The sequence below is a fragment of the Nonomuraea sp. NPDC049141 genome (assembly GCF_040648415.1).
Lineage (GTDB): Bacteria > Actinomycetota > Actinomycetes > Streptosporangiales > Streptosporangiaceae > Nonomuraea.
This window is the reverse complement of sequence record NZ_JBEZDR010000011.1, coordinates 227,252-335,853: the sequence shown is the minus strand read 5'-3', so window position 1 is coordinate 335,853 and position 108,602 is coordinate 227,252. Positions and strand designations below refer to the sequence as shown.

Sequence of the window (108,602 nt, the reverse complement as noted above, 5' to 3'; positions counted from 1 at the left end):
CGATCTACGACTTCAAGAATGGTGCCGCACAGTATCTTCACCTCAATTGCCGAGTAAATCCGAGAGTTAATGAGGAGGGTGCCACGATGCACGTCATGGCTGTTTCCACGATTTCCGACACCGACGGTTTCTGGGATTGCCTGAAGACGGCGTACGGCCGGCTTCCCAAGGGTGCCAAGTGGACGCTGGCGGTGGCGAGCACCGACGGGACCAAGGCGGTGAACGTCATCGTCCATGACTCGATCGACGGCGTCAGGACCTTCTTCGAGGATCACGCCGGCGCCTTCGCCACGACGGATTACTTCGAGGCCGACGCGTCAAACGCGGTCGGCCTCCCGACGACGTAACCGCTCCTCGCACTGCCGTCCGCCCGAGCAGCATTCGACACCGCCAAGACCCCATCTGCTTACGGGACAACTTTGCCGGCCAGGAAAGATCCGTCATCGTGCGTCGCGTATCCCGAGAATGTAGGTCGCGGTGAGCGCGACGGCACGGTCTTCGTCATGGGACAGCTCTGCGAGGGCTCGTGACGCCGTGGTTCCCGGGATGTCCGCGAGCGCCTGTGTCAGCCGTAGACGTGCGGACGGTTCAACGGTGGCGTGGGCGAGGCGATCAACGAGCCTGGTAGCGATCTGATCCGCCAACGCGGGACGACTAGCCAGCGCGCTCAGGGCGTCGGCTGCGTCGACGTCATTCGTCCCCTCGACGACGATGTCGATCAGCGTCGGGATCGCGTCGACCACTCCACGTGCCCCGAGCGTCAGAGCCGCATATCTGCGGACCACGATGTCGGGGCTCGTGAGGGCGTCCTGCAGCAGTGTGGTCGCCGCACCGTTCGGAATCTCGGCGATGGCCTGGACGGCACGTTTGCGCACCTCGGCCACTGGTGAGCCGAGGCCCTCCGCCAGCAGCGCGAATCCGTCATCGCCTGATTGCGCCAAAGCCCATCGAAGGGCTCCGGCGACGTTCGGGTTCGTCTCGCTCAGCACTGCCTCGACCAGTGCTTCCACCGGCATCGGCGCCTCTCCGACTGAGGACAAGGCCGCGCGCTGGCGCTTGTCGGCGCTGTTCGACCCCAACGCCTGCAGGAGTGCGACGATCTGGAGGACGTCCTCCCAGCCGGTGGGTTCTACGGCGTCGATCCGGCGCAGTCGCGTGAGCAGCTCCGTCTCCGCCGCGATGCGTTCTCGTGTCTGGCGGATGAGGTCGTCGACGAGCTCTGAGGGCGTGAAGTCGGGATCATCGAGTGCGCGCCTGACTTCACGCAGCGACAGCCCCAATGACCGCAGGCTCTCGATCTGGAAGATCCGCCGGATGTCCTCGCTGGAGTACTCGCGATAGCCCGCCTCGGTACGGCCCGTTGGCCGCACCAGGCCGAGCGAGTCGTAATGCCTGAGCATGCGGGCGCTGACCCCGGACCGCCGGGCCACATCACCGATCAACACGGCCCATCACTCCTCCTTGCTGGTAGTGCCGAGAGCCACCACGCGCTTCGCCTCCTCGATCGCGAACTCGAATCCGGCATCCGGGTCGTTCAACAGCCGTTCCGTGGCGATCGCGTGGGCGCGTACGCGTGGGTCGAGATCCGTCATCGCAGCGTGCAGCGTGGGCACGATCACCTCACCGAGCGCGACCAGCGCTCGGCTGAGGCTCAGCTGCATCTCACGTTCGCCGCGCCCGAGTTGTGTCGACAGCACCGCGGCCAACTCGGGCTCCTCACCTTCGGGCACGAGCACGACCGCCGCCCGCCAAGCGCTCCGCGCCACCTCGTCGTCGGCGTCGGACAGAAGCGCCCGGGTGATCGCCGGCCAGGCTTGCCGATCCCCGATCTTGGACAGCGTATGCAGTGCCTGGCTTCGTGCCTGCCCGCGCTCCGAGCGGAGTTCCTTGAGGACCTCTGGAACCGTCATGGATGCTGAGTGGCGGGTGAGTGCCCAGGTCAGCATATCGCGCACATGGAATTCGGGTTCGATCGCGCATCGTTCGATGAGCTTGTCGATGAACCGCGGGTCAGGGGCCGTACCGACCGCCATCGCAGCCCGCAGCCGCACTGACGAGTCGCTGTCCTCCAGCCCCTCGAAAGCTGGTTTCTGCATGGTCATCGGGACCACCTCCTTGGCAACAGTGAAGGCCTTGTCACTGTGTCAAGGTCAAGCGGGATCACCAGGCACCCTGCCCGAGTGGACCGAGGTGAAGGAGTCCAGTTCGTCTGCTCGCCGGAGGTCCTTGGGGCGGCCTATGGCGCGACGCATCCGGATGAGGTCTCTTCGGGAGGCGTAGTGAACTTCCAGGCCGCCCGGGTCGACCGCGGTGATCGCGTGGTCGAGGAAGTCTTGGACTCGAAGGTCGCCCCAGGGGAGCGCCGGGGTGCAGCAGTCGCCGCTGGCTCCGGGTGAGGTGAACAGCGCTTTGGGGCGGAGAAAGGACTCCGGGTGAGGTGCTACGGGGATGCCCTTTTCGTCGATCAGTTGGGCATTGACGGAGGTGAAGGCGGCCGCCAGGGCTGGGGCGTGCGCCGGGGCGCCATCCCAGAGCAGGTCCAGATCACCGGTCAGTTCGGTGGATCCATGCATGATGCCGGCGACCTGCCCGATCACCACGGCTCGGACACCGCTGTGATGGAGGGCTTCGAGCAGCGGGAACGGGTCGAACCCGATGGCATCGTCCGTGCCGATCGTGCCGACGACGTCGGCGTCCTGGTGGCTCAGGCTGGTGCTCGCCCGGTTCAGGGCCAGTTCGCGGGTGCGTCGGGCGGCGGCGCGGAGTCGGTCCAGCGGTTCGTCGATCATCTGATTCATGTAACACCATCAGCGGTGCTGGGGCATCGCCGAGAACGGGGGAACGGTGTTCACGCATCGGCCCGCCGCGTCGAGGATCCGTCCGCTGTGCTTGATGACGCGCAGGGTGATGGCGCGGTCGTCGACTGTCATGCGGGGCAGGCGGGCGGTGAGCCGCTCCTCGAAGCGCACCACGTCCGACGTCGTACGCAACCATGCCTCCAGATACAGGTTCTGCGGCCCGGCGGTGAGAAAGGCGACCCGGACCTCGGGGATGGCGGCCAGTTCCTTGTTCGTCTCGGCCAGTGAGTCCATCGGCACCCGCGCCCAGAAGCAAGCGGTGACCGGCCAGCCCGACAGCGTCCGCGCCATGTCGCAGCGCAGTGTCAACTGACCGCTGCCCAGCAGCGCGTTCATCCGCCGGCGGGCGGTGGCGAGGCTGGTGCCGATCTCCGCGGCGAGTTCGGCCAGGCCCAACCTGCCGTCCCTGGCCAGCGCGCCGGCCAGGGCATGGTCCACTTCTCGCAGCACGAGGGGCGGCGCCGGTCGCGGGCGCGCCGCCTCGCTGAGGCGAGTCACCGCGGCGGGCTCCAGGTTGCGCAGCCGCCAGCGGCTGCTGGCCCGTGCGTCACCGACCATCAGGTAGCTGCCCATGCGCGCCACGCCAGGTAGCCGACCGGGTCGTTCCAGCAGGTAGTGCGAGAGTTCCTCCAGGTTCCGCGCCACGACCAACGCGACCAGGTCCCGGCGACCACTCATCAGCTTGATGCCGTAGGCCTGTGGATCCGCCGACAGGGTCTCGGCGACCTCGACGACGCGTCCCGGATGGCAGTTGATCTCCAGGATCGCCCCGCACTCCTGCGTGAACCCGTTCGTGAGGAAGCCGGTCACCCAGGCATGGTTGGCGGACCGCATCCGGCGCCAGCGCCGTGACGCCGTGGCCGGGTCGACCTGCAGGACCTCGCCGACGAGTGACCACGGGGCTCGGGGGTGGATCTGCAGGGCGTTGACGATCGCCAGGTCGAGTTCGTCGGGCAGCTCGGCCATGTCACATCCCTGCATGTCTATGTTGCACGGAATCCGGCATTCAGCCGACCGTGGTGAAAAAATCCGGCGATTTCGCTGAGTGCGGTGAATGCCGTACCGAGACTACCGGCCTAAGGGCTCCACGCCACCGGCGCGAACTCACTCCCTGGAGACAGCCAATGACCTGGGCTCCGGCCTGCGACACCTCCCTGCGGTTCGAAGGCGCCGTGCTGATCGACGGCTCCGGCGCCCCGCCCGTTCCGAACGCCACGGTCATCGCCGATGAGGGCGGCCGGATCCGCTACGCCGGCTCGGCCGCCGAGGCGCCGGCCACCTCCGAGGCGGTCGTGATCGACGTGACCGGGCATACCCTGCTGCCAGGGTTCTTCGACTGTCATGTCCACATGGCCATGACTCCCGGCCGTCGGCCGGCCGAGGGGCTCGGCGCCGACCCGGTGGTGGACGTCATCGCCACCGCCGGTCGGCTGCGCGAGACCCTGCACGCGGGGGTCACCACGGTCCGCGATCTGGGCGGCACCCCCGCCGGATTCCGTACGGCCATCGAGCAAGGCCTCATCGAAGGACCTCGCCTGCAGGTCGCCGTCAAGGTCATCGGGCATACCGGCGGCCACGCGGACTGCTCGCTGTCCAGCGGGATCAACGCCGCTCCCTGGCTCACCGAGCTCGCCGACACCCCTGATGAAGTACGCGTGGCCGCTCGCCGGATGTTCCGGGACGGTGCCGATGTGATCAAGGTGTGCGCCACCGGGGGCATGGGCAGCCCACACGACGATCCCGATGACGAGGGGCTGACCATAGAGGAGATGCGGGCGGCGGTCACCGAGGGACGCCGCCACCGTGGCCGCAAGGTCGCCGCCCACGCGCAGGGAGCCGCCGGAATCCGCAACGCTCTGCTCAGCGGAGTCGCCAGCGTCGAGCACGCCTACGGCATCACCGATGAGCTGTGCGACCTCGCTCGTCAGCAGGACGCGTTCCTGGTGCCGACCCTGGCGACCGCGTTCCGGCCGCTCGATCCGGTCGGCATGCCCGAATACCACTTTCGCAAGAAGTCCCGCTGGGCGGGCGTGACCAAGGAGAACATCGCCCGCGCCATCTCCCATGGCGTCAAGATCGCCGTAGGCACCGACGCGGGAGTGACACCCCATGGGTTCAACCTGCGGGAACTGTCCTACCTCGTCGAACTCGGCATGGAGCCGATGGCGGCCATCGTCGCCGGCACCCGCACCTCGGCGGAGTTGCTCGGCCTCGCCGACACCCTCGGCACCGTCGAGGCAGGCAAGATCGCCGATCTCGTCGTCGTGGCCGGCGACCCACTCGCCGACATCTCCCTCCTCGGCAGTCCGCGGAGCGTCGTCCTGGTCGCTCAGGCCGGAGTCATCCGTAAGAACCTGCTGCTACACCCGCTGACTACCGGAAAGGAACAGCTATGAAGATCAGCCGAACTCGCATCGCCATCAACCCCCTGCAGTGGGTGGCCAGTCCTGATGGCTGGATCGACCCTTCGCTCGCGCCGTCGTTGGACGCGCAGCTCAGGACGATCCGTGAGGCCGGACTCATGGCCGTGCACAGCTCCGTACCCGCCGGTGTGACGGTAGAGGACTACGCGAAGTCGCTCGCCGATCACGGGCTGAGTGCCGCGCCGGGGTACCTCCCGGTTCGGCTCAGCGACGACGCGACCGAGAAGGCGCAGGCACTGGAGAGCGCCGCCCGCGCAGCCGAGCAACACGCGGTGCTGGGCGTGCCGACGATGTTCCTGGCCATGGGCATGGCCAAGGACGCGCCACGCGTGGCCCGGCCGGCGGTCGGTCACCTGGCCGACCAAGACCGTCTGGAACGGGTGCGGGACCTGCTGGCCGAGGTGGCCGGCGTCATCGGGGCCGGCGGGATCACTCCGGCCTTTCACCCGCACGTGGGCACCTGGGCCGAGACGGAGGAGGAGACCCGGTTCGTCTTGGACACCGTGGACGCGTCGGTGCTCGCCTTCGGCCCGGACATGGGCCACCTGGCCTGGGCCGGCGCGGATGCCGCACAGCTCGTCCGCGACTACGCCGACCGGGTGGCGAGCGTCCACATCAAGGACCTCCGGCTGACGCTCGCCGAACGGGCCAGGAGCGAGGGCTGGGACTACCGCCGGACCGTCCTGGCCGGCCTGTGGTCCGAACCGGGCCATGGCGACGCGGATGTCGACGGTTTCCTGCGGGCGCTGCCGGAGGACTTCGACGGCTGGCTGATCATCGAGGTCGACCGCGGCGCCCAGGCGACGCCGGAGGACAGCGTCCGGTTGTGCGGAGCATGGGCGGCCGCGCACACGTAAAGGTTCCTGCGGCCGGAGCACGAGGAGCAATGATGAGCGGCCCGGTCGTGCACATCGTCGATGACGACCACGACCTGAGACAGTCGCTGGCCTTTCTCTTTGAGAGCGTCGGCATCCAAGCGCTCACGTACCCCGACGCCGTGACGTTCCTCGCCGAGTACGACCCGGCCGAGCCGGCCGTGCTGATCGTCGACGTCCGGATGCCTGGCGTGAGTGGGTTCGAGCTGCAGGAGCGGCTGCTCGGGCTCGACTATCCCGCCCCGATCATCTTCTGCTCCGCTCACGGTGACATCTCGATGTCGGTACGGGCGCTGAGACGGGGGGCGGTCAACTTCCTGGAGAAGCCGTACAAGCCGCAGCAGATGCTCGAAGTCGTTCAGGAGCAGTCGCGGGAAGCCGGGCGGCGCTTCAGCGAGCACGCTCACCGGCAGACCGTCCGTGAACGGGTCGAGTCGCTCACCGCGCGGGAGCTCGAGGTGCTCAGGCTTGTCGTCGACGGCCTGCCCAGCCGGCTCATCGCCCGCCAGCTCGGCACCAGCGTGAAGACCGTCGATGTGCACCGCGCCCGGATCAAGGCCAAGACCGGCGCCGAGAGCCTGGGGGCGCTGGTGCGTGATGTGCTCCAGAACCGGATCGAGCCGTGACGGCCCGGTGGCCGGACGCTTGTCACGAGGACACGACCGGTCAGGCGCTGAGCGCGTGGAAGCGGCGCTGGAAGTAGACCAGGGCGCCGCCGTCCACACGTGCGGTGACCGCGTCGATCTCGACGAAGGCCACCGTGTGCGAGCCCTGCGTACGCCTGGTGACGATGCGTCCGACGATCGAGGCGAGCGCGTCGCGCAGGACGGGTACACCATGGGTGTCGAAGTCCCAGGAGCCCGCGCCGAAGCGCTCGGCGGTCGGCACGTTCGTCGCGCCGGCGAAGTGCATCGCCAGCTCTTCCTGGTCGGTGCCGAGGACATTGACGCAGACGCGCCCGTTGGCGAGGACGATGTCGTGCGAGCTGCTGGACCGGTTGACGCAGACCAGCATGGTGGGCGGGGTGTCGGTGACGGAGCACGCCGCGCTCACCGTCACGCCCGCTCGGCCGTGCTGGCCGTCGGTGGTGACGACGTTGACGGCGGCGGACAGGTTCGCCATCGCGGTACGGAAACCGCGCTGGGCCTCGGTCTGGTCGTCCACGGCTGCCTCCTGATGGTGAGCGGGTGCTTCCGAAGCTAGGCCGCGGCCCTTGGGCGCCGATAGTGAGACTTCATCCGCACCGGCTGAAGGTTTCCCCTACTCGCCGATGGGTCGCTCCGGTTGCGCGAGCGGCAGTGTGAACCCGAACCGCGACCCGCCCCCGTCCCGTTTCGCCGCCCAGATCGTGCCGTGCTGACGGGTGATGATCCGGTAGCTGAGCGCCAGGCCGATTCCGCTGCCGTGTTCCTTGGAGGTGAACGACTCCGCGAACGGGTCGCGCGGCAGGCCCCGGCCCCGGTCGTCCACGGTGAAGGTGCCGTCAGCGGACGTGGCGATGACGATCGACTTCGCCGCGGACGGTGACTGCGCCATCTCGTCGACGGCGTTGAAGGCGAGGTTGAGCACCACCTGGCCGGTCAGCACCCGTTCGCAGCGCACCAGCACCGGCTCGGGACAGAGCCGGACCTGGACCTCGACGCCGAGCGGAGCCGCTCGCAGCCGCACGAAATAGCGGCATTCTTCGACGATGTCGTTGAGGTCGGCCACCTGTTCCACCTGCTCCAGATGGCCGACGAAGGCACGCACCGAGCTCACGATCGCGGAGGCACGGTCGATCTGGTCGACCGCACCGGTGATGCCGTGGGTCAGCCACTCGCGCTGCTCCAACCGGTCGGCCCGGTGGCGCACCCCGGCCAGGAAGTTGGCGGCGGCGGCCAGCGGCTGGCCGAGCTCGTGGGCGATCGCCATGGCCATGTCGCCCATGGCGTTGTAGCGGGCCAGGTGGTTCTCCCGGTGCAGCTCGCGGGTGCGGCGGACGTGATCCTGGACCCGGTCGGAGACGTCGTGCAGGATCATCAGCAGGGCGTCGCTGTCTTCCTCACGTAGCCGTTCCAGCGACCCTTCCAGCCACACCCGCTCGCCATGGGGGTGGCACACCTCCAGCTGGACCGACGTGACCGGGGTGGCGCGAGTGAGGACGTCCTGCCAGCTCGCCTCGCGGCCGTCGAGCCGCGGCCGGGCGAACGCGGTCAGCGGCCGCATCGGCTCGTCCGCCTGCTCGTTCACCGGTGCGCCGATCGCGCTGAGCGCGGTGTCGGTCGCGAAACGGATCATCCCCGTCGCGTCCAGCATCAGCGCGAGGGTGGAGGTGTAGTGGGCCAGCGCGTCGACGTACGACGTGGTGAGCCGCAGCTCGCGCTCGACCCGCTGCTCGCGCTCGATGTCGCGGAACTGCACCATGACCGCCGGCCCCTGCGCGAGCTCGACCCGCACCGCGAGGGCGTCTGTCGGGATGACCCGCCCGGACTTGGAGCGGTAGTGCCATTCGATCCGGCTCGCGCCCTTGTCCACGGCGTCCTGCAGCCAGTCCCGGCCGATGATCCGGTCGTACTGCTGTGCCGAGCTGCTCATGTGGTTGGCCTTGAGCGGCCGGATCTCGTTCAGCGTGAATTCCAGCAGTTCGCAGGCGGCCGGGTTGGCCCACAGGATGTTCTTGGTCGCCGCGTCGTGAACGAGCACGCACATCCGGGAGGCGTTCATCATCGCCACGAAGTCGTCGGCGACGAGCTCGGGAGCCCGCGGATCTACTGGCATCACCCCAGCGTAGGTCCCGGGCCGGAGAACGGGTGTTAAAGAAATCCCCTACGCCGGCCCGAGGAAATGACGACTGACGGATCGGTGGCGCTCTTCTTACGCTGGAGCACATACCGAACCTCATGAGGAGCTGTGATGGCGCAGAGTCAGGGGACCGAGGCCGAACGCGCGGCGCGAAACAGTGCCGCCGCGTTCGACGAGATGCTCGCCGAGCTGGCCGAGCGTCGACAGGAGTTCCGCGAGCAGCGCTACGTCTCCAAGGACTTCGTCCACCGGCTCAAGGGGCTTGGCCTGTACCGTTCCGCCACGCCGGAGCGGTTCGGCGGGCAGACGATGCCGCCCGCGGAGTTCCTCAAGAAGATCGAGCGGATCTCGGCCGTCGACGGCTCCACCGGCTGGGTCGCGAGCTTCGGCTCCCAGCTGGTCTATCTGGGCTCGCTGCCGCTGGAGACCCAGGCCAAGCTGTACGCCGACGGCCCTGACGTCGTCTTCGCCGGGGCGCTGTTCCCGATCCAGCAGGCCACCCCCACCGAACGCGGCTTCCTGGTCAACGGCCGATGGAAGTTCGCCAGCGGCTGCATGGCCGCCGACATCATCTGTGTCGGCATCCCCGGCGACGACTCGACCTCCGGCAAGCCCCGTGGGGCTCTGGTGAATCCGGCGGATCTGGAGATCGTGCGGGACTGGGACGTCGTCGGCATGCGGGGCACCGGCTCCTTCGATCTGCTCGCCGACAATGTCGAGGTCGATCGCGAGTGGACCTTCATCCGCGGTGGGGAGCCGGTGGTGGACGAGCCGCTCTACCGCTACCCCGCGATCACGTACGCCGCCCAGTCGCTCTCCGTCGTCTCCGCCGGCGTCGCCCGGGCCGCCCTCGACTTCGCCAAGGAGGTCGGCAGCGGCCGGGGCAGCATCACCGGCGCCCCGAAACTCGCCGACCGCGCCTACTACCGCGCCGGCATCGCCGAGTCCGAGGCCGTGCTCCGCTCCGCGCGCGCCTACTTCTACGAGGCCGCCGACGAGGCCTGGCAGACGCTCGTCGCCGGCGGCCTGGTCAGCGACGAACAGAACGCGCATCTGCGACTGTCCGCCGCCTACCTCGCCCGGACCTCCTCGGAGGTGGTCCACAAGGTCGTCTCCCTCTCCGGCACCGCCGCGATCTACCGCGATCACCCGCTGCAGGCCCTGCTCGGCGACGCGCTGGTGCCGCAGGAGCACGCCTTCCTCAGCCCGGCGATGTACGACGCCGCGGGCGCCGTCTTCATGGGCCGGCCACCAACCGTCCCCGCCTTCCGCTGAGCGACGGAGACACATCGAAATACGCGTCTAGCGTCGTTCGAGCGTGAGCAGCGGCTCAGAGAACACCGGCGCCGGCGCTCCGGGATCCGCGGCGACAGCCTGCTCCAGGCGGCGGAAGCCGGCCTCCAGTTCGTCGGGACTCAGCTGAGCGAAGAACGAAAGGGTGCGCAGGCGCAGCCGTTCGAGCATGTCAGCGCGAGTACCGGAGGACGGCTCGGTAACCGTGCCGAAGCCGGCAACGCGCCAGCCTTCCGAGGTGAACATCGCGATGGCCTCGTGCAGCGGCTGAAACAGCGAGGCGTCCACCTCGTAGCCGTGGGGGAAGTGCGCCAGCCACCACGGCCTGGGATGGTGGTCGCTGAAATTCGCGCGCAGTAGCAGCCGCCCGCCGGGCCTGAGCACCCTGGCCAGCTCCCGCACCGCCCGCGGCTTGTCCTGGACGTGGTGCCAGGACAGGAACATGAGAGCGTAGTCGGCGCTGCCGGACGGCACCGGCATGTCCTCGGCGGAGCCTGCCAGATACCGCACACCGGGATGCGGGGACTGCGCCTGAGCTGTCTCACGCATACGGACCGACGGCTCGACCCCGGTGACCGGCCCGAACGCTCGCGCCAGCGCGGGGGTGAACCTGCCGGTCCCTGAACCGACGTCCAGCCCCGCCAGCGGACGCCGCTCGGGCAGCACCGCTCCGAAGGCACTGATCCACGTCTGCAACTGCTGCTCGGCAAGCGCACGGCCACGCGCGTAGTCCTGGTACTGCTCCGTGTCGTAATCGATCCGCCTCATCGCACCTCCCGCGTCCAGTCGGGCTGGGCAAACTAACGGCCCGATATATCGGCTTGATACATCGTCACGATATGCAGCGTCGTGTCATGCCGCAAGGCGGGCATTGCGGTCACGTGTCCCCGGGTTCCTGAGTGGAGTGACGCACGTCACGTCGCGTCATGTCACGTCTCAGCGATCAGCGGTGTCCTGAGGGCATGACCGAACACAACACATCCCACAAGGTCGTGGTCATCGGCGGCGGTTACGCCGGAACGCTCGCGGCCAACCGTCTGCGGATGCGCGACGACGTCGACATCACTCTGGTCAATCCGCGCCCGGAGTTCGTCGAACGCATCCGGCTGCACCAGTTCGTGGCCCGTACCGGCGACGCCACGATCGCCTACGGTACGCTCCTCGGCCAAGGCATCCAGCTGGTCGTCGACAGCGTCACACGCATCGACACCGCCGCCCGCACCGTGCGGTTGGCGTCGGGCCGCGCCCTGGACTACGACTACGTCATCTACGCGGTCGGCAGCATCGCGGCGACACCGTCATCGGTGCCCGGCGCGGTCGAATTCGCTCTGCCCATCGCTGAATTCGAGTCCGCGCAGCAGCTGCGCGCCAGACTGGAGGAGTTGCCCCTTGACGCTCCGGTCACCGTGGTCGGCGGCGGATTGACCGGCATCGAGACGGCCGCCGAACTGGCCGAACAAGGACGCGCGGTCACACTGGTGTGCGGCCGGACCCTGGCGCCCTACATGAGTGCGTCGGGGCGCCGATACATCGCCAAGTGGCTGAACCGGCACGGTGTCGCCGTACTCGAGGCCGGTGTGGTGACCGAGGTACGGCAGGATGAGGTCGTCCTTGCCGACGGTGCGGTGCGTCCGAGCGCGCTGACCATCTGGACGGCCGGTTTCGGCGTGCCGGGGCTGGCGGCGGCGAGCGGGCTGCGCACCGACGCGCTCGGCCGGCTGCTCGCCGACGAGACGCTGACCAGCGTCGACGACGACCGCATCGTCGCGGCCGGCGACGCCGCCGCACCATCGGGCCAGGCGCTGCGGATGAGCGGCTACGCCGCCGGGCCGCTCGGGGCACAGGCCGCCGACACCGTGCTGAGCCGCATCGCGGGAACCGAACCGGCGGTGATCAACCTGGCCTTCACGGGGGCGTGCGTCAGCCTCGGCCGGCACGCGGGCATCCGGCAGCTCGCCCGCAAGGACGACACCACGGTGAACGTCTACATCGGCGGCCGCATGGGCGCGGCGATCAAGGAGGTGACCTGCAAGTTCGTGGTGTCGAAGAGGATTCGCGGTGAGGCCCGCAAGCCGGGTTCCATGGGCTGGCCCAGGGGCGGCCCGCGTCCCGAGCAGTCGGCCTCCGCCGCGCGGGTGGTCACCTCCCCGTGAGCACCGACGAGCATGCCGAGCGGTTCACCCTGTTGCGGCCGCTGCTGTTCACGATCGTCTACGAGATACTCGGCTCGGTAACCGAGACCGACGACGTACTGCAGGACAGCTACCTGCGGTGGGCCGATGTGGACCTCGCGACCGTACGGGACACCAAGTCGTATCTGGCACAGCTGGTGACCCGTCAGGCGCTCAACGCCTTGCGGGCGGGCGCGCGGCGGCGCGAGGACTACGTCGGTTCGTGGCTGCCCGAGCCGCTGCTGCTCGCCGAAAGCGATGCCTCGGCCGATGTGCTGCTCGCCGAGTCAGTGTCGATGGCGATGCTCGTGCTGCTCGAAACACTCACCCCCGACGAGCGTGCGGTGTTCGTGCTGCGTGAGGTGTTCGGCTTCGGCTACCACGACATCGCCACAGCGGTGGGCAAATCCGTGGCGACGGTGCGCCAGGTGGCGCACCGTGCCCGCGAGCACGTACAGGCGCGGCGCAAGCGCTTCGAGCCCGTCGACGCCCCGACGACCGCGCGGATCACCGAGCAGTTCATGACCGCGGCGGCCAGCGGTGACCTGGAAGGGCTGCTCTCGCTGCTCGCGCCGGACGTCACCTGGACCGCCGACAGCGGCGGCAGGGCCACTGCGGCACGCCGGCCGGTGATGGGCGCGGAGAAGGTGGCCGCGGTCCTCATGAGCTTGTTCCGCCTGGGGCGGCTGGATGACCTGCGGATCGAAATGGTCAACTGCAACAGCGCGCCCGCGATAGTGCTCAGCGGCGAGCGCCTGGAAGGCGTCTTCCTGATCGAGATCGCCGATGGGCAGATCACCAACTTCTATGCCATCCGCAACCCGGACAAACTTCTCGCGGTGTCGGTTCCGCGTCAGATCAGCCGGTAGGGGGAACGATGACCAAGGAGTCGACCATGACCGACACCCAGGTAGTGATCGCTGGTGCGGGGCCGACGGGGTTGATGCTCGCGTGCGAGCTGCGGCTCGCCGGGGTCGATGTGCTCGTGCTCGAGCGTCTCCCGGAGCCTCGAACGGTGGAATCACGGGCCGGTGGTCTGCACATCCGCACGATGGAGACGCTCGATCAGCGGGGCTTGCTCGACCGGTTTCTCGAGCGCGGACGCCCGAGGCAGGAGGTGCACTTCTCCGGACTCGGTCTCGACCTATCCGATATGGCGACGCGATATCCGTACGCTCTGCTCATCTTGCAGGCCGAGGTGGAACGGCTGCTGGAGGAGCGCGCGGCGCAGTTGGGGGTACGGCTGCGCCGCGACGCCGAGGTGAGGGGGTTCACCCAGGATGAAACGGGTGTCATGGTGGAGCTCGCGGACGGGTCGCGCGTCCGGGCGGACTACCTCGTCGGCTGCGACGGCGGCCGCAGCATCGTGCGTGGGCTCGCCGGCATCGAGTTCCCCGGCACCCCGGCCACGATGACCGCGAGGCTCGGCGACGTCGAGCTCGCCGAGCCGCCCGCGGCCGACATCTTCCAGGAGCGGCGCGAGCACGGCAGGTTCTCGGTGCTGTCGTACGGCTCGGACTGGTACCGGGTGCTGACCAACGAGTTCGATCACGTCGCCGACCGGGACGAACCGATGACCCTGGAGACCCTCCGCAAGTCCTTGCTCAAGATCGCCGGGACGGATTACGGGATGCACTCACCGCGCTGGCTCTCCCGGCACGGCGACGCGGCGCGTCAGGCCGACCGTTACCGCGTGGGCCGGGTTCTCCTCGCCGGCGACGCCGCGCACATCCACTTCCCAGCGGGCGGTCAGGGCCTGAACACCGGCGTGCAGGACGCGGTCAACCTCGGCTGGAAGCTCGCCGCCGTCGTCCGCGGCCAGAGTCCGGACCTGCTGCTCGACACCTACCAGGCCGAACGCCACCCGGTCGCCGCCCGCGTCCTGCAGAACACCCGCGCCCAGACCGCCCTCTGGCGGGTGGACGATCACACCTCCGCTCTGCGCGAGGTGCTGGACGATCTCATCGGCATCGACGAGGTACGGCTGCGCCTGGCCGGCATGATCACGGCGACCGACATCAGGTACCCGATGGAGGGGACGGATGACCTCCTCGGCCGGCGGATTCCGGATCTCGACATCGGACACGGCCGCATCTACGAGCTGCTGCACCGCGCCCCTGCGGTTCTGCTGGATCTTGGTGGTCTTCCGCCGCTCGACGCCGTCGTGACCGGCTGGTCGGACCGGGTCGATCTCGTCCGCGCCCGTCCTGCCGAGGGCTCCGATCTCGGCGCGGACGCGGTACTCATCCGTCCCGACGGACATGTCGCCTGGGTCACCCGCGCCGGAGAGCGGCCAGACCTGGACGCTCTCCGGACCGCCCTCACGACGTGGCTCGGCCCGGCCGGTCTTCACGGCGCGCACGTACGCCCGCGCAGCTGATGGATGTGTTCGCGATCGGTGCGCCGTCCTCCCGAGCGGAATCCGCCCGTGACCGAGCTTGACCGACGTGATCGGCGGCGGCGCCCGTATCGAGTTCGCCAGTACCTTACGTCTTGCGCGCGAGGACGAGCCGGCACTTCGGGCTGCCGTCCTCGCGTCGGCCCAGGGCGGTCAAGGGGGCCGTCGTCACGGTGAATCCGGCTGCTGCCAGGTCGTCCCGGACCGCGTGCAGCGGGCAGGTGCCGTAGTACATGACGAAGGGGGGACGCCACACGGCATTCCGCACCCGCATGGCCAGGTCGAATCCGCGCAGCGTCCAGTACTGGCCCGACGTGATGGGCGGTGGCGCGCCGATGGGGAAGGCGAAGAGCCCGTTCGGCCGTAGTGCGCGATACACCCCGGCGAAGAGCGAGGACCGTTCGGCGGGCAGGAAGTGTCCGAGCGCGCCGAAGCTGACCGCGAGGTCGAAGGCCTCGGCGAAGGGCAGGGCTAGAACGTCGGCCTGTGCCCACTCGGCGTCCGGGTACGCTCGGCGCGCCTGCGCGAGCATGCCGGTGCTGAAGTCGACGCCCGTGATCCGTCCTTGGCACAGGGGTTCGAGGGTCCGCATGCCCGCTCCGGTGCCGCAGCACACGTCCAGTCCCCGCTCGAACGGCCCGAGCGGCCGCAGGGCGTCGGTGGTCGCGTCAAGAACGCTGTCGGGGGTGCGAAACGGCGTGTGGTCGAACTTCGGGGCGAGCAGGTCGTAGCCGCGCTCGACCGAGGACAGCGCCTGGACCACCAGCTCACGCAGCGACGGGCCTTGAGGCGAGAACATCAGTCAAGGGTACTTTCTCCGGTGCCGCCTCGAGATCCGGCGCGTGCCTAAGAAATCTACATTGTAAAGGCGGGCCTGGAAATGGACCAGTGGCTCCTGGACCCCACCGTGGACCGCTGGGGGCAGGGGAGGTACGTGCCTCGTACGAGCTGAGCCGGCCGGGTTGCGGCAGCACGCAACTAAAGAGACATCCGTACGTGCCGAACGGCAGGTGTGGTGGCCTTCTCCCGCACGCCAGGGTGATGGCATGTCGCTGATCAACATCGCTCCCGCGTCGGTTCACCACAACGCCTGGTTTCCCGGGCGGTTCCTCGGTGGCGGCGCCCTGGTGCTCGGGCCGCTCCTGTGGTTCGCCGGGCTGACGCTGCGCCACCTGGCGGTGAGCACCGCGGAGTTCACGCCGGAGCAGCGGGCGCATTTCGCCACGCAGCCGTTCGCCGCGCCCGAGCAACTGGCCGCTTACACCGTGAACCCGGGGCTGGCCACAGCCGGGTACGCCTGTTACACGGCGGGAGCCATCGTGCTGTGCCTGGCCATCGTCGTCCTGGCCCGGGTGGCTGCCGCGCGCTCACCCTGGCTGGCCCGCCTGTGACATTTCCTACGGGCCCTGGCGGGTGCCGGTTTCGGCGGCCTTCGGTCTCTATATCGGGACACTGCTCCTCGGCCTGGCCGCCTTCCGCTCGGGCACGTTCGGCACCGGGCGGCTGGTGCTGTTCCTGTTCTCGGGATGGATGTGGACCGGTGTGCTGAAGAGAAGCGAGCTGATCGACGGGGTCCTGTCGGGCGCTGCCCTGTGCCTGGTGCTCGTGCCGCTCGGGATCAAGCTGCTGCGCGATGCGATGCCGGAGTTGCGCACACAAGCTCAGCCTGCGGGGGACAGGGCGTCATCGCGGGTGCTCAGCTGGTGACACGCCGCTCCGGGCACCGCTTGGCGGTGTCTACGCTGTCGTGGGTGAGGGATGTGCGGGCCGGGGTCTTGTCGTGGGTGCTGCCCGCGGCCGCCTTCTGCGGGGCCTTCGTGCCGGCGGCACTGCCCGGCGCGCAGGCGTTCGGGTACGCGGCAACGCTGGCCGGGCTGCCGGCCGGCGGTGGGCTGACCGCCTACGTTCCCGCCGCCGTGGTGGGGCTGCTGGCCGCAGCGGCGGCCAGGGTCGCCCCCGGCCGGCCGTGGCTGTTGCCGGTGCTCGCACTGGTGGACGCGGTGCTTCGCGCGCCGGGGCTGCTGCTGGCCGTGGCCTCGTACGTCGCCGCGACCACCTTGCGGCGCCCGGCGCCGCTCGCGCTGTACGCGGTACCGGCCAGTCTGGTCGCGGTCATCCCGCAGCCCGGCGTCGGACTGGTCTCCGCTCTCGGCGGCGCGCCCCTGTTCGCCTGGCTCCCACTGGCGCTCGGACTGTGGGCCGGCGCCCGCCGGCAAGTGGTCGACGGGCTGCGTGAGCGCGCCCGGCGGCTGGAGCGCGAGCAGTCGGCGCGAACCGAGCAGGCGCGCGCGCAGGAGCGCGCCCGGATCGCGCGCGAGATGCACGATGTGGTGACGCACCGGGTCTCGCTCATGGTCCTGCGGGCGGGAGCGCTGGAAATCAACGCCACCGACGAGAAGACCGCGGCGGAGGCGGAGCTGATTCGCGCAACGGGCAAGGACGCGCTCACCGAGCTCAGAGCGGTGCTGGGGGTCCTCGACGAGGAGGACGGGGATTACCACCCGCGGCCGACACTGGCCGAGCTCGACTGGCTCCTGGAGCAGTCCCGCTCGGCCGGCGTACCGGTGGAACGGCACGAGGAGGGCGATCCTGGCGCGCTGCCCGTCATGGTCCAGCACACCGCCTACCGCGTCGTCCAGGAGGCCCTCACGAACATCCACAAACACGCGGGCCGAGCCGCGACCCAGGTCGTCCTGCGTCACCTGCCCGCCGCGCTGCACATTGACGTGCGCAACGCCGCCCCGCCGAGCCCGGCCCTGGACCTGCCCGGCGGCGGGTCCGGGCTGCTGGGGCTGCGCGAGCGCGTGGAACTGCTGGGGGGAGAGTTCACGGCCGGGGCGGAACCCGACGGCGGATTCCTGGTCAGCGTCAGGCTACCGACATGATCAAAGTGCTGATCGCGGACGACGAGGCACTGGTGCGTACGGGCCTGCGCGCGATCCTGGAGGCCGCCGACGACATCGAGGTGATCGCCGAGGCGCCGAACGGGGCCGAGGCGGTGACCGAGGCCGCCCGCTACCGGCCGCACGTCGTCCTCATGGATGTGCGGATGCCCGTCATGGACGGCGTGACGGCTCTCAGGGAGATCAACCGCTCCCTCCAGCCGCCCAAGGTGGTCATGCTCACCACCTTCGACCGCGACGAGTACGTCTACAGCGCCCTGCGGGCCAGGGCGGCGGGCTTCCTGCTGAAGGACACCGCGCCTCGCGACCTGATCGCCGCCGTGCGCGCGGTGGCGCAAGGCAATGCCATGCTCTCACCGACTGTGACCAAGCGCATGCTCGATGCCTTCGCCAGGTGGGAAACCCCCGACGCGGCCGCCGCCAGGAAGCGTCTGTCCAGGCTCACCGAGCGCGAGCGCCAAGTCGCGCGGGTGGTGGCTCGGGGGCTGTCCAACACCGAGATCGCCCGCGAGCTGAACATGACCGAGACCACGGTCAAGGCGCACGTCAGCCGTACGCTGGCCAAGTTGGGCCTGGCCAACCGGGTGCAGATCGCGCTGCTCGTCCGCGACGCAGGCGGGAACGACCCACCCTGAGCCCCTCGCGGTCCTGGCGCTACAACGGTATGAGGTTCAGCAGGAGGGCGATGACGCCGCCCGTCGACAGGAGGAAAGTCGTGCCGGCGTGCATCCCGATCGACGCTCCCGGCGGATCCACTGGCCCTCCGGGTAGTTCGCGAGAAACGCCTCGACGAACTCCACGGGGTCTTGCCCGACGATCTCGCGGATCGGGGTGCCGTCCGTCGCGCTCTGCTCGAACAGATCGGCGAGGTCCTCGTGCATCGAAACCACGTCGTCCCCCGGTCCGAAGTGCATCAGGTAGCGCTCCAGCGCTTCGACCGCCGTGCGATAGTTCTCGGGAAGCTCTTTGATGCGCGCCTTGTACTGCCGCCAGCGCTTCTTCTCCTCGAGCGACCCTGTGACCGCCTCCAAATACTGCAGGTAGCGCCTCTTCGGCTCGCCCGGCCCTGTGGTCATGGCTACTTGCCTCCTTCGCGGAGCTGTTCGAGCCGTTCTGCGAGGAAGCTCCAGGTCCTCCAGAATTCGGCGAGATATTCCTGGCCCTGGGCGTTGAGGGTGTACACCTTGCGCGGCGGTCCCTTCTCCGACGGGACCTTCTGCACGTCGACGAAGCCGCGCTGCTCGATCCTGACCAGCAGCGCGTAGATGGTGCCCTCGGCGATGTCGGAGAAGCCCTGATCTCGCAGCCACGCCGTGATCTCGTAGCCGTACGCGGGCCGGCTGGACAGGATCGCCAGGACGATGCCCTCCAGCGTTCCCTTGAGCAGCTCCGTCGCCAGCTTGCCCATGTACGCCACCTTCGGCTACCCAGTAATGCTAACTACCAGTAGACGGTAACACTGACTACCAGTAGCTAGCGACACCGAATAGCCGCGCTAATTACCCTATAAACCAGTAGGAAATATTGACTTATTGGGGGATCGCGGCTTAGTTTCGTTGGTATGAGCCAGGGCTTTCTGCTGACCAGGCGCTCTCACGTGGATTTCTGCCACGTCGCCAGCGCGCAGTGTCGTTGATCACGGACCCGTAGCCGCCGCATCCCACCCTCGTGCTCCTGGCGTGGCGGGCGCCGCCCACGCCGCCGCCGACTCCTCTTCTCCGCGGCGCCCCGGCAGCCGCGTGAGCATGCCTTCTCCGTGAGGAACCTTCTCGTGATCATGCAATCACCCACATCCGGCCACCCCGCCGGCCGCCCGCACCGGAACGGGACACCCGCATGACCGACACACTGCCCGATCGGGCCATCGCAGCCGACCAGTTCAGGCGGGCACTCGCCGTGCACGCCAGCGGCGTCGTGGTCATCACCGCGCAGAGCGACGGCATTCCCGTGGGCCTCACCGCCACGTCCTTCTCCTCGGTCAGCCTGGAGCCGCCCTTGGTCTCCTTCTACGTGGACCGTTCCTCGACCACCTGGCCCCAGTTGAGCGGCGCCGACCACTTCGCGGTCAACATCCTGACCAGCGACCAGGCCGAGCTGGCGGCCCGCTTCGCCCGCAAGAGCATCGACCGGTTCGCCGCGCCCACCCGCTGGCGCCCCGGACCGCTGGGCGCTCCGTTGCTGCAGGACGTCTCGGCGCACCTTGTCTGCCTGCCCTACGAGCGGGCCGTGGTCGGCGACCACATCCTGGTGGTCGGCCTGGTCGCCGAGGCGGACGTGCAGCGGCCCGGCCGCCCGCTGCTCTACCACCAGGGCCGCTTCGGCCGCTTCCTGGCCCACCCCGACTCCTGAACCCCGGAGGACCCGTGTCCATCTCCACGCAGACGGCGCTCTACGCGACCCCTGTCGACCTCGCCGCGTACGGCCACTACGGCCCGGGCCGGCTGCACCTGTCGCCGGACTGGAACCGTCCGGTCTACCCGTTCCAGGGCCGGATCACCGCCGACGGCTCCAGCGGCTTCCGCGCCGAACCCGGCCGCTACCACCTCTACCTCGCCTGGGTCTGCCCGTACGCCCACCGCGCCGCCATCGTCCGCAAGCTCAAAGGACTGGAGGACGTGGTCACACTGTCGTACGTGGACGACGACCGCGACGGCCGCGGATGGGCGTTCAGGGAGCACCGCGGCGCCGACCCGGTCAACGGCTTCACCCTGCTGGAGCAGGCCTACGAGGCGACTGAGAAGGGGTACGGCGGCCACATCTCGGTCCCCGTCCTCTGGGACCGGCGGACCGGCGCGATCGTCAGCAACAACTTCCCCGACATCACGATCGACCTGGCCACCCAGTTCGAGCAGTGGGCCGACACCTCCGTCGACCTCTATCCCGGCAAGCTGCGCCCGGAGATCAACAAGCTGAACGGGTGGATCTACTTCGACGTCAACACCGGCGTCTCCCGCGTGGCCCGCGCCGCTACCGAGGACGAGCGCGAGCAGGAGCGCCACCGGGTCGTCTCCGCGCTGGAGCGGCTGGACGAACGCCTGGCCGAGCGGCGGTTCCTGACCGGCGACACGATCACCGAGGCGGACGTGCGGCTGTGGGTGACCCTGGCCAGGTTCGACTCCGGTGACAACCGCGGCCACCTCATCAGTGAGCGGGAGCTGTCCGACTTCGAACACCTCTGGCCGTACGCCCGCGACCTGTACCAGCGCCCCGCCTTCCGGGAGACGACCGAGGGCCTGCCGGCGACGTGGGACGCGCCGCACGGGCGGGGGCTATGACGCGCAAGCAACCCCACCCGGCTCATGCTCTCGCTCGGCGAACCACCCTGAAGGCGGACCAGTGACAGAACCACAGCTCGACCACCTCGTGTACGCGGTGCCCGACCTCGCCGCGGGAGTCGCCGAGTTCGCCGAGCGAACCGGAGTCCGCCCGGTGGCCGGAGGCAGCCATCCTGGAGGCACCGCCAATCACCTCGTCCGCTTCGGCCCCACCTCCTACCTGGAGATCATCGGGCCCGACCCTGAGGCGTCCGTACGGCCGCGGGCCTTCGGCCTGGAAACCCTCACCGAGCCGCGGCTCGCCGCCTGGGCCGTACGCCCGGACGACCTCGACAAGGCGGTGCGGCGGGCCCGCGAGCAGGGCTACGACCCCGGCGACGTACAACCTCTGTCCAGGCGCACCCCGGCGGGCGAGCTGCTGGAGTGGCGGCTCACCCGGCGTGCGGACCCGGCGGCGGTCAGGCCGGTGCCGTTCCTCATCGACTGGGGCGCCACACCCCACCCGGCGGACTCGGACCTGCCTCTGGTGAGCCTGACCTCCTTCTCCGTCGTGCACCCGGCCCCGGACGCGCTGCGGGGCGACCTGGCCGCCCTCGGCGTCCGGCTCGACATCTCACAAGGACCCGAAACGGTGCTGCGCGCCGTGATCGACACCCCACTCGGCCCCGTGGCCCTGCGCTGACCAGGAAGAGAAGACCATGAGCACCCTACGCGAGTACCTGTCGCACAAGCGCACGGCCCTGCTGGCCCGCCGGCAGGCGCCAGCCGCCGGACCGGTCCCGCTGCACGCCCACGTCACCGCCGAGGGCCGCAGCGGAATCCGGCGGGTCAGGATCCGCGACTTCCAGATCATCAGCGACAGCGGCCCCGACTTCGCCGGCTACGACCTCGGCCCCACTTCCCCCGAGCTCCAGGCCGGTGTGCTCGGCAGTTGCGTCACCCACATCTTCCTCATCAAGGCGGCCGAACTGGCGGTGCCGATCGACGCGCTCGAGGTGGACGTGCACGCCGAGTACGACCCTCGAGCCCAGCAGCCGGGCGACAGCGGCATCCCGGTCCACCCGCACAACTTCCGCTACGAGGTGCTGATCGACTCGCCCGCCGCGGACGATGACCTGGCCAGACTGCACGCCGAGGTGGAGCGGGTGTGCCCGATACTCAACCTGATCCGCAATCCACAGCCGGTCAGCGGAACGGTGGTCCGGACCCGACGAAGCTCGGCAGCCGTCAGCTGACGCCCACGTGGTCAGCTCCGGCGCAGCCGTGGCACGCTCGCGACGAGCCGGCGTGTGTGGGGATGGCCCGGCGAGCCGAGTACGTCGGCGCTCGCCCCCCGCTCCACGATCCGCCCCCGGTCGAGTACGGCGATCTCGTCGCACAGGGCGGCGACCACGGCCAGGTCGTGCGAGACCATCACCACCGTCAGGTCCCTGGCGGTGTTCAGCTCGCGCAGCAACTCCACCAGGCGCACGCGGGTGGTGACGTCCAGCGCGCTGACTGGCTCGTCGGCCAGCAGGATCCGCGGCTCGCACACGATGGCCCTGGCGATCGCAATGCGCTGCCGCTGTCCGCCGGAGAACTCGTGCGGATAGCGGCGGGCGGCGTCCGCGGGCAGGCCGACGGCCCGCAGCGTCCGCACCACCCGGTCGCCGATCTCGTCGCGGGCGCCGATCCGCATCGCGCGCAGCGGCTCCGACACGATGCGGTCCACCCGTTGCCGGGGATCCAGCGAGGAGTACGGATCCTGGAACACCGGCTGGACGCTGCGCCGGAACTCGCGGTCCGGGCGCAGGGGACGGCCGTCGAAGAGCACCTCGCCGCTGCTCGGCCTGGCCAGGCCCAGCAGCAGCCGCAGCAGCGTCGTCTTGCCCGCGCCCGACTCGCCCACCAGCGCCAGATTGCGCCCCGGCGACACGGCGACCGAGACGTCGGAGAGCACAGGCGCTCCGCCCCGGTAGGCGTACCCGGCCGACCGGGTCTCCAGGATGGTCACGGCGCCAGCCGATCGAGCTCGGCCTCGAACTCCCACGCGCTGTCCACCAGCGACCGCGTGTAGGTGTGCCGCGGCTCCCTCACGATGTCCTCCGTCCTTCCCGACTCCACCGCCGAGCCGTCCCTGAGTACGATCAACCGGTCCGCCACGCCGGCGACCACGGCGAGGTCGTGGCCGATGAACAGCAGCGCCATCCCCTTCTCGGTGACCAGGCCGTCGAGCAGCGCCAGCACGTCGGCCTGCACGCTCACGTCGAGCGCCGTGGTCGGCTCGTCGGCGATCAGCAGGTCCGGCTCACAGGCCAGCGCCATGGCGATGGCCGCGCGCTGCCGCTGGCCGCCGGAGACCTCGTGCGGGTACGCGCTCGCGATCCGTTCCGGCAGGCGTACCTCCTCCAACGCCGTCAGGACGGCGGTCCGCAACGCCGCGCCCCGCAGTCCGCGCCGGCGCCGGATGGGCCCGGCGACCTGCCTGCCGATGCGCATCAGCGGGTCCAGCGCCATGAGCGGCTCCTGGAACACCGCGCTCACGGCCCGGCCGCGGACGCGGTCCAGCCGCCGGTCCGCCGCGCCGACGACCTGCGTACCGGACACCAGCACGCTGCCCTGCGCGGTCAGGCCCGCGGGAAGCAGGCTCAGAACGGCCAGCGCGGTCAGCGACTTGCCCGAGCCGGATTCGCCGATCAGGCCCAGCCGCTCGCCGGGCGCCAGCGTGAACGACAGGCCGTGGAGCAGCTCGTGGCCGTCGGCCCGGCGCACCGACAGGTCGTCGACGTCCAGTAGCGTCATCGGCTCCTCCCCGGTGCGAGGTCGCGCAGGCCGTCGGCGACCAGGTTCACGCCGACGACGAGCACGACCAGCAGTATGCCCGGCGCTATGGCGCCGACCGGCGCGGTGAGCACGGTGGCCTGGGCCTCGTGCAGCAGCCGGCCCCAGGAGGCGTTCGGCGGGGGCGGGCCGAGGCCGAGGTAGGACAGCGACGCCTCGGCCAGCACCGCCAGACCGAACTGGAGGGCCAGGTTGACCAGGAGCGTCGGCCAGATGTTCGGCAGCACATGCTCGACGATCACCCGGGGCCACGAGCTGCCCGACGTGCGGGCCGCCGTGATGTAGTCCTGCGCGAGCACCCGTTTGACCAGGATCCTGGTCAAACGGGCCACCACCGCCGACATGGCCAGCCCGATCGCCAGCACCGCCGAGCCGAGCGACGCCTCGCGCACCGCCACCACCAGCATGGCCAGCAGCAGCGTCGGGAAGGCGATGAGCGCGTCGAGCGCCGCCGCCAGCGCGTCGTCCAGCCACCGCGTCGCGAACCCGGCGGCCAGCCCCGCCGCCACCCCGAGTACACCCCCGAGCAGCACGGACCCGGCCCCGGCCGTCAGCGCGATGCGGGCGCCGATCATGAGGTGGGTGAACAGATCACGGCCCAGCTTGTCGGTGCCCAGCAGGTGCGCTCCGCCCGGCGGCACCAGCCGGCCGCCCGAGGTGTCGGCCGGATCGTACGGCAGCCACACCAGCGACACGGCGGCCACGGCGAGCACCACCCCGACCAGCACACAACCCGCGACGAACCCCTTCACGGCCGCCCCAGCCGGGTGCGCAGGCGGGGATCGACCAGGCGTTGCGCCACGTCGGCGGCGAACCCGATCACCAGGACCGCGAACGTGCTGACCGCGAGCACGCCCTGGATCACCGGATAGTCGTGCTCGGCGATGCCCTTGACCAGCAGGGCGCCGAGCCCTGGCAACGCGAACACGCTCTCCACCACCACCGCGCCGAGGAACGTGGTGGCCAGCTCGATGCCGAGGATCGAGATGACGGGCGCCGCCGCGCTGCGCAGGCCGTGCCGCCACATCGCGCCGGCGAACGACTCGCCCAGCGCCCGCGCGGTACGCAGGTGGTCGCTGCCCAGCACGTCCAGCGTGGCCGAGCGGACGTACCTGATGAGCGAGGCCGACATGACCAGCGCGATGGTGACGACCGGCAGCACCAGCGCCGCCAGCGCGCGACCCGGCTCGGCCCAGTCCTCGCGCGGGAACCCGCCAGCCGGCAGCAGCCGAAGCCGCAGCGCGAACACCGTCACCAGCAGCATGCCGATCCAGAACACCGGCACCGCGATGCCGAACTGCGCGAACCCGCTGAGCAGCGGCCCGTACCAGCGCCCGGCCCGACGGGCGGCCAGGAAGCCGACCGGCACCGCCACCGCCACGGCCAGGACGAAGGCCAGCAGCGTCAGCGGCACGGTGACCGCCAGCCGGGCGGCGATCTCGCCCCCGACCGGCAGCCTGCTGACGTAGGAGGTGCCAAGGTCGAGCCGGACGAGCCCGCCCAGCCAGGCGGCGTACTGCGCGGGCAGCGGCAGGTCCGAGCCGGTCTGGCGGCGCGCCGACGCGATCTGCTCCGGCGTCGCGCCCATGGGCAGCAACGCGTTCGACGGATCGCCGGGCAGCAGCCGCAGCAGCACGAACAGCAGCGAGGCCGCCAGCAGCAGCGAACCCAGCAGGAAGGCGGTGCGGCGCAGCAGGTAGCGCGCCATCAGCCCTTCTTGATCCCGTACGCGTAGAACTGCGAGTTCAGGCCGTTGACCGGATAGCCCGACAGCTTCGACGAGGCCACGACGATCTGCGGATACAGGTAGAGCCAGTCACTGGCCGCGTCCTCGGCGATCTGCCTGTTGGCCTTCTTCAGCAGCCCGGTCTGCTCCTCGGCGGCCTTCGCCTGCTCCGCCTGCTTGATCCACTCGGTGACCTGCTTGTTGTCGTAACCCCAGTAGAAGTCCGGATTGCCGTACCAGACCACGTCGCGGTCGTTGACGTGCTCCTGCAAGGTGGCGGCGAAGTCGTGGTTCTTGAACACCTTGCTGTACCACTCGTCGGCGGTGATCACGTTGATGTCGACGGTGATGCCGACCTTGGCCAGCTCGCTCTTGATGAACGTGGCCGCCGTCGGGTGCGGGTCGTAGTTGGGCGTGTCGAGGGTGAAGCGGAAGCCCTTCGCGTACCCCGCCTCGGCGAGCTGCCGCTTGGCCAGTTCCACGTCGTACGGGTCGATCGAGGTCAGGTCCTCGTACCACGGGTCCGTGGGCGGCACCATCGAGCCGATCAGGCTGCCGTGGCCCGCCCAGATCGACTCCAGCAGCTTGGCGTCGTCGATCGCGGCGGAGACGGCCTTGCGCACCAGCGGCTTGTCGAACGGCGCCTTCCTGTCGTTGAAGGCGAGCAGCAGCTTGGTCGTGGAGTGGCCCTCGCTGACCTTGTAGTCGGCGTTGCCGGTGAACTGGCTCAGCGCGTCCGGGCTCTGCTCGCTGGTGACGATGTCCACGGCGCCGGTCAGCAACGCGTTGTTGAGCGCGGTGGCCTCGGTGAAGTAGTGGAACACCACGCCGCCGTTGGCCGGCCGCGGCCCCCAGTAGCCGGGGAAGGGCTCGAGGCTGAGCGTGGAGCCGCGCTTCCAAGCCCCCAGCTTGTACGGTCCCGTGCCGTCTTCGCCCGTCGCCAGGTTCTTGGCGTCGGCGTTGACGATCGACACGTAGCTGAGGTTGTACACCAGGGAGATCGACCTGCTCGCCAGCGTGACCACCACGGTGCGGTCGTCGGGCGCGGCCACGGACTTGATCACCTCGAGCTGGCTCTTGCGCGCCGACTGGGAGTCCTCGGCGGTGACCCGCTCGATGCTGTGCTTCACGTCCGCGGCGGTCAGCGCCTTGCCCGAGTGGAACTTCACGCCTTGGCGCAGCTTGAACGTGTAGGTGAGGCCGTCGCCGGACACCTCCTGGCTCTCCGCCAGGAGGTTCTCCACCTTGCCCGCGTCGGTGAGCTTGAACAGGCCCTCGTAGACGTTGCCGTTGAACGCCTCCGTCACGCCTTGGCCGCCGCCGCCCGTGTTGTCGAGGTTCTGCGGTTCGTACAGGGAACCGATCTCGATCGTGGCGGCGGCCGTGCCGCTGCTCGGGCCCTTCTGGGGCGCGGCCGCCGGTCCCGATCCGCATGCGGCGAGAGCGAGGGCCAATGCGACCGCGACACCGGCGAACTTCCTGGTCAACGTAACTCCTGAGCAAAGCGGCCACCACGCGGGGCGCTTCTATGTATATCCGGTAGGTAAGGTTTATTATAGGTGACCACCCCACCCCTCGACGTCGGCCCGTCAGAAGCCGATCTCCTCGCGGACCAGCACCACGGTGCCGCGTTCCGGGAGGGCCTCGCGTTCCACGATGAGGATCTTGCCGATGAAGGACGACTGACCGATCGCCCGCAGCCGGAGGTCCTCCCGCGGCAGGCTGTAGGAGCGCACCCGGCGCAGGCCGGTCTCCAGGTCCGGGACCACCTTCTGGGCGCCGACCACCCAGATGACCTTGCGGGCGCCGGAGGCGTACGGCGCGAGCTGACTGCCGCTCGCGGAGGCGACGACCAGGCGCCCGTCCTCCGTCACCGCGTGTACGCTGCCGACCACCACATCGGGAGTGGCGCCCAGGCGGATATGGGCGTCGACGTCGCTCCCGAGGTCGCCGGCCCGCACGCGGACCGACACGAAGTCACCCGACTCGTCGATGTCGGCGGCGATGCCGGACAGCCGCAAGGTCTCACTGGAGGTGGTGAACACGCTCCGGTCCCGCGGCAGGAGCTCGATGACGAGCGCGCGTACGCTGTCCGGCGGCCAGCAGCAGCGCGTCGCCATCGCCAGGGCGCTGGCGCTGGAGCCCAAGCTGCTGCTGTTCGACGAGCCGACCTCCGCGCTGGACCCTGAGCTGGTAGGGGAGGTGCTGGACGTCATCAAGGACCTCGCCCGCGGCGGCACCACGATGATCGTGGTCACTCATGAGATCGGGTTCGCCCGCGAGGTGGCCGACACCGTGGTCTTCATGGACGACGGCCGCATCGTCGCCAAGTACGAGATCGTCTTCAACAACGTCACGGTCACCGAGGAACGCAAGGATACCTACGACTTCGCGACATACCGGATCGACCAGCTCGGCTGGCAGGTCCCCGACAAAAGCCCGATCAAGAAGATCGCCAAGCCCGCCGACATCGCCGGGCTGCGCGTCTCGGTGGGCTCCGGCACGAACCAGGAGAAGATCCTGCTCGACTGGGACAAGCAGAACAAGGCCGCCGGGCTGAAGCCGGTCGAGATCCTCTACTACGAGAAGTACGGCGACGTACTGCTGGGGCTCAAGTCCGGCCGCGTCCAGGCGTACTTCGGCCCGAACCCGTCCATCGCCTACAACATCGCCGTCAGCGGCGGATCCAGGATCGTCGGCACGTTCTCCGGTGCCGGGCCGGACCTGCAGGGACTCATCGCGGCCATGACCAAGAAGGGCAACGGCCTGGAGTACACCTCTCGCTACGGCTCCAACGATGAGCTCGCGAGGTATCCGGAGGCCGAGTTCGCGCCGCCGCACGGCGCGTTCCGCCGCTACGACGCGGCGACCGCCGAGCTCAAGCGCGTCTGGACGCGTCCGCATCACCGGGGGGCCGGGCTCGGCCGCCTCGTCGTGCGCGAGTTGGAGCGGGGTGGCCTTCGCCAGGAACCTAATTCCATGTATATCCAGTAGGCAATAGCGATTATGTGGTAGCTTCATGTTCATGATCCACGGTCTTCTCCTGACGACCCGCCCGCACGTGGACTTCGCCCGCGTCGCCAGCGCGCAGTGTCGCTGACCGCCTCACCTGTACGCATCCTGGCGGCATCTCCGGCAGGGCAGGCCGTCTTGATCGATCCGGGCGCGGACTCCGGTGTGCGTTCTTCCCGGCGTCCGACGACCTGAGTGGCAGCGGGAACCGACATATGCGGGGAGGACGCGCATGAGCGCGGTCGTGGTGGTCGGCGCGGGTCCGGCCGGAACGTGCCTGATGGAGCGGATCTGCGCCAACGCCGCGCGGATCGGCCGGGGAGGTGTGCTGGACCTGCACATCGTGGACCCGTATCCGCCGGGTGCGGGCCGCCGATGGCGGATCGGGCAGCCCGACGCGCTGAAAGCCGACTCGGCGACCGAGGATCTCACCCTCTTCCCCGATGGCGCGGGTCCGTCGCTGGCGGACTGGCTCGGTGGCGGGTCCGGGCACTCTGCCTCGCGGTCCCAGGTCGGCGGGTATCTGGCGGACGCGTTCGAGCGCACGGTACGCCTCGCACCCGGCGATGTCCGTGTAAGCGTGCACGAGGCCAGGGCGGTCGGCCTCACCGAGTCGGCGGGACGGCAACGGGTGGCGCTGTCCACCGGCGGGTCGCTGGAGGCCGACGCGGTGGTGCTGGCGCACGGGCAGCCCGAGGTGCCGCCCTCGACGGCGGAGACGGCGGAGATCGCCTTCGCCGCCCGGCACGGGCTGGCCTACCTGCCTGCCGGTCATGCCGCCGACCTCGATCCGGACGTCGTCCCGGCCGGTCGGCCGGTGCTGGCGCGCGGCACGGGACGGGCGTTCGCCGACCTGGTGGCGCTGCTCACCGTCGGACGCGGCGGACGGTTCATCGAAGGAGACCGGGGTGAGCCGGTCTACCTGCCGAGCGGCCACGAGCCGCTGCTGCACGTGGGCTCGCGACGCGGCGTGCCGCACCACGCCCGGCCCGGCTACCGCCTCGCGGGCCCACCTCCCGGCCTGGAACGGCTCCCGACCAGCGGGGGGCAGGACGCGGCCAAGATACTGGCGTACGCGTACTACCACGAGCTGTTCACCCGACATCCAAGCCGTACCCGGACGACGTGGACCGCGTTCGAGAGCGCCTTCGAGGCGGCCGAGTGGGGTGGCAAGGAGATGCGCGCCCTGGTCACCAAGTCCGTGCCGCGCTTCGCCGACCGCCTGCGCCTCGACCGGCTGGAACGCCCGCTGCACGGCATGCGTTTCGGCGACCTCGCCGGTCTGCAGCGGTGGATGCACGGCTATCTCGCGGCCGACCTGGAGCGGGGCGCCGACCCGGCCTTCAGCGCCGACCTGGCGATGATCCACTGGCTGCTCTCCGCGCGCACCACCCTGGCGGACGACCCCTGGGTCCAGGGGCTGGTCGGCCTGCTCGCCGGTGGCCCGTCGCTCGCCCGCCAGGCCGAACTGCGCGCGCTCGCCCGGGCGGGCATCGTCACCTTCCTGGGCGCCGACCTGCGCATCCACCAGGATGAAAAGTCCGGAACGTGGCGCGCGACCAGCCCCACCGTGCCCGGCTCCACCGCGGCGCGAACGCTTCTCGAGGCCCGGCGGCCCGTGCCCGGCGTGCGCCGCGGCTCCGACCCCCTGATCGCCGGGCTGTACGCCGGCGGCGAGTGCCGGGAGACGGCGGGCCTGCTGGACGTGCGTCTCCCGGACCGGCGGCTGGTGACCCGGACCGGCGCCGTGCACGACCGCCGGTTCGCCCTCGGCTCCTGGACCGGCGGCGGCGCCCCCGGTTTCGACCGCCCCGGCGGCCCGGGGGAACTGCTGCTACAGGCTGACGCGCTGGCCTGCACCGTGCTGGCCCAGGTCGCCGGATCCTGGCTGCACGCCGCCGCATGACCAACACCAACGCGGCCACCAGTCCGCCGGAGTTGACCAGGAGCTTCGACCCCGCCGGGCGCCGGGTGATGGTCGTCTGCGCCGCCGGCGGATTCACCACCTTGCTCGACCAATCCGTGCTGAACATCGCCATCCCGGCGCTGCGCGACTCGCTGCACGCGGACGTCACGCAGGTGCAGTGGATGGTGGCCGGATACTCCCTGGCCTTCGGCCTGGCCCTCGTGCCCGGCGGGCGGCTCGGCGACATCCGGGGCAGGAAGCCGTTCTTCCTCGCCGGAGTGGCGATCTTCACGCTGGGAGCGGCGCTGGCCGGGTCGTCCCCTCACCCGTGGGCGCTCGTCGCGGCGCGGCTGCTCCAAGGGCTCGGCGGCGGGCTGGTCAACTCCCAGATGATCGGCACCATTCAGGACGTGTTCACCGGCCACGCCAGGACGCGCGCCCTCGGCCTGTACGCGGTGACCGGCGGCGTGGCGGGCGGGCTCGGGCCGCCGCTCGGCGGGGCCGTCATCGCGGTCGCGGGACCCGGCGTGGGCTGGCGGCTCGTCCTCCTTCTCGCGGTGCCGTTCGGTCTGGTCACGCTGATGCTCGCGGCCCGTCACCTGCCTCCGGCGCGGGGCCGCGTGGGCTCGCCGGACCTCGACGTCGTCGGCCTGCTGCTGATGGGCGGTCTGACGGTGGCGATGATGCTGCCGTTCGTCCAGCCCTCGGCCGGCTCGGCCTGGGGCCTCTGGGCCGCCATGGTGTCTGTGCCGGCCGGGGCGTTCGTGTGGTGGCAGCGGCGCTACGCTCGTTCCGGTCGGCGGCCGCTGGTGCATCCGGCGCTGATGCGTTCGCTGCCGTTCGCGTCGGGGGCGGTGACGGCGATGGGATATTTCGGCTCCGGGCTGGCGTCGTCGCTGGTCCTGGTCATGTTCCTGCAAGAGGGCCTCGGGCTGTCGGCGATCGCGGCGGCGGCCGTCACGCTGCCCTCGGCGGCGGCCATGGCGGCGAGTTCCGCGCTGGCCTGGCGCGTGGCGCGGCGCTTCGGGCGCCACACGGTCTCGGCGGGGCTCGCGCTGTCGGCCTGTGCCATGGTGGCCAGCGGCCTCGTCGGTCTGCTCGCCCCTCGGGCCGGCCAGCCCCTGCTGCTGGGGGTGTGCGCCATGTGCGCCGGCGCCGCCTCTGGGCTGGTCATCGCGCCGCTCCAGGCGTCGGTGCTCCAGCACGCGCCGCCGGAGGCGGCCGGAGTGGCGGGCGGCATCCTTCAGATGGCGCAGCGCATCTCGGCCGCGATCTGCATCTCGGCGGTGTCGGGCGTCTACCTGAACGCTGCCGAGCCCGGCGGGTACGGCCCGGCGTACTTACACGCGACGCTCGCCTGCGCGGGCGTCGCCGCCTCCGCGATGATCGTCTCGCTCCTCGGGACCCGGACGAGAAGATGAGCCCGTCGACGGTCTAGGGACGGGGCCGCCAGCCCAGCTCAGGGCCGAGGCGGGTGGCGATGTCGGTGAGGATCTGTACGTAGTCCTCATGCTCGAACGTGAACGGCAGCGCGAACGCGACCTCGTCGATCTCCTGGAAGGCGGCATGGGCGTAGAGCCGTTCGGCGATCTCGGCGGAGTCGCCGACGAGATCGGGCGCGAACATCATCCGCGCCGGCCCCTGGGGTACGGCGGTCCTGGGCGTACGCTTTTCGGCGAACTCCTTGTACCTGGCGCGCTGCTCGGACGAGGCCGTGTCGGTGGGGATGACCACGAGCCCCTGGGAGACGCGGGCGCGGTCGCCGTCGGGGTGGTGCGCGCGGAACTCCCGTATGTGGGAGAGCTGAATCTCGGCGAACTCCTCAGACTTCTCCGCCTTCACAACACTGCTGGTCAGGAAGTTCATGGCGTTCTCGCCCGCCCACCGGGCCGAGCGCAGGCTGCCGCCGCCGTACCACATCCGGCTGCCGAGGCCGGGGGAGTGGGGCTGGACCCGATGGGAGAAGACCTCGAAGCCCTCGACCCCGCTGAAGTCGGTGGCCGGCTCGCCGCGGACGAAGCTCAGCAGCCGCCGCACGCGTTCGTAGCCGAAGTCCTCAAGGTCACCGGTGCCGGGATAGAGCGCGTCCTTGACCTGGTCGTAGTGCATCGGCGGGCCGACGCTGACGCCCGGGTTGAGCCGGCCTCCGGACAGGACGTCCACCGTCGCCAGGTCCTCGGCCAGACGCAACGGATTCTCCCAGCCCACAGGGATGACCGCCGTGCCCAGCTCGATGCGGCTGGTCCGCTGTGAGGCCGCCGCCAGAACGGCGACCGGTGAGGAGATGCCGTACTGCAGATGGCGGTGCCGCACCCACGCGCTGTCGAAACCCAGCCGCTCACCCAGCTCGATGACGCCGAGCGTCGACTCGTGGCCGCGGCCGGGATCAGCCTCGTCGAACAGCCCGATCGTCAGGAAACCCAGCTTGCGCAACGGTTGCGAGGGCAGCGGCATATGCGGTACTCCTTCGGCTACGTTCAGAAAAGTCATGGTATTGCGACGTCAGGGAGTACGGCGTCCGCCACGGTGATCTTCCGCTGGATCAGCCCGTTGGCGTGGAACAGGTCGGCGGCGTGCTGTTGCTCGGCGACGAACTCCTCGCTCACCGGATGCAGGCCCCACGGCCGGGTGCGCAGCGCGTGCTCCCACGCGTCGAGGTCGCCGTCGAACAGGGCCGCCGCCTCGCGCGGGTGCTCCTCGGTCCACCGGTCGGCCCGCTGCAGCGCGGCGACGATCCTGGCCAGCTCCTCGGGCTGCTCCCGCGCGAAGTCACGGCGGGTGAACCACAGCGAGCGGTGGCTGAACAGCCCGTCCGTCTCCACGAGGGTCCTGGTGCGCGATTCGACCGGCGTCAGGTACGGATACGAGCCCACCCAGGCGTCCACGCCGCCGTTGACCAGCAGTTCGGCGGCGTTGCCGTAGGCGTCGACGGGGACGATGTCACCCCAGCCGAGCCCGGCCCGCTCCAGTGCCAGCAACAGCAGGGTGGTCTGCCATGAGCCGTGGCCGAGCGCGACCCTCTTGCCCTTCAGCTCCTCCACCGAGCCGATCGGCGAGTCCTCCCGGACCACCAGACGCCCGTTCTCGACGCGGGGCCCGGAGATCGCCACGTACACGATGTCGTGCCCCTTGGCCTGGGCGGTGACCGGGGGAGTGGAGCCGGTGCCGATGAAGTCGTACCCGCCGTCGAACAGGTGGTCTCCGTGCGAGGACGGCAGGGCCCTGGTGGGATCGACCCGCTCGCCCCGGCCCAGGGCGTTCAGGTCCACCCACTCCACATCGGGCAGCAGGTCGCGGTGGCGGGCCACCCACAGCGTGTTGTTCTGCGGGAAGAATCCGACTCGGGTGGTCATGAGGTGCGTCCTTTCAAGAGCGGCAACACGTGGCGGCCCACACGGCGGGCCTCTTCGAGATGGGGGACCCCGGCCAGGATGAAGGCGTCCACGCCGAGGTCGAGAAGCTGGTCGAGGCGTTCGGCCACCTGGTGGTAGTCGCCGACCAGGCCGAAGGCGGGGCCGTCGCGGAGCGCGCTGAACCCACCCCACACATTCGGCGCGGCCTCCAGACGGCGGTAGTCGTCACCCGCCTCGGCGAGGAAGGAGCGGCTGCGCCGCACACCGACCGAGTCGCCCCGCCCGGCGTGACCCTCCCCGGCGGCGCGGGCCTGCCAGCCCTGCCTGATCTCCTCCCACGCCTCCTCCTCGCTCTCGCGGGCGAGCAGGTCCACGCGTACGGCGAACCGGGGCGGGGTGTCGCTGTGCGCGCGCACGGCGTCGAACTTCTCCGCCAGCGCCTCGAACGGCTCCAGCCACGACAGGTAGTAGTCGGCGTGCCGGCCGGCGGCGTCGATGGCGGCGGGGGAGGAGCCGGAGAAGAAGATCTCCGGGAACGGCTGCCCCGCCAGTTCCTCGGGCAGTCCCGCGTCCTCGACCTGGTAGAAGCGGCCGTGGTGGGTGTGGGCGCCCGCCCAGACGCCTTTGAGCACGTCCAGGAACTCGGAGGTACGGGCGTAGCGGTCGTCGTGGTCCACCTTGTCGCCCCACCACAGCTGCGCGGGACCGCCGCCGCCAGAGATGACGTTGTAGACGATCCGGCCGCCGGTCGCCTGCTGGAGCGTGGCCGTCATCCGGGCGGCCTGCACCGGATGCAGGAAGCCGGGCTGGAAGGCGACCATGAACCGGTAGGACGTGGTCTCGCGGGCCAGCGTCGCGGCGGCCGCCCATGGGTCGTCGGTGTGCGGGAAGTTCGGCAGCAGCCCGCCGACGAAGCCCGACTCCTCGGCGGCCCTTGCCACCTCGGCCATGTAGTCGGCGTGGCTGTAGCCGTCGTCCAGGCCGTCTCGCGTGCCGGGCGCGGTCCCGCCGGGGGTGAAGCCGCCACGGCTGCGGACCCGGCGGCGCAGCGAGGGCTGGTCGCCCTCCATGTGGATGCGCCAGTAGATGTCAACCGGCAAGAGACCGCTCCTTCACGTGCTCGCCGAGGTGGTAGACGTCCTCGGTCTGGAGGAAGAACTCGGTGACACCCCGCGCGGCGTACTCGCCGACGGCGTCGAGGGAGGGCAGTCGCAGGCCGTACCGCAGACCGGGCAGCTCGGGGATCAGCGTGCCCAGATCGTCGTCGGCGGAGAAGACGTGCACGTCCGCGTGGCGCCGTGACAGGGCCAGAGCCTGCGGCGAGGTCCCCGACAGGTACATCTCCGGGAAGGGCGGCGCCGACAGCGGCGGCGCGAAACCACCCCCCGCCACCTCGTAGAAGTCGCCGTGGAAGTCGAAGGCGCCCTGCCAGACACCCTTGGCGACGGTCAGGAACTCCGCCGCGCGGGCGTAACGGTCGTCGCCGGTCAGGAAGTCGCCCTGCGCCCTGGCCACGGCCGCGTCCAGATCCACCGCCACCTGCCAGCCGAGCCGGCCGGCGGCGAAGCGCTGCAGGGAGGCCGAGAGCTTGGCCGCGTACACGGGCGTGGCGACCCCGGGGTGGAACTCGGCGACGACGCGCAGGTGGCGGGTGCGGCGCAGGACGTTCGCCGCGACGGTCAGCGACTCCTGCCCTCCGGGGTCGAAGGGCACCAGCGCGCCGGCGAGCCCGGCCAGGTCGGCGGCCACGGCGGTCCGCCCGGCCGGGTCGGCGAGCGCGGGGCGCACGTCGCTGACGAAGGCGGGCAACTCCGCACGGACGGGGCTCCTCGTGGGCAGGATCACATGGAAGCGGGGCGGGCTCGGGGTGTCGCGGGCCATCACGCCACCGCCGCCAGGGGCAGCTCTTCCAGGAGCGCGTCGATGCGCGGGCGCAGCTCCTCGGCGAGCGGGTCGATCTGCGTGTCCAGGACGAACAGCCCGCGCGTGACGTGCCGCGCGCCCAGCACGCTCAGCACCGGGCGCAGGGCATAGTCCACGGCCAGCAGATGCGCGACCGTCCCGCCCGTGGCCACCGGCACGACCGTCTTGCCGGCGAAGGCCCCCTGCGGCAGCACGTCCAGAAAGGCCTTCAGCAGGCCGGTGTAGGCGGCCTTGTAAATAGGGGTGGCGACGACGATCACGTCGGCCACCGCCACCTGGCGCGCGGCCTCCTCCAGCTCCGGGTGGACGGCGTCGCCGCGCAACAGCGCCTCGGCGGGCAGCTCGCGCAGCCGCAGGACCCTGGCCGGCCGGTCCACCCGACCGGCCAGATGGTCGAGCAGGCGACCGGTACGTGAGACGGCGGAGGGACTCCCCGAGATGAACAAGACGGTCATGTCACATCTTTCCTAGAGGTTCAGCGGAGACGGGCGGCAGGCCGCCGCGCCCGCGTCGATGCGTGTCGTCACGGCGCCGCTCCGGCGTGCGTGTCCACGCCCAGGTCGGCCAGGAGCCTGCGGCGCAGCTCGACGAACTCCTGGTCGGTGCGGTCGCGCGGCCGATCCAGGCTCACGGTCAGGTCGGTGACGAACCGACCTTCGCGCAGCACCGCGATCCGGTCGGCGAGCAGGATCGCCTCCTCGACGTCATGGGTGACCAGCACCACGGCAGGGCGGTGCCGGGCGCACAGCTCGGCGATCAGGTCCTGCATGTGCAACCGGGTCAGCGCGTCAAGGGCGGCGAACGGCTCGTCGAGCAGGAGCAGCTCCGGCTCGCGTACCAGGGCCCTGGCCAGCGCCACCCGCTGGGCCTCACCCCCTGACAGCGTCGCGGGCCAGGCGTCGGCGTGCCCGCTCAGCCCCACCTCGGCGAGCGCCGCCAGCCCTTTGGCCCGGGCGGCACGGCCCTGCCCGATGATGACGTTGGCGAGGGCGCGCTTGGAGGGGACGAGCCGCGGCTCCTGGAACACCACCGTGCGCACCGGCGGCACCAGCACGCTTCCGCCGGTCGCGGCGTCCAGACCGGCGAGAATGCGCAACAGCGTGGTCTTGCCGGTGCCGCTCGCGCCGAGCAGCGCCAGGAACTCCCCGCGCCGCACCTCCAGGTCCACCCCGTCCAGCACGGCGCGCTCGCCGAAGACCTTGCGCAGCCCCGTCGTGCGTACGGCCAGGCTCATCGCAGCGTCACCGCCTTGCGCCAGGGCATCGTGGCCCGTTCGGCCAGCCGCAGCGCCAGGTCGGCCAGCAGCCCGATCACGGCGTACAGCAGCACGCACAGCGCCAGGATGTCGGTGCGCAGGTAGTCGGTGGCCCTGGCCATGAGATAGCCGAGCCCGGCCGTCACGTTGATCTCCTCGGCGGCGATGAGCGCGGTCACGCTCAGCGTGGTGGACAGGCGCAGCCCGGCGAAGATCGACGGCAGCGCGCCGGGCAGCACCACCTCGCGGGCGATCGCCAGGCGGCCGAGCCCGAACGAGCGGGCCGCCTCGACGACCTTGCGGTCCACGTTGCGTACGCCGCTGGAGACGTTGACGTACATGGGGAACGTGCAGGCCACCCCGATCAGCAGGATCTTGGACGCCTCCTCGATGCCGAACCAGACGATGAACAGCGAGGTCAGCGCCAGGAACGGGATGGCGCGCAGCGCCTGCATCGAGGAGTCCACCAGCTCCTCGCCCAGCCTGGTGAACCCGGAGACGACACCGAGCAGCAGCCCGGTGGACGCGCCCAGCACCAGGCCGAGGCCCGCCCTGGTGACCGACACGCGCAGCGCCTCCTGCAGCTGGCCGTCCGCCCACAGCTCGCCGAAGGTCGCGACGACGTCCTGGGGGCCGGCGAGCACGTCCTTGGTGAGCGCGCCCGACGTTGTGGCCGCGTACCAGGCCGCGAGCAGGAGCACGGGGCCGATGATCCGCAGCGCGAACGTCAGCCCGGGCGGCCGCCCGGCGGTGCGGGGCGGGTTCGGCGCGACGAGCCCTTCGAAGGTCGTGCTCATTGCTTCGGGTTCCCGAGCGTCGTCACGTCCACGACGTGCTGGGAGACGTCCAGCGGCGCGGTGAGCACCTTCTGGTCGAGAAAGAACTTCGCCACGTCCTGATATTTCGCGATCTCGCTAGCGGTGACCGCCTGAGCGGGTTTGCCCTTCTTCTGGATGTCCACCACCAGGTCCTTCTGCGCGCCCTGTACGGCCTGCGGGCCCGCCTGGGTGAAGACGTTCAGGTACGCGGCCGGATCGGCGATCTCCTTGGCGCTGCCGTCACGGATGAACGCGAACAGGGCCTTGACCACCTCCGGGTGCTCGTCGAGGAGCTTGTTCGCGGCCACGTAGATCACGTAGTTGTCGGACTTGATCGCCTCGCCGTCGGCCAGGATCCGGGCGTCCAGATCCGTGACGGCGGGGATGAGGAACGTGGAGAACGTCGACCACGCGTCCACCTTGCCCGAGCCGAACACCGGCGCGGTCTGCGGCGGCGGCAGGTAGACGCGCTTGACCTTGTCCACCGGGACCTTGAACGTCTGCAGCGCCTTGAGCAGCAAATACTCGCTGGTGCCGCCGTGGCCGACGGCCACGCTGCGCCCGGCCAGGTCGGCGACCGACTTGATCGGCGAGCCCGTCTTGACCACGATCCCCTCGCCCGCCAGGTCGGGCGGCACGGTGGCGAAGATCTTGAAGCTGGGTTTGACGGCCAGGGCGGTGACCCCGGCGGTGATCGAGCCGGTGGCGACGTCGAGCGAGCCGGCGTTGATCGCCTGGGCGGCCGGGGCGAACACGGAGAAGTCGCCGGCCCACTTGATCTTCGCGTTGACCTTGGCCAGGGCGGCGTCCAGGCTGCCGTCCTTCTTCGCGACGGCCAGGAAGCCGCTGTTGCCGGGGTCCGCCATCCTGACGACGACCTGCTCCTGCGCGCCGGTGGCTGTTGTGCCGCCGCAGGCCGCTGTCAGCAGGACAAGGGGGACGGCGAGCAGCAGCTTACGCATCGGTGACTCCTTGCAAAGGGGTGTGATCGGCCCAGGCCGCGACGTCCACGGGTGATTCGAGGAAGCCGTGGCCGCGCAGGAAACGCTCCTGCTCGGCCAGCAGGTCGAGACGTTCGGGGGAGAGGTCGAGGTGGAGTGAGGCGCCGGGGACGTAGGCGGCGGTCACGCCCGCCGTGCCCGCGCCGGTCTCGGCGCCGAGGATCCTGGCCACCTCCGCCGGATGCTCCGTGGCCCAGTCGGCGGCGCGCAGCAGGACGCCCAGGAAGCGGGCGACCACGTCGGGATGCTCGTCCAGGAGCCGCTGGTGCACGGTGATCGGACGGGGGGTGCCGTTGTTGATCCTCGCCCGCCGGTCTGGTACGGCGTCCAGGTCGATTCCCACCTCCGCGCCATGACGCAGAGCGGCCTCGACGGCGAGCGCGCCCTTGACGTAGACCGCGTCCACGTCGCCGGCGGCCAGCGCGGCCAGTTCGGACTCCCACTGGCCACCGCCCGGCTCGGCCTCGACGTCGACCAGCTCCGCGTCGCCCAGGCCGAGCCCGGCCAGTGACAGCGCGCCGTGGAAGCCGTGCAGCGCCATGGCCCGCCAGAAGTCGATCGCGATGCGGTGCCGAGGTACGGCCAGACGCCGGCCTTTGAGCTGCTCGGGGCGCTCCAGGCCCGTGCCGCCGCGCACCAGGATGGCCTGCCGCTCCTCGATCCAGGTGAGTCCGATGAGCCGGGTGGCCTCGCCGCGGGAGCGCGCCCACAGCGCGGGCACGTTGCCGCCCTCGCGGAACAGGCCGGTCAGCGCGTGGGTGTAGTGCGTCTCGCGGGGGACGCCGGGCGCGTCGTCCTGCAGGGACCTGACCTCGATCCCGTCGGCGGCGAACTCCCCGGCCAGCCAGCCCTGGTCGGCCGCGATGCCGGTCGCGGTCGGCACGGGACAGCGGGTGAACCAGAGGGTGTCGAGTGCGGCTGTGGTCATGCGGGAGAGTTTGCTAGTAAATTGGTAGGAAATGCAAAGAATATCCCGCGATGCGGGAAGATCTTTTCGCCGAAACGGCTCTCACCTGGGCTCGGCTCTCCCTACTCGGAACTCGGAGATTCCCGCATGGCAGCAGAAGGTGGCGTTCAGGCCGTACACAGGGCGATCAGCATGCTCGGCTGCTTCGGTGGCGGGGATCCCTCGCTCAGCCTGTCGGACCTGTCGCGCAGGATGGAGCTGCCCACCTCCACCACGCACCGCCTGGCCAGGACCCTGGCCGGCGCGGGGTTTCTCGAACAGGAGGCGCGGACCGGCCGTTACCGGCTCGGGCCGTCGATCACCGAGCTGGGGCAGCTCTCCTTCCACCGCCGCGGCCTGCACAGGATCGCGCCGGAACTCGCCGAGCTGGCCCGTGTCACCTCCGCGACCGTGGACCTCGCCGTACGCAACGGCAGGTACGCGGTCATCCTGAGTGGCGGCTCGCTCAACCCCGACAGCGGTGTCGGCCTGCGCCGGCCCCTGCACTCCACGGCGCTGGGCAAGGTGCTGCTGGCCTGGGCGCCGGAGGGCAGGGCGGACCTGGAGGCGCTCGGGCCCCTGCGGGCGCTGACCGGTCGCACGATCGTGGACCACGCCGAGCTGCGTGCCGAGCTGGGCAAGGCTCGCGAAGCCGGCTACGCGCTCAACGACGGGGAGTCCTACGACGGCATCCGGACGGTCGCGGTGCCGGTGCTCGACCGGCTCGATCACGTGCGCTACGCGCTCGCGGTGCGCTCCACCCCGCGCGTGATGAGCGACGCGCGGATCGGCTGGTTCGTCACGCACGCGCGGGCCTGCGCCCGGGCGCTGGAAGTGCTACTGCTCCCGCCCGCCGAACGCAGGCCGAGCGCGTCCGAGTGAGGTCGGCCTACAACGGGAAGTGCGGCTCCCGGTGAGTGCGAAGCACCGCGTCGAGCTGGCTGCGGACGAGGCCGTCGAGGGTGAGGGTGATGAGGCGTTCGCCGATGTCGGCCATGCGCAGGCAGGAGGCATGGAGTTCTGAGGCTTCGTCGTCCAGGCCGCCGGCGAGCATGGCGGCCAGGCCGCTGTAGGTCGCGGCGTGCTCGGTGACCGCCCGTACCCAGGTGCCCAGCGCGGCCGGCCCCGCCTCGGCGGTGAGGCCGTCGCCGAGCTCGAACAGGGCCTCGTTCCGCTCGCGCAGCAGCGCGCCGACCAGCTAGCGGCGGCTGGGGAAGTGGCCGTAGAGCGTGCCGATGGCCACGCCCGCGGCGCGCGCGATGCTCTCCAGGCTGGCCTCGACGCCCCGTTCCCGGAAGGCGGCGTCGGCCTCGGTCAGGAGGCGCTCGTAGTTGCGGCGGGCGTCGGCCCGGGGGCGGCGGGCGCACATGATCCTGGTCACCGGAGCCACCGGCTCCATCGGCACGCACCTCGTCCGCTTCCTGCTCGATCGCGGCGTCCCCTTCAGGGCGCTGGTCCGTGACGAGTCCAAGGGACGGGCCCTGGGCTGCGAGTTCGTGGTGGGCGACTTCGACGACCCCGGCTCGCTCGCCGCCGCGATGCGGGGCGTGGACCGGTTGTTTCTCAACGCCGGCGGCGCCCAGCCGGTGGACGGCGAGCAGCCGATGATCCGCCAGCAGCGCGCCGCCATCGACGCGGCCCGCGCCGCCGGCGTGTCCCGGGTGGTGAAGATCTCGGTCTGGCACGCCCATCGGGGCGGACGGCTGGCCGAGGGTGCGCACTGGGAGATCGAGGAGCACCTCAAGGCGTCGGGACTGCCCTGGTCGATCCTGCAGCCCAGCGGGTTCATGCAGAACTTCGTCACCGGGACCGGCGCCTTCACTGCCGACGGCAGGCTGGTCGGCCCGTACGGGAACGCGGGGGTGTCTAATGTCGACTGCCACGACATCGCCGCGTGCGCGGCCGCACTCCTGACCGGGTCGACCGGCCTCGGCCAGACGTACGTGGTGACGGGCCCGCGGGCGCTCACCCATGCCGACATCGGCCGGGAGCTGTCCGCGGCGCTGGGCCGGACCGTCGGGCAGGTCGAGCTGTCGCCGGAGGAGTTGGCCGCGGCGCTGCGCGCGCAGGGGCTGCCGGCGCGGTTCGCCGACGACATCGCCGAGCTGTCCCGGCAGGTGGCGACCGGCTCGCTGGAGGCGACGACGGCCACGGTGCGGGCGCTGACCGGCCGCGAGCCCCGCACCTTCACGGAGTTCTTGGCGGCCAACGCCCGGGCGCTCCGGGCCGGCCTGGCCGCCACCATGAGCTAAAACCTACTAAACCAGTAGGTCTTGACGGCTTTAGGGTGGGCGTGTTGAGCTGAGATTCGCTGACGAACATCAGAAAGGCCTCGGCTCATGCCTGTGGAGTTCCTTGGGATCGGCGGGACCAACGACGGCTCGGAGACCTCTCCGCGCTCCGGTCTCTCCTTCGACAAGCAGTACACGCTGCGGCTCGCGCGTGCTCACCAGGAGTACGGCTGGGACCGGGTGCTGTTCGCCTACGGCTCGGGCTCGCCCGAGCCGGCGCAGGTGGCGGCCTATGTGGCGGCCAGGGTCGAGGATCTGCAGATCCTCCTGGCGCACCGGCCGAACGTCTCCTACCCGACGTACGCGCTCAAGACCTTCGCCACCCTCGACCTGATCAGCGACGGGCGGCTGACGGTGCACTTCATCACCGGCGGCAACGACCACGAGCAAGGCAGGGAGGGCGACGTCCTGACCAAGGACGAGCGCTACTCCAGGACCAGGGAGTACATCCAGATCGTCAAGAAGGGGTGGACGTCGAAGGAGCCGTTCGACCACGAGGGCGAGCACTACTCGTTCAAGGATTTCGTCTCGGACGTGTTCCCGGCGCAGCATCCGCGGCCGAGGGTGTCCTTCGGCGGTTCGTCGGAGGCCGCCTACACGGCCGGCGGGGCGGAGGCCGACATCTACTGCCTGTGGGGGGAGCCGCTGGCCGAGACAGCACAGCAGATCGCCTCCGTCGAACAGGCGGCGAAGCAGGCGGGGCGCGCTGACGTACCCACATTCCAGGTGGCGTTCCGGCCGATCATCGCGCCGACCGAGGAACTGGCGTGGGAGAAGGCGCGGCGCATCCTGGGCGACCTGCACCAGGCGAAGGGGAACCGGCGCCGGCTGTCCGGCCCGCCGCAGAACGCCGGCTCGCAGCGGCTGCTCGCGGTCGCGGCCAAGGGCGAACTGCACGACCGCGCGCTGTGGACGCCGACCGCTGCGGCCACGGGCGGAGGGGGCAACTCGACGGCGCTGGTCGGCACCCCCGAAACCGTCGCGGAGGCCCTGCTGGACTACTACGACCTGGGCGTCGAGATCCTCTCGGCCCGTGGCTACGCCATCCTGGACGACGCCATCGACTTCGGGCGGTACGTGATCCCGCTGGTCCGCGAGGGGGTCGCCGAACGGGACCGGCAGCGGGCGGCCCGGGCACCGCTGCGCCCGGTCGCGCCGTGACCATATCCTTCGCCGTCCTGGACGACCCGGTACGTGCCTCGCTCCTCGGCGCGCACGCCCACCTCGCCGAACGGCGCGGCCGCGTGCTGCGTTATCCACCCGACGTCGCGCCGTTCCTGTCGATGCCGCCCGACCCCGGCCCGGCCGACTGGGACGATGTCGCCGCGCTGGCGGGACCCGGCGGGAAGGTGTCCCTGCCCGGTGCGGTGGCGGCGCCGCCGGCCGGCTGGGAGGAGGTGGCGAACATTCCGGGGGTCCAGCTCACCGGTGAGCTCGTTCCGGGTGCGTACGACACCGACGTGGTCCGGCTGGGCCCGGCGGACGTGCCGGAGATGCTGGATCTCGTCGAGCGGACAAAGCCGGGCCCGTTCCTGCCGCGTACTGTCGAGCTCGGCGTCTACCTCGGCCTCCGGTTCGGCGGCGTGCTGGTGGCGATGGCCGGCGAACGCCTGCACCCGCCGGGCTGGACCGAGATCAGCGCCGTCTGCACCGACCCCGCCTACCACGGTCGCGGATTGGCGACCAGGCTGGTGCTCGCCGTCGCCGCGGGCATCCGGGGCCGGGGCGAGACGCCGTTCCTGCACGCGTCGGCCGCCAATGTCGGCGCGATCCGCCTGTACGAGCGGCTCGGCTTCCGCCTGCGCCGCACCACGAACTTCCGCACCGTAGGCGTCCCGGCGCGGATCGTCGAGCGCGCTGCTCTCACCCTCGCAACAGCGGGAGAAGCTGATCGCCCTGACGCTTGATCTCCGGCAGGTAGGGAGTGTCGGAGAGCACGAAGTGGGTGACGCCGAGCGCCTGGTATTTGCGCAGCGACTTCGCCACATCCTCGGCCGAGCCGACCAGCCAGGTGGTGCCCGCGCCGCCGCCGCCGAACTTGCCCGGGGCGGTGTAGAGGTTGTCGTCGAGCACTTCACCCCGCGCGGCCAGGTCGAGCAGCCGCTGCTGGCCGACGGCGGCGTGCCGGTTCGGGTCGCGCGAGATGTCACCTCTCGCCATCTCCGCCACCTTGGCCTCGGCGTCGGCCCAGGCCTGTTCGGTGGTGTCCCGTACCAGCGTGGTGATCCGCAGCCCGAACTCCAGCGGAGCGTGCTCGCGTCCGAGCTTCTCGCCGAGACGCCTGAGCCGCTCGATCCGCTCGCCGACGCCGTCGAGTGGCTCGCCCCAGAAGAGCTGGACATCGGCCTCGGCCGCGGCCACCTGCTCGGCGGCTTCGGAGGCGCCGCCGAAGTAGAGCCGGGGATGCGGGCGTCCGTCCCGGACGGCTGTCGGCGGCACGACGGTGGAGCCGGTGACGCTGAAGTGCTCGCCGTGGTAGGTGACGTTCTCCTCGCTCCACAGCTTGCGCACGATCTGGATGAACTCCTTGGTACGGGCGTAGCGGTGGGCCTGGTCGCCTTCGCTGTCGCCGTACGCCGCCAGGTTGTCCTTGCCCGACACGATGTTGACCAGCACCCGCCCGCCGGTGAGATGGTCCAGGGTGGCGGCGGCGGAGGCGAACTTGGCCGGGTGCCAGTAGCCGGGCCGGACCGCGATCAGCGGCTGGAACGTCGTCGTCCGCGCGGCCAGCGCGGCGGCGACCGTGAACGTGTCGGGCCGTCCCCAGCCGGTGCCGATGAGCGCCCCACCCCACCCGTGCTCCTCAAGAGCCTTGGCGTGGCCGGTGAGCGTTTCCAGGCTGTTGTGGTCCGTGACGACGTCGTCACCGCGGTGCCCGGGGTGCGCCTGATTCGGGATGTACCAGAGGAACTCGAGGCTCATCAAACGGGTCCTTCCTGACTTGTGACTCAGATTACCTTTAAAACCTACTGTTCATGTAGGTAAAGTGTAGATTGTGACGACGTTGCTTCGGTACTCCAGGCGCGAGATTGACTTCGCTTTCTTCGCCGGCGCGCTGTGTCCGCGCTGATCGGCTCTCTCACACCGTCCGCATCGAGCAACGAGGAACGTTCATGTCAGACCTTCGCAGTTCCATCGAGCGCGCCGCTCCCCGGCGCAAGACATGGCCCTGGGCCGCCGGTGCCGTCGCCGTCCTCCTCCTCGCCGGAGGCGGGTTCGCCGTCACCCGCGGTGGCGGCTCCGTCGGCGCGGCCACCGGTGGCGGCGCGCCCGTCCGTGGCGGCACGCTGCAGTTCGCGCTGATCGACTATCAGCGCAGCCCCGACCCGCAATGGGGCACCAACTACGCCGAGTCGCTCATCGGCAACAACATCACCGACAAGCTGACCTGGCAGGACCCCAAGACCGGCGAGATCACGCCGTGGCTGGCGCGGTCGTGGGAGTACAACAAGGACCTGACCGACTTCACCTTCCACCTGCGCAAGGACGTCACGTTCAGCGACGGCAGCCCGTTCGACGCCGAGGCGGTCAAGGCGAACTTCGACCAGTACGTGCACGGCGACCAGAAGCTGGGCATCAACCCCAACGGCGCCGCCCTGCTGTCCGGCTACATCGAGACGCGGACCCCGGACCCGTACACCGCCGTCGTCCGCTTCAAGAAGCCGCTCGCGAGCTTCCTGCAGGCCTCCTCCTTCACCGCCAACGCGCAGCCCGGCTTCCTGTCGCTCTCGACGCTGCGGCTCAGCGCGAAGGAGCGCAACGACCCGAAGAAGGTGATCGGCACCGGTCCCTTCGTGTACGACTCGTGGGAGCCGCAGGTCAAGACCGTCCTGGTCCGGCGCAAGGGCTACACCTGGTCCCCGCCGGCGCTCAAGCACGAGGGCGAGGCGTACCTGGACAAGGTCGTGTTCAACACGATCCCGGAGGCCAGCGTCCGGACCGGCTCGCTGGCGTCCGGCGCGATCGACGCCACGCTGGACGTGGGCACCACGGACGAGAAGTCGCTGGCCGACCAGGGCTTCACGATCATCCACCGAGCCGTCTCCGGTACCGCCATCCTCTTCAACTTCAACTCCCAGCTGTTCCCGACCAACGACATCGCGGTGCGCAAGGCGATCCAGCTCGGCTGGGACCGTGAGGCGATCAGGAAGACGGTGCTCACCGACTCCTACTCCACCGCCACCTCGATCCTCGAACCGTCGGTCTCCGGGTACGCGGACTACAGCGGCTCGGTCCTGAAGTACGACCCCGAGAAGGCCAAGGAACTCCTCCAGGAGGCCGGCTGGAGCGAGGGCCCCGACGGGATCCGCGTCAAGGACGGCAAGAAGCTCGTGGTCAAGCTGCTCGGCATCAGCAACCTGGTGGTGAACAAGCCGGCCTACGAGTCGATCCAGCAGGACCTGAAGAAGATCGGCATCGACCTGCAGCTCACCGTCGTCCCCATCCCGGACTACACGGCCAACCTGGCCAAGGCGAAGACCGACTGGAACATCACCGCGTCCAACCGCTCGCGTAACGACCCCGCGGTCCTCAACCTCCAGTACAGCCCCCTGCTCGGCAACGTCACCTACCTCGCCAAGGAGTCCACGGGGGTCGACGTGGACGAGGTCACCCGGACCGTGGGCAAGCTCGACCAGACGCTCGACCCCGCCGCGCGCGAGCAGTACGCCAAGGCGGCGCAGGACCTCCTGCTCGACAAGTACGCGCTGGTCAACCCGGTCTACAACCCGGCGCAGGTGATCGCCCACGCGAGCTACGTCCACGGGATCGTCTTCGACGCCCAGTCCCGCAACCACTTCGTGGACGCGTGGAAGAGCAACGGGAAGTGACGCGCTACCTGGCGCTGAAGGCCGGCCGGGCGTTGTTCGTGGTCTGGGCCGCGTTCACCTTGACCTTCGTCCTGCTGTTCGTGCTGCCGGCCGACCCGGCCGATCTGCTCTTCGACCCCGCCGAGATCAACAGCATTCCGCCGCAGGTCCGCGAGCAGGTGGCGGAGAGCTACGGCTTCGACAAGCCGGTGTTCCTGCAGTACTTCGACCGGCTGGGACACGCGCTGACCGGCGACTTCGGCAACTCGGTGCAGTCGGGGCGGCCGGTCACCGACACGATCCTGGACGCGCTGCCGAGCACTCTCGTCCTCGCCTCCGGCGCTCTGGTGCTGGCGCTGCTCATCGCCTTCGTGATCGCGCTCATGGCGACCTCGCCCCGCCGTCCATGGGTGCGCGACCTGGTCGAGGCCCTGCCGTCGGGCGCGGTCTCGGTGCCGGTCTTCCTGTCCGGCATCCTGATGCTGCAGATCTTCTCCTTCCGGCTGGGCTGGTTCCCGGCCTTCGGCGACAGCGGCGCGAGCAGCGTCGTCCTGCCGTTGATCACGCTGGCCGTCCCGGTGTCGGGTCCGATCGCGCAGCTCCTCGTCCGCAGCTTCGCCACCGAGTTCCGCTCCGGCTACGTCACGACGAGCTATGCGAAGGGCGGCACGCGCAACGGCATCATCATCCGCGACGTCTTCCGCAACGCCGGCCTGCCGGCGCTCACCATCGCCGGCATCACGTTCGGCAACCTGATCGCCGGCTCGGTCATCACCGAGACCGTCTTCGCCCGCAAGGGCATCGGCCGGCTGACCCAGGCCGCGATCAACACGCTGGACGTCCCGCTGGTGCAGGGGATCGTCGTGCTGGTGGCGGCCAGCTTCGCGCTGATCAACCTGATCGTCGACCTGATCTACCCGCTGCTGGATCCGCGGCTGCGGGCCACGCTCGCCGTCGCCTGAGGAGGATCGTGATGACCGTCCAACTCGCCGCCCCCGCCCTAGCGAACCCGCTGGTCAAGCGCCTCGGTGAGCTCACGCGGCAGCCGATCCTCGTAGGGGCGTGGATCGTCGTGCTGGTCGTGATCGGCTGGGCCGTCGCCCCCGGCCTCTTCACCTCCTACAGCCCCTACGACGGCGACACCGGCGCGAGCTTCGCGCCGCCGAGCGCGGAGCACTGGTTCGGCACCGACCGGCTGGGCCGGGATCTGTTCGCGCGCAGCGTGTACGGAGCGCACACGACCCTGACCGCGACCCTGCTGGCCGTCCTCATCGCCTTCGGCGTCGGCACGCTCATCGGGCTGCTCGCCGGCTTCGTCGGAGGGATCATCGACACCGCCGTCATGCGGGTGGTCGACGTGTTCCTGGCGATCCCGAGCCTGCTGCTCGCGATGGTGGTGGTCTCGGTCCTGGGCTACTCCACGCAGAACATCGCCCTGGCCGTCGGCATCTCCTCCATCGCCTCGTTCGCGCGGGTGATGAGAGCCCAGGTGCTGGCGGTCGTGACCCAGGACTACGTCAAGGCGGCGTACGGACTCGGTGTCGGCCGGCTCGGGGTGATGGTCCGGCATGTCATACCCAACTCGCTCAGCTCGGTGATCGCGCTGGCCGCACTCGAGGTCGGAACGGCCGTGCTCGCCGTCGCCTCGCTCGGCTTCCTCGGCTACGGCGCGCCGCCGCCGCAGCCGGAGTGGGGTCTGCTGGTGGCCGAGGGCCGGGACTACGTCGCGGTCCACCCCTGGGCCTCGATCCTGCCCGGCGTGGCGCTCGCGATCGTCGTCATCGCCACCCATCGCATCAGCACCTCGTACCGGAAGGAGCACCGCCGATGACCGACCCGCCTGAGGATCCGCTGCTGCGGATCACCGGCCTGGCGATCGACTATCGGTCGGGACGCCGCGAGTGGACGCCCGCCGTCCGAGGCGCCGGCCTCCACGTGGAGCCGGGTGAGTTCGTCTCGCTCGTGGGGGAGTCCGGCTCCGGCAAGACCACCCTGGTCCAAGGGGCGCTCGGCCTGCTGCCCGCCGCCGCGCGGATCCGCGGCGGCTCGATCGCCTACTCCGGCGTCGACGTCACCGGCTGGAACGACCGGCGGATGGCGCTGGTACGGGGCAACTACGTGGGTTTCATCCCGCAGGACCCCAACACCTCGCTCAACCCGGTCAAGAGGATCGGGCAGCAGGTGATCGAGGCGGTCCGGTTCAACGAGCCCGAGGCCCGCAAGGCGGCCCAGCACACGGCGGCCGCGCTGGAGAGCCTGCGCACAGCCGGGCTCAAGGACGCCGAGCGGGTCTTCCACCAGTACCCCCACGAGCTCAGCGGCGGCATGAAGCAGCGTGCGCTCATCGCGATCGCGCTGGCGGGCAAACCGAAGATCATCGTGGCCGACGAGCCCACGAGCGCGCTCGACGTCACCGTCCAGAAGGTCATCCTCGACCACCTGGCACGGCTGCGCGAGGAGCTCGGCATCGGCATTCTCCTGGTCACCCATGACCTCGGCGTCGCGCTGGACCGCTCCGACCGGATCCTCGTCATGCGCGACGGCGAGATCGTGGAGGAAGGCCCGGTACGCCAGGTGATGGAGAACGCGGCCGACGACTACACCCGCCGGCTGCTCGACGCGGCCCCCGCCCGGCACACCGGCCGGCTCCGGCCCGCGTCAGGCGCGCGGCCGGACCCCGCCACCGCGCCGGCGGTGCTGCGGGCACACGCGCTCACCAAGACCTACCACCTGCGCGGCCGAGGGCGGAGACGTGAGCTGCGCGCGCTCGACGGCGCCGACCTGATCGTCCGCAAGGGCACCACGCACGCCATCGTCGGCGAGTCCGGCGCGGGCAAATCGACGCTGGCGAGCATCCTGGTCCGCTTCACCACCGCCGACAGCGGCACGGTGCACGTCGGCGATCGGGAACTGACCGGCCTCAGGCGCGGGCAGCTGCGGGAGCTCCGCCGGGACCTGCAGTTCGTGTTCCAGAACCCGTTCACCTCGCTCGACCCGCGGTTCACCGTCGGCAAGATCATCGCTGAGCCGCTGCACGCCTTCGGCGTGGCTTCCGGCAGGGCGCGGGTGGTCGAGCTGCTGGAGGCGGTGGCGCTGGACGAGAGCTTCCTGCACCGGCTCCCGAGCCAGCTCTCCGGCGGTCAGCGGCAGCGGGTCGCGATCGCGCGGGCGCTCGCGCTCAACCCCGAGATCCTGGTGCTCGACGAGGCGGTGAGCGCGCTCGACGTGTCGGTCCAGGCGCAGATCCTGCAGTTGCTGGTCGACCTGCAGGCCGCGCTCGGGCTCAGCTACGTGTTCGTGACCCACGACCTGGGCGTCGTACGCCTGATCGGCGACGACGTCACGGTGATGAAGGACGGCGCCGTGGTCGAGACCGGCCCGGTCGAGCAGGTGTTCGGCTCGCCGCGGCATGACTACACCCGGGAACTGCTGGACGCGATCCCAGGAAACCGGCTCGCCGTCGCACGTTAAGGAGAGACGTCAAGGAGAAGATCGTGCTGCACATCAACGTCAACATTCTCAACGCGGGCGTCTTCGGCGGCTCGTGGCGGTTCCCGGGCACCGACGGCACCGCCGCCTACACGATCGAGCACTACACCTCGATCGCGAAGAAGGCCGAGGAAGCCAAGCTGGACGCGGTGTTCCTGGCGGACGGCCCGTTGCTCGACCCGTCCATCAGGCACCGCCCTGGCAACAACCTGGAGCCCACGACGGTACTGGCGCGGATCGCCGCCCAGACCGAGCGGATCGGCCTGATCGGGACGTTGTCGTCGTCCTACAACGACCCGGTCGAGCTGGCCCGCAGGCTCGGCGACCTCGACTACGTCAGCGGCGGTCGCTTCGGCTGGAACGTCGTGACCACCGCCGGGCCGGTGGCGGCGCGCAACTTCGGCCGCGCCGGCGAGCCCGAGCACGCGTTGCGCTACCGCCGCGCCGCCGCGTTCACCGAGCAGGTCGTCGCCGGCTGGGCGGCCCGGACAGAGCTCGTCTCCCCGCAGGGCCGGCCGGTCGTGGTCCAGGCCGGCGGCTCCAGCGACGGCCGCAGGCTCGCCTCCCGGGTCGGGGAGGTGATCTTCTCCGCAGACCAGGATCTCGACCATGCCCGCGCGTTCCGCGCCGAGATCCGGGCCGGCGCGGCCGGGTTCGGGCGGCGTCCCGAGGAGATCGTGGTCCTGCCCGGACTGTCCACCGTCGTGGGCGGCACCGAGGCCGAGGCCAAGGCCCGGCGTGAGCTGCTGGACGAGATCCTTCCCGACGCCTACGCCCGGGCCCGGCTCGCCGGTCAGCTCGGGATCTCCCTCGACGGGCTGTCCGACGACGAACCGATCCCGGCCGAGCTGCTCGTCGATCCCGACGAGGCCGGCGGTTCACAGACCTTCTACCGGGTCGTCAAGGCGATCATCGACGCGGAGCGGCCGACGCTCGGCCGGCTGCTGAAGAAGCTCTCCGGCGGCGGGGGGCACCGGATCGTCGTGGGGACGCCGGAGCAGATCGCCGACGACATCGAGCTGTGGTTCCGCGCGGGTGCGGCGGACGGCTTCAACGTGATGCCCGACGTGCTGCCGTCCGGTTTCGCCGACTTCGCCGACCAGGTGGTTCCCGAGCTGCGGCGTCGTGGCCTGTTCCGCACCGAATACGACGGGACGACCCTCCGCGACCATCTCGGACTCGGCCTGCCCGCGGTGCCGGGCCGGGTCCCTCAACCGGAAGTGATCTCCTCATGAGTACAGTCATCCAGCTCGCGCTCGCGGTCGGGGAGCCGACCGGCCACCCCGCTCCGGTGTCGCTCGCGGACGCCGTCGCCATCGCGGCGGTGGCCGAGGAGACCGGGATCGCGGCGATCCGGCTCCTGGACGGCCGGGCGCTCGACCCGACCGTGGTGGGCGCCTACCTCGCCGGCATCCACGGTGACGTCGGTTACGTCGCCGAGCTGCCCACGACCCACAACGCTCCGTACAACGCCGCACGGCGCGTGCTCTCCCTCGACCGGGCGACCGGCGGCCGGAGCGGCGTCGCGCTGCGGGCGGGCGGGGGAGACGAGGTGAGCCAGGCGACCGCTCCGGACCCCGGCGCGACCGATCCCGCCCGGCGCTGGACGGAGTACGCCCACGTGCTGGCCCGGCTGTGGGAGTCGTTCCCGCGCGCGGCGCTGATCGGCGACCAGGAGGCGGGGATCCTCGTCGAGGACGCGCGCATCAAGCCGATCGGCCACGAGGGCTCCTTCTACCGGGTCGCCGGTCCGCTGGACGGGCCGTCGTCGGTGCAGGGACGCCCGGTCGTCGTCGCCGACCTGGGCGCCCTTGACGCGGCGGCGGTCGCGGAGTCCGCGGACGTCGTCGTGGTCGAGCCGGAGCAGGCCGCCGGTGCGGACGCCGCGCTGACGCGGGCGCTGCGGCGAGCCGGTCGTTCCCGGGCGGACATCGTGCTGCTCGGCCGGGTCGAGGTCGTGGTGGAAGACCCGGCCGCCGGGCCCGCCATCGCCGCGGCTGCCGCTGAGGATCTTCGTACCTGGGGTGAAGCGCACCGGTTGGATGGATTCGAGCTGGTGCCCACAGGTGACACCGCGGCGGTGGTCAGCCTGCTGCGGGCGTTGGTGCCACGGCTGGCGGACGCGGCCGGCTCGTCGCCCCCGACCCTGCGGGCCGCGTTCGGCCTGCCCGAGCTCGCGGCGGTGCCGGCATGATCGGCATCGAGCACTACACCGTTGAGGGCATCCGCGCCGCCGTCTCCCCGATCTTGGAGCGCCTCCGTACCGGTGCCCATCAGCGCGAGCTCGCCCGCGAGTACGCCTTCGACGACGTCCGGGCGCTCGCCGGGCAGCGGATCACGCTGGTCGGCATCGCCCAGGAGGACGGCGGCGCCGGCGGCTCGCAGCGGGACGTGATCGACCTGGTCGTCGCCATCGCCCGGGCCGACTCCAACGTGGCCCAGGCGCTGCGCGGCAGCTTCCTCACCGCCAATCAGGTGGCGAGCCGCCGCGACCTGCCCCACCGGGCGTCGACGCTACGGCGGCTGCGCGCCGGCGACCTGTTCGCCGGCACCGCCAACGAGCGCACCGGCGGCGCCAGCGGGTCCGTCAGCACCACCATCCGGCGGGACGGCGACGGGTACGTCATCGACGGCGAGAAGTACTACTCGACCGGCGCCCTGTACGCCTCATGGTTCTCGGGCCTGGCCCAGGACGAGGACGGGACCCTGCTGGGCTTCACGGTGCCGGTGGATCGCGAGGGCGTGGAGCGGCTCGACGACTTCGACGCGGTCGGCCAGCGGCTGACCGCGAGCGGCACCACGCGGCTGAAGAACGTGCGGGCGCACGAGCACGAGGTCGTGGCCCGCGACAACACCCGGCTGGACAACCCCTGGCTGGGCTCGTTCGCCCAGCTCTACCTGGCGGCGGTCGAGGCCGGCATCGCCGCCGCGGCGCTCGACGACGCGATCTGGTTCGCCCGGGAGAAGGCCCGGCCGATCAAGCACAGTACGGCGGGCAGGAGCATCGAGGACCCGTACGTGCGCGAGACCGTGGGCGAGATCGCCGCCCGGGCCCAGGCCGCCCGATCGGCGGTGCTGCTCGCCGCCGAAGCGCTGGAGAGCGTGCGCGGCCTGACGGGTCAGCGGGCGCGTGCCGCCGGCGCGGAGGCGGCGGTCACCGTGGCGCAGACCGGCGTGATCGCCATCGAGTCCGCGCTGCGGGCCGCCGAGCTGCTCTTCGACGTCGCGGGCGGCTCGATCACCAACCGTGACCTGGGCTTCGACCGGCACTGGCGCAACGCCCGCACGGTCGCCAACCACAACCCCAGGCAGTGGAAGGCGGCGGTGGCGGGGGCGTACCACCTGACCGGCGAGGACCCGCCGACGACCGGTCTGTTCTAGAGAGGAATTCCATGACCGACCGCATACTGGGCCGCACCGGCGTCCTGGTCAGCCCGCTCACCCTCGGCACCATGAACTTCGGCCGGTGGCAGGAGGAGGGTGAGAGCATCAGGATCATCCAGACCGCCCTCGACGCCGGCATCACGGCCCTCGACACCGCCGACGTCTACGCCCAGGGCGTGTCGGAGGAGATCGTCGGCAAGGCGATCAAGGGCCGCCGCGACGACGTCTTCCTGGCCACCAAGTTCCACGGGCAGATCGGCGACAACCCCCGGCACGCCGGCAACTCGCGCCGCTGGATCATCCGCGCCGTGGAGGACAGCCTGCGCCGGCTCGGCACCGACCACATCGACCTCTACCAGGCGCACCGGCCCGACCCGCACACCGACCTGCTGGAGACGCTGCGGACGCTCGACGACCTGATCCGCCAGGGCAAGATCAGCTACTACGGCACCTCGGTCTTTCCGGCGCACCAGCTCGTCGAGGCGCAGTGGCTGGCCGGCAAGCACGGGCTCATCGCCCCGCACACCGAGCAGTTGCCGTACTCGCTGCTCGTCCGCAGCGCCGAACGGGAGGTCTTCCCCGTCGCGCGCAAGTACGGCGTCGGCGTTCTCAGCTACGGCCCGCTGGCCGCCGGCTGGCTGTCCGGCAAGTACCGACTCGACGGCGAACAGCCGGAGTCGGCGCGCGCCGATCTCATCCCCGGCCGGTTCGACATCGGTGCCGAGCGCAACCGGCGCAAGCTGGCCGCCGCCGACGCGCTGGCCCGGCTCGCCGAGGACACCGGCCTGACGCTGGTCGACCTGGCCCTGGCGTTCGCGCTCAACCACCCGGCGGTCAGCAGCGTGATCATCGGCCCGCGCACGCTCGACCACCTGGAGAGTTACCTCAAAGCGGCCACCGTCAGGCTCAGCGAGGACGTCCTCGACCGCGTCGACGAGATCGTCGACCCGGGCACCCACTTCCTCGAACGCGACACCGGCCGGGACACCCCGTCCCTCCAGCCGGCCGCCCTCCGCCGGGGGAACCGCTCATGAGCCGCTACGAGAAGATGGAGTACCGGCGCGCCGGGCACTCGGGTCTCGACCTGCCGGCCTTCTCCTTCGGCCTGTGGCAGAAGTTCGGCACCGACCACCCGTACGAGACGCAGCGCGACATCCTGCTGCACGCCTTCGACCTGGGCATCACCCACTTCGACAACGCCGACCGGTACGGCCCGCCGCACCGCGCCGCGCAGCAGGTCTTCGGGCAGGTGCTCAAGCGGGACCTGGCCCCGTACCGGGACGAGCTCATCCTCTCCACCAAAGCCGGCAACCCCATCGGCCCCAGCCCGTACCTCAAGGGCGGATCACGCAAGTCGCTGCTCACCTCGCTGGAGCACAGCCTGCGCGACCTGGGCACCGACCACGTCGACATCTTCTACAGCCACCGCGCCGACCCGACCACGCCGCTGGAGGAGACCGTCGGCGCCCTCGTCAGCGCCGTCGAGCAGGGCAAGGCGCTGTACGCGGGCATCTCCAACTACGCCCCCGAGCGGGCACACGATGCGGCCGAGCTGCTGCGCCGGGCCGGGGTGCCGCTGCTGGTCCACCAGCCGCGGTACTCGATCTTCGATCGCCGGCCCGAGCTCGACGGCCTGCTCAAGCTGGCGGCCGAGGACGGGTTCGGCCTGATCGTCTACTCGCCGCTGGCGCAGGGCCTGCTCACGAACAAGTACCTCGACGGCATCCCGGCGGGAGCGCGCGCGGAGAACAGCGCGTTCTTGTCGCCCGACGTCATCGACGACACCTACCGGCAGCGGGCCGCCGCGCTCGACCGGATCGCCGAGCGGCGCGGCCAGTCTCTGGCGCAGCTGGCCCTTCAATGGGTGCTCCGGCAGCCGCAGGTGACCTCGGCACTCATCGGAGCCAGCTCGACGGCGCAGCTGGACCACAACGTCAAGGCGCTCGACTTCCCGCCGCTGACGGAGGAGGAGCTGGCGCTGATCGACGAGCACGGCGTGCACGGGACCGGAGTGAGGCTCTGACATGGCTGACCTGATCGGGGCGGGTGTCGAGGACGGCCGGCCCTTCCGCCTGGGATTCCTGCTGCACCTCGACAGCGACCTGCCACCGGCCCGGGCCTACCGGGAGGCGATCGACCTGTTCGTGGCCGCGGAGGAGCTGGGCTACGACTCGGGATGGGTCATCCAACGGCACTTCCGCCAAGGCAAGGAGCACGTCTCCGCGCCGCTGGTCGTGCTCGCCGCGATCGCCCAGCACACCACGCGGATCCGGCTGGGCACCGGCGTCGTGGTGCTTCCCCTGGAGGATCCCCTCAAGGTCGCCGAGGACGCGGCGACGCTCGACGAGCTCAGCGGCGGCCGACTGGAGCTGGGAGTGGGGTCGGGGCCCTTCCCGGGAGCTTGGGAGGCGTTCGGGAAGGACCTGGCCGACCGGCACAAGCTCTTCGAGGCTTCGGTGGCGCGGCTCCACGAGGTGCTGGAGGGCGTGGCGCTCAACAGCCTCGGCGAGGTGCTCCATCCGCCCGGGGCCGGTGTACGTTCGCGGCTGTGGCAGGCCACCACCGGCGACCCGTCACTGGCGGTCTCGGCGGCGGCCGCCGCGGGCCGTGCCAGCGACGGGCTGCAGCTCTCCCGCGCCACCGGCTGGCGCGGCACCACCGTGCGCGAGGCCCAGCAGCAGCAGGCCGAGTGGATCGCGGCCTACCGCGCGGCGGCCCGTCAGCCCCGGGTGCAGGTCTCCCGGGCCGTCTACCCCCATCCCGACCGGGCGGAGGCGATCCGTTCGGTCACGCCCGGCGCCCGCCGTTGGCAGGGCTGGCTGTCCGCCAAGCGCGACGTTTCGGGGCTCAGCGTCGAGGAGTACCTGGAGGCCGACCGCGCGCTGCTCGGGCCACCGGAGGCGCTCGCCGCCGAGCTGGCCGCCGATCCGGCGTTGCGGCAGATCACCGACCTGCTGGTGAGCTTCGTCCCCGGCGTACCCGAGTTCGACGAGCACGTCCGCCTGCTCACCGCCGTCGCGCGGGAGCTGGCACCGCAGCTTGGCTGGCGCCCTGCACCCTCCGCAAAATCCCTATCAAATAACTAGGAAAGGCATGAAATCGGATAAGGGATGTGCCATAGTCCCGGCCATGAGCTTGGACGAGATCCGCCCGAAGAGCGCTCGTGCCGCCTCTCCGCTGACCGCCGCCGTCTCGACGGCGCGCTGGATCAGATCCGCCGGGGTCGATGGCGAGCACGGCCGGCACTGGGTGGCCAACCCCGACCCGCACGGCAGATCGGCGGTCGGATCGCAGCCTCGATCCCTGTATTCGGGGGCGGCCGGAGTCGTGCTGTTCTTCCTGGAACTGGCCGTCGCCACCGGGCAGGAGGCGTACCTGGAGGACGCGCGGGGCGGGGCCGAGTGGCTCGCGGCCACCTGGCGGCGGGACGACGATCTGTCGCTCTACCACGGGCTGACCGGCACGATGATCGCGCTGATGGAGGCCGGGTGGGTGCTCGGCGACGACCGGCTCACCGCCGAGGCGGCGGCCGTCGCCGAGTTGATCGTCAGCAGCGGGCGCACCGGCGCGGACGGCTTCGGCTGGACGCACGACCCGACGCAGCGCGGCGACGGCGGCATCATCCTGGGCCTGCTGCGCGCCGCCACCCAGCTGGGGATGCCCGCCTACGAGGCGGCGGCGGTGGAGGCGGGCCTGCGCATCGCCCGATTGCCCGTTCCCGGCCACCGTCTCGGCGACGTCGACGGCGCGCCGCCGGACGCGATCACGCCCGGATTCCTCGCCGGCACCGCCGGCACGGTGTTCCTCCTCGCCCGCCTGTACGGAGTGACCGGCGACGAGCGCTTCCTGCGCACCGCGCGCAGCGGGGCCGGCTTCGTCCGCGAGGTCAGCGTGCTCGGCGACCGATCGGCGATGGTCCCGCATCACGTGCCGCAGGCGCGCGAACTGCACTACGCCGGCTTCTGCTCGGGCGCGGCCGGGGTGGCCAGGATGTTCTACGAGCTGTACCGGGTGACAGGCGATCCCGGCGACCTGGACTGGATGGAACGGCTGGCGCACGGCGTGGTCGACAGCGCCGCCCCGCCGCGCAGGACGGACGGCTACTGGAACGTGGCTTGCCAGTGTTGCGGCACGGCCGGCCTGGTGGAGCTGTTCGTCGGGCTGTGGGCGGTCACCGGGAGGGCCTCCTGCCTGGAGTTCGCCCGTACTCTCGCCGCGGACCTGGTCGCCCGCGCCACCGACCATGAGGGACGCGGCTACCGCTGGTACCAGGCGTACCGGCGGTTGCGGCCCGGCGAGGTGAGCGCGGACACCGGCTACATGGTCGGCGCGGCGGGCATCGGCGCGGCCCTGCTCCACCTGGACGCGGCCGGGCAGCCGGACCGGCCGCGCCGGGTCCTGCTCCTGCCCGACAACCCCTTCCCCGCGATCCCCGTACCGCCGACCGCGCTTGTCCAGACCCCATGACCCGAGTCATTCCGTGCGGCCGACGACCACGTCCAGGAAGATCGGCTTCTTGGACGACAGCAGCTGGGTCCCGGCCTCGTCGGTCATCTTCCAGTAGATCTTGCATCTGCCGGGGGAGTCCGACGCGTGGACGCGTACCGCGATGTCGACGGACTCGCCCGGCTGGACCGCGCTGATCTCGACCCGTTTGGGGGCGCGGCACGGGGTGTCGTTCAGCCGGGTGAGATAGCGTCCCCGCCACGGGATGGTGCCGGTGTTCCTGATCCGCCAGATCTTCGTGAACTCCGTCCCCGTCTTCACCACCGTGCCGTCCGGATGGGTGACGTCCTGCTCGAAGGCCGAATCGTCGTAGGGGGAGGCGGCCCGAGCCGGGGTGTCCCGCGCGGCGGGCTCGTCCTTTCCGGAGAGCGGGGCGAGCCAGGTGAAGAGGGCGGCACCGGCGGCGGCGGTCGCGACCGCCGCGATCACGGCCGGCCTGGTCAGGGGAGACCGGGCTCGGCGTGCGGGGTGCTCCGCCGAACGGACCTCTGCCTCGATGTGCCCGGCGCGGGTCTCGTCGTGGCCCGTACGGCCCTCGGTGGTCTCGCTACATACGACGGCGCTGGCGGCCCGCTCCCAGTGGGCTCGCCACTCGCGCCTGGCCTCCTCAGGGTCCTGGCTCAGCCGGTCGACGGCGAGGACCCGGACGAACTCCCACGTCGTCTCCCAGGTCGGCAGCACCTGCCCCCGGGCGGCGGCCGCCAGCGAGGACTTCGAGGCCGCCGCGCCCATACGGGTCGCCATCTCCGCGAAGGACGGGTCGCCCGCCTCCGCCTTGAGCTCCCACAGCCGATACGCGAGGGCCGCCACCGGGCCCGCGCCCGGTTCCGGCCGGACCGGCTTTCGCCCGGGCCGCGCTCCCCTGCCCGTCCACTGCGGATCAGGCTCGTCCACCTGCGAGCCTGATGTCCCGGATAATTCCGGCATCTTCACCTGCCCTGTCCGGCACCGTCATCCAGCCGTGCCGACGACCCTGGCATGGCCTGTGCCACCTGAGAGCAAATGAGATTACCTGAATTGTCCTAATACGTCTGGAATTCTGCGGTTTGCTCGGACGTCGTGGTCATTCACCCGCGCATGCCCGGAAGCCGTACTCCGCCGCGAAGGACCGCAGCGCCTTCTCGTTCTCGTCCGGTTCCAAGGACTGTTCCACCGCCTTCTTCGCCTCGCCCTCCCTGCCCGCGCGCAGCGCCGCCTCCGCGCTTGCGCTGAGCTGACGCAGGGTCGCGGTCAGTGCCCTGGCGGGCACGAAGAACCTCTCCCGCACCCGCGCGACGTCACCGCCGGGCGGCGCGATCGCTTCTATCGCGGCGATGGTGCCGGCCATCGACTCCGACGCGCGGCGGAGTTCGTCCACCTCCTCGCGCAGGTTCGCGGGTGGTTCCTCGCGGAGATCCGACTGCCGGGACGCTTCCTCGCACACCGCGTCCACGGCGGCGATGTACTGCCTTTTGACGTCTTCGTACGGTGCCTCCTCCGCCACCGAGACCGTCGCCCACAGCACGAAGGCCAGGGCCGGCACAACCCCGCCGACGATCACACTCCACACCGGGACATGCCTTCTCGCACGCGATCCCATCCGCCGCTCACTCCTTCGGAAGAAAACGCCCTTGGCGCTCTCGCGAGCGCCAAGGGCTGAAGTCCGGCCGAGCTACGTCCCCGTCCCAGCCCGGGATCAACACCGGATCCGGCGCTCCTGCGTCCGCTTGTACAGGGTGGCCACTTCGCTGCCACGCAGGACGGAGTAGAGATGCACCTTCGTCTGGTTGCGGTAGAGCTGACTACCGCCGGAGCACTTCCACGAAGGGGTCGTCGTCACGGTGAACGCCGCCCTTCCCTTCTTCACCTCCGAGGTGGCCTTCGTCCGCCAGAAACCGAGGCCGCGATACTGCTGGAGAGTCGTCTTGACCACGGCCCGGCGGCCCCACTCGCCTTTCTCGCAATGGACCTGCCTGCTGGTCGTGATGTGGTCGCCGCTCTTGTACGGCGTAATTATCCGCTGCCAGCCCTTGCAGCGGTCGTGGTACCCGATCCCCAGGTAGGCCTTCGCCGACCAGCCCGGCGCCAGGACGGCCGAGCCGTCCGAGACGGCGGTGACGCCCAGCTCCGCCTGCGCTGACGCGGACGACCCCGCCATGAGCCCGGCCGTCAGGCCGACGACGAGCGCCGCTCCTGTAATCCCTTTTCGTCCGACCATCGGATCTCCTTTCAAAGAAATCCTCTGCACTATCCGACTCGGGAGTCCCCGACCAACCGCGCACAGCGATTCAGCGGAATATCCGCACGCTGCCAATGGCGCCGATATCGAACACCGGCACTGGGAACGGCAACACTCTGACCGCCCATGCCGGAAAACGGCAAGCGATCTGCCCCGTCCGATCATCCGGATGTTGTCCAGAGCTATTAGGACAATCAAATTCGCAGGTCAGGAACTTGCTACAGGGATTCGACCCACGCGCCAGGGATCCCGTGCCCGCCGCTTCGTCACGCCAAGGGGCCCTCCCGGCTGCCGTGCCGAGCGCCGGTGGTGGCGCGTCCACGCCGTCCGTGCCACACTCACTGTTATAGAACTCATCGATGAGTTATAGAACGATCGGAGGATGGCATGCGCAACCTGTTGCCGTGGCGTGAGCCGGTCCCGCTGGACGGGACGATGGGCGAGCCCCGAGCGCGGGGCCGGTTCGGCGAGTACGGCGGACGGTACGCGCCGGAGTCCCTGGTGGAGGCGTGCCGCGAGGTGGACGAGGCGTTCCGGGAGGCCTGGGCGGATCCGGGGTTCCGCGGCGCCCTGGCGCGGCTGCTCGCCGTGCACGTCGGGCGGCCGACCCCGCTCACACCGGTCCGCCGGCTGTCGGAGGCGCTGGGCGTGCGGCTGTACCTCAAGCGCGAGGATCTCACCCACACCGGATCCCACAAGATCAACAACGTGCTGGGCCAGGCCCTGCTGGCCACCCGGATGGGACGGCGCAGACTGATCGCCGAGACGGGCGCGGGCCAGCACGGGGTGGCCACCGCGACCGCCGCCGCGCTGCTCGGGCTGGAGGCCACGGTGTTCATGGGCGAGCGCGACATCGAGCGGCAGGCGCTGAACGTCTTCCGGATGCGCATGCTGGGCGCCGAGGTGGTCCCGGTGACCACGGGCAGCCGTACCCTCAAGGACGCGACCAGCGAGGCCATGCGGCACTGGGTGGGCGCGACCGGCGACTCCCACTACTGCATCGGCTCGGTCGTCGGGCCGGATCCCTACCCTTGGATGGTCAGGGAGTTCCAGCGGGTCATCGGTGACGAGGCCCGCGGGCAGTGCGCCGCCGAGCTGCGGACCGGCGTCCCGGACTATGTGGTCGCGTGCGTCGGCGGCGGCTCCAACGCGGCCGGCACGTTCGCCGGATTCGCCGACACCCCGGCGCGCCTGGTCGGTGTCGAGGCCGAGGGTGGCGCCGGGGCGGCCCGCGGCCGGCTCGGCGTCCTGCACGGCTGCCGCTCGCTGTTCCTGCAGGACGACGACGGGCAGATCACCCAGGCGCACTCCATCGCCGCCGGGCTCGACTACCCGGGAGTCGGCCCGGAGCACGCCCACCTGCGCGACCTGGGCCGGGCCCGCTACATGACGGTGACCGACGACGAGGCGGTCGACGCGGCGGTACGGCTGGCGCGTACCGAAGGCATCGTCCCCGCGCTCGAATCGGCGCACGCCCTCGCCTGGGTGATCCGCGCGGCGGGCGCCGGTGACCTGCCCGCAGGATCGACGGTGCTGATGACGTTGTCCGGCCGAGGCGACAAGGACGTCTCGACCCTGAAGGAGCTGCTGTGAACGCCACCCAGGTAGAGCGCCACCTCCGTGCCCGCCGGGACACCGGCAGAGGCCTGCTCATGCCGTACGTCACCGGGGGGATCACGCCCGGCTGGACGGACTATCTGCGGGCCTTCGCCGCCGCCGGGGCGGACGCGATCGAGGTCGGCCTGCCCTTCTCCGACCCCACGCTGGACGGCGTCACCATCCAGCAGGCCGGCGACACGGCACTGGCCCGGGGGGCGAGCGCCCGCCGGATCCTCGCCGACCTGTCCGGCCTGCCGGACCTGGGCGTGCCGCTGGTCGTCAGCACCTACTACAACCTGGTGCTGAACGACGGCCCCGAGGCGTTCTGCGCCGCGCTGCGCCGGGCCGGCGTCGGCGGCCTGATCGTGCCCGACCTGCCGATGCACGAGGCGGACGAGCTGACGGACGTGGCCGCCACCGCCGGGATCGAGCTGGTCCTGCTGGCGTCCCCGGCGACGCCGCAGCCGCGGCTGGCGGAGATCTCGGGCCGCAGCCGCGGATTCGTCTACGCGGTGTCGCTGATGGGCACCACCGGTGAGCGGGCCGGCCTCGCCGCTTCGGCGGCGGAGCTCACCGAGCGGATCAGGCGCGTCACCGACCGGCCGGTCTTGCTAGGATTTGGCATCTCCACCCCGGACCAGGCACGCGAAGCCCGCCGGCACGCCGACGGCGTGGTGGTCGGCGCCGCGGTCATGCGGCGGGTGCTCGACGGGGCTGGGCCGGACGACCTGCGGGCCTTCCTCGCGACCCTGCGGCAAGCCCTCGACCAGGAGTGTGACCGACCACGATGACCCTCGACGCCGGACACGAGGCGAGATACCGCGCCATCGCCGCCGACCTCGCCGCGAAGATCCGGTCGGGACACTACGCCCCCGGTGCGGCCCTGCCGCCGCAACGGGAGCTGAGCGCCTCCTACGGGGTGACCCTCATGACGCTGCGCCAGGCGCTGCGGGAGCTCAGCGACGAGAAGCTGATCGTGCAGCAGCCCGGCAGGGGCACGTTCGTCGCCCCGCCGCACCTGGCGTACCAGCTCGACTCGCTCCGCAGCCTGGTCGACGACCTGCGGAAACAGGGCCACGACGTGCGCACCGCGGTGGCCGGGCGGGCGGTGCGCCGGGTCCCCGCCCGGATCGCCGCGGAGCTGCGGCTGCCTCCCGGCGACACCGCCCTGCGGCTGGAGCGGGTCCGTGAGTTCGCGGGACGTCCCGCCGTACACCAGGTGTCCTGGGTCCGCCGGCCGGTGGCCGACCAGATCCGCGACCGCGACTTCACCGCCGTCTCCCTCTACACGGCCCTCGCCGACGCGGGCGTGACGGTCGCCCAGGCGTCCGAGGTGGTCCGGCCCGGTCTGCTCGACCCCGCCGCCGCCCGCCACCTCCACGAGCCGCAGGGCAGCCCGGTGCTCGTCAGCACCCGGATCACCTACACGCTCGACGCCACGCCCGTCGTGTCCGACCATGCCACCATCCTCGGCAGCATGATGGAGATCCGCACCGAACGCGCCGCCACCGGCCTCTCTCTCACCTGGGGCGCCACCAGCTGAGAGCCTGTGTGCGGTCCATCCCGCCGTGGCGACGAGCAGGATCACGCCCCGTCATAGGTCGTAGTCATAAACGGCCAATGTCAGCGTTCCGGGGCGCCGCAGGTACTCGGGGATGGACGTCTCCAGCCGGACCCTGATCGTTGTCGTCTTCTCACTGCGCGGCCGTTTGCCCATGTCGAGGTAGCCGGCTCCGCTGGTGGTCGGCGGGGCGGAGCAGTCGATGGAGCCCTTGACCGGGCGCCCGTTCACCCACAGCTTCTGGTTGAGCCGCTCGGCGAGGCCGTCCCCGCAGTAGGTGACGATGGCCAGGCCGCGGCCCCTGTTCGGCACGGTGAGTGTCACCTCGCGGGTGCCGGGCCAGGTGGTGCTGCCCTTGGTGACCAGGCTGAGGTCCTTCCCGATCTTCGCGGGCGGGTCGACCGGGGGCGAGGCGGTCCTCATTGTGGTCGGCGGCGTCCACTCGTACACGCCGAACCGCCATTTTCCCGGAAGCGTGCTCCCAGGGTAGGGCTTGACGGTGAATTTCACCGTCCGCGTCCCGGCGGGGAAGGGCTGCATGTCGGCCGCTTTGCCCCGCGCGCACGAGTTCATCAGAAACAGCGGCAAGTCCTTGTTCAGGCCCGGCACCCGGGCTCTGACCTGCGGTGGCGCCGCTTTGGGGGACGGGCAGTCGGGCAGGATGGCCACCGGCTTCCCGCTCACCTCCACTTGGAACGTCCTCGATTCTTCGCGCGACGGGTCGAAGGTCGCCGTGGCGAGCCTGCGGTAGACGGTGCCGTCGGACTCCTCGTACTGGATCGGGAGCTTCTCGGTCACGCTCGCGGTGGTCGGCTGATCGACTTGGTCCGGCCCGCGCAGGCTGACGACAGTTCCCGCGGCGACGACCGCGACGGCGACAGTGACAGCGGCAGTGACGGCCGACAACCGGCGCCGCCGCGCGCCGCGCGTCCCGGCCCGCAGTGAGTGCCACGGGATCGGGCGGTCGAGCGCGGGACGGCTGCGCTCGTCCAGCAGGTCGCGGAGTTCTCCCTGGTCGATAGGCATGGCGCTACCCCCTCCTGTCGTACGCGAACGACTCGTCCACCCGAAGCTTGGCCAGCGCCCGGCTCGCCTGGCTCTTGACCGTCCCGACGCTGCAGCCGAGCGTCGAAGCGGTCTGGGCCTCGGTCAGGTCCTCGAAATACCGCAGCACAACGACGGCCCGTTGCCGGGCGGGCAAGCGGCCGAGTGCCTGCCAGACCAGTTCGCGGTCGTCGGCCTGTCCCATGTGGTCGGCCGCCCGCGTCTGGTCGGGCGGCGACTCGCTGGTCAGCTCGGCCTGTCTCCAGCGACGCCGCCACCAGGAGACGTGCAGGTTCACAATGATCTTGCGGACGTACGCCTCACGCTCCTCTCCCAGGCGCGGCCAGGCCTGCCACGCCTTCAGCAGCGCTGTCTGCACCAGGTCCTCGGCCGCTCCCCAGTCACGGGCGAGCAGGTAGGCGGTGCGGAGCAGCCGGTGCCACGACGCCTCGACGAACGCGTCGTACTCCGATCCATCCGCCATGTACGGTCCTTCCTCAGGCGACAGTCACCCGCCCTTACGCCGCCGGAGGCACAGAAGGTTGCTCAGTCTCAAGAAGTAGTTCATGATCGTTCTCGCTCCGATTTCCCAGTTGCTGGAGGGCGAGTTGCGCGGCGGCGATTCCGACCTCGGCCAGCAGTCCGGGCGCGGCGGATTGGTCTGTGGCCACGGTGAGGGTGCCGCCGCGGCTGATGGCCGGGCGGTCGTGCCAGGTTGTCCCGGGCAGGTCGATGGCTCCGGTGCAGTGTGTGCGGAGGGCGCTGCGGTGCCACTGCACCGCGGCGCGCCAGCCGGGCCATGACTGGTCAAGAAGATGCTGTACACGGCGTTCGGCGTCGGTTTTTCGCTCGTTTGGGGCGCATGCGGCGGAGATCTGGATGAGTTCGTGCCCGGGCGGGGCCAATGTGGGGTCGGCGAGGCTGTAGCGGGCGGCGTAGATTCGGTCATCGAGGTCCAGTACCCGGAACCAGTCGGGACCGCTGCCGGCGCGTGCGGACCCCGGCGCCCGGCCCGAGCGGGTCGCAGTCCCGCCGCGCCGCCCTCGCGAAAATCGACCAGGAACTCCACACCATCGAAAACCTCGCTACCCACTATGAGCCCTGAGTTAAAGCACCGCGTCCGCGGGTGGAGAGCATGAGGGCGGCGACGACGAGCGTGCCCGCGCAGATCCAGATCGCCGCACCGACGGGAGTTGCCGTGAGGTGGCCGCATCATCTTGGTCGCGTCCGTTGTAGCTGTGACGGAGGTCGGGGGCGAACCGGTCAGGCTTCGCGCTGCTGCTGAAGTTCTTCGAGGTGGATGCCCGGTTCCCTGAATTGCTTGCGGTGGCGTACGTGGCCCAACAGGTCAATGACCGCATCGAGCCTCCGACCCCGAGCCGGCTGCCGGCGTCGATGGTCGGTCGGAGCGGGGCCGGCCGCTCCGGACCAGGTGGTGTCGATTCAGAACGGTTGTTCTTCATGCAGGGGAGCCTCCCAGGCGGCGGTGATGTCGCGTGCGACATCACGGAGGAGGTCGATGAGCAGGTCTGCGAGTGGTGTGAGGCTGGCGTCTGTTTTGGTCACGGCGTAGAGCCGGCGGTAGGGCCTGGGGTGGGCCAGTTCGCGATGGGTGGTGCCAGGCGCATGGGTCAGGGCCAGGCGCGAGACCAGGGCCACTGCGATGCCGGTGCCGACGAGGGCCTGGGCGACGTCGTAGGACTCGGTCTCGAACCGCACCGTGGGAGTGAAGCCGGCCGCGCGGGCAGCGTCGTGGAACTGTCCGCGGGCGGCATGGCCGGCCAGAATGGAAACCCACGATTCGTCGCGCAGTTGTTCCAGGTGGAGTTCGCTGTCCGCGGGCTGCCCGGTGACCAGTGGATGGTCATCGGGGAGAACCACGACCATCGGGTCCAACAGGAGCGAGTGGGCCCGTACGTGTGGGGGCGGCGCGAGCGGCGTGCCCCAGGACGCGACGATGGCCACGTCCAGGCGCCCCGCGCTGATCTCGTCCGTTCCGCGTCCGGACACCACGTCTACGACCGAGACGTCGGCGTCCGGATGGCGGTGGCGCAGCGCCGTCAGGGCCGGTGGCAGCAGGTGCAGGGCAGCCGCCTGGAACGTCCCGATCCGCAGACGGAGCGAGAGGTGACCGAGCAGTGCGGCCAGTTCCGCCTCGGCCCTGTCCGATGCCTCCTCCACAGTTCGACCGTGGGAGGCCAGCAGCGCACCGGCCGCGGTGAGCGTTGCCCCGCGAGGACCACGGATGACCAGCGGCACCTGCCAGTCGCGCTCGGCCTTGACCACCTGCTGTGTGACCGCCGCGGGCGTGAGCCGGAGTGCGTGAGCCGCCGCCGTCAAGGAGCCGTGCCGCTCGATCAACGCGAGAAGGCGCAGCTGTCCCGGATCCACCACCATTCACTAATTCTAATGCTGCACCCTCCTGTTTTAACTTGTCTTAGGGGTGCGGGACGGGAAGCCTGATGGGGCACCCATCGGCCGCAATCCCCGGAAGGGGTTCTTTCCCATGCCCACGCATGTGCCCGTTTTCATCGCCACCACCTTGCTGCTGGCGATGCTGCCAGGCGCGAGTCAAGCCCTGATGATCCGGCAGGTTCTGGAAGGTGGCCAACGTACGCTCCGAGGCACGCTCGCGGGCAATGCCAGCGGCTTCCTGCTGTGGTCCACGGCCGCCGCGGCCGGGCTGTCCGCCGTCCTGCTGGCCAGCCCCACCGCGTACGCGGTGCTCCGAATCGCAGGCGGCATCGTGCTGATGATCCTCGGGGTGAAGACGCTACGGACCGCGCTCACCAGCGTCTCCACCCGCCCGCCCCGCGAGGGCGGGCGGCGCACTGGATTCGCGGGCGGATATCTCACCGGCCTGAGCACCAACCTCGGCAACCCCAAGGCGGGCGTGTTCGCCGTCTCGGTGCTGCCTCAGTTCGTGACCGCGAACGGCCCGGTGTTCCTGTCGACCGTCGCCCTGGGAGCCCTGTGGGCGCTCGTCAGCGCCTCCTGGTACATGTTGCTCACCTGGGCCGTCGGCCGAGGGCGCGCCCTGATATCGCAGCCGACCGTCCTGCGGGGACTCAGCGTGACCACCGGCGTCGTCCTGCTGGGGCTGGGCGCCGCGGTGGCGGCAGGCTTCTGAGCCGGTACAGGTCGCCGGGCGGTGCCCGTAGATCCGCGGCTGGCCGATGCCGCGGTATTCCTCGCTGGAGGCCGTCGCGCATGCGGCTGGTGTGGAGGCGGCCGTCCAGGTGGTCGAGTTCGTGGGCGACCAGCCGGGCCAGACGAGCTTGCTCTCCTTGGCCGCCATCGCGAGCGCGGCCCGGAGCCGACAGGCCCGAATCAGCCGATCGGTGGTGCGAGGTATTCCAGCGCATAACCGTCGCCGGAGGGGGTTACGCGGGCGATGCCGGGTGAGTCGAGGTGGGCGCCGGCCACGAAGTGGTGTGGTTGGGTCAGTTGTTCGAGGAGGGCCGCTCGCGCGGCGCGGGCCTGGGACTGGTTGCCGTCGAGCTCCCAGGAGACGTTCGGCTGATCGAATTGGAGCGTGGGAACGTGAACGGTGTCGCCCCAGACGAGAAGGTGGCCGGTGCCGCTCCTGACGTCGTAGACGGTGTGACCGGGTGTGTGGCCCGGTGCCGGGATCGCGGTGGTCCAGTCGTTGATCGCGATCTTCTCCGACACGGGTACGACCCGGTCGCGGATCGGCTCGAGCCGCCCCGTGAACACCGAGGTGTCGCCCGCGCCGATCCACACGCGCTCGAGCTCGGTGAACGCCTCTGAACCGTCCGGCGCGATCAGGCCGCTCACGTGGTCTTCGTGCTTGTGGGTGATGGCCACATCGGTGACCTGCGCGCGGTCGATTCCCGCTTCGTCGAGCGCGTCGTAGATCAATCCCATGGTGGGGTCGTGCCAGGCGTTGGACGCGCCGGTGTCGATGAGAAGCGACCGCGTGCCGTCGGTGACGAAGAAGGCGTTGACCGACAGCCGCAAGTTGTCGCCGGCCAGCGGGACGGCGGCCGGCAGCTCATCGAGCGTGCGCCCATCCTCGTCGCGGAGCCGTGTCGGCGGCATGTCGATGTACCCGTCTCGCAATGAGATCACCTGCAGCTCGCCGAATTCGAACGTGGCATGGTGCTGGCCACTCGAGATCAAACGCATGGAACCTCCGTCGTGTGCGCGTGTCTTCGATAGAAGACCATATCTTCTTTAGGAGAAACCCTACACTGTGGGCAGCGAGATACCCATCGATCGAGGAGCACGGTGGTCGAGCAAGACGGAAACGCGGCGGCCGAACCACAGCACGGTGACGACCTGGCCGGCGCGTTCGGCGGTAACGTGCGGCGACGCCGCGAGGAGGCGGGCCTGACGCTGGAGCAGCTGTCCACACAGTCGTCGGTCAGCCGGGCGATGCTGTCCAAGGTCGAACGCGGTGAGAAGAGCCCGACGATCGGCGTCGCGTCCAGGATCGCCCACGCGCTCGACGCGTCGCTCTCGGACCTGATCGGTGCGCCCGCTGCTGCCGCGTCTGGTGTGGCCATTGTCATGCGAAAGAACGATCGCCCCGTTTTCCGTGACCCGGAAACCGGCTTCGAGCGGCACATGGTGTCAGCGGCCCCGGGCGCGGGAGAAGCCGAGATGGTCGTCCACTACCTCCCCGCGCAGGTCTCTACCGGGCTGCTGCCCGCGTATCCGCCGGGTACGGAGAAACAACTCGTGGTGCTCGAAGGCACCCTCACCGTCGCGATCGGCGGGATCAGCGAGACCCTGAACACCGGCGACTCCCTGTTCTTCCAGGCCGACGCGGACCACGGCTTCGCCAACCGAACGAACGCTCCCTGCGAATACATCATGGTCATCTCGCGCAGAACCTGAGCGGCGTGTCGGTCCGATGCACTCCCCGTTCGTCCACCGCATTTCCCGGCGATGTCCGAACGGGGAAGGCGCCTGCCCGCGACCCCGGCACGGCCGATGGAGGCCACCCGGAGAATCGGGCCACGTGCCGATCTATCCGAGCACCGGGTAGTTCGCGCGGAACACGTTGTGCGGGTCACGGGCCCGCTTGATCTCCCGCAGCCGCGCGAGCGCGCTGCCGGAGAAGGACTTCGCCGCCGTTTCACCGGGGGACAGCAGGGTGTACGGCTTGCGGCCGCTGATGTAGGCCTTCAGGTCGGCCACGACCTCGGCCTGCTTGGCGCGCGTCGCATCGGCCACGTGCGGCAGGCCGAGACCCAGCAGGCCGAGCAGGTACGGCTCAGCCACCGCGCCGCTCGCACCGGCCCCGCCGCCCGGCTCGGCGAGCGCCCCGCCCAGGTGCCTGATCTGCACGTTGATGAGCGGTTCGACCGGCTTGGCCAGCAGGAGCTCCACCGCGTCCGCGTCCAGGCCGGTGAGCAGCTCCGCACGAGCGATGGATGGGGCCGGATCGGTGGGCTCGGCGGTGATGTCACCCAGGTCGGCAACGGGGACGACGCCGCGGCTGTCGGAGATCGCGCCCCCGATCTTGTCGATGCGCACCAGCAGGTCCTCCCCCTGAGCCGCCTCACCCAGGTAGGCCAGATCCAGCGTCACCATCGGCGACGCGCCGGGTGGCTGGAGCCGGTTGATCCAGACACTGAGCTCACGTGGCGCCTCGGCGGTGATCTCCAGGAACGCGTCGTACACCTCCCTGGTCCGGTGCTCCGGCCAGATCACGCGCCCGCCGTACAGGACCGGCGCGGGATACAGCTCGAGTTCGAGGGCAGTCACCACCGCGAAGTCCCCGCCACCGCCGCGCAGCGCCCAGAACAGCTCGGGATCGGACTCGGCGGTCACCCGGCCCGGCTCGCCATCGGCGTCCACGATGTCGATAGCCCGCACACTGTCGGAGGCGAAGCCGTACTTGCGGCTGAACCAGCCGACCCCACCGCCCAGGGTGTAGCCGGTCACGCTGACCCCCGGCGCGCTGCCGGACAGGCCGGTCAGACCCAGCGGACCGGCTGCCGCCAGCACCTGCCCCCACTTCACGCCCGCGCCCACCCGGACCACGCGCTCCTCCGCGCGTACCTCCACCGCGTTCAGCAGGCCGGTACGCAACAGGATCAGGCCTTCCACATCACCCGAGGCGCCATGCCCGCTCGGCTGCGCGGTCACCGTCATACCCGCCCGCCGCGCGTAACGCACGAGCGCCGCCACGTCATCGGCATCCGCGGCCTCCGCCACGGCCGCCACGGGCTGCCTGACAGTCAGATTCCACGCGGTGGCCGCCTGTTCAAAGCCGTCGTCACCGGGCAGGAGCACGCGCCCCTTGAGGACACCGCGCAGATCGTTGATCGTCATCGTCGTCTCCCTTTTCGAGTTGTCAGAAAAACCGTGCTGCACTGCGGGGACGTCAGGCGGGCTGCGTGGCGGGCGCTGGGGTGGCGGTCTCCTGGGCCTTGCGCGCCTTGCTGGTCTCGCGGAGGGTCAGCAACCCCGTGACCGCGATCAGCGCCGAGGTCAGGCCGTGGATGCCGAACGCGACGGCCGTGGATCCGTGGTGGGCCAGGACGTTGACCATGTCGCCGAACGGGGCGACGGCCACCATCAGCAGGACCCAGCCCAACGGGCGGCGGTGGCCCGTCACCAGCAGGATGCCCATGGCCAGGCCCATCGCGATCTCGCGGCTGCCCTTCACGATGGAGAAGCCGCTGCCGTCAGAGGGCCAGTTCGCCAGCCCCGGGAAGGTGGTCCCGAGGGGCAGGACGAAGGACAACCCGAGGTAGAGGGTGAACAGGACGACGACGGTGGCCAGGACGGTGTTGAGCTTCTTCAGCGACATGGTTCTTCTCCTTTGATGTTCAGACTGGGCAGGGGTTCAGCCGCGGACACGGCGGATGTGGCGGGCGTAGCGAGGGCGGCCGATGACGTGCCAGATGGCGCGGACCGGGGTGGGGAGTCCGCTGAGGACGATGGCGCGCTCGGCCGGGTTCGCGTCTTCCAGGACGGCGCCGAAGAGCGTGAGCAGGGTGAGTTTGGGGGTGTTGTTCACCAGGTGGTCGCCCAGAGAGGCCCACTCCTGTTCGGTGATGTGCTTGGCCGCGAGCGGGAGGAGGGTGGCCTCCTCGTCGTCGAGGTGTTCCATCAGGACCGCGCGGTGCTCGGTGAGGGCGGCCACGAGGGTGTCGCGTTCGTCGGCGCCCGCGGTGGCCTCCCATGCGGGGACCGCGGCGTCCAGCCTGGTCAGGGTGACCGCGATGCGTTCGTGCTGGGCCTGCATGCGCAGGACGATGTCGGCCTCCAGATCCACCCGGGAAAGGAGCGGCGGCCACAGCAGCTCGTCCTCGCCCTCGTGATGGTTGTGCAGGCCCATGCGGTAGACGCGGAAGTGGTCGGCGATCACCTCGGCGCGAGCGGTGTCACCCGGGGTGACGGCCGCGACGAGCTCCACCAGCAGCCGTGACTCACGGCGGAGCACGCGGTGGACGATCTCCATGTCCTGGGTGTTGACGCTCATCTGTTCCTGCCTCTGCTGGATTGCGACCGGGGCGGTTGCGATGTGTTCAGGCTGCTCCGGGGTATTTGGAGGGGACTTGGAGCCGACTTGGAACCGCCCACGTATGATGTGCGGATCATGGTCTTCATCCGGGTGCTGGGCCCGTTCGCAGCCGAGGTGAACGGTGAGACCGTCCACCTCGGCGGGCCGCGGCAGCGGGGCGTGCTGGCGTTGCTGGTGGCGGCGCGTGGGCATCTCGTGCCGGTCGACCGGATGATCGAGAACCTGTGGCGCGGGGAGCCGCCCGCGCGGGCGCTGATGTCCTTGCAGGCGTACGTGTCCAACCTGCGCCGGCTGCTGGAGCCCGGACGTCCGCCGCGCACACCGGCCCGGCTGCTGGTGAGCGCGCCGCCCGGTTACGCGCTGCGGCTGCCGCCGGAGTCGGTGGACGCGTGGCGGTTCGAGGACCTGCTCGACCAGTCCCGTACGGACACCGACCCGCGCGTCGCCCAGGCTCGGCTCGCCGAGGCGCTCGGACTGTGGCAGGGACCGGCGTTCGCCGAGGTCGTCGACGAGCCGTGGGCCGCCGCCGAGACGGCCCGGCTGAACGAGCTGCGCCTGGTCGCCACCGAACTACACGTCGCGGCGGGTCTGCGAATCGGCGACCCCGCCGCGGTGGTCCCCGAGGCCGAGCGGCTCACCCGCGACGAGCCCCTACGCGAGGAAGGCTGGCGGCTGCACGCCCTGGCACTGTGGAGCAGCGGCCGCCAAGCCGACGCGCTGGCGACGCTCCGCCGCGCCCGCGGCATCCTCGCCGAGGAGCTCGGGCTCGACCCTGGCCCGGACCTGACGGCCTTGGAGGAGGCGATCCTCACCCAGCGCACGGACGTCATGCGCGAGACCGTGCCCCCGCGACCGCCGACCGCACCGCTGCCGCGGCCGGCGCCGATCATCGAGGCGCCGTTCTTCGGACGCGAGGCACAGCTGTCGGCACTGGTCACGGCCGCCACCGAGGCCGCCACCGACGGCGCCCGCATCGCCCTTGTCACCGGCGAGGCCGGGCTCGGCAAGTCGACGCTGCTGGACCACCTCGGCAGGCGGCTCGAACGTGACGGGTGGCTGGTCGCCGTCGGCCGCTGCCCCGAGATCGACAGCGCGCCGCCCGCGTGGGCCTGGACTGAGGTGCTGAGAGCCACCGCCGCGACCACGTCCCCGGGCGAGTTCGCGGACGACCTCGCGCCGCTGCTCACCGACACCGGACCGGCGGACGACGACGCCACCGCCGGACGGTTCCGGCTGCGCCAAGCCGTGTGGATGTGGCTCGCGGCGGTCGCCACGGAACGCCCGGTCGCCGTCGTGCTGGACGACCTGCACTGGGCGGACGCCGCCACGCTGGAACTGCTCGGCGGCGGCCTCGGCATGCGGGCCCCGATCCTGGTCGTCGCCGCGTACCGCGCGGACGAGAGCGGGCACCTCACCGAAACGCTGGCCTCCCTCGCGCGCGCCACGCCCCTCCGCCTGGCGCTGCCGGGGCTGAACGACGAGGCCGTCGCGGAGCTCGTACGGACCGAATGCGAGGCCGACGAGGAGACCATCGCAGGGATCGCCGAGCGCACCGGCGGCAACCCGTTCTACGTGCGCGAAAGCGCCCGGCTGCTGAACGGCGAAGGCGCGCTGGTCGCCCTCTCCGAGGTCCCCGAAGGCGTACGGGACGTCCTCCGCCGCCGGCTCGCGCGCCTGCCCGAAGGCGGCGTGTCCATCCTCCGGCTCGCCGCGGTCGCAGGCCGGGAAAGCTCAGTGGACGTTCTCGTCAAGGCCGCCGACACCGACGAGGACGGCGTGATGGACGCGCTGGACGCGGGCGTCATCGCCGGGCTCCTCGACGAGCCCGGCCCAGGCCTCATCCGCTTCGTCCACGCCCTCGTCAGGGACACCCTCGTCGCCGACCTCAGCCGCCTCCGCACAGCCCGCATGCACGCCCGGATCGCCGCCGCTCTTGAAGGCACCGACGACATCGCGGCGCTGGCCCACCACTACGCGCGCGCCGGCTCACCGAAGGCCGTCGGCTACTGCGTCCAGGCCGCCGAGCTTGCCGAGGCCCGCTACGCCCACGACGTGGCGGCCGACCTCCTCACCGACGCCGTCACCAACTCGACCGGACCGGACGAACGCGTCGAACTGCTCGGCAGGCTCTTGCGCGCGCAGATCCGGGCGGGAGCCGTCGGAGCCGCCCGCGAGACACGCCGTGAAGCCGTGGAGTACGCGGAGTCCCTGGGCCGCGACGACCTGATGATCGCCGCATTCACCGCGTGGACAGAGCCGACCCCCTGGCAGGCCCGTACGTACGGCACAGTGGACCGGCCCATCGTCGACCGCCTGAGCCGCCTGCTGAAGCGCGAACTGACCCCTTCGGTGCGGTCCCGGCTCCTGACGGCGTACGCGCACGAACTGATCGGCGAGGACGACCCGACCGTTCTGGAGGCAGCGCAGGAGGCACTCGACCTCGCCACCGGACCCCGGCTGCGGGCCGCGGCACTCGAGATCCTGGCGGAAGTCCACGGCGACGCCGAGCTCTGCCGGGAGCTCGTGGAGATCGGCACCGAGCACGACCTGCCGGTCTACCGCGTCAGCGGGCTGCTCAACCATGCCAACGTCGCCGCCGCCGCCAACGACCCGGTGACCATGCACCAGGTGACCACCGAGGTCCTGGAACTCGCGCGCACCTACCGAATGCGCGAGGCGGTCGCCGTCGCCGAGATCATGCTGGCGACCCTGGCGCTCATCGAAGGCCGATTCGCCGACGCCGAACTCCTCTACATCAAGGCCGACGAGGGCATGCGCCGCGCCGGATCGGTGCACACGGGCTTTCTCCAACTCGCCCTGGCCACGATCTGGCTGAACGACGGCACACTCGGTGCGCACCTGGACGACGTTCGCGCCCTCCACGCCGCGCTCGGCCCCATGACCTCCGACCTGCTCGCGCTCGCCCTCCACGCCAACGGCCTGGACGCCGAAGCCCGCGAGGTCCGCGCGTCACCCAGCCCGATCCGCCCCGACTTCTTCTTCACCTTCCTCACAACGTTGCGCGCGATGGCCATCGTCGCCTTGAACGACCGCGACGCCGCCGAGGAGATCTACGCGACGCTGCTTCCGCACCGCAACGGCCCCCCGGCGGGCGCCACGAGCCTGTCGGTGGCGCTGCGCCCGGTCGCCCACACCCTCGGCGAGCTGGCCGTCCTCCTCGGCCGCGACCACGAGGCCGCCGCTCACTTCACCCGGGCCGCCACCATCGCCGACCACTGGAACGCACCCCTCTGGGCCGCCGAGGCCCGGTTGCGAACGACCACCTAGCCTCTGCCCATGGTGCCGCACAGCTGTGACACAGAATCTGCATTCTCTGTCACGAGTCGAGAAGGTGGCCAGCGGAGATGGACCAGTGGGCTCGCGCCGGAGAGGTCCTCTCCCTCAACATCGAAGACCTCGACCTCGAGTTCCGGCGCGCCCGCATCACCTCCAAGGGCGGCGCGATCGAGCACGTCCACTGGCATCCGGTACCGCCCGCCTGCTGCGCGGCCGTACCAGCGGCCAGGTCTTTCTCGCCGACTGTCGCGCTTCCACCTTCGGATCGCGCGCTCCCGCTGTCGCGGACATCTGCTCTGCAGCACCTGGCCGCCGACGGACGGACCGCTCCCGAACCGCAGGCCAATTCCCGCCACCAGCACCTCGGAAGCCTGGGCCGCTGCGTCCGGCTCGGCGAGGAGACCTCCGCCCGTGTCACCGCCGAAGCCGACCCAGCCGCCCGCCGTCGCACACGCTAACGACCATTCCAAACGTCAAGATCATTCTCAGCGCTAGCGGCTGTACCACTGTGCCTCAACCCCGTAGTCGCCGGGGCGAAGCGGTTCGTGGCGTTGACAAGGGCGATGAACGTCGCCAGTGCGGTGAGCTGTTCGTCGTCGTAGTGTTTGGCGGCGTTGGCCCAGGCCTCGTCGGACGCTGTCGGCGATGCGGGTGCCCTGTTCGGTCCCCTCAGACGCCAGATCTCCCGCTGAATCGCCGTCAACACGTTGGCCGCGACCCGGCACTATGGCGGGATCAGGCGATGAGCAGGCGCAGGCCGAGCTCTGCCGCGTCGAGGCCGGAGAGGTCGCGGTTGCGCGCGGCCCACCGGCCGGATGCGAGGTCATCACGCAGACTGTGCACTGCCCGCTGCTCGGCGTCCGGGCCGACCCTGGCCCAGATCGACATGCCGCGGCGGACATGCTCGTCCAGGTATGCCTCGGGCCGGCGCCAGAAGGCGTGGTAGAAGCCGTCAGCGCAGTCCCACGGAACGAGCACCGGTTCGGTCCGAGCTCCGATCGCACCGACCAGTTCGGTCAGCGAAGGCCGGCCAGCCCAGAGGCCGGCGAACTCCGGCAGGTGGTCACGATTCAGCCAGAAGAGATCGGCGTCACTGGCGTCGCAGGTGAACACGACCACGCGGCGAGCGACACGGCGCATCTCGCGCAGGCCCGCGATCGGGTCCTGCCAGTGATCGATGGTGGCGAAAGCCATCGCGGCGTCGAAGGACTGGTCCTCGAACGGGAGACTCTCCGCGGTGGCATCGACGCACGGCGCCGCGCCTGCGGGGCGCTGCGCCCGCATGACCGCCGATGGCTCTACCGCAGTCACGTCGAGGCCGGGAGGCTCATAGGACCCGGTGCCGGCCCCAACGTTCAGCACGGTCCGCGCATCGCCGAGCGCGGTCCAGATCTGCTCGGCGATCCGCGGCTCGGTGCGCCGCGTCACGGTGTAGGCAGCGCCGATGGCGTCATACAACTGCGCGCTGGACATCAGACTGCCTCCATCTCCGTCAGCAGATCTTGAGTCGATATATCGAAAAGTTATGATGCAACGCCGTTCAGACACCAGATCTTCCGCTGAATCACCGTCAACACGTTGATCCAACAGGGAAGACATCGACCCGTTCGTGACGGAACGCGCGGCACGTTTCCTGGCCGAGACCGGCTACGGGCACGTCCAGGTCGTGCTCGGCGATGTCGAGCACGTGGTGTCCCCGCCCCAGAAGGGCAGGATCTTCATCAAGCGTCACACGCAGCTGATCCTTTCCTGGGACCGAAACACGACACCCGCTCAACTGCAGTCGGCACGCCCCCGGAGGCGTGCCTCTGTGACAACCACTGCGGTTCGGTTCCAAGAAAGCCTGGGCCGTTGTGCTGGGCAACCAGGTCCTCCCTCGGCGCGGAGTCGGTCGGTGAGGAGGCGCCGGAGACGGCGGGCGCACGGTCTGGGCCAGCGTGATCGGCACCACGCCCGGCCTCATTGGCGCCCAACCGTTGGCCGCCGCCACGGAGTGCCGGTCCTGGTCCACTGACCTGGCAGGTCCTCGGTCAGGGTGAAGCGGGTGGGCGCAAGCGCGTCCGGCTGCGGCCATGAGTCCGGCGGCTCTGGAAACGGACATGGCGGCGGCTGAATCCACGTCTTCAGCGCGACGACTGACAGCATCCCACTCCCAGCCCCGATCACGTTAGTCGCTGACCTCTTCGCGGGCGGCGTCCAGGACCCGTTGGGCGTCGCGCTCGAAGAAGCCTCGCGCCGCCAGGCACAGCAGGCCGCCGAGCACCATCGGCACGATCAGGACGTACATGGCCGTCACCAGCGACCCGCTGCGGTCGGAGGAGATTCCCACCAGCAGCGGCCCGAACGCGGCGCCCGCCGTGATGAGCAGCTGGAGCACCGCGAAGCCGAGCCCGCGCGAGTCGGCGCCGACCACGTCGGCGAGGGAGGCGGTCATGTTGGGGATGGCCGTCGCCGAGAGCAGCGACGAGACCAGCAGCAGAGCGACGAGCGAGGTCAGCGAATCCATGGAGAGGGCCACGGCCTGGGCCAGCGAGCCCAGCGTGATGCCGGTGCCGCCGACCAGGAGCCTGCCGCCCCTGCGGGTGGCGTGCATGCGGCGGCCGAGCCACGCCCCGATGAGTGTGCCGCCCACGACGCCGATGACGCTGATCATGCCGGACAGCGAAGCTGCGGCCCCGGCGCTGACTCCGTAGTTCCTGACCATGAGGCTGGGCATCCAGAACGCGATCCCGGCCAGGCCGAGGGTGAGTGCCATCAGCCCGACGCAGACCATGGTGAGGGTGGGGATCTTCAGGACCTCGCGGAACTGCCTGCCGAACCGCAGGCGGCCGGTCAGCCTGGCGGCGAGATGCGTCACCTGCTCCGGACGCGGCCCGGCGGCTTCGGGCACGGGCTGCGGCTGATCGGAGCCATGGGCGATCACCCGGTCGAGGAAGCCGCGCGCCGGCTCCCTGAGCCACCAGACGACCAGTGCCGTGAGCACACCCGGAATCGCCATGAACATGAACGTGGCACGCCAGCCCATGGCCTGGCCCAGCACGCCGCCGAGCGCGGTGCCGATCCCGCCGAGGTAGGTGGTGATGCGCACCAGACCGTAGGCCTTGGCGCGGGTGAGCGGGGGATAGTAGTCAGCCAGCAGGCTGCCCGAGGCGGGATTGTCGATGTTCTCCGCCGCCGCGAGGAGTACGCGCATCGCGAAGAACATGGCGAACCCGGTGGCCAGTCCCGAGCCGAGGGTCGTCAGGCCCCAGCAGAAGACGACAATGGCGATGATGCGGGTGCGGTTGTAACGGTCGGCCAGGTATCCGGCGGGCAGGGCGACGGCCGCCGCGGCGGCCGCGGCCGCTGTGGGAATGGCCCCGGCGGCCGTGTCGCTGATTCCCCACTCTCGCTGGAGCAGCGGCAGCACTCCGGACAGGAGGTTGGCCTCGATCCGGTCGACCAACCCGACCAGGAACAGAACCACCAGGGGCGCCCACCCGTAGGGGGCGAGGTCCTTCGCGCTGATTCCCCGGCCCAGCGGCGTTCCAAGGCGCCGACGCCGCTCCGCAACGACCTCGGCCATCGCACTCTCCTCCGCTGTACCGCCGGGAACAAGCTAGAAGCAATTTCTAAAATCCGGTTCTAGCTGAGTGTGAGGTAAATGACAACCCTCCTTCACGATCGTTGACTCGGGGGCCAGGTGGGTGGCCGAGGTCACGGCCGTACTCGTGAACGCGCCCACTAGCGTGTCACCGCACAGACGACGCCCACATCGCCGACACGAATTCCTCCAGCGGCTTCAGGAAGGGTTCAGATCAAGGTGCCGCTGCGGGCGCAGGTCCTCACCAGCCGCCGGGGCCCGCGGAATATGACGAGTTGGTGTTGGTGGATCGCTCACAGGACCGCCGCCAGCGAATCCAGTGACACCAGGTAGTCCGTGCCTACCGGCGTGAGGACGGCGCTGGTGACGCCTGCGTCGAACAAGTCCGCCAACCTGGACCGCGCCTGCTGCGGCGTGCCTGCCACGGCGAGCTGACGTACCCACTCGTCTGGCAGGGCGTGGGCGAACTCCTGAGGGCCGTCGCAGCGCGAGCGAAGGGTGACAAGATCGTCGTGGAAGGGCAGCGGGGCGATGTGGGGGCGCCAGTCCATTTCGCCGACCACTTCGAGGGCTGGGCGGACAGCTGCCAGTGCGGCAGAGGCGTCGTCATCGACTGCCGCGATGTTGTAGGCGACCAGACAGTGAGGGCGGGTGGGGGCGATCTGCCGGAGAGCTTCTCGTACGTAGGCGGGTGTCACCGGTTCCGCGAGGAGTGTGCCGTCAGCCACGTGACCGGACAGGGCCAGGGACTTGGGGCCGCGCACGCCGGCCAGGACCGCAGGGGCTGCCGCCGGTGCGGCGCTCTCGTGCAGTCGCATTCCGTCGATGCGTACGTACCGCCCGTCGTGATGAACGAGTTTGCCGATCAGCAGGGACTTCAGGAGGGTGATGTACTCGGTCAGAAGGGTGAGGGGGCTTTTGGGCCATGCGCCGACGCTGCGCATCCAGGACGGCATGCCGTGGCCGACGGCGATGTCGATGCGGTTGGGATGCAGCTGAGCGAGGCTTGCGATCTCCATCGCGGCGAAGGCCACGTTGCGGGCGGCGGCCGGCAGCAGTCCCACGCCGACGCGGATCCGCGTTGTGGCGGCGAGGACGGTGGCTGCCTGCACCAGTCCTCCTCCGCTCACGATGTCATCCTCGGCCAGCCACTCCGGCAGAGGCGGCCGGTCCGAGATGGTGGAGGTCGGCTGCCTGGCGCGCTCTCGACCCCACGGCAACCATGGAGCCGGGACTGGCAGTTGTTTAAGAGCCACATTTCAGCAATTGGCTCTCGACGGACGATCGGGTACGAGGAGCCCCTGGCCACCGGCGACAGCGATTGGCGGCCTCCCGAACCTGACGAACGCACGACCGCGCTGGTGACCTGCACCAGCGGCACCAAGCGGCGCCCCAACGGCGTCGAGGTCTCCCACCAGGTCAGCCAGAACGGCTGTGCGGAAAATACCGCCGCCGCACCGTGGGATCCGGCCGGCAACCGCCGGCAGGGGCTCGACCGCTTCATTCCTGAGCGGAGGCCCGCGCTTTCAGGCGCCCGCCGGTCCGCTGTAGTCGGTGGCGGCATAAACCTGCAGAAGCCTCTCGACTCCGTGCTGGAAGGTCTCGCAGATCAGCGCCGGGTCGAACAGGCAGCCGGCGGCCATGGCGCCGTCGCGCATCATCACGAAGTGGCGGGCGGCGGGCTCGGCGCCGGTCTCCTGGATCTGCGTCAGCAGTTCCGTGACGGTTTCCAGGAACCATTGGCGGTGGGCGAGCACGGCCTTGCGCACCGGGGACTCGGGGTCGGGATACTCGGCGGCAGCGTTGAGGAAGGCGCATCCCCGGAAGCCGGGGGACTGGATGCTTTGGGCGATGGAGTTGCTGAGGGCCCGGATGGTGTCGGCGGCCGGTAGCCCGGCGGCGACGGCCTCGTCCGCCTGACCCCGCATGGCCTGGTCGACCTCGTTCAAGTAGGCGAGGACAAGGTCTTCCTTGCCGGGGAAGTGCCGGTAGAGGGTGGCCCGCGTCACCTGCGCTTCGGCGACGATGCGATCGATGCCGACGACGTGGATGCCTTCCGCGTAGAAGAGCCGGGTGGCCGTGTTGAGCAGCCGGGACCGCGCTTCGGACGGCCGACCTACGGATTGGCTGGACATACCCACCACCCTAGCGGATAGAACGTTCGGTCTTGACAGACTTCGCCGCAGGTTGCCATGCTGTGCCGCGACAGAACGTTCGGTCTACTCGGGGCCATCCTGGTACCTGGTCAGCAGGCAGGACCAGGCCATCGCTGGGCGCCCACCTGATGGAGAAGCCCGACCACGGGCCGCGCTGAACCGCTCTCCACATCGCTCATCCACCGAAAGGATCATCATGAGCACTATCGCTGCTTCGCCCGATATTTCCGGGACCGCGTCCGCACTGCGGCGGCTGTACTTCGTCCGGTTCGCGTTCGCCATCGTCTGGGCCCTCGTGATGTTCACGACCGCCTCGAACCTGGGTCCGCTCGCGGTCGCTCTGCTCGTGCTCTACCCGCTGTTCGACGTGGCCGCCGCCATCATCGACGCCCGCGCGTCGCGCACCACCGGATCACCTGCCCTGCTGTACGTGAACATCGCGGTCAGTCTGATCACCGCCATCGGCGTGGCCATCGCCTGCGCATCCGGTATCCCGGCGGCGTTGCGCGTGTGGGGCGCCTGGGCGGTCGTGGCCGGGCTGGTCCAGCTGATCGTGGGCGTCACCCGCCGCAAGATGGGCGGCCAGTGGCCGATGATCATCAGCGGCGGCATCTCCGTACTCGCCGGTGCGTCGTTCATCGTCGGCGCCTCCGCGGACAGCCCGACGCTGATCAACGCGGCCGGCTACGCCATCCCCGGCGGCATCTTCTTCCTCATCTCGGCCTTCCGTCTCGGCCGCGCCGCGAAGGGAAACTGACATGGACGGCAACACTTACGACGTCGTCGTCCTCAAGGTCGGCCCGGTTGGGGAGAACGTCGCCGACCGGGTGGTGCAGGGCGGGCTCAGCGCCGCCATCGTCGAGCGCGAGCTCGTCAGCGGGGAATGCTCCTGCTGAGGCTGCATGCCGGCCAAGGCATTGCTGCGCAGCGCGGCGGCGTTGCGGGCGGCGCGTCAGTTGTCGGGCGCGCGAGGCGGTGACCGGCGGTCTCGACGCGGCCGCGGCGCTGGGCCGCCGGAATTCCTTCGCCTCGCATGGGAACACAAGAACTTGCTACACAAGTCTTCCGAATCACAATAAAAGTGTGGCATTTTGAGGAGCGTGTACACGGAGAAGCGAGAAGCACCTCCTGAGAGTTCCGCACTCCCAGGGCTGGCAGGCGTGGTGGGCGGCGGCCGCATGGGCGCCGGCATCGCCCACGCCCTGCTGCTGGCCGGAAGCGCGGTCACGCTGGTCGAACGCGACGAGCAGGCCGCGGCCGGCGCCCGTGACCGGGTGGCCCGAGCGATGGCGGACAGCGCACGGCGCGGCCTGGTCACGAACACCGACGAGATACTCACCCGGCTGGCCATCGTCACCAGTCCCGCCGAACTGCGGGACGTGGGGCTGGTCATCGAGGCGGTGCCCGAGAACCTCGATCTCAAGCTCGTGACGCTGCGAGCCGTCGAGGAGGCGATCGCGCCCGACGCGACCATCGCCTCCAACACCAGCAGCATCTCCCTCGACACGCTGGCCGAGGCCCTCGGCAGGCCCGAACGCCTTCTCGGGCTGCACTTCTTCAACCCCGTCCCGGCGAGCAAACTCGTCGAGGTGGTCATCGCGACCGCCACCGCACCGGCCCTCCAGAAGCACGCCGTCGCCTGGGTCGAGGCGCTCGGCAAGACGGCCGTGATCGTCAGGGACGCTCCCGGCTTCGCCAGCAGCAGGCTCGGTGTCCTGCTCGGTCTGGAGGCGATCCGCATGGTCGAGTCCGGGGTGGCCTCGCCCGCCGACATCGACGCCGCCATGACTCTCGGCTACGGCCACCCGACCGGCCCGCTGCGCCTGACCGACCTCGTCGGCCTGGACGTGCGACTGGGGATCGCCCGCTATCTCGAAAGCGAGCTCGGTCCCCGTTTCACCCCACCGGACCTGCTGATCCGGCTCGTTGAGCAGGGCCACCTGGGACGCAAGACCGGCAAGGGCTTCTACGACTGGAGCGAATGATGAACACGGTGCAGAGCTACCTGGAAGGGTCCTGGCGAGCCGGCCGCGGCGAAGGCGTCCCCGTCGCCGACGCGGTGACCGGACAGCTGGTGGCCCGGGTCAGCGGCGAAGGGCTCGACCTCGCCGCCGTCGTGGCCTACGCCCGCCGTACCGGCTTGGCCGCGCTCGGCGAGCTGACCTTCCCGCAGCGGGCCGCCGCGCTCAAGGCAGTCGCCCAGACGTTGCAGGAACGCAGGCAGGAGCTGTACGACCTGTCCGCGCGGGCCGGCGCCACCAGGAGTGACGCCGCCGTTGACGTGGACGGCGGCATCGGCACCGCCCTCGTCTATGCGAGCCTGGCCCGCAAGAACCTGCCCGACCACACGCTCATCGTCGAGGACGACCCGATTCCGCTCGGCAAGGGCGGCACGTTCGCCGGCCGTCACCTCCTCACCACGCCCCGCGGGATCGCTCTGCAGATCAACGCGTTCAACTTCCCCGTCTGGGGCATGCTGGAGAAGCTCGCGCCCGCGCTCCTGGCCGGGGTGCCCACCATCGTCAAACCGGCCACCCCGACCGCGTACATCGCCGCGCACGCCGTGCGGATCATCGCCGATGCGCTCCCGCCGGGTGCGATCCAGCTCGTCGCGGGGAGCATCCCCGGCCTGTTCGACCTGCTCGGCGGGCAGGACCACATCGGCTTCACCGGCTCGGCCGCCACGGCTGCGCGGCTGCGCTCCGACCCGGCGGTCACGCGCCGCTCGGCGCGCTTCAACGCCGAGGCCGACTCGCTGAACTGCTCCGTGCTTGGGCCGGACGCCGTCCCCGGGCAGCCGGAGTTCGACCTGTTCGCCGATGCCCTGGTCACCGAGATGACCGTCAAAGCCGGACAGAAGTGCACCGCCATCCGGCGCGCGTTCGTCCCGGAGCAGCTCATCGACGCGGTGTCAGAGGCGGTCGAGGCCAGGCTCGACCGGGTCGTCGTGGGCGCGCCCGGCGCCCCAGGCGTGACGATGGGTGCGCTCGTCGGGCTCGCCCAGCGTGACGACGTGCGCGCCGCGGTCGCCCGGCTGGCCGCGGCCGGGTCGATCGTGTGGGGCGACCCGGCCAAGGTCGAGGTGGTCGGAGCCGACGCCGAGCGCGGCGCGTTCCTGTCGCCGCTGCTGCTGCGCGCCGACGACACCGGCCGCACGGAACCCCACGAAGTGGAGGCGTTCGGCCCGGTCAGCACGCTGCTGCCCTATCGCGACCTCGAACAGCTTCACGAGCTGATCGCACGCGGAGAGGGCTCCCTGGCGGGCTCGGTCGTCTCACACGACCGTGACTTCGTGCGGCAGGTGGTGCTGGGCGCGGCCGCCTACCACGGCCGCATCCTGGTGCTCGACCGCGACAGCGCGGGCGAGTCCACCGGCCACGGCACGCCCATGCCTCAGCTCGTTCACGGAGGGCCCGGCCGTGCGGGCGGCGGCGAGGAGGAGGCCGGGCTGCGCGCCGTCCACGCCCACCTGCAACGCACCGCCATCCAGGGCCATCCGGCAACGCTCGACACCATCATCAGCAAGGAGTAGCCATGACCACCGACTCCCGTACCGGCGCCGCTCCCACGCCCTCCGGCCCGCTCAACCGCGTGGACTACAGCGAGCGCATCCCCAACAATGTCGACCTGGCGAGCGACCGCCGCCTGCAGCGTGCGCTGGAGAGCTGGCAGCCCAAGTTCCTGGACTGGTGGAGGCAGCTCGGTCCCGCCCTGCCGACCAAGGACGTCTACCTGCGCACCGCGGTCGCCGTGGGCCGCGATGGGTGGGCGCACTTCGAGCACGTCCCCATGGAGGAGTACCGCTGGGGCATCTTCCTGGCCGAGCGCGACCCCGACCGCACGGTCAACTTCGGTAAGCACAAGGGCGAGCCCGCCTGGCAGGAGGTGCCCGGCGAGCATCGCGCCGACCTGATGCGGCTCATCGTCGTGCAGGGTGACACCGAGCCGGCCTCGGTCGAGCAGCAGCGTGTCCTCGGCAACACCGCGCCCAGCATCTACGACCTGCGCAATCTCTTCCAGGTCAACGTGGAGGAGGGCCGCCACCTGTGGGCCATGGTCTACCTGCTGCACGCCTACTTCGGCAGGGAGGGCCGTGAGGAGGCCGAGCAGCTGCTCAAGCGCAACTCCGGCGACCTCGACGCGCCGCGCATCCTCGGCGCTTTCAACGAGGAGACCACCGACTGGCTGCAGTTCTTCATGTTCACCTACTTCACCGACCGCGACGGCAAGTACCAGCTCGGCACGCTCAAGGAGTCGGCGTTCGACCCCCTCGCCCGTACGTGTGAGTTCATGCTCAAGGAGGAGGCCCACCACATGTTCGTGGGCACCACCGGCGTGCAGCGGATCCTGGAGCGCACCGCCGAGCTCATGAAGGAGCACGGCGCGGCCGAGATCTTCCCGCACGGCGGTATCCCGCTGGACGTCATCCAGAAATACCTGAACTTCCAGTTCTCGGTCTCGATGGACCTGTTCGGCTCCGAGCAGTCGACCAACGCCGGCAACTACTTCAGCTCCGGGCTCAAGGGCCGCTGGATGGAGACCCGGCGCAAGGACGACCACGTGCTCCTCGACGCGACCCGCGAGGTGCGCTACATCGAGGACGGCCGGATCGCGACCAAGACCGTGCCGATGCTCAGCGCGCTCAACCTCGACCTGCGCGACGAGTACGTCGCCGACTGTGCCAACGGCGTGCGCCGCTGGAACCAGGCGCTGGAGGACGCCGGGCTGGAGGAGCGGCTGTACCTGCCGCACGAGGGCTTCAACCGTAAGGTCGGCGGGTACGCGGGGCACCACGTCACCCCGCAGGGCGATGTCGTCGACGAGGCCGCCTGGCAGGCCCGCGCCGCCGAGTGGCTGCCCACGCCCGAGGACCGCGAGCAGGTCGCGGCGCTCATGGTGCCCGAGTACGAGTACGGCAAGTTCGCCGGCTGGATCGCCCCGCCGAAGACCGGCATCAACGACCAGCCGGTCGAGTTCGACTACGTGCACCTCGCCGACGAAGGACTCGTCTAGTGCCGCGTGGCGGCGCCGGAGTCCATGAGGTCCCACTCGGCCTGGGCGCGCCTGCGCCACCGGTCGCGCAGGTCGTGGAAGACGGTCGCCGCCCGGGGCCCCGGCCAGTCGTGGTCGAGCAGCTCGGCGGGCAGGTCGGGGTCGAGGAACGGGAAGCGCCGCCATTCCTGGATGAGCAGCACCTGATGGACGAACGCCTCCCGGTCGGTGGAGACCACGCGGCCCTCGAAGCGTTCGATGAAGTCCAGGTAGCGCTTCTCGACGTCGTCGAGGTCCCAGGCGGCGTTGATGAGCTGGGTGATGTCGCCGATGTCGCTCGCCGGGCCGATCCAGGCGTGGGCCCGGTCGCCGAGGTCCAGCTCGCGGACGACGTCACGGACCGCGGCCTCCTTGGAGGCGTCGGGAATGACCCAGAGCGTGGGGGAGGGCGACCCGAGGCCGAGCCAGGTGAGCTTGGTGCGCAGCCGGTGACGGAGCCGACGCTGGGTCTCCGGCACGCCGGCGGTGAGCACGAGCCAACGGCCGTCCCACGCGTGCGGCCTGCGCATGAAGCCGTAGATCCGCTCGGTGCCCTCGCGCAGCAGCCGCTCGCCGGCCTCGGTGAGGTTCCAGCGCACCTTGCGGCCGTGCCGCACCGAGGCCAGCAGGCCTTCGGCGCAGGTGCGCGACAAGGCCTGGCGCGCGGACTTCTCCTCGACGCCGAGGGCGCCGAGCGCGTCGATCAACGTGCCCGTCCAGACCTCGCCCCGGCGCGGCAGGACGAACTCACCGAGAACCGTCAGCAGCAGCGAGCGGGCGCTGGCCGAGGTCTTCCCGGGCTCGTGCCCGGCGGGCTCCGCCGCCTGACCGATGTCCGTGCGCGGTTCGCGCGGGGTCACGTGGCCCTCCTGTCATTCGACGCGTCGATGACGCGCATTCTGCCAGGTCGGGCATGCGGACACGGGAACGCCAGACGATCCAGCAAAAACTACAAACTCTTGACGACACGTTTTGAAAACGTGGAGTATTGAGAGCATCCTCTCGTTCAACGGAGCACACATTGACTGTCACCGCTGAAACCGCGCATCCGGCTCCGCCGGTGGTCCGCTTCGCCACCTCCCCGGACCGCTACCGCCACTGGAAGCTCGAGGTGGACGGGGCGGTGGCCACCGTCACGTTGTGCGTCGACGAGCACGGGGGCCTCGTCCCGGGCTACGAGCTGAAGATGAACTCCTACGACCTCGGTGTCGACATCGAGCTGTACGACCTCGTCCAGCGGCTCCGCTTCGAGCACCCGGAGGTGAGGGCTGTCGTCATGACCGGCGGCCTGGACCGGATGTTCTGCGCGGGGGCCAACATCCGCATGCTCGCCCAGTCCACGCACGCCTGGAAGGTGAACTTCTGCAAGTTCACCAACGAGACCCGCAACGGCATCGAGGACGCCACCGCGCACTCCGGCCAGACCTGGATCGCCGCGCTCAACGGCACCGCCGCCGGCGGTGGCTACGAGCTCGCGCTCGCCTGCGACCAGATCGTCCTCATCGACGACGGGTCCTCGGCCGTCTCCCTGCCCGAGGTGCCGCTGCTCGGCGTACTCCCCGGCACCGGTGGCCTGACCCGCGTCGTGGACAAGCGGCACGTGCGCAAGGACCGCGCAGACCTGTTCGCCACCAAGTCCGAGGGCTACCGCGGCCGCATCGCGGTCGAGTGGGGCCTGGTCGACGCCGCCGTGCCGCGCAACGCCCTGAACGGTGAGGTGGCCAGACGCGCTCAGGAGGCCGCGGCGACGTCCAAGCGGCCGTCGGATGCCACGGGCGTGAGCCTGACGCCGCTCGACCGCAAGGATGACGGCGACGCCATCACCTATCCCTACGTGTCCGCGAGGATCGACCGGGCGAACCACCGCGTCGAGATCACCGTCTCCGGCCCCCACGACGCACCACCCGCCGAGCCCGCCGCCCAGGGCTGCGACTACTGGCCGCTCGCCGTGACCCGCGCGCTGGACGACCTCATCCTGCACCTGCGCACCAACGAGCTGGATCTCGGCATCTGGGTGCTGCGCGCCGCGGGGGACCCCGAGCGTGTCCTGGCCTACGACGCGCAGCTCCGTACGGTGGACGACTGGTTCGTCAACGAGGTCCGCCACTACTACAAGCGCACGCTCAAGCGCCTCGACGTCACCAGCCGCAGCCTCATCGCCGTCATAGAGCCGGGCACCTCCTTCGCCGGGTTGCTGGCCGAGCTGGCGCTGGCCGCCGACCGGCAGTACATGCTGGCGGGCGTCTACGAGGACCGCGACGACGACGCGGAGCCTGCCACCGTCGTCCTCACCCCGTCCAACGACGGCGACTACCCGATGGGCAACGGCCTGTCCCGGGTGGAGTCCCGCTTCTGGGGCCACGACGAGGACCTCGCCGCCGTCCGCGCCAGGCTCGGCGAACCCCTGGACGCCGCCGCCGCGCAGGAGCTCGGCCTGGTCACCATGGCCCTGGATGACATCGACTTCGAGGAAGAGCTGCGCATCGTCCTGGAGGAACGCGCCTCGCTGTCGCCCGACGCGCTGACCGGCATGGAGGCCAACCACCGCTTCGTCGGCCCGGAGACCCTGGAAACCAAGATCTTCGGACGGCTCACCGCCTGGCAGAACTGGATCTTCATCCGCCCGAACGCCTCCGGTCCCGACGGTGCCCTGCGCCGCTACGGCAGCGGCCGCAAGGGCGACTACGACCTCGGGCGGGTGTGAAGCATGACCATGTTCAACGCCGGTACGTGGCTCGTCCACCGCCACGTGCGGGAGGGCCGTGGGGAGCGGGTGGCGGTGCGACGTGGCGGGGCCACGCTCACCTACGCCGAACTGTCGGAGCTGGTCGGAGCCGTCACCGCGGCCCTGCGCGGACTCGGGCTGCGCCGCGACGACCGGGTCGTGTTCGTCGCCAACGACGACGTGCCCATGTTCGCCGGCATTCTCGCGGCCTTCTGCGGCGGGTTCGTCGCCGTTCCGGTCTCCACCATGCTGAGCGCCAAGGAACTCGGCACGATCATCACCGACTCCGGCGCGAGTGTGGTGGTGGCGAGCGCCGAGTACGGGCCCCAGGTCAGTGACGCCCTCACCATGGCGCCCGAGGTGCGCCATCTGGTGTGTGACGGCGACGCGGCGCTGCCGGCCCCCGCCGGAATCACCTCACTGATCTGGGCGGAGCTGCTCAAGGCAGGCGCCGGTGAGTCGCGTGACCCAGCCACCACCGTGGAGGACTCCTGGGCGCTGTGGCTCTACACCTCCGGCACCACCGGCGCCCCCAAGGGCGCGATGCACCGCCACGCCAACATCCGGCACGTCTGCGAGACCTACGGCGACCTGGTGCTCGGCATCGAACCGGACGACGTCTGCTTCTCCGTCGCCAAGCTCTTCTTCGCCTACGGCATCGGCAACTCCATGTTCTTCCCCCTCTCCGCCGGAGCCGCGACGGTGCTGGAGCCCCGCCGCCCCGCCCCCGCCGTGATCGCCGAGCGCATGGCCGCCGACCACCCGACGTTGTTCTTCGGCGTCCCCACCTTCTACGCCACACTGCTCGCCGCAGACCTGCCGGAGAACACCTTCACGTCGGTACGGCGGGGCGCGTCGGCGGGGGAGGCCCTGCCCGCTCCGCTCCAGGAGAGATTCACCGGCCGCTTCGGCGTGGAGATCATCGACGGCATCGGATCCACCGAGGCGCTGCACATCTTCCTGTCCAACCGGCCCGGCGACATCCGCCCCGGCACCACGGGCCGCCCGGTACCCGGCTACGACATCGAGATCCGCGACGTGGACGGGTCGCCGATGCCCGACGGGCAGCCCGGTTCCCTGCACGTGAAGGGCGAGTCCATCGCCCTGGGCTACTGGCGGCGGACCGGGGCCAGCCGCACCGTGTTCGCGGGGGAGTGGCTCAACACCGGCGACACCTACGTACGCTCGCCGGACGGCTACTACACGTGCCTGGGCCGCAGCAACGACCAGCTCAAGGCGGGCGGCATCTGGGTCTCGCCCGTGGAGGTCGAGAGCCGCCTGCTGGAGCACCCTCGGGTGGAGGAGGCCGCCGTGGTCGGTCTGGCCGACGAGCACGGGCTGGACAAACCGGTCGCCTGCGTCGTCGCCCGGGGTGAGGTCACCGCCGAGGAGCTCATCCGGTGGTGCCGCGATGGTCTGGCCGCGTTCAAACGCCCCAGGCAGGTGGTCTTCCTCGACCGGCTGCCCAAGACCGCGACCGGCAAGATCCAGCGCTTCAAGATCCGCGAGCTCCTCGCGGAGGGGGCAGCCCATGAGTGATCTCGACGTCGACGTGCTGGTCGTCGGGGCGGGGCCCGTCGGCCTCTTCGGCGCCTACTACGCCGGGGCGCGCGGCCTGCGCACGGCGGTCGTCGACTCGCTGAGCCAGGTCGGCGGGCAGGTCGCCGCCATGTATCCGGAGAAACAGATCTACGACATCGCCGGGTTCCCCTCCGTCTCCGGCCGGCGACTCATCGCCAACCTGGTCGAGCAGGCGGCGCCGTACGAGCCGGCATACCTGCTCGGCCAGGAGGCGCAACGGCTCGAACGCTCCCCCCAAGGCCGGCTCCAGGTGAAGACCAGCACCGGAACCGACATCAGCGCCGGGGCCGTCATCGTGACCGGGGGCATCGGCACCTTCACGCCCCGGCCGCTCCCGGCCGGGGAGGAGTTCCTCGGCAGGGGCCTGGCCTATTTCGTCCCCGACAGTGCGGAGTACGCGGGCCGGGACGTGGTCGTCGTCGGCGGTGGCGACAGCGCCGTGGACTGGGTCCTGATGCTCCATCCCGTCGCGCGGAGCGTCACGCTGGTGCACCGCCGCGCCGCCTTCCGCGCCCACCAGGGCTCGATGGCGCAGCTCACCGCCTCGCCGGTCGAGATCATCACCAACGTGCAGGTCACCGCCACCACCGGCGGTGACCGGCTGGAACGGATCGAGCTGAGCACCGGGCAGACCCTCCCGTGCCAGCGGCTCGTCGCCGCACTGGGCTTCGTCGCCAACCTCGGCCCGCTCCGCGAATGGGGGCTCGACCTGCACGACAACCGCCACCTCGTCGTCGACTCGGCGATGCGCACCAACGTGCCCGGTATCTTCGCCGCCGGCGACATCGCCGACTACGACGGAAAGGTCCGCCTGATCGCGACCGGCTTCGGCGAGGTGGCGACGGCCGTCAACAACGCCGCCGTGTACCTCGATCCCGGCGCCCAGCTCTTCCCGGGGCACTCCACCGACCAACCCGCCCCCGTCTGATCAGGAGTCTTTCAGCATGCCGTACGTCATCGCCGCGCCCTGCATCGACGTCATGGACAAGTCGTGCGTCGAGGAGTGTCCGGTCGACTGCATCTACGAGGGGGACCGCAAGCTCTACATCAACCCCAAGGAGTGCATCGACTGCGGCGCCTGCGAGCCTGTCTGTCCCGTCGAGGCGATCAGCCAGGACCGGCGCGTCCCCGACGAGCACGCCGAGTTCGTCGAGGACAACCGCCGCTTCTTCGCCGAAATCCTGCCGGGACGCGACGCGCCGCTCGGCGCGCCCGGGGGCTCGCACAAGACGGGCCGCATCGGCACGGACACCTCGATGGTCACGGACCAGCCGTGATCGACGGCATCCCGCTCATCGACGCGCACGTCCACGTGCCGCTGCTCGGCACCGTCAAACCGGCCTGGCGGCGGTGGGCCGACGACTTCGGCGCGGACGGCGTCATGGAGGACGCCTGGGACCGTGAGGGCAGGCCGCGTCCGGCCCGCCTGGACGAGATCTTCGCTGCCCAGGGCGTGGACGTCGCGCTGCTGTTCTGCGAGTACAGCCCCAAGGCCACCGGCACGCAGGCGTTCGAGGACCTGCTGCCCATCGTCGAGCACAACCCCGACAGGTTCCGCCCCGTCGCCAACGTCAACCCGCACCTGCACTTCCCGATCGCCGCCGAGGTGCGGCGGCAACTCGACCTCGGAGCCGCCGCGCTCAAGCTGCATCCCGTGCACGGCGGGTTCCGCTGCGACGACGCGGCCCTGTACCCGGCGTACCACGTGCTCGAAGAACGCGGCGTCCCGCTCGTCGTCCACTGCGGCACCAGTTCCTTCCCCGGTGCCGCCAACGAGAACGCCGACCCACGCTTCCTCATCCCCGTCGTCCGGGACTTCCCCAGGCTCAACGTCGTGCTCGCGCACGGCGGACGCGGCTGGTGGTACGACGCCGCCGCCTTCCTCGCCCTGTCCCACGACACCGTGTGGCTGGAACTGTCCGGCCTGCCACCCAAACGGCTGCCCGAGTACTACGCCAGATTCGACCTCGTCCGCCTTGCCGGCAGATGGATCTTCGGCACCGACTGGCCGGGCGTGCCCGGCATCGCCGCCAACGCGCGCGCCGTCGCCGGGCTGGTGCCGGATGAGGTGGCCGCGGCCGTCCTCGCGGGGAACGCCAGGAACGTGTACGCCGGTCTGCCTCCGATCCAGAAGCAGGAGTGACCCATGCCCATCTACGCTCTCGGCGACCAAGAGCCCCGGATTCACCCGGACGCCTACATCCATCCCGACGCCGTCGTCATCGGCAGCGTCGTCATCGGCGCCGAGTCGTCGGTCTGGCCGGCCGCCGTCCTGCGGGCCGACTTCGGCCGCATCGAGATCGGCGACCGCACCTCCATCCAGGACGGCACCATCGTGCACACCACCGAGCAGTGGCCGACCGTGATCGGCAGCGACTGCGTGGTCGGGCACAACGCCCACCTCGAAGGCTGCACCATCGAGGACCGCTGCCTCGTCGGCTCGGGCTCGGTCGTCCTGAACCGCGCGGTCGTCCGCACCGGCTCGGTGGTCGGTGCCCAGGCGCTCGTACCCGAAGGCCTGGAGATCCCGGTGGGCCACCTGGCCCTAGGTGTGCCGGCTCGGCCCCGACCGATGCAGGACGACGTACAGAAGGCATGGATCGACTATGGCGTGAACAACTACCTCGCCAACTCCACGCGCTACCGGCACGAACTACGCAGGCTCGACGGCTGAGGAAAGAGACCATGACCGACATTCACGGCCGGCCGGCCACCGAGCTCAGCGACGAAGAGCTGGAAGAGCAGGGCGCCCAGGCGCACGCCACGCGCAACTGGGTCTTCCTGCACGGCAGCGCCGAGCAGTTCGCCCGCCACACCACTCGCATGCTCGAACTCGAACGAGAGTACCTGCGCAGTCATCCGAAGCGGACCTGGCAGGGATCGGGCGGCGCCGGAGGGGACCGTACGGTGACGGCCGACGCCTGGCGCGAGACGGTGCTCGGCATCATCGAGCAGCTCACCATGATGCTGAAGCGGCCCGACCCGCACCATGATGGCCTCCCGGACACAGCCGACCCGGTACGGGCGTTCCTGCGGCGCATCGCCGACGGTGGCGGCCGCCTGCACAAGCTCGAGGCCCACCAGGCCGCTCGCGAGGTCGGGCTGGACCGCGCATCGGTGGCCGACCTCTACAAGGCCCATCCGCCGCTGATCAGCACCGAAGGACACGACAGGGTGCTGACGGAGGCCGGCCGCGCCCACCTCACCGCGGACCCCGCCTGACCGCCGGCAGAGCGGGCATCAGCGGCGCCGCTCCAGAAAGGCCGTCATACGCTCCTGCTTCTCCTCGGTTTCGAACAGCACGGCCTGCGCGACGTCGTCGAAGCGGGGGTGGGCGCCTGGAGGCGCGGCCAGGGCGAGCTTGGTCAGGCGCAGCGCCAGCGGTGCGTTCTTGGCAATGCGAGCGGCCAGCCGGTCCGCCGCGGCCATCAACTCGTCCTCGGGCACCAGTTCGTTCACCAGCCTGACCGCCAGAGCCTCCGCTGCGAACATCACCCGGCCGGCGAGCAGGATCTCCTTGGCGAGGGGCTCGCCGACCAGTTCCCGCAGCCGCCAGCAGGCGCCGGCCGCCGCCATGATGCCGAGCTCGGCCTCTGGATTGCCGAACCTGGCCCGCGGGGTCGCGATGCGGAAGTCACAGGCGTAGGCCAGCTCGGCGCCCCCGCCGAGGGCAGGACCGTCGATCGCGGCGATCGTGGGCATCGGCAGCCGGGCGATCCGGTCGAACAGGCCGGAGTTGATACCCGCCAACGCGTCCTCACGGCGGCGCTCCCGCAACTGCCGAATGTCCGCGCCAGCGGCGAAGACGCCGTCGGTCCCGGTGATCACAAGGATCCGAGGTCGGCTCTCCAGACCGGCGCACACCTCGTGCAAATCGGCCACCATCGCAGCGTCGATCGCGTTACGCACGTGCGGCCGGTCCATCCGGACGAGCACCCGATCCGGCCCGTCCTCGATCTTCAGGGTGTCGCTCACCGGGCGCTTCCTCTCCTTACGTTCTACATATTTCATGCGATTCGACTGGATATTGTAGACTAAATCCTGGCCTGGGCGTCTTGTGCGGCAGCCGTCACTGACCGGCCCGATTCCACTGAACGGTGATGAGGCCATCCGACGCCGGAGGATGGTCAACAGGCGGGTCGCGCTGCGGATGCCCCTGGACGTGATCAAGGCCAAAGCCGCCAAGCAGAAAGCCCTGGCCAGTGGAACCGACTGCACCATCGTCGCGACCTGCGGAGACGTCTTCCGGCTCCATCGGCGTCATGGAGATCTCTATTCAAGACCCTCATGCAGCTGCTGGTTATTAATCTACAATGTAAAGGCGGTCCTCATCGGGTTCGCGGGCGATATCGCCGATGACGTCGGCGGCGGCGTGGATGGCGGGCAGGTCCATCTCATCGAGGGCGGCGCGGATGTCGCCGTCGGGAATCGGCGACCGAGCGGATCTTCAGCCAGACCTCGCGCAGCACAATCGCCGCAGTGCCGAGGTCCCTGAGGGTGCGCATCCGCTCCTTGTTCGCTTTGAACGCCGCCATTCAGATTGACATTGCTAGCCATTTCAGTCATGTTTGAAATAACTGGCACTCTTGTATGGAGCGAACCATGGAACATGTGACCTTCAACAGCCTCGGCACCCGCTGCGCGGGTGACCTATCGGCGGCTCGGTGGCGGCCCAGGCCGCCGTGCTCGATCGGCGCATCAAGTGCGTTGTGGTGCAGAGCCCCAGCTTGTGGAACGGATAGCGCTACCTGGAACGCCTCCTGGGCCGTGCCGGTGTCCACGCGCTGCGCGATCAGCTGCAGCAGGACTGGCAGCGGCGCTACGAAGGCGGGCAGAGCGCTCGCGTGCCGCATCTGACGCTGGAGGGCGACAGCGTGAAGGACACCCGGACATGTCGACCCGCCTGTTTCCCACCTACCGCAACGAGAAGACCCTCGACTCGGCCGAGCACCTGCTCACCTTCGCCCCGGAGTTGGCACAGTGAACCGGCACACGATCAACAACGGAGGATGCGACGATGAGCGCTGAGGAACAGCGGGACCGCCTGCTTCGCTGGGTAGAACGGGTGGCCGCCTTCTGCGTCGAGGAGTGGGGGCTACCGCCCATCACCGGACGCATCCTCGGCTGGCTCATGATCTGCGATCCGGCCGAGCAGTCCGCCGGCCAGATCGCGGACGTCATCCAGGCCAGCCGGGCCTCGCTCACCTCGAACATGCGGTTTCTCACGGCCATCGGCCTGGTCAAGAAAGCGAGAAGGCCCGGTGACCGCACCTCCTACTACCGCATCGAAGACGACGCCTGGCAGAAGGTCATCCAGCGCAAGCTCGAAAGCCTGAGCGCGTTCGGCGAGATCGCCGACGAAGGGCTCGACATCGCGGGCGGCGAGGGGCACCGCACCGAGCGCATCAAGGCCGCCCACGACTCCCTGACCTGGCTGCAGGACCTCGCAGCCCGCCATCCACTACGCCGTTAAGGAAAACCTGTCATGCACCGCTGGCAACCCAAACTCGGGCTGATCCAGGAAACGCTGCTGCTCACTCTCCACGCCAGAGCCCTGGACGCCCGGCTGCCCAGCCCGATCCTCGGCGACACGCTCTCCGCCGACCTGGCCGGCAGAATCGATTACGACTTCGGCAAGCTGAAGCTCAAGCCCAACCTCGTCCTCACCACGGCACTGCGCGCCAAGAAGCTGGATGACGTCGTTCGCGCCTACATCGCCGCTCATCCCGAATGCGTGGTGCTCGACCTGGGCTGCGGCCTGGACACCCGGATGTCCCGCTGTGATCCCCCGCTGGGCGTCGACTGGTACGACATCGACTTCCCGGAAGTGGTGCACCTGCGATCCGAATGTCTGCCCGGCCCTTCCCACCTGGTCGAGGCAGACCTCACCAGATCCAGCTGGCTCACCGCCATCCCCCGTGACCGGCCAGCGATGATCGTCGCCGAGGGGCTGCTGCCCTTCATGCCCGGCGACTCCTTCCAGACGATGACCCGCGCGCTGGCCGGCCACTTCCCTTCGGGCGAGCTCGCACTCAACGGCTATACCACCTTCGCCGCCTGGGCCATGAAATACCACCCGACCATCAAGGCACTCGGCATCAAAGCCGCCCAGGGCTTCGATGACCCACACGAACCAGAGTCCTGGGACGCCGGCCTCGAACTGATCGAGGAGCAGATCCTCACCCGCGCACCGGAAATAGCCCAGTTCCCCCAACCGCTTCGCGCGCTGACCCGTCTCACCGCCCACAGCACAGCCTTGTCGCGACAGGGAGCGCGCATTCTCCGCTACCGGTTCTGACCAGCCCCAGCGGCAGTGGCGACAAACATCGTCCTAAAGCTCGTGAACGTGCCGCCGAAGACAGCTGGGGCGAGAAAACGGAAACCAAGGTCCGCTTCTCACAAACGCTGGACTATCTCGTGGCGCGCTCCCTGGACCGGCCCTGCCGATCGAACAACTCACGGTGCCAGCCGAGATGTTAGAAGCGGGAAGCTGATTACGCACTCAGGACATCAATGGCAATCGGCTTGCGCCTCGAGCGGCTTGAGGTACCGCAGTGGCCCCATGAACGACTACGAGCTGTACCCCATCGGAGACGCAGCGGCCTGAGCGTGAGCGCTGTCCGGTTCTACGTCGACACCGGGCTGATCGAGCCCACGGACCTGAACGAGGCTTAGGACCCTGATCAAACAGGGCGGCACCGCTCAAACCGACCTGATGCACAAGCTCGTCTGGATGACCGACGAGGAACGCGAACAGACCATCGACGATTTCTGGAACGACGTCGGCGAGGACCTGGACGTCCCCGAGAGCGTCGTCGACCGGTTGCGGACGATGCGCCCGGTCCTGCCCGCGGACCCCACGGCCGCCCAGCTCGAGGCGTGGATCGACCTGGCCGACCTGGTGTCAAACCCGGTGTTCCGCGACGCGGTCCGTACCTACCTGCAAGACATCTGGTCCACACCGGAGACCCGAGTCCTGGTGACCGAGCCGTTTCAGGACTTCATGCACGCGAGTGGGGCCCGGCTCGTAGAGGGAACTCCTCGCCGCGTACCGCGCCGGAGAATCTCCCTGGGCCCAGCAGGCCGTCACACGCTTCATGGAAGCGGCCACCGCGCTGTCCGACACACCGCTCACCCCCGAAGTCCGAAGGTCAAGGCTCTGAGCTGCGAAAACGCTCGCTAGCGTTCGATTCCAGCCAGATGGTCCCAGCAATCCCTCTTGACGCACAGCCGATTTGTAAAGGTATGGTTTACAAATGCAAGAAACGTTGACGGAGGCGCTGCAGGCCTTGAAAGCACGTATGGAGGCGTTCCTCGCCGCACGTGTTCTGACGAGGAGCGACGACTGGACCGACTCGATAGGGCGCGCCGTGAGCATGCAGGCGGCCGCCGATGACGTCGTGCGTGCTGTCGTGCAGCAGGCACGACAGCACGGCGTCACGTGGCAGGTCATCGGTGATGCGCTCGGCGTGAGTCGGCAGGCGGCGTTTCAGCGCTATGGCAAACCGATCGATCCAAGAACAGGAGAACCCATGAACACCACGCCGCTACCCGGCGTCGCCGAACTGGCCGCCTCGGTGATCGAGGACCTCGCATCCGGGCAATGGACGCGTGTCACCGAGCAGTTCGATCCGAGCATGCGCGATGGCTTGTCGGAGGATGCGCTCGCGGCCGCGTGGGCGCAGATCGTCGGCCTGTCGGGAGCTTTCGAGGGGCTTGGAGAGCCTGAGATCACCCGGGCCGGCGACCTGACGATCACGAACACGCCGCTCTCGTTGGAGGCGGGCGACTACACGGCACGGATCGCGTTCCGCGACGACCGCACCATCGCCGGTCTGCACATCCTCGAAAGGCAGACGTCGTGACCATCGAATCTCCGGGCGGATCGAAGACGGCAATGACCCGAGGCGGACCCCGCATGAGCAGCCGTGATCTGCGATCCATCGGCGTGTTCACCACCTTGGCGTTCGGGCTCGCCTGGCTTCTCGCGCTTCCGCTCTGGTTCGGTGACGGACTCGCCAGCTCCTGGTTCACCGTCGTGGCCGCCGCCACGATGATGACCCCCGCGATCGCCGCCCTTGTGGTCGTGTTCTTCGTGGAGCGGCCGCAGCAGAAGGTGTGGACGCTCGGGCTGTGGCCGTTACGACCGGTCCGGAGACTGCTCGGCTACGGGGCGGTGGGGATCATCGTGTCCATCGCGCTCGTCCTGGTGGCGCTCCCGGTCGGTGCGCTGCTGGGTGTCTTTCCGGCCGATTTTGTGAACTTCTCCGCGTTCCAGCAGGTTCTCGACGAGCAAGCGGGCGCCGCGGGAGTGGCCGAAGTCCCGATACCGATCGGCGCGCTCATCGCTATCCAGCTCGCCGCACTCCCTTTGGCGGCGTTCATCAACCTCATCCCGGCGCTGGGGGAGGAACTCGGATGGCGAGGGTGGCTGCTGCCGAAACTGATGCCGCTCGGTACACTCCCAGCCCTCCTGATCTCGGGCGTGATCTGGGGCCTTTGGCACGCTCCGCTCATCCTCCTCGGGTACAACTACCCGGATGCGCCGGGCTGGCTCGGCGTGACCGCGATGGTCGGCATGTGCATCCTGGTCGGCGCGGTCTTCGGCTGGCTGCGGCTCCGATCGGGGTCCGTGTGGCCCGCGGCCCTCGCGCATGCCGCGTTCAATGGGGCGGGCGGGACCTACCTCCTCTTCGCCAAGGCCGGCGAGCACGTCGACACCACGCAGGCGACGATCCTCGGCTGGAGCGGGTGGATCGTGCCGCTCGCGCTCGTCGTGATCCTGATCGCCACGGGACAGTTCGCTTCCGCGAAGCACCCATGACCGTGAAGCTCGTCTCACTGAAGCCACAGGCTGACCAGGAAACCCTGGGCCCCCTGCCCCACGGGACCCTAACTCCCGGACAGTGATCTTTCCCTGGTCACGAATCTCCTGCAGCGCGGGGAGCGTGCTCCCGCTCTCTGCAAGCAGACGGTTTCAAGGTCGCGGCAGGTTGACGGGCATCTCATCACGCTCTTTGACGCTAGAGCTGCCGAGTCCTGCACCTTCTTCGTCACCACCATCGAGTTCCGGCCGACCCTTGAACGTCAGCGGAAGACGCGACGGCGAAGGGGCAGGTCGCCCGAAAACAGGTCTTCGACGGTCTCCATCGTTATCAACCGGCTGGATGAACAAGCTGGATGAACCTCTCTCAGCGCGTCAGCGGGACGTCCATCCTTGCTCCGGCAGTTGCGTCCGGACCAGCTCGACGAGGGCGCGATCTGCTTCGAGGTCGACCTGCACCAGCCGCGTACGGCTGATCTGGCCGCGCTCCTGCCCGGCGTCATCAGGAGCGGGCGCACCGCCGCCTTCGACGCCGAGTCCATGACGGCCGCCTACGGCATACTCCAAGTCGAACAGGGCCACCACCTCATCCAGCTGGTCGACCGCGGCCTGGGCCACGAACGCCAGCAGGATCGGGAACTTACGCTCCTTGCGCCGCTCCAGCCCCTGGTTGGTCGAGCGCCGTGCGACCTGGGCCAGGAACCGGCGGCGCTCATTCGGCAGCACCGACACATCCATCTGGTGGGCGTCAATCGCGCGCAGCCAGGTCAGCTTGTCGATCGCGGTCTTCAGCGAGGTCGCCGACGCGTCCCGGGCCGGGCTGACCTGCCACTCCAGCCGGGTCATCCGCAGCCCCGCATCCACCACCAGCATCCGCTCCAGATCGGCACGGAGCTCCGCCGTCAGCAGGTGGCCCACCCGCTGCGAGGTCAGATCGGAGGCGCCCTTGCGGGCCGTGCCGACCATCTTGGCCAAGATGAGCGCGCCGGGCCGGATCACCTTGGCCGCCCTCAGGTACTCGCGCGCCAGGTTGAACAGCAGCGTGGGCGAGTCGTGCTCCATCGCCCGGTCCAGCAGGAACTGCTCCAGCTCCGTCATCGCCTGGCTGCCCGCCAGGGCGGTCTGCCACTCCAGATGCTTGGCGATCAGGCCCAGATGGTCCGAGCGGGTCTGCTCACGCTCGGCCGTACAGCCGCAGTGCCGCCGACGCCACGCCCAGTCGCTCCGCGATCCGGACCCACGGCCGCGGGCGGTGCCGAGGCCACATCGTCGGGCACGAACCCGAGCCACGGCAGCGTGCAGAGCTGGACCAGCATGCCCAGCCGGTCGACAGGGCCTCGCCCGCCGGGACTCACGAACGCCACGTCAGCCGACGTCGGCGTGAAATATCTCTGACAACGCACCACTCCACGTGCCGTACCGGACAAAACCGGAACGACCGTAGCGGCAGTGATCATCAACCCGCCACAGGAGGTCAACTCCTACGTTTCCGCAGGTCGGGCGTAGAACGACACTCTGTCATTACAGATAGTAGCTATATGATTACAATAAGTTAATGATCGGTTCGTGGGGGCATCCGCCACACCCGCATCCCAGAAGGGAAACCGATCATGCGACGCACACTGACTGCACTGGCCACCCTCGCCGCCGCCGGCGCGATGGTGGTGATCCCGCTCACCACGGCTCACGCCGCCGGCGCCGTCCCGCACAACGCACCTACAGCGCGCTCCGGCGAGGTCATCGCATGCCAGCAGGTGTCCGCAGAACTGCCCACCGTCTTCGGGCAAAACTGCGATACCAGCCACTGGGGCCCCCTATCCGACTTCGTCATCGTTGACCCCAGCAGCAGAGCCAGCTACCGCTGCGAGAGCGGCTGGGCCGAAGGCAGCTTGTGGGTGAGGGGCCAGGACTGCCAGCGGGCCGCCAGCTCCTGACGTCGTCGTCCAGGCCGTACTCGCCCCCCACGACCAGTACTTGCGTCGACCACCGGTGCGGGCCGCTGGCACCCCGAGTTCGATGGCCCTCCGCCCCGAACGTGTCCCCAGCCGCCAGGTAGCGGAGTGAGAGATCACGATTGTGGTTCGTGATCGTGTCGGCCCTGGCTTTCGCCTGCGCCTCGCCGACCAGGCGGCCTCGCTCGCCGTACCTGCGGACGATCTCCGCGCAGGCGCGGCCAGGGCAACATGGACGGCGGGGCGGGCGTCCCGTACGCCGAAGCGGGCCGCGCCGGGCTCCCCAGGGCCAGCCCGTCACCGAGCATGAGGGTATGGCGCATCGTCAAGGATTTCATGATCGAGAAATCCCCGGCGGCCCCAACTTGGAGGCAAGCCGGGATCAATGATTCTTCAGCGGCCCGCGACCGCCTCCAGGGCCGGCCTGGCCTGCTGCAACGCGCGGGTGGCGTCGACGCCGAGCTGCCGCGCCTGGACGGCGAACGCCTGCTCCGCCTCGGCCAGGCGCTGCTCGGCGTCCACGGCCGGGGCGGACCCGGAAGCCTCGCAGATGTAGATGCCATGCTGCCCGCGGGTCTCGATGACGCCGTTTCACGCTCGAGCTCGCGGAAGGCGCGCGCGACCGTCGCTGTGGCCAGGCCCAGGTGCCGGGCGAGCTGCCGGGTGCTGGGCAGGCGGGTCAGCGGTGTCAGTACGCCGGTTGCGGCCATGGTGGCGATCTGCGCCCGCAACTGCTCGTACGGGGGGAGGGGCGAGGCGGGGTCGAGATGGAGGATCATGTCGCCGTCCGGTCGGCTGTGTCCGCCCGCGGGGCCGCCTCCGCTGGGCCTGACCCTCGATGCCGCCTCCAATGGAGAAGAGCTCGGGGAGCTATCGACATCGGAACGGTGGTTGGCGGCAACTCCGACCGATCCGGCTCGCTAACGCCACTGACCGCAAACGCCGGGGCCAATCTGGGGGCGCAAGTTCGGCCCGGACTAAACAGACTAAACATCACCGTCCTGCTGGGGGAGCACGACATGGCTTTCGTCATGGACATCTGCGGCCGCCTGCTTGTCGTGGACCTCGGGGGAGTCATCGCCCCCGGCGCCTCTGGACAGATCCGCGACAACCCCGCCGTCCACGCCGCTTACCTGGGCTGATTCTCGAGCTTGCGCCACCCGCCGGCTCGGTTGTTGGCGATGATCTGCCGGAACATAGCAATGAGGGCAGGAGCGTTGATGGTTTCTCCTTCGCGGAAAGCCACCGTACGGGCGGTCTTGTTGTGGTGGCCGGCCGTGATGATGCCTTCGGGGTCGGGGACGATGGCGCCGTCGTACAGGAACACGTTGACGTGGTGCTTGGCGGCGAGCAGCGCGCACACGTTGCCCTTGAGCACGAAGTAGGGCAGGACGGTTCGCTTGATGGTCTCGGTGACCTCGGGGTCAGCGGCGTGGATCAGGTCTCGGACCTGCTGGCAGATGTCCCGTTGCCACTTGGGCAGAGCCCCGATGTAGTCGTCCACGCGTGGGTCGGTCCCATGGGGTCGTACGTCATTCACAGCCAGGCACCCACGATCGCTGAGGTGGCGAGAATTTTGATCAGCCAGTCGCCGGCGTGCAGCGCTGCGGTGACGGCGGGTGTCTTCTCCCACATCATGGACCCGGTCAGCAGCACGGCCGGGAACCCGACCCAGAGCACCAGGCCGAGTACCACCGCCGACCTCACGTCGGTGAGGCCGGCGTACCGGGCCAAGCCCGAGATCACCGCGGCGACCACGAGGCTGCGCGCCAGCTCCAGGAGGATCTTCAGCGGTGGCGGCCGATCGCCCCGGTCCGGGGCGCGCTCACCCAGCAGACGTTTCTCGGTCGGGGTGAGCAGGGCGGAGTAGGCCGAACTAAGCACGAATACCACGATCGACGCGACGACGACGGAGATCACGCTAGCCACTTTTTACCTCCAAGTAAACTAAACGGTACCGTGTAGTCGAGTGAAAACTAAACCGGGTAGTGTTCTCTGTCAAGGAGGTAGTTCGTTGACCGCTTCGACACGGGCTGATGCCCGCTCGGCCCGCAAGCGCCAGGAGATCCTCACGGCCGCGCGGTCGGTGTTCACCGCCCACGGCTACGTCGGCACGAGCATGGATGCGGTGGCCGCCGCGGCAGGCGCCTCGAAGCGGACGGTGTATCAGTACTTCGCCGACAAGGAGAAACTGTTCGCCGGCGTCGTATTGGACACCGTCGATCGCGGTTATGAGTACTTCAAGCCCGCAATCCGCACGCTCGCGGAGGCGGACGACCTCGAGACCGCCTTGCGGGACCACGCTCGGATGACGCTCGCAGGGTTGATGAACCGGGAGATACTACAGATGCGACGCCTCGTCATCGCCGAGGCGGAGCGCTTCCCGGCCATTGGACGCGAGTACTTCGAGCGGAGTTGGGGGCGCACCCTGAAACTCCTCGCGGAGACCTTCGCGAAGCTCACCGAGCGCGGCCTGCTGAACACCCCCGACCCCGAGCGTGCCGCCTATATGTTCACCTGGCTGATCGTCTCGATCCCCACCAACCGAGTCGCCTTTCTGGGCGACGCGGCCGTCGGCTCCCCCGAGGAACTGACCGACCTGGCCGACGAGGGCACCCGCGTCTTTCTCGCCGCTTTCGCCCGCCGGTAGCTCGGAGAGCGGCTCGCCCGGGCTGCGCACGACCTACCGGCAAGGGCGAACAGCAGCCAGCGGCGGCCCTATGATGCGCAGGCCGCGTACGGGCAGTCGAAAACCGCCAACGCGCTGTTCGCTGTCGAAGCCGCGCGGCGGTGGGCCGGTGATGGCATCGCCGTCAACGCCGTCATGCCCGGCGTGGTCCGCACCGGCCTGATGCGCCACGTCGACCGTGACCTGCTGGCACGGTTCGAGGCGAGCGGAGCCCCCGCACTGCCGTGGAAGACGGTAGAACAAGGAGCGGCAACCTCGATTCTGCTCGCGGGAATCAGCGCCGCTATTTCGAAGACTGCAACGAGGCCGAACCACTACGCGCGGACAGCCCCCACGGAGGCGTCGCCGCCTACGCGCTAGACCCCGGCCAGGCCGCACGCCTTTGGCAGCTGTCCACCGAGTCGCTCGCCGGGCGTGGTGGCGCTGCGCGGTCCGGCGGTCTCCGACCCGAGCCGCGTGACCGGTTCCTCGAGTTCACAGTCGAAGCCGACAACGGCGGGGAGTTGAGCGATCCATCGGCCCCAGCGATGGACATCCGCACGAGCCACGGGCGCGGTGCCGGGGGACGGCGACCCGTTCCTGACCCCGTGCCCGTGAAGACGCTTCAGAGCGACGCGAGGATCTCGGTGCTGAGCCGGTGGTGGTCACGGACCAAACGCGAAGAAGACGCGTCAGCCCAGGTCGCGACGCTTGCTGGCCATCCTTATGTCAGCCCGGCTTCTGGGCGTTACTTGGCGGCTAAGGTCGCGTTCGGGGGAACACTCCTAATTGGCGGATGAGACCGTAGGCGCGGCCGGGACGTCGTATGCCGCGACCGACCAGGCTCCGGGACGCTTACCCAGTTTGGCGGCCAGCCGGTCGGCTGTCTTCGGGCTGGACAGGTCGTGCTTCTGTTCGCATGCACCCTTGGGCGGGCACGAACTGCGTCCGCGCGCGACGGGCGCATCGGGCGGGAAGAGCCAGAACGTGATTTTATGCTCGCGCCCGAGCCAGCCCGGCTCGTGCGCCTTGTCCGCGAGCATGCTGAGCCCACCGTCCGGGCCGCACACGCCGCCGGCGCTGCTCCCTCCCTCATTGCTGAAGAAGATCGAGCCGGGCGTCTGGCAGAAGATCACGATCGCGATCTTCTCGCTTGTGGGACGGAATCGGAGGCTCACTTTCGTCGCGGACTGCGGCATCCTGGCTCCCGCCAGACGGTCCAGCCCCTTGTAGACGGGCGGTGCCTGCTCGAAGGGAGGGGAGGCCGCGGGTGGCGGCGCGGGATCGGAGACGCCGGCCAGGTTCGACACCAGCATGGCCACTGTCGTGACGACCACCATGGTGGCGACGGCTGCGCCTGCCGTCCAGCCCCAGTGCCGGCGCGTGCGGGGTCGCCGTACGGGAGCATGGCGGGTGGCCAGCCGCGCGCGGGCCCTGGCCACGGTCTCGGCTGACGGTGGCGGCACGTCCGGTACCGCCTGGGCGAGCAGCGTGACCTCATCCATCGTGCGCCTCCTTCAGCGGGTTGACGTCGCCTAGCGCCTTGCGAAGCTGCTTACGTGCTCGGTTGAGCCGGGACGCGACCGTGCCGTAGGGGATCTCCAGGGCGGCGGCGACCTCCTGGTGGGTCAATCCGCCCAGCGCCACCAGCAGTACCACGTCCCGGTCGCCGCGGTTCAGACCGGCAAGCGCCCCCGCGAGCCTGCCGTTGAGGTTTCCGGCCGCGACACGAGTGAGCGTCGCGTCCTCGTGGCTTTGCGCCTCGCGTTCGGATGTCCGGCTGAGCGCTTTCCACCTGCGGATCTCGCTACGGCGGTGCCTGGAGACGAGATTCGTGGCGATGCCGTACAGCCAGGGCCTGATCTGACCGAGCGAGGATTCGTATCCGCCTCTGGCCGCGACGAGGAAGACCTCGGCCGCCAGGTCGTCGGCGTCGTCTATGGAAAGCCGGCGGGCGATGTAGCGGTGGATCTCGGCGAAGTGCGCGTCGAAGATCCGATCGAGGTCGATGCCCAGATGGGTCGGAACGCTCATGCCACCTGCCCCGCTGGCATCCGTAATTGGGTCACGCACTGCTCTCCATCCGATTCGGAAAGGCGGTCACCTCTGTTTGCCCGATGGGCCGGAATGGTTTCACGCACTCTCCGAACGTTCCGGATGAGGTCCGGATCCGGCGGGGGACCGATGATGGCACCGCTGACCGCAGCCGTGCGGGATGCCCGAGATCGCCTCGACCTCTGCCGACCGCAGTCATCCGCGACCTGGGCTGACACGCCTTCTTCGCGTTATCGCCGCTTGGCTGCGGTGGCCTAGCTTTTGGCTGGGGTCGCATTCGGAAGAACACTCCCGAGAAATCCGGACCCTCTGCGGCGCCACGTTCAATCGTCATGGCTGACCTGCGGAAGAGACCCGCTGTTTCACCAGCAGCGCATGTCCGACATGGCGCCGTCGTACATGCCGTCCAGGTCGATGATGAGCGAGTCTGTGGCAGAGGTCTCGTCTGCTTGGACGCCAGGCTCGTCGAACGGCGTCCAGGCCAGGATCTCGTAGTCGCCGAGGTCTCCGTCAGGGTCCTCGATCTTGGTCTGACGGTAGTAGTTCAGCACCTCTTGGACGGGCCGGTCGGTGAACAGGTCGAAACGGATGGTGTACCAGCAGTCGCCGGAGTCGCCGCTCACCTCGACTTGGGGGTCGAAGTACCCGAAGTCCGTTCCGGGCGGCAACGGATACTCCTTGATGCGGTCCACCATGCGCGCCAGCCGAAAGTCGCTGATCCAGACGGGCGCCATGACGATCACCCCGAGCAGCACGAACGGCACCAACAGCAAGGCCAGGCAGCCGAAACGGCGAGCTAATCGTGAAGGTCCGGACTTTTCCGGTGACGCGGGCTCGGGCGTGTCTTGGAGGGTCGACATGGGTCACATGATCGCGTACCGCGCGGTGCCATCGCGATGGGGTGCCGTTAAGAAACGTGTCGCCCGTCAGATCAGGACACCGGCCAGCATATTGGGCCTTTATGGGTGGTCGGGGCGGACGATCGAGCGGCACCGCCGGGAGATCCGCGATCATCTCGGATTTCGGGAATGCTCGGTCCCCGATGCCGACAAGTTGACGGACTGGCTGGCTGTCAACGTCGCCCACGCCGTGCGCCAGTCGGGAGCGAGTGCGTGAGGAACTACTCAAGCGCTGCCGGTCCGAACGGATCGAGCCCCGCCGACCTATTCGCCGACGTGGCGCCGAAGGTGCTGGCCGGGTGGCGGTTCCGGCCGCAGTGGAATCGCCGTCGCACCTGCGTACGCGAGCCCGGACGATGCCGGATGTCACCACCACTCTGCTGGCGGCGTTGCTGGCCGCGCCGGACGGCACGGTGCGCGAGGTGGTCTTCCCCGCGGTGCGGGGCGGCGAGCAGACGATGATCTAAGCACTGTAAATGATGTTTTTCACTACGATGTCCTGATGGTTTCTGCTCCCCTCGCTGCCGCCGACCCGGCTCCGCCGCATACCCAGCGTCTGGCCTGGTTAGACGCGCTGCGCGGACTGGCCGCGATGGTGGTGGTTTTCGAGCATGCGCTTCAGCCGCTGTGGCCGGAGGCGCGGCTGCCGATCAAGGCTGTCTTCGATCCCGGCTGGTACGGCGTGTTGGTGTTCTTCTTGGTCAGTGGCTACATCGTGCCGGCGTCGCTGGAGCGCAGGGGCAGCGTGCGGGCCTTTTGGATCTCGCGGTTCTTTCGACTGTGGCCGCTGTTCACCGTGTGTGTGGCCGGCATGCTGCTGCTGGCGGCGGTCGGCTGGGACGGCTTGCACACCTGGTGGGGCAGTCGGCCGGTGGCGCTGGCCCTGGCGCACGCCAGCATGCTGCAGAACCTGATGTACGTGCCGAACGTGGCCAATGTGCTGTGGACATTGTCTTACGAGATGGCCTTCTACCTGCTGCTGACGGCGATGTTCACCCTGGGTGTGCACCGGCGCAGTACCGCGGCCGCGCTCGCGTTCGCGGCGGCCGCTGTGCTGGGCGCCGGGCTGCTGCCGGCGGCACTCCTGTCGGCCGGCGGGGCGGGCCGCATGCTCACGGTCGTGGTCGTAGTGACCGCCGTGCTGGCTGCCGGACTGGCCGCGGTGCTGCGCGGCGGCAGGCGGGTACAGCAGGTGGGAGCCGTGGCCATCGCGGGCGTGATCCTCCTGCTGCTGGCGGTCAACCAGAGCTACCCCGGACCGTGGCAGGGGCTGTTCATCTTGGCGACCATGTTCGCTGGCACCGCGCTGTATCGAGTCGAGACCGGCCAGTTCAGTCACCGGCACATCGCCTGGGTGGCGCTGATACCACTGGCGGGGTTGTGGCTCGCGCGCGCCGAGTTGGGAGTGCAGCTGGCGATCGCAGCGGCCTGGCTGACGTTCGCCGCCGGAATGGCACTGCGCCACCGCACGATGCCGTCGTGGCTGACGTGGCTGGGCCTGGTGTCCTACTCGATCTACCTGTTGCATCCGCTGCTGCTGGAGAGCGTGGAATTCTTCCTGCCGGACCCGCCGGCCGTACCGGTGGCAGCGCGCTTGACGCTGCTGGTGGCGGTGTACACGGTGCTGTTTGGGCTGTGTGCGCTGACCTGGCGATGGGTGGAGATGCCGGCGCAGCGGTTGGGCAGGCGC

118 protein-coding genes and 4 pseudogenes (2 of these 122 running past the window's edge) are annotated in these 108,602 nt (G+C 69.9%); 67 read left to right on the top strand and 55 right to left on the bottom strand.

Annotated elements, in window-relative coordinates:
- A protein-coding gene (locus tag AB0B91_RS32780) for a serine hydrolase (RefSeq protein WP_358327693.1) crosses the window boundary here: on the top strand, nt 1-347 show its 3' end. The gene continues 1,309 nt to the left of window position 1, outside the view; the window shows 347 of its 1,656 coding nt (coding positions 1,310-1,656); its start codon lies beyond the left edge, outside the window; the stop codon is at nt 345-347.
- A gap of 93 nt (nt 348-440) precedes the next feature.
- On the opposite strand, the gene AB0B91_RS32775 is transcribed toward AB0B91_RS32780, so the two are convergent.
- The 4 genes from AB0B91_RS32775 to AB0B91_RS32760 are packed head-to-tail and all read right to left on the bottom strand — an operon-like array spanning nt 441 to nt 3,824.
- On the bottom strand, nt 441-1,445 hold the full coding sequence (locus AB0B91_RS32775; protein ID WP_358327691.1) for a HEAT repeat domain-containing protein: 1,005 nt from the start codon (nt 1,443-1,445) through the stop codon (nt 441-443).
- 6 nt (nt 1,446-1,451) lie between these two features.
- Nucleotides 1,452-2,102 (bottom strand): HEAT repeat domain-containing protein, encoded by a 651-nt coding sequence (locus AB0B91_RS32770; protein ID WP_358327689.1) that lies wholly within the window; start codon nt 2,100-2,102, stop codon nt 1,452-1,454.
- 48 nt (nt 2,103-2,150) lie between these two features.
- Nucleotides 2,151-2,798 (bottom strand): hypothetical protein, encoded by a 648-nt coding sequence (locus AB0B91_RS32765; RefSeq protein ID WP_358327687.1) that lies wholly within the window; start codon nt 2,796-2,798, stop codon nt 2,151-2,153.
- Between the two features lie 9 nt (nt 2,799-2,807).
- Nucleotides 2,808-3,824 carry an Lrp/AsnC family transcriptional regulator gene (locus tag AB0B91_RS32760; protein ID WP_358327685.1) on the bottom strand — a complete coding sequence of 339 codons (1,017 nt, stop codon included), beginning with the start codon at nt 3,822-3,824 and terminating at the stop codon, nt 2,808-2,810.
- Between the two features lie 158 nt (nt 3,825-3,982).
- Here AB0B91_RS32760 and AB0B91_RS32755 point away from each other — a divergent pair, with 158 nt between their 5' ends.
- From AB0B91_RS32755 to AB0B91_RS32745, 3 genes are read left to right on the top strand one after another with little or no spacing between them, the layout of a single operon-like run.
- Nucleotides 3,983-5,254, top strand: a complete 1,272-nt coding sequence (locus tag AB0B91_RS32755) for an amidohydrolase family protein (protein WP_358327683.1) — start codon at nt 3,983-3,985, stop codon at nt 5,252-5,254.
- Nucleotides 5,251-6,138 carry a sugar phosphate isomerase/epimerase gene (locus AB0B91_RS32750; protein WP_358327681.1) on the top strand — a complete coding sequence of 296 codons (888 nt, stop codon included), beginning with the start codon at nt 5,251-5,253 and terminating at the stop codon, nt 6,136-6,138. The genes AB0B91_RS32755 and AB0B91_RS32750 overlap by 4 nt, the downstream gene beginning before the upstream one ends.
- 32 nt (nt 6,139-6,170) lie before the next feature.
- Nucleotides 6,171-6,782, top strand: a complete 612-nt coding sequence (locus AB0B91_RS32745) for a response regulator (protein WP_358327679.1) — start codon at nt 6,171-6,173, stop codon at nt 6,780-6,782.
- A 40-nt stretch (nt 6,783-6,822) separates the two neighbouring features.
- On the opposite strand, the gene AB0B91_RS32740 is transcribed toward AB0B91_RS32745, so the two are convergent.
- The gene (locus tag AB0B91_RS32740) at nt 6,823-7,320 is read right to left on the bottom strand and encodes a flavin reductase (RefSeq protein ID WP_358327678.1); all 498 of its coding nucleotides are present in this window, start codon (nt 7,318-7,320) and stop codon (nt 6,823-6,825) included.
- 96 nt (nt 7,321-7,416) lie between these two features.
- Nucleotides 7,417-8,913 carry an ATP-binding protein gene (locus tag AB0B91_RS32735; protein WP_358327676.1) on the bottom strand — a complete coding sequence of 499 codons (1,497 nt, stop codon included), beginning with the start codon at nt 8,911-8,913 and terminating at the stop codon, nt 7,417-7,419.
- Between the two features lie 135 nt (nt 8,914-9,048).
- On the opposite strand from AB0B91_RS32735, the gene AB0B91_RS32730 reads away from it, so the two are divergent.
- On the top strand, nt 9,049-10,212 hold the full coding sequence (locus AB0B91_RS32730) for an acyl-CoA dehydrogenase family protein (protein ID WP_358327674.1): 1,164 nt from the start codon (nt 9,049-9,051) through the stop codon (nt 10,210-10,212).
- Nucleotides 10,213-10,239: 27 nt separating this feature from the next.
- Here the strand turns inward: AB0B91_RS32730 and AB0B91_RS32725 are convergent, their stop codons facing one another.
- Complete coding sequence (locus AB0B91_RS32725) at nt 10,240-10,998, bottom strand: class I SAM-dependent methyltransferase (protein WP_358327672.1); 759 nt, start codon at nt 10,996-10,998, stop codon at nt 10,240-10,242.
- A gap of 194 nt (nt 10,999-11,192) precedes the next feature.
- Here AB0B91_RS32725 and AB0B91_RS32720 point away from each other — a divergent pair, with 194 nt between their 5' ends.
- From AB0B91_RS32720 to AB0B91_RS32710, 3 genes are read left to right on the top strand one after another with little or no spacing between them, the layout of a single operon-like run.
- The gene (locus AB0B91_RS32720; RefSeq protein WP_358327670.1) at nt 11,193-12,383 is read left to right on the top strand and encodes an FAD-dependent oxidoreductase; all 1,191 of its coding nucleotides are present in this window, start codon (nt 11,193-11,195) and stop codon (nt 12,381-12,383) included.
- Nucleotides 12,380-13,270, top strand: coding sequence for an RNA polymerase sigma factor SigJ (gene sigJ, locus AB0B91_RS32715; protein ID WP_358327668.1), 891 nt, complete (start codon nt 12,380-12,382; stop codon nt 13,268-13,270). Before AB0B91_RS32720 ends, sigJ begins: the two co-directional genes overlap by 4 nt.
- Nucleotides 13,271-13,296: 26 nt before the next feature.
- The gene (locus tag AB0B91_RS32710; protein WP_358327666.1) at nt 13,297-14,781 is read left to right on the top strand and encodes an FAD-dependent monooxygenase; all 1,485 of its coding nucleotides are present in this window, start codon (nt 13,297-13,299) and stop codon (nt 14,779-14,781) included.
- Nucleotides 14,782-14,887: 106 nt separating this feature from the next.
- On the opposite strand, the gene AB0B91_RS32705 is transcribed toward AB0B91_RS32710, so the two are convergent.
- On the bottom strand, nt 14,888-15,598 hold the full coding sequence (locus tag AB0B91_RS32705; protein WP_358327664.1) for a methyltransferase domain-containing protein: 711 nt from the start codon (nt 15,596-15,598) through the stop codon (nt 14,888-14,890).
- 247 nt (nt 15,599-15,845) lie between these two features.
- On the opposite strand from AB0B91_RS32705, the gene AB0B91_RS32700 reads away from it, so the two are divergent.
- From AB0B91_RS32700 to AB0B91_RS32685, 4 genes are read left to right on the top strand one after another with little or no spacing between them, the layout of a single operon-like run.
- Nucleotides 15,846-16,190, top strand: a complete 345-nt coding sequence (locus AB0B91_RS32700; RefSeq protein WP_358327662.1) for a hypothetical protein — start codon at nt 15,846-15,848, stop codon at nt 16,188-16,190.
- 22 nt (nt 16,191-16,212) lie between these two features.
- Complete coding sequence (locus AB0B91_RS32695; protein ID WP_358327660.1) at nt 16,213-16,506, top strand: hypothetical protein; 294 nt, start codon at nt 16,213-16,215, stop codon at nt 16,504-16,506.
- Between the two features lie 44 nt (nt 16,507-16,550).
- Nucleotides 16,551-17,684: a histidine kinase gene (locus tag AB0B91_RS32690; RefSeq protein WP_358327658.1), complete on the top strand. Its 1,134-nt coding sequence runs from the start codon at nt 16,551-16,553 to the stop codon at nt 17,682-17,684.
- Entirely contained in the window at nt 17,681-18,337 is a 657-nt protein-coding gene (locus tag AB0B91_RS32685) for a response regulator transcription factor (RefSeq protein WP_358327656.1), read from the top strand. Before AB0B91_RS32690 ends, AB0B91_RS32685 begins: the two co-directional genes overlap by 4 nt.
- Before the next feature lie 36 nt (nt 18,338-18,373).
- On the opposite strand, the gene AB0B91_RS32680 is transcribed toward AB0B91_RS32685, so the two are convergent.
- On the bottom strand, nt 18,374-18,778 hold the full coding sequence (locus AB0B91_RS32680) for a DUF1048 domain-containing protein (protein WP_358327654.1): 405 nt from the start codon (nt 18,776-18,778) through the stop codon (nt 18,374-18,376).
- A 2-nt stretch (nt 18,779-18,780) separates the two neighbouring features.
- A complete protein-coding gene (locus AB0B91_RS32675) occupies nt 18,781-19,110 on the bottom strand; it encodes a PadR family transcriptional regulator (RefSeq protein WP_358327652.1) in 330 nt (109 codons plus the stop codon).
- A gap of 428 nt (nt 19,111-19,538) precedes the next feature.
- Between AB0B91_RS32675 and AB0B91_RS32670 the strand changes: the two genes are divergently transcribed.
- The 4 genes from AB0B91_RS32670 (at nt 19,539) to AB0B91_RS32655 (ending at nt 22,212) form a co-directional block, all read left to right on the top strand.
- Entirely contained in the window at nt 19,539-20,051 is a 513-nt protein-coding gene (locus AB0B91_RS32670) for a flavin reductase family protein (protein ID WP_358327650.1), read from the top strand.
- Between the two features lie 14 nt (nt 20,052-20,065).
- Complete coding sequence (locus tag AB0B91_RS32665) at nt 20,066-20,977, top strand: glutathione S-transferase C-terminal domain-containing protein (protein ID WP_358327647.1); 912 nt, start codon at nt 20,066-20,068, stop codon at nt 20,975-20,977.
- A gap of 61 nt (nt 20,978-21,038) precedes the next feature.
- Complete coding sequence (locus AB0B91_RS32660; RefSeq protein WP_358327645.1) at nt 21,039-21,659, top strand: VOC family protein; 621 nt, start codon at nt 21,039-21,041, stop codon at nt 21,657-21,659.
- A 16-nt stretch (nt 21,660-21,675) separates the two neighbouring features.
- The gene (locus AB0B91_RS32655; protein WP_358327644.1) at nt 21,676-22,212 is read left to right on the top strand and encodes an OsmC family protein; all 537 of its coding nucleotides are present in this window, start codon (nt 21,676-21,678) and stop codon (nt 22,210-22,212) included.
- An 11-nt stretch (nt 22,213-22,223) separates the two neighbouring features.
- Here AB0B91_RS32655 and AB0B91_RS32650 read toward each other — a convergent pair whose 3' ends face one another.
- The 6 genes from AB0B91_RS32650 to AB0B91_RS32625 form a co-directional block, all read right to left on the bottom strand.
- Nucleotides 22,224-22,970, bottom strand: coding sequence for an ABC transporter ATP-binding protein (locus AB0B91_RS32650; protein ID WP_358327642.1), 747 nt, complete (start codon nt 22,968-22,970; stop codon nt 22,224-22,226).
- Nucleotides 22,967-23,758 carry an ABC transporter ATP-binding protein gene (locus AB0B91_RS32645; protein WP_358327640.1) on the bottom strand — a complete coding sequence of 264 codons (792 nt, stop codon included), beginning with the start codon at nt 23,756-23,758 and terminating at the stop codon, nt 22,967-22,969. Before AB0B91_RS32645 ends, AB0B91_RS32650 begins: the two co-directional genes overlap by 4 nt.
- Nucleotides 23,755-24,549, bottom strand: coding sequence for an ABC transporter permease (locus AB0B91_RS32640; RefSeq protein ID WP_358327638.1), 795 nt, complete (start codon nt 24,547-24,549; stop codon nt 23,755-23,757). Before AB0B91_RS32640 ends, AB0B91_RS32645 begins: the two co-directional genes overlap by 4 nt.
- Nucleotides 24,546-25,505, bottom strand: coding sequence for an ABC transporter permease (locus AB0B91_RS32635; protein ID WP_358327635.1), 960 nt, complete (start codon nt 25,503-25,505; stop codon nt 24,546-24,548). Before AB0B91_RS32635 ends, AB0B91_RS32640 begins: the two co-directional genes overlap by 4 nt.
- On the bottom strand, nt 25,505-27,010 hold the full coding sequence (locus AB0B91_RS32630; RefSeq protein WP_358327633.1) for an ABC transporter substrate-binding protein: 1,506 nt from the start codon (nt 27,008-27,010) through the stop codon (nt 25,505-25,507). The genes AB0B91_RS32635 and AB0B91_RS32630 overlap by 1 nt, the downstream gene beginning before the upstream one ends.
- A 102-nt stretch (nt 27,011-27,112) precedes the next feature.
- On the bottom strand, nt 27,113-27,568 hold the full coding sequence (locus AB0B91_RS32625; protein ID WP_358327631.1) for an LUD domain-containing protein: 456 nt from the start codon (nt 27,566-27,568) through the stop codon (nt 27,113-27,115).
- A 34-nt stretch (nt 27,569-27,602) separates the two neighbouring features.
- On the opposite strand from AB0B91_RS32625, the pseudogene AB0B91_RS32620 reads away from it, so the two are divergent.
- The 5 genes and pseudogenes from AB0B91_RS32620 to AB0B91_RS32600 all read left to right on the top strand — a co-directional run.
- Nucleotides 27,603-27,848 (top strand): annotated as a pseudogene (locus AB0B91_RS32620) (ATP-binding cassette domain-containing protein); the annotation flags it as partial.
- Nucleotides 27,828-28,517, top strand: coding sequence for a transporter substrate-binding domain-containing protein (locus AB0B91_RS32615; RefSeq protein ID WP_358327899.1), 690 nt, complete (start codon nt 27,828-27,830; stop codon nt 28,515-28,517). The pseudogene AB0B91_RS32620 and the gene AB0B91_RS32615, both read left to right, overlap by 21 nt.
- Before the next feature lie 25 nt (nt 28,518-28,542).
- Nucleotides 28,543-28,623, top strand: a complete 81-nt coding sequence (locus AB0B91_RS32610; RefSeq protein WP_358327897.1) for a putative leader peptide — start codon at nt 28,543-28,545, stop codon at nt 28,621-28,623.
- 144 nt (nt 28,624-28,767) lie between these two features.
- Nucleotides 28,768-30,441, top strand: coding sequence for an FAD/NAD(P)-binding protein (locus AB0B91_RS32605; RefSeq protein WP_358327630.1), 1,674 nt, complete (start codon nt 28,768-28,770; stop codon nt 30,439-30,441).
- Nucleotides 30,438-31,862 (top strand): MFS transporter, encoded by a 1,425-nt coding sequence (locus tag AB0B91_RS32600; protein ID WP_358327628.1) that lies wholly within the window; start codon nt 30,438-30,440, stop codon nt 31,860-31,862. The genes AB0B91_RS32605 and AB0B91_RS32600 overlap by 4 nt, the downstream gene beginning before the upstream one ends.
- 13 nt (nt 31,863-31,875) lie before the next feature.
- On the opposite strand, the gene AB0B91_RS32595 is transcribed toward AB0B91_RS32600, so the two are convergent.
- The 9 genes from AB0B91_RS32595 to AB0B91_RS32555 form a co-directional block, all read right to left on the bottom strand.
- Nucleotides 31,876-32,895 carry an LLM class flavin-dependent oxidoreductase gene (locus AB0B91_RS32595; RefSeq protein WP_358327626.1) on the bottom strand — a complete coding sequence of 340 codons (1,020 nt, stop codon included), beginning with the start codon at nt 32,893-32,895 and terminating at the stop codon, nt 31,876-31,878.
- A 32-nt stretch (nt 32,896-32,927) separates the two neighbouring features.
- Entirely contained in the window at nt 32,928-33,794 is an 867-nt protein-coding gene (locus AB0B91_RS32590) for an ABC transporter substrate-binding protein (RefSeq protein WP_358327624.1), read from the bottom strand.
- Nucleotides 33,791-34,894 carry an LLM class flavin-dependent oxidoreductase gene (locus AB0B91_RS32585; protein ID WP_358327622.1) on the bottom strand — a complete coding sequence of 368 codons (1,104 nt, stop codon included), beginning with the start codon at nt 34,892-34,894 and terminating at the stop codon, nt 33,791-33,793. The genes AB0B91_RS32590 and AB0B91_RS32585 overlap by 4 nt, the downstream gene beginning before the upstream one ends.
- A complete protein-coding gene (locus AB0B91_RS32580) occupies nt 34,884-35,675 on the bottom strand; it encodes an LLM class flavin-dependent oxidoreductase (RefSeq protein ID WP_358327620.1) in 792 nt (263 codons plus the stop codon). Before AB0B91_RS32580 ends, AB0B91_RS32585 begins: the two co-directional genes overlap by 11 nt.
- Nucleotides 35,675-36,172 carry an NADPH-dependent FMN reductase gene (gene ssuE, locus AB0B91_RS32575; protein ID WP_358327618.1) on the bottom strand — a complete coding sequence of 166 codons (498 nt, stop codon included), beginning with the start codon at nt 36,170-36,172 and terminating at the stop codon, nt 35,675-35,677. The genes AB0B91_RS32580 and ssuE overlap by 1 nt, the downstream gene beginning before the upstream one ends.
- Nucleotides 36,173-36,240: 68 nt before the next feature.
- Nucleotides 36,241-36,951 (bottom strand): ABC transporter ATP-binding protein, encoded by a 711-nt coding sequence (locus tag AB0B91_RS32570; RefSeq protein WP_358327616.1) that lies wholly within the window; start codon nt 36,949-36,951, stop codon nt 36,241-36,243.
- Complete coding sequence (locus tag AB0B91_RS32565; RefSeq protein WP_358327614.1) at nt 36,948-37,769, bottom strand: ABC transporter permease subunit; 822 nt, start codon at nt 37,767-37,769, stop codon at nt 36,948-36,950. The genes AB0B91_RS32570 and AB0B91_RS32565 overlap by 4 nt, the downstream gene beginning before the upstream one ends.
- Nucleotides 37,766-38,752 (bottom strand): ABC transporter substrate-binding protein, encoded by a 987-nt coding sequence (locus tag AB0B91_RS32560; RefSeq protein ID WP_358327612.1) that lies wholly within the window; start codon nt 38,750-38,752, stop codon nt 37,766-37,768. The genes AB0B91_RS32565 and AB0B91_RS32560 overlap by 4 nt, the downstream gene beginning before the upstream one ends.
- Nucleotides 38,745-39,719, bottom strand: coding sequence for an ABC transporter substrate-binding protein (locus AB0B91_RS32555; RefSeq protein ID WP_358327610.1), 975 nt, complete (start codon nt 39,717-39,719; stop codon nt 38,745-38,747). The genes AB0B91_RS32560 and AB0B91_RS32555 overlap by 8 nt, the downstream gene beginning before the upstream one ends.
- Nucleotides 39,720-39,845: 126 nt before the next feature.
- On the opposite strand from AB0B91_RS32555, the gene AB0B91_RS32550 reads away from it, so the two are divergent.
- Nucleotides 39,846-40,619, top strand: a complete 774-nt coding sequence (locus AB0B91_RS32550) for an IclR family transcriptional regulator (RefSeq protein WP_358327608.1) — start codon at nt 39,846-39,848, stop codon at nt 40,617-40,619.
- A gap of 7 nt (nt 40,620-40,626) precedes the next feature.
- On the opposite strand, the gene AB0B91_RS32545 is transcribed toward AB0B91_RS32550, so the two are convergent.
- Nucleotides 40,627-40,851: a hypothetical protein gene (locus tag AB0B91_RS32545; protein WP_358327895.1), complete on the bottom strand. Its 225-nt coding sequence runs from the start codon at nt 40,849-40,851 to the stop codon at nt 40,627-40,629.
- An 84-nt stretch (nt 40,852-40,935) separates the two neighbouring features.
- A complete protein-coding gene (locus AB0B91_RS32540) occupies nt 40,936-41,118 on the bottom strand; it encodes a helix-turn-helix domain-containing protein (RefSeq protein ID WP_358327606.1) in 183 nt (60 codons plus the stop codon).
- On the opposite strand from AB0B91_RS32540, the gene AB0B91_RS32535 reads away from it, so the two are divergent.
- The 3 genes from AB0B91_RS32535 (at nt 41,105) to AB0B91_RS32525 (ending at nt 43,935) form a co-directional block, all read left to right on the top strand.
- Nucleotides 41,105-41,989 carry an SDR family oxidoreductase gene (locus AB0B91_RS32535; protein WP_358327604.1) on the top strand — a complete coding sequence of 295 codons (885 nt, stop codon included), beginning with the start codon at nt 41,105-41,107 and terminating at the stop codon, nt 41,987-41,989. The genes AB0B91_RS32540 and AB0B91_RS32535 overlap by 14 nt on opposite strands.
- Nucleotides 41,990-42,076: 87 nt before the next feature.
- Nucleotides 42,077-43,189, top strand: a complete 1,113-nt coding sequence (locus tag AB0B91_RS32530; RefSeq protein ID WP_358327602.1) for an LLM class flavin-dependent oxidoreductase — start codon at nt 42,077-42,079, stop codon at nt 43,187-43,189.
- Entirely contained in the window at nt 43,186-43,935 is a 750-nt protein-coding gene (locus AB0B91_RS32525; protein WP_358327600.1) for a GNAT family N-acetyltransferase, read from the top strand. Before AB0B91_RS32530 ends, AB0B91_RS32525 begins: the two co-directional genes overlap by 4 nt.
- On the opposite strand, the gene AB0B91_RS32520 is transcribed toward AB0B91_RS32525, so the two are convergent.
- The gene (locus tag AB0B91_RS32520; RefSeq protein WP_358327598.1) at nt 43,892-44,950 is read right to left on the bottom strand and encodes an LLM class flavin-dependent oxidoreductase; all 1,059 of its coding nucleotides are present in this window, start codon (nt 44,948-44,950) and stop codon (nt 43,892-43,894) included. The two genes, AB0B91_RS32525 and AB0B91_RS32520, sit on opposite strands and share 44 nt — an antisense overlap.
- A gap of 191 nt (nt 44,951-45,141) precedes the next feature.
- On the opposite strand from AB0B91_RS32520, the gene AB0B91_RS32515 reads away from it, so the two are divergent.
- The 11 genes from AB0B91_RS32515 to AB0B91_RS32465 are packed head-to-tail and all read left to right on the top strand — an operon-like array spanning nt 45,142 to nt 58,176.
- Nucleotides 45,142-46,857, top strand: coding sequence for an ABC transporter substrate-binding protein (locus AB0B91_RS32515; RefSeq protein ID WP_358327596.1), 1,716 nt, complete (start codon nt 45,142-45,144; stop codon nt 46,855-46,857).
- Nucleotides 46,836-47,798 carry an ABC transporter permease gene (locus AB0B91_RS32510; protein ID WP_358327594.1) on the top strand — a complete coding sequence of 321 codons (963 nt, stop codon included), beginning with the start codon at nt 46,836-46,838 and terminating at the stop codon, nt 47,796-47,798. Before AB0B91_RS32515 ends, AB0B91_RS32510 begins: the two co-directional genes overlap by 22 nt.
- A gap of 11 nt (nt 47,799-47,809) precedes the next feature.
- Nucleotides 47,810-48,667, top strand: a complete 858-nt coding sequence (locus AB0B91_RS32505; RefSeq protein WP_358327592.1) for an ABC transporter permease — start codon at nt 47,810-47,812, stop codon at nt 48,665-48,667.
- Nucleotides 48,664-50,307: an ABC transporter ATP-binding protein gene (locus tag AB0B91_RS32500; protein WP_358327590.1), complete on the top strand. Its 1,644-nt coding sequence runs from the start codon at nt 48,664-48,666 to the stop codon at nt 50,305-50,307. Before AB0B91_RS32505 ends, AB0B91_RS32500 begins: the two co-directional genes overlap by 4 nt.
- Before the next feature lie 23 nt (nt 50,308-50,330).
- Nucleotides 50,331-51,560: an LLM class flavin-dependent oxidoreductase gene (locus AB0B91_RS32495; RefSeq protein ID WP_358327588.1), complete on the top strand. Its 1,230-nt coding sequence runs from the start codon at nt 50,331-50,333 to the stop codon at nt 51,558-51,560.
- Nucleotides 51,557-52,519: a hypothetical protein gene (locus AB0B91_RS32490; RefSeq protein ID WP_358327586.1), complete on the top strand. Its 963-nt coding sequence runs from the start codon at nt 51,557-51,559 to the stop codon at nt 52,517-52,519. Before AB0B91_RS32495 ends, AB0B91_RS32490 begins: the two co-directional genes overlap by 4 nt.
- Nucleotides 52,516-53,706, top strand: coding sequence for an acyl-CoA dehydrogenase family protein (locus AB0B91_RS32485; RefSeq protein WP_358327584.1), 1,191 nt, complete (start codon nt 52,516-52,518; stop codon nt 53,704-53,706). Before AB0B91_RS32490 ends, AB0B91_RS32485 begins: the two co-directional genes overlap by 4 nt.
- Before the next feature lie 11 nt (nt 53,707-53,717).
- On the top strand, nt 53,718-54,743 hold the full coding sequence (locus AB0B91_RS32480; RefSeq protein WP_358327582.1) for an aldo/keto reductase: 1,026 nt from the start codon (nt 53,718-53,720) through the stop codon (nt 54,741-54,743).
- Nucleotides 54,740-55,732 (top strand): aldo/keto reductase, encoded by a 993-nt coding sequence (locus AB0B91_RS32475; RefSeq protein ID WP_358327580.1) that lies wholly within the window; start codon nt 54,740-54,742, stop codon nt 55,730-55,732. Before AB0B91_RS32480 ends, AB0B91_RS32475 begins: the two co-directional genes overlap by 4 nt.
- Before the next feature lies 1 nt (nt 55,733).
- Complete coding sequence (locus tag AB0B91_RS32470; protein WP_358327578.1) at nt 55,734-56,795, top strand: LLM class flavin-dependent oxidoreductase; 1,062 nt, start codon at nt 55,734-55,736, stop codon at nt 56,793-56,795.
- Nucleotides 56,796-56,838: 43 nt separating this feature from the next.
- On the top strand, nt 56,839-58,176 hold the full coding sequence (locus AB0B91_RS32465) for a lanthionine synthetase LanC family protein (RefSeq protein WP_358327576.1): 1,338 nt from the start codon (nt 56,839-56,841) through the stop codon (nt 58,174-58,176).
- 6 nt (nt 58,177-58,182) lie between these two features.
- Here AB0B91_RS32465 and AB0B91_RS32460 read toward each other — a convergent pair whose 3' ends face one another.
- The 3 genes from AB0B91_RS32460 to AB0B91_RS32450 form a co-directional block, all read right to left on the bottom strand.
- On the bottom strand, nt 58,183-59,109 hold the full coding sequence (locus AB0B91_RS32460) for an NBR1-Ig-like domain-containing protein (RefSeq protein ID WP_358327574.1): 927 nt from the start codon (nt 59,107-59,109) through the stop codon (nt 58,183-58,185).
- A 169-nt stretch (nt 59,110-59,278) separates the two neighbouring features.
- Nucleotides 59,279-59,794 carry a hypothetical protein gene (locus AB0B91_RS32455; RefSeq protein WP_358327572.1) on the bottom strand — a complete coding sequence of 172 codons (516 nt, stop codon included), beginning with the start codon at nt 59,792-59,794 and terminating at the stop codon, nt 59,279-59,281.
- Between the two features lie 96 nt (nt 59,795-59,890).
- Entirely contained in the window at nt 59,891-60,412 is a 522-nt protein-coding gene (locus AB0B91_RS32450) for a hypothetical protein (RefSeq protein WP_358327570.1), read from the bottom strand.
- A gap of 408 nt (nt 60,413-60,820) precedes the next feature.
- Here AB0B91_RS32450 and trpB point away from each other — a divergent pair, with 408 nt between their 5' ends.
- From trpB to AB0B91_RS32435, 3 genes are read left to right on the top strand one after another with little or no spacing between them, the layout of a single operon-like run.
- Nucleotides 60,821-62,026 carry a tryptophan synthase subunit beta gene (trpB, locus tag AB0B91_RS32445; RefSeq protein ID WP_358327568.1) on the top strand — a complete coding sequence of 402 codons (1,206 nt, stop codon included), beginning with the start codon at nt 60,821-60,823 and terminating at the stop codon, nt 62,024-62,026.
- Complete coding sequence (trpA, locus tag AB0B91_RS32440) at nt 62,023-62,823, top strand: tryptophan synthase subunit alpha (protein WP_358327566.1); 801 nt, start codon at nt 62,023-62,025, stop codon at nt 62,821-62,823. Before trpB ends, trpA begins: the two co-directional genes overlap by 4 nt.
- Nucleotides 62,820-63,575 carry a GntR family transcriptional regulator gene (locus AB0B91_RS32435; RefSeq protein WP_358327565.1) on the top strand — a complete coding sequence of 252 codons (756 nt, stop codon included), beginning with the start codon at nt 62,820-62,822 and terminating at the stop codon, nt 63,573-63,575. The genes trpA and AB0B91_RS32435 overlap by 4 nt, the downstream gene beginning before the upstream one ends.
- A 51-nt stretch (nt 63,576-63,626) precedes the next feature.
- Here AB0B91_RS32435 and AB0B91_RS32430 read toward each other — a convergent pair whose 3' ends face one another.
- The 3 genes from AB0B91_RS32430 to AB0B91_RS32420 form a co-directional block, all read right to left on the bottom strand.
- Nucleotides 63,627-64,619: a hypothetical protein gene (locus tag AB0B91_RS32430; RefSeq protein ID WP_358327563.1), complete on the bottom strand. Its 993-nt coding sequence runs from the start codon at nt 64,617-64,619 to the stop codon at nt 63,627-63,629.
- Nucleotides 64,620-64,623: 4 nt separating this feature from the next.
- A complete protein-coding gene (locus AB0B91_RS32425) occupies nt 64,624-65,121 on the bottom strand; it encodes a SigE family RNA polymerase sigma factor (protein ID WP_358327561.1) in 498 nt (165 codons plus the stop codon).
- Nucleotides 65,122-66,080: 959 nt separating this feature from the next.
- On the bottom strand, nt 66,081-67,034 hold the full coding sequence (locus AB0B91_RS32420) for a LysR family transcriptional regulator (RefSeq protein ID WP_358327559.1): 954 nt from the start codon (nt 67,032-67,034) through the stop codon (nt 66,081-66,083).
- Between the two features lie 109 nt (nt 67,035-67,143).
- On the opposite strand from AB0B91_RS32420, the gene AB0B91_RS32415 reads away from it, so the two are divergent.
- Nucleotides 67,144-67,767 carry a LysE family translocator gene (locus AB0B91_RS32415; RefSeq protein ID WP_358327558.1) on the top strand — a complete coding sequence of 208 codons (624 nt, stop codon included), beginning with the start codon at nt 67,144-67,146 and terminating at the stop codon, nt 67,765-67,767.
- A gap of 200 nt (nt 67,768-67,967) precedes the next feature.
- Here the strand turns inward: AB0B91_RS32415 and AB0B91_RS32410 are convergent, their stop codons facing one another.
- Entirely contained in the window at nt 67,968-68,786 is an 819-nt protein-coding gene (locus AB0B91_RS32410) for an MBL fold metallo-hydrolase (RefSeq protein WP_358327556.1), read from the bottom strand.
- A gap of 102 nt (nt 68,787-68,888) precedes the next feature.
- Between AB0B91_RS32410 and AB0B91_RS32405 the strand changes: the two genes are divergently transcribed.
- Complete coding sequence (locus AB0B91_RS32405) at nt 68,889-69,500, top strand: XRE family transcriptional regulator (RefSeq protein ID WP_358327554.1); 612 nt, start codon at nt 68,889-68,891, stop codon at nt 69,498-69,500.
- A gap of 132 nt (nt 69,501-69,632) precedes the next feature.
- Here AB0B91_RS32405 and AB0B91_RS32400 read toward each other — a convergent pair whose 3' ends face one another.
- Genes AB0B91_RS32400 through AB0B91_RS32390 form a run of 3 tightly spaced genes read right to left on the bottom strand, consistent with a single transcriptional unit; the run spans nt 69,633 to nt 72,099 of the window.
- Nucleotides 69,633-70,943: an FAD-binding protein gene (locus AB0B91_RS32400; RefSeq protein ID WP_358327552.1), complete on the bottom strand. Its 1,311-nt coding sequence runs from the start codon at nt 70,941-70,943 to the stop codon at nt 69,633-69,635.
- A 52-nt stretch (nt 70,944-70,995) separates the two neighbouring features.
- Entirely contained in the window at nt 70,996-71,424 is a 429-nt protein-coding gene (locus AB0B91_RS32395; RefSeq protein WP_358327550.1) for a DUF4267 domain-containing protein, read from the bottom strand.
- Between the two features lie 36 nt (nt 71,425-71,460).
- Nucleotides 71,461-72,099: a hemerythrin domain-containing protein gene (locus AB0B91_RS32390; protein ID WP_358327548.1), complete on the bottom strand. Its 639-nt coding sequence runs from the start codon at nt 72,097-72,099 to the stop codon at nt 71,461-71,463.
- 87 nt (nt 72,100-72,186) lie between these two features.
- Here AB0B91_RS32390 and AB0B91_RS32385 point away from each other — a divergent pair, with 87 nt between their 5' ends.
- Complete coding sequence (locus AB0B91_RS32385) at nt 72,187-75,429, top strand: BTAD domain-containing putative transcriptional regulator (RefSeq protein ID WP_358327546.1); 3,243 nt, start codon at nt 72,187-72,189, stop codon at nt 75,427-75,429.
- 77 nt (nt 75,430-75,506) lie between these two features.
- Nucleotides 75,507-75,896, top strand: a complete 390-nt coding sequence (locus AB0B91_RS32380; RefSeq protein ID WP_358327544.1) for a hypothetical protein — start codon at nt 75,507-75,509, stop codon at nt 75,894-75,896.
- A 277-nt stretch (nt 75,897-76,173) separates the two neighbouring features.
- Here the strand turns inward: AB0B91_RS32380 and AB0B91_RS32375 are convergent, their stop codons facing one another.
- The 4 genes from AB0B91_RS32375 to AB0B91_RS32360 all read right to left on the bottom strand — a co-directional run bounded on the left by AB0B91_RS32375 (nt 76,174) and on the right by AB0B91_RS32360 (nt 81,156).
- Entirely contained in the window at nt 76,174-77,037 is an 864-nt protein-coding gene (locus tag AB0B91_RS32375; RefSeq protein WP_358327542.1) for a class I SAM-dependent methyltransferase, read from the bottom strand.
- A gap of 568 nt (nt 77,038-77,605) precedes the next feature.
- Nucleotides 77,606-79,003, bottom strand: a complete 1,398-nt coding sequence (locus AB0B91_RS32370; protein ID WP_358327540.1) for an MFS transporter — start codon at nt 79,001-79,003, stop codon at nt 77,606-77,608.
- Between the two features lie 311 nt (nt 79,004-79,314).
- Nucleotides 79,315-80,151, bottom strand: coding sequence for an LLM class flavin-dependent oxidoreductase (locus tag AB0B91_RS32365; RefSeq protein ID WP_358327538.1), 837 nt, complete (start codon nt 80,149-80,151; stop codon nt 79,315-79,317).
- Nucleotides 80,152-80,547: 396 nt separating this feature from the next.
- A complete protein-coding gene (locus tag AB0B91_RS32360; RefSeq protein ID WP_358327536.1) occupies nt 80,548-81,156 on the bottom strand; it encodes a TetR/AcrR family transcriptional regulator in 609 nt (202 codons plus the stop codon).
- Nucleotides 81,157-81,373: 217 nt separating this feature from the next.
- On the opposite strand from AB0B91_RS32360, the gene AB0B91_RS32355 reads away from it, so the two are divergent.
- The 5 genes from AB0B91_RS32355 to boxB all read left to right on the top strand — a co-directional run bounded on the left by AB0B91_RS32355 (nt 81,374) and on the right by boxB (nt 86,190).
- Nucleotides 81,374-81,934: a hypothetical protein gene (locus AB0B91_RS32355; RefSeq protein WP_358327534.1), complete on the top strand. Its 561-nt coding sequence runs from the start codon at nt 81,374-81,376 to the stop codon at nt 81,932-81,934.
- A gap of 1 nt (nt 81,935) precedes the next feature.
- Nucleotides 81,936-82,073, top strand: a complete 138-nt coding sequence (locus AB0B91_RS32350; RefSeq protein ID WP_358327532.1) for a hypothetical protein — start codon at nt 81,936-81,938, stop codon at nt 82,071-82,073.
- Between the two features lie 204 nt (nt 82,074-82,277).
- Nucleotides 82,278-83,162 (top strand): 3-hydroxyacyl-CoA dehydrogenase family protein, encoded by an 885-nt coding sequence (locus tag AB0B91_RS32345; protein ID WP_358327530.1) that lies wholly within the window; start codon nt 82,278-82,280, stop codon nt 83,160-83,162.
- Nucleotides 83,162-84,709: a phenylacetic acid degradation bifunctional protein PaaZ gene (paaZ, locus tag AB0B91_RS32340; RefSeq protein WP_358327528.1), complete on the top strand. Its 1,548-nt coding sequence runs from the start codon at nt 83,162-83,164 to the stop codon at nt 84,707-84,709. Before AB0B91_RS32345 ends, paaZ begins: the two co-directional genes overlap by 1 nt.
- 2 nt (nt 84,710-84,711) lie before the next feature.
- Entirely contained in the window at nt 84,712-86,190 is a 1,479-nt protein-coding gene (gene boxB, locus AB0B91_RS32335; protein ID WP_358327526.1) for a benzoyl-CoA 2,3-epoxidase subunit BoxB, read from the top strand.
- On the opposite strand, the gene AB0B91_RS32330 is transcribed toward boxB, so the two are convergent.
- Entirely contained in the window at nt 86,187-87,068 is an 882-nt protein-coding gene (locus tag AB0B91_RS32330; RefSeq protein WP_358327524.1) for a PaaX family transcriptional regulator C-terminal domain-containing protein, read from the bottom strand. The genes boxB and AB0B91_RS32330 overlap by 4 nt on opposite strands.
- A 161-nt stretch (nt 87,069-87,229) precedes the next feature.
- On the opposite strand from AB0B91_RS32330, the gene boxC reads away from it, so the two are divergent.
- From boxC to AB0B91_RS32295, 7 genes are read left to right on the top strand one after another with little or no spacing between them, the layout of a single operon-like run.
- Nucleotides 87,230-88,912, top strand: coding sequence for a 2,3-epoxybenzoyl-CoA dihydrolase (boxC, locus tag AB0B91_RS32325; protein WP_358327522.1), 1,683 nt, complete (start codon nt 87,230-87,232; stop codon nt 88,910-88,912).
- Nucleotides 88,913-88,915: 3 nt separating this feature from the next.
- Nucleotides 88,916-90,472 (top strand): benzoate-CoA ligase family protein, encoded by a 1,557-nt coding sequence (locus AB0B91_RS32320; RefSeq protein ID WP_358327519.1) that lies wholly within the window; start codon nt 88,916-88,918, stop codon nt 90,470-90,472.
- On the top strand, nt 90,465-91,442 hold the full coding sequence (locus AB0B91_RS32315) for an NAD(P)/FAD-dependent oxidoreductase (protein ID WP_358327517.1): 978 nt from the start codon (nt 90,465-90,467) through the stop codon (nt 91,440-91,442). The genes AB0B91_RS32320 and AB0B91_RS32315 overlap by 8 nt, the downstream gene beginning before the upstream one ends.
- Nucleotides 91,443-91,458: 16 nt before the next feature.
- The gene (gene fdxA / locus AB0B91_RS32310) at nt 91,459-91,791 is read left to right on the top strand and encodes a ferredoxin (protein ID WP_214633959.1); all 333 of its coding nucleotides are present in this window, start codon (nt 91,459-91,461) and stop codon (nt 91,789-91,791) included.
- Nucleotides 91,788-92,657: an amidohydrolase family protein gene (locus tag AB0B91_RS32305; protein WP_358327515.1), complete on the top strand. Its 870-nt coding sequence runs from the start codon at nt 91,788-91,790 to the stop codon at nt 92,655-92,657. Before fdxA ends, AB0B91_RS32305 begins: the two co-directional genes overlap by 4 nt.
- Nucleotides 92,658-92,660: 3 nt before the next feature.
- Entirely contained in the window at nt 92,661-93,188 is a 528-nt protein-coding gene (locus AB0B91_RS32300; protein WP_358327513.1) for a gamma carbonic anhydrase family protein, read from the top strand.
- 11 nt (nt 93,189-93,199) lie between these two features.
- Nucleotides 93,200-93,736, top strand: a complete 537-nt coding sequence (locus AB0B91_RS32295) for a DUF6158 family protein (protein WP_358327511.1) — start codon at nt 93,200-93,202, stop codon at nt 93,734-93,736.
- Nucleotides 93,737-93,754: 18 nt separating this feature from the next.
- Here the strand turns inward: AB0B91_RS32295 and AB0B91_RS32290 are convergent, their stop codons facing one another.
- The 3 genes from AB0B91_RS32290 to AB0B91_RS32280 all read right to left on the bottom strand — a co-directional run bounded on the left by AB0B91_RS32290 (nt 93,755) and on the right by AB0B91_RS32280 (nt 95,049).
- Nucleotides 93,755-94,489, bottom strand: a complete 735-nt coding sequence (locus AB0B91_RS32290) for an enoyl-CoA hydratase/isomerase family protein (protein WP_358327509.1) — start codon at nt 94,487-94,489, stop codon at nt 93,755-93,757.
- A 94-nt stretch (nt 94,490-94,583) separates the two neighbouring features.
- On the bottom strand, nt 94,584-94,778 hold the full coding sequence (locus AB0B91_RS32285) for a hypothetical protein (RefSeq protein WP_358327507.1): 195 nt from the start codon (nt 94,776-94,778) through the stop codon (nt 94,584-94,586).
- A gap of 130 nt (nt 94,779-94,908) precedes the next feature.
- A complete protein-coding gene (locus AB0B91_RS32280; RefSeq protein WP_358327505.1) occupies nt 94,909-95,049 on the bottom strand; it encodes a hypothetical protein in 141 nt (46 codons plus the stop codon).
- A gap of 482 nt (nt 95,050-95,531) precedes the next feature.
- Here AB0B91_RS32280 and AB0B91_RS32275 point away from each other — a divergent pair, with 482 nt between their 5' ends.
- The 5 genes from AB0B91_RS32275 to AB0B91_RS32255 all read left to right on the top strand — a co-directional run bounded on the left by AB0B91_RS32275 (nt 95,532) and on the right by AB0B91_RS32255 (nt 99,338).
- On the top strand, nt 95,532-95,987 hold the full coding sequence (locus AB0B91_RS32275; protein WP_358327503.1) for a transcriptional regulator: 456 nt from the start codon (nt 95,532-95,534) through the stop codon (nt 95,985-95,987).
- A gap of 12 nt (nt 95,988-95,999) precedes the next feature.
- A complete protein-coding gene (locus AB0B91_RS32270) occupies nt 96,000-96,812 on the top strand; it encodes a class I SAM-dependent methyltransferase (protein WP_358327501.1) in 813 nt (270 codons plus the stop codon).
- Nucleotides 96,813-97,229: 417 nt separating this feature from the next.
- Entirely contained in the window at nt 97,230-97,697 is a 468-nt protein-coding gene (locus AB0B91_RS32265) for a hypothetical protein (RefSeq protein ID WP_358327499.1), read from the top strand.
- A 118-nt stretch (nt 97,698-97,815) separates the two neighbouring features.
- Nucleotides 97,816-98,379, top strand: coding sequence for a DUF3887 domain-containing protein (locus tag AB0B91_RS32260; protein ID WP_358327893.1), 564 nt, complete (start codon nt 97,816-97,818; stop codon nt 98,377-98,379).
- Between the two features lie 53 nt (nt 98,380-98,432).
- Nucleotides 98,433-99,338: a CPBP family intramembrane glutamic endopeptidase gene (locus AB0B91_RS32255; RefSeq protein ID WP_195897281.1), complete on the top strand. Its 906-nt coding sequence runs from the start codon at nt 98,433-98,435 to the stop codon at nt 99,336-99,338.
- A gap of 375 nt (nt 99,339-99,713) precedes the next feature.
- On the opposite strand, the gene AB0B91_RS32250 is transcribed toward AB0B91_RS32255, so the two are convergent.
- Both AB0B91_RS32250 and AB0B91_RS32245 read right to left on the bottom strand, forming a co-directional pair.
- A complete protein-coding gene (locus tag AB0B91_RS32250) occupies nt 99,714-100,628 on the bottom strand; it encodes a DUF4158 domain-containing protein (protein ID WP_358327496.1) in 915 nt (304 codons plus the stop codon).
- An 8-nt stretch (nt 100,629-100,636) separates the two neighbouring features.
- Nucleotides 100,637-100,795 (bottom strand): annotated as a pseudogene (locus tag AB0B91_RS32245) (hypothetical protein); the annotation flags it as partial.
- A 153-nt stretch (nt 100,796-100,948) separates the two neighbouring features.
- On the opposite strand from AB0B91_RS32245, the gene AB0B91_RS32240 reads away from it, so the two are divergent.
- Nucleotides 100,949-101,272 (top strand): hypothetical protein, encoded by a 324-nt coding sequence (locus AB0B91_RS32240; protein ID WP_358327494.1) that lies wholly within the window; start codon nt 100,949-100,951, stop codon nt 101,270-101,272.
- Nucleotides 101,273-101,683: 411 nt separating this feature from the next.
- Here AB0B91_RS32240 and AB0B91_RS32235 read toward each other — a convergent pair whose 3' ends face one another.
- Together AB0B91_RS32235 and AB0B91_RS32230 are read right to left on the bottom strand one after the other, a co-directional pair.
- The gene (locus tag AB0B91_RS32235; protein WP_358327910.1) at nt 101,684-101,812 is read right to left on the bottom strand and encodes a hypothetical protein; all 129 of its coding nucleotides are present in this window, start codon (nt 101,810-101,812) and stop codon (nt 101,684-101,686) included.
- A gap of 77 nt (nt 101,813-101,889) precedes the next feature.
- Nucleotides 101,890-102,069, bottom strand: a pseudogene (locus AB0B91_RS32230) (GntR family transcriptional regulator); the annotation flags it as partial.
- Nucleotides 102,070-102,309: 240 nt separating this feature from the next.
- Between AB0B91_RS32230 and AB0B91_RS32225 the strand changes: the two are divergent.
- Entirely contained in the window at nt 102,310-102,432 is a 123-nt protein-coding gene (locus tag AB0B91_RS32225) for a hypothetical protein (protein WP_358327492.1), read from the top strand.
- On the opposite strand, the gene AB0B91_RS32220 is transcribed toward AB0B91_RS32225, so the two are convergent.
- Nucleotides 102,420-102,794 (bottom strand): DUF1801 domain-containing protein, encoded by a 375-nt coding sequence (locus AB0B91_RS32220; RefSeq protein WP_358327490.1) that lies wholly within the window; start codon nt 102,792-102,794, stop codon nt 102,420-102,422. The two genes, AB0B91_RS32225 and AB0B91_RS32220, sit on opposite strands and share 13 nt — an antisense overlap.
- Nucleotides 102,795-102,826: 32 nt before the next feature.
- The gene (locus tag AB0B91_RS32215) at nt 102,827-103,219 is read right to left on the bottom strand and encodes a DUF1761 domain-containing protein (protein WP_358327488.1); all 393 of its coding nucleotides are present in this window, start codon (nt 103,217-103,219) and stop codon (nt 102,827-102,829) included.
- 85 nt (nt 103,220-103,304) lie between these two features.
- Here AB0B91_RS32215 and AB0B91_RS32210 point away from each other — a divergent pair, with 85 nt between their 5' ends.
- Complete coding sequence (locus AB0B91_RS32210; RefSeq protein WP_358327486.1) at nt 103,305-103,940, top strand: TetR/AcrR family transcriptional regulator; 636 nt, start codon at nt 103,305-103,307, stop codon at nt 103,938-103,940.
- Nucleotides 103,941-104,012: 72 nt separating this feature from the next.
- Nucleotides 104,013-104,339, top strand: a pseudogene (locus AB0B91_RS32205) (SDR family oxidoreductase); the annotation flags it as partial.
- 404 nt (nt 104,340-104,743) lie between these two features.
- Here the strand turns inward: AB0B91_RS32205 and AB0B91_RS32200 are convergent.
- From AB0B91_RS32200 to AB0B91_RS32190, 3 genes are all read right to left on the bottom strand, one after another.
- The gene (locus AB0B91_RS32200) at nt 104,744-105,463 is read right to left on the bottom strand and encodes a hypothetical protein (RefSeq protein ID WP_358327484.1); all 720 of its coding nucleotides are present in this window, start codon (nt 105,461-105,463) and stop codon (nt 104,744-104,746) included.
- On the bottom strand, nt 105,456-105,992 hold the full coding sequence (locus AB0B91_RS32195; protein ID WP_358327482.1) for an RNA polymerase sigma factor: 537 nt from the start codon (nt 105,990-105,992) through the stop codon (nt 105,456-105,458). Before AB0B91_RS32195 ends, AB0B91_RS32200 begins: the two co-directional genes overlap by 8 nt.
- A gap of 383 nt (nt 105,993-106,375) precedes the next feature.
- Nucleotides 106,376-106,873, bottom strand: a complete 498-nt coding sequence (locus AB0B91_RS32190) for a hypothetical protein (protein ID WP_358327480.1) — start codon at nt 106,871-106,873, stop codon at nt 106,376-106,378.
- Here AB0B91_RS32190 and AB0B91_RS32185 point away from each other — a divergent pair.
- The 3 genes from AB0B91_RS32185 to AB0B91_RS32175 form a co-directional block, all read left to right on the top strand.
- Nucleotides 106,872-107,129 carry a DUF4158 domain-containing protein gene (locus AB0B91_RS32185; RefSeq protein WP_358327478.1) on the top strand — a complete coding sequence of 86 codons (258 nt, stop codon included), beginning with the start codon at nt 106,872-106,874 and terminating at the stop codon, nt 107,127-107,129. The genes AB0B91_RS32190 and AB0B91_RS32185 overlap by 2 nt on opposite strands.
- Nucleotides 107,130-107,211: 82 nt before the next feature.
- On the top strand, nt 107,212-107,379 hold the full coding sequence (locus AB0B91_RS32180; protein WP_358327476.1) for a hypothetical protein: 168 nt from the start codon (nt 107,212-107,214) through the stop codon (nt 107,377-107,379).
- A gap of 35 nt (nt 107,380-107,414) precedes the next feature.
- Nucleotides 107,415-108,602, top strand: partial view of an acyltransferase gene (locus tag AB0B91_RS32175; protein ID WP_358327474.1) — the 5' portion only. 63 nt of this gene lie beyond the right edge of the window; 1,188 of the gene's 1,251 nt are visible here — the first part of the coding sequence; it begins with the start codon at nt 107,415-107,417; its stop codon lies beyond the right edge, outside the window.

Coding starts and splice junctions, on each gene's coding strand:
- AB0B91_RS32370 (WP_358327540.1), bottom strand. CDS start 79,003: ATGGCCGAGGTCGTTGCGGAGCGGCGTCGGCGCCTTGGAACGCCGCTG.
- AB0B91_RS32375 (WP_358327542.1), bottom strand. CDS start 77,037: ATGTCTTCCCTGTTGGATCAACGTGTTGACGGTGATTCAGCGGAAGAT.
- ssuE (WP_358327618.1), bottom strand. CDS start 36,172: ATGACCGTCTTGTTCATCTCGGGGAGTCCCTCCGCCGTCTCACGTACC.
- AB0B91_RS32355 (WP_358327534.1), top strand. CDS start 81,374: ATGAGCACTATCGCTGCTTCGCCCGATATTTCCGGGACCGCGTCCGCA.
- AB0B91_RS32480 (WP_358327582.1), top strand. CDS start 53,718: ATGACCGACCGCATACTGGGCCGCACCGGCGTCCTGGTCAGCCCGCTC.
- AB0B91_RS32635 (WP_358327635.1), bottom strand. CDS start 25,505: ATGGCGCGCTACCTGCTGCGCCGCACCGCCTTCCTGCTGGGTTCGCTG.
- AB0B91_RS32755 (WP_358327683.1), top strand. CDS start 3,983: ATGACCTGGGCTCCGGCCTGCGACACCTCCCTGCGGTTCGAAGGCGCC.
- AB0B91_RS32700 (WP_358327662.1), top strand. CDS start 15,846: ATGTCGCTGATCAACATCGCTCCCGCGTCGGTTCACCACAACGCCTGG.
- AB0B91_RS32465 (WP_358327576.1), top strand. CDS start 56,839: ATGAGCTTGGACGAGATCCGCCCGAAGAGCGCTCGTGCCGCCTCTCCG.
- trpB (WP_358327568.1), top strand. CDS start 60,821: ATGCGCAACCTGTTGCCGTGGCGTGAGCCGGTCCCGCTGGACGGGACG.
- AB0B91_RS32300 (WP_358327513.1), top strand. CDS start 92,661: ATGCCCATCTACGCTCTCGGCGACCAAGAGCCCCGGATTCACCCGGAC.
- AB0B91_RS32395 (WP_358327550.1), bottom strand. CDS start 71,424: ATGTCGCTGAAGAAGCTCAACACCGTCCTGGCCACCGTCGTCGTCCTG.
- AB0B91_RS32610 (WP_358327897.1), top strand. CDS start 28,543: ATGTTCATGATCCACGGTCTTCTCCTGACGACCCGCCCGCACGTGGAC.
- AB0B91_RS32560 (WP_358327612.1), bottom strand. CDS start 38,752: ATGCGTAAGCTGCTGCTCGCCGTCCCCCTTGTCCTGCTGACAGCGGCC.
- AB0B91_RS32655 (WP_358327644.1), top strand. CDS start 21,676: ATGAGCACCCTACGCGAGTACCTGTCGCACAAGCGCACGGCCCTGCTG.
- AB0B91_RS32255 (WP_195897281.1), top strand. CDS start 98,433: ATGAGCAGCCGTGATCTGCGATCCATCGGCGTGTTCACCACCTTGGCG.
- AB0B91_RS32265 (WP_358327499.1), top strand. CDS start 97,230: ATGCACAAGCTCGTCTGGATGACCGACGAGGAACGCGAACAGACCATC.
- AB0B91_RS32190 (WP_358327480.1), bottom strand. CDS start 106,873: ATGTCGACCCTCCAAGACACGCCCGAGCCCGCGTCACCGGAAAAGTCC.
- AB0B91_RS32360 (WP_358327536.1), bottom strand. CDS start 81,156: ATGTCCAGCCAATCCGTAGGTCGGCCGTCCGAAGCGCGGTCCCGGCTG.
- AB0B91_RS32420 (WP_358327559.1), bottom strand. CDS start 67,034: ATGGTGGTGGATCCGGGACAGCTGCGCCTTCTCGCGTTGATCGAGCGG.
- AB0B91_RS32580 (WP_358327620.1), bottom strand. CDS start 35,675: ATGGCCCGCGACACCCCGAGCCCGCCCCGCTTCCATGTGATCCTGCCC.
- AB0B91_RS32770 (WP_358327689.1), bottom strand. CDS start 2,102: ATGACCATGCAGAAACCAGCTTTCGAGGGGCTGGAGGACAGCGACTCG.
- AB0B91_RS32705 (WP_358327664.1), bottom strand. CDS start 15,598: ATGTTCTCGCCTCAAGGCCCGTCGCTGCGTGAGCTGGTGGTCCAGGCG.
- AB0B91_RS32240 (WP_358327494.1), top strand. CDS start 100,949: ATGCGACGCACACTGACTGCACTGGCCACCCTCGCCGCCGCCGGCGCG.
- AB0B91_RS32590 (WP_358327624.1), bottom strand. CDS start 33,794: ATGACCACCCGAGTCGGATTCTTCCCGCAGAACAACACGCTGTGGGTG.
- AB0B91_RS32350 (WP_358327532.1), top strand. CDS start 81,936: ATGGACGGCAACACTTACGACGTCGTCGTCCTCAAGGTCGGCCCGGTT.
- AB0B91_RS32320 (WP_358327519.1), top strand. CDS start 88,916: ATGACCATGTTCAACGCCGGTACGTGGCTCGTCCACCGCCACGTGCGG.
- AB0B91_RS32570 (WP_358327616.1), bottom strand. CDS start 36,951: ATGAGCCTGGCCGTACGCACGACGGGGCTGCGCAAGGTCTTCGGCGAG.
- AB0B91_RS32410 (WP_358327556.1), bottom strand. CDS start 68,786: ATGCGTTTGATCTCGAGTGGCCAGCACCATGCCACGTTCGAATTCGGC.
- AB0B91_RS32390 (WP_358327548.1), bottom strand. CDS start 72,099: ATGAGCGTCAACACCCAGGACATGGAGATCGTCCACCGCGTGCTCCGC.
- AB0B91_RS32670 (WP_358327650.1), top strand. CDS start 19,539: ATGACCGACACACTGCCCGATCGGGCCATCGCAGCCGACCAGTTCAGG.
- AB0B91_RS32435 (WP_358327565.1), top strand. CDS start 62,820: ATGACCCTCGACGCCGGACACGAGGCGAGATACCGCGCCATCGCCGCC.
- AB0B91_RS32645 (WP_358327640.1), bottom strand. CDS start 23,758: ATGACGCTACTGGACGTCGACGACCTGTCGGTGCGCCGGGCCGACGGC.
- AB0B91_RS32260 (WP_358327893.1), top strand. CDS start 97,816: ATGGAGGCGTTCCTCGCCGCACGTGTTCTGACGAGGAGCGACGACTGG.
- AB0B91_RS32470 (WP_358327578.1), top strand. CDS start 55,734: ATGGCTGACCTGATCGGGGCGGGTGTCGAGGACGGCCGGCCCTTCCGC.
- AB0B91_RS32550 (WP_358327608.1), top strand. CDS start 39,846: ATGGCAGCAGAAGGTGGCGTTCAGGCCGTACACAGGGCGATCAGCATG.
- AB0B91_RS32520 (WP_358327598.1), bottom strand. CDS start 44,950: ATGAGCCTCGAGTTCCTCTGGTACATCCCGAATCAGGCGCACCCCGGG.
- boxB (WP_358327526.1), top strand. CDS start 84,712: ATGACCACCGACTCCCGTACCGGCGCCGCTCCCACGCCCTCCGGCCCG.
- AB0B91_RS32720 (WP_358327670.1), top strand. CDS start 11,193: ATGACCGAACACAACACATCCCACAAGGTCGTGGTCATCGGCGGCGGT.
- AB0B91_RS32765 (WP_358327687.1), bottom strand. CDS start 2,798: ATGAATCAGATGATCGACGAACCGCTGGACCGACTCCGCGCCGCCGCC.
- AB0B91_RS32425 (WP_358327561.1), bottom strand. CDS start 65,121: ATGGCGGATGGATCGGAGTACGACGCGTTCGTCGAGGCGTCGTGGCAC.
- AB0B91_RS32505 (WP_358327592.1), top strand. CDS start 47,810: ATGACCGTCCAACTCGCCGCCCCCGCCCTAGCGAACCCGCTGGTCAAG.
- AB0B91_RS32710 (WP_358327666.1), top strand. CDS start 13,297: ATGACCGACACCCAGGTAGTGATCGCTGGTGCGGGGCCGACGGGGTTG.
- AB0B91_RS32315 (WP_358327517.1), top strand. CDS start 90,465: ATGAGTGATCTCGACGTCGACGTGCTGGTCGTCGGGGCGGGGCCCGTC.
- AB0B91_RS32430 (WP_358327563.1), bottom strand. CDS start 64,619: ATGCCTATCGACCAGGGAGAACTCCGCGACCTGCTGGACGAGCGCAGC.
- AB0B91_RS32760 (WP_358327685.1), bottom strand. CDS start 3,824: ATGGCCGAGCTGCCCGACGAACTCGACCTGGCGATCGTCAACGCCCTG.
- fdxA (WP_214633959.1), top strand. CDS start 91,459: ATGCCGTACGTCATCGCCGCGCCCTGCATCGACGTCATGGACAAGTCG.
- AB0B91_RS32270 (WP_358327501.1), top strand. CDS start 96,000: ATGCACCGCTGGCAACCCAAACTCGGGCTGATCCAGGAAACGCTGCTG.
- AB0B91_RS32530 (WP_358327602.1), top strand. CDS start 42,077: ATGCCTGTGGAGTTCCTTGGGATCGGCGGGACCAACGACGGCTCGGAG.
- AB0B91_RS32490 (WP_358327586.1), top strand. CDS start 51,557: ATGAGTACAGTCATCCAGCTCGCGCTCGCGGTCGGGGAGCCGACCGGC.
- AB0B91_RS32285 (WP_358327507.1), bottom strand. CDS start 94,778: ATGACGCCGATGGAGCCGGAAGACGTCTCCGCAGGTCGCGACGATGGT.
- AB0B91_RS32535 (WP_358327604.1), top strand. CDS start 41,105: ATGATCCTGGTCACCGGAGCCACCGGCTCCATCGGCACGCACCTCGTC.
- AB0B91_RS32605 (WP_358327630.1), top strand. CDS start 28,768: ATGAGCGCGGTCGTGGTGGTCGGCGCGGGTCCGGCCGGAACGTGCCTG.
- AB0B91_RS32565 (WP_358327614.1), bottom strand. CDS start 37,769: ATGAGCACGACCTTCGAAGGGCTCGTCGCGCCGAACCCGCCCCGCACC.
- AB0B91_RS32745 (WP_358327679.1), top strand. CDS start 6,171: ATGAGCGGCCCGGTCGTGCACATCGTCGATGACGACCACGACCTGAGA.
- AB0B91_RS32485 (WP_358327584.1), top strand. CDS start 52,516: ATGATCGGCATCGAGCACTACACCGTTGAGGGCATCCGCGCCGCCGTC.
- AB0B91_RS32680 (WP_358327654.1), bottom strand. CDS start 18,778: ATGACCACAGGGCCGGGCGAGCCGAAGAGGCGCTACCTGCAGTATTTG.
- AB0B91_RS32685 (WP_358327656.1), top strand. CDS start 17,681: ATGATCAAAGTGCTGATCGCGGACGACGAGGCACTGGTGCGTACGGGC.
- AB0B91_RS32295 (WP_358327511.1), top strand. CDS start 93,200: ATGACCGACATTCACGGCCGGCCGGCCACCGAGCTCAGCGACGAAGAG.
- AB0B91_RS32400 (WP_358327552.1), bottom strand. CDS start 70,943: ATGACGATCAACGATCTGCGCGGTGTCCTCAAGGGGCGCGTGCTCCTG.
- AB0B91_RS32515 (WP_358327596.1), top strand. CDS start 45,142: ATGTCAGACCTTCGCAGTTCCATCGAGCGCGCCGCTCCCCGGCGCAAG.
- AB0B91_RS32200 (WP_358327484.1), bottom strand. CDS start 105,463: ATGGATGAGGTCACGCTGCTCGCCCAGGCGGTACCGGACGTGCCGCCA.
- AB0B91_RS32455 (WP_358327572.1), bottom strand. CDS start 59,794: ATGGGATCGCGTGCGAGAAGGCATGTCCCGGTGTGGAGTGTGATCGTC.
- AB0B91_RS32280 (WP_358327505.1), bottom strand. CDS start 95,049: ATGGCGGCGTTCAAAGCGAACAAGGAGCGGATGCGCACCCTCAGGGAC.
- AB0B91_RS32600 (WP_358327628.1), top strand. CDS start 30,438: ATGACCAACACCAACGCGGCCACCAGTCCGCCGGAGTTGACCAGGAGC.
- AB0B91_RS32595 (WP_358327626.1), bottom strand. CDS start 32,895: ATGCCGCTGCCCTCGCAACCGTTGCGCAAGCTGGGTTTCCTGACGATC.
- AB0B91_RS32675 (WP_358327652.1), bottom strand. CDS start 19,110: ATGGGCAAGCTGGCGACGGAGCTGCTCAAGGGAACGCTGGAGGGCATC.
- AB0B91_RS32500 (WP_358327590.1), top strand. CDS start 48,664: ATGACCGACCCGCCTGAGGATCCGCTGCTGCGGATCACCGGCCTGGCG.
- AB0B91_RS32275 (WP_358327503.1), top strand. CDS start 95,532: ATGAGCGCTGAGGAACAGCGGGACCGCCTGCTTCGCTGGGTAGAACGG.
- AB0B91_RS32475 (WP_358327580.1), top strand. CDS start 54,740: ATGAGCCGCTACGAGAAGATGGAGTACCGGCGCGCCGGGCACTCGGGT.
- AB0B91_RS32615 (WP_358327899.1), top strand. CDS start 27,828: ATGGACGACGGCCGCATCGTCGCCAAGTACGAGATCGTCTTCAACAAC.
- AB0B91_RS32725 (WP_358327672.1), bottom strand. CDS start 10,998: ATGAGGCGGATCGATTACGACACGGAGCAGTACCAGGACTACGCGCGT.
- AB0B91_RS32735 (WP_358327676.1), bottom strand. CDS start 8,913: ATGCCAGTAGATCCGCGGGCTCCCGAGCTCGTCGCCGACGACTTCGTG.
- AB0B91_RS32225 (WP_358327492.1), top strand. CDS start 102,310: ATGGCTTTCGTCATGGACATCTGCGGCCGCCTGCTTGTCGTGGACCTC.
- AB0B91_RS32750 (WP_358327681.1), top strand. CDS start 5,251: ATGAAGATCAGCCGAACTCGCATCGCCATCAACCCCCTGCAGTGGGTG.
- AB0B91_RS32730 (WP_358327674.1), top strand. CDS start 9,049: ATGGCGCAGAGTCAGGGGACCGAGGCCGAACGCGCGGCGCGAAACAGT.
- AB0B91_RS32450 (WP_358327570.1), bottom strand. CDS start 60,412: ATGGTCGGACGAAAAGGGATTACAGGAGCGGCGCTCGTCGTCGGCCTG.
- AB0B91_RS32380 (WP_358327544.1), top strand. CDS start 75,507: ATGGACCAGTGGGCTCGCGCCGGAGAGGTCCTCTCCCTCAACATCGAA.
- AB0B91_RS32555 (WP_358327610.1), bottom strand. CDS start 39,719: ATGACCACAGCCGCACTCGACACCCTCTGGTTCACCCGCTGTCCCGTG.
- paaZ (WP_358327528.1), top strand. CDS start 83,162: ATGAACACGGTGCAGAGCTACCTGGAAGGGTCCTGGCGAGCCGGCCGC.
- AB0B91_RS32195 (WP_358327482.1), bottom strand. CDS start 105,992: ATGAGCGTTCCGACCCATCTGGGCATCGACCTCGATCGGATCTTCGAC.
- AB0B91_RS32185 (WP_358327478.1), top strand. CDS start 106,872: ATGGGTCACATGATCGCGTACCGCGCGGTGCCATCGCGATGGGGTGCC.
- AB0B91_RS32415 (WP_358327558.1), top strand. CDS start 67,144: ATGCCCACGCATGTGCCCGTTTTCATCGCCACCACCTTGCTGCTGGCG.